Origin of the sequence: Citrobacter sp. ANG330 (genome assembly GCF_047467925.1) — a bacterium.
Lineage (GTDB): Bacteria > Pseudomonadota > Gammaproteobacteria > Enterobacterales > Enterobacteriaceae > Citrobacter_A > Citrobacter_A amalonaticus_G.
On the sequence record NZ_JASJUI010000003.1, the window covers coordinates 459,855 to 541,482 of the forward strand.

General features: G+C 51.5%; 75 protein-coding genes, 1 tRNA gene and 1 pseudogene. 48 read left to right on the forward strand and 29 right to left on the reverse strand.

The genetic code is table 11. The annotated features are described in order from the left end of the window. The first annotated feature begins 186 nt into the window (after nt 1-186). From QNN88_RS10470 to QNN88_RS10520, 11 genes are all read left to right on the forward strand, one after another. Entirely contained in the window at nt 187-453 is a 267-nt protein-coding gene (locus QNN88_RS10470) for a hypothetical protein (protein WP_414240164.1), read from the forward strand. Nucleotides 454-770: 317 nt separating this feature from the next. Then, nucleotides 771-1,091, forward strand: a complete 321-nt coding sequence (locus QNN88_RS10475; RefSeq protein WP_414240165.1) for an RAQPRD family integrative conjugative element protein — start codon at nt 771-773, stop codon at nt 1,089-1,091. Continuing rightward, complete coding sequence (locus tag QNN88_RS10480; RefSeq protein WP_000187177.1) at nt 1,088-1,321, forward strand: TIGR03758 family integrating conjugative element protein; 234 nt, start codon at nt 1,088-1,090, stop codon at nt 1,319-1,321. Before QNN88_RS10475 ends, QNN88_RS10480 begins: the two co-directional genes overlap by 4 nt. 18 nt (nt 1,322-1,339) lie before the next feature. Beyond that, nucleotides 1,340-1,666, forward strand: a complete 327-nt coding sequence (locus QNN88_RS10485; protein WP_063133653.1) for a TIGR03745 family integrating conjugative element membrane protein — start codon at nt 1,340-1,342, stop codon at nt 1,664-1,666. Nucleotides 1,667-1,669: 3 nt separating this feature from the next. Next, the gene (locus tag QNN88_RS10490; RefSeq protein WP_414240166.1) at nt 1,670-2,023 is read left to right on the forward strand and encodes a TIGR03750 family conjugal transfer protein; all 354 of its coding nucleotides are present in this window, start codon (nt 1,670-1,672) and stop codon (nt 2,021-2,023) included. Continuing rightward, nucleotides 2,020-2,646: a PFL_4703 family integrating conjugative element protein gene (locus QNN88_RS10495; protein WP_414240167.1), complete on the forward strand. Its 627-nt coding sequence runs from the start codon at nt 2,020-2,022 to the stop codon at nt 2,644-2,646. The genes QNN88_RS10490 and QNN88_RS10495 overlap by 4 nt, the downstream gene beginning before the upstream one ends. Continuing rightward, the gene (locus QNN88_RS10500; protein ID WP_414240168.1) at nt 2,643-3,431 is read left to right on the forward strand and encodes a TIGR03749 family integrating conjugative element protein; all 789 of its coding nucleotides are present in this window, start codon (nt 2,643-2,645) and stop codon (nt 3,429-3,431) included. Before QNN88_RS10495 ends, QNN88_RS10500 begins: the two co-directional genes overlap by 4 nt. Next, nucleotides 3,428-4,768, forward strand: a complete 1,341-nt coding sequence (locus QNN88_RS10505; RefSeq protein WP_414240169.1) for a TIGR03752 family integrating conjugative element protein — start codon at nt 3,428-3,430, stop codon at nt 4,766-4,768. The genes QNN88_RS10500 and QNN88_RS10505 overlap by 4 nt, the downstream gene beginning before the upstream one ends. After that, entirely contained in the window at nt 4,768-5,157 is a 390-nt protein-coding gene (locus tag QNN88_RS10510; protein ID WP_414240170.1) for a TIGR03751 family conjugal transfer lipoprotein, read from the forward strand. Before QNN88_RS10505 ends, QNN88_RS10510 begins: the two co-directional genes overlap by 1 nt. Next, nucleotides 5,157-7,811 (forward strand): conjugative transfer ATPase, encoded by a 2,655-nt coding sequence (locus QNN88_RS10515; protein WP_414240237.1) that lies wholly within the window; start codon nt 5,157-5,159, stop codon nt 7,809-7,811. The genes QNN88_RS10510 and QNN88_RS10515 overlap by 1 nt, the downstream gene beginning before the upstream one ends. Before the next feature lie 255 nt (nt 7,812-8,066). After that, entirely contained in the window at nt 8,067-8,903 is an 837-nt protein-coding gene (locus tag QNN88_RS10520) for a hypothetical protein (RefSeq protein WP_414240171.1), read from the forward strand. Nucleotides 8,904-8,939: 36 nt separating this feature from the next. Here QNN88_RS10520 and QNN88_RS10525 read toward each other — a convergent pair whose 3' ends face one another. From QNN88_RS10525 to QNN88_RS10545, 5 genes are all read right to left on the reverse strand, one after another. Further along, a complete protein-coding gene (locus QNN88_RS10525; RefSeq protein ID WP_193129001.1) occupies nt 8,940-9,341 on the reverse strand; it encodes a hypothetical protein in 402 nt (133 codons plus the stop codon). Then, nucleotides 9,338-10,222 carry a ParA family protein gene (locus tag QNN88_RS10530; protein ID WP_414240172.1) on the reverse strand — a complete coding sequence of 295 codons (885 nt, stop codon included), beginning with the start codon at nt 10,220-10,222 and terminating at the stop codon, nt 9,338-9,340. The genes QNN88_RS10525 and QNN88_RS10530 overlap by 4 nt, the downstream gene beginning before the upstream one ends. 121 nt (nt 10,223-10,343) lie before the next feature. Next, nucleotides 10,344-11,651, reverse strand: a complete 1,308-nt coding sequence (locus tag QNN88_RS10535) for a hypothetical protein (protein WP_414240173.1) — start codon at nt 11,649-11,651, stop codon at nt 10,344-10,346. Nucleotides 11,652-11,771: 120 nt separating this feature from the next. Further along, nucleotides 11,772-12,098 carry a helix-turn-helix domain-containing protein gene (locus QNN88_RS10540; protein ID WP_032652391.1) on the reverse strand — a complete coding sequence of 109 codons (327 nt, stop codon included), beginning with the start codon at nt 12,096-12,098 and terminating at the stop codon, nt 11,772-11,774. A gap of 76 nt (nt 12,099-12,174) precedes the next feature. After that, a complete protein-coding gene (locus QNN88_RS10545; protein ID WP_032652390.1) occupies nt 12,175-12,519 on the reverse strand; it encodes a helix-turn-helix domain-containing protein in 345 nt (114 codons plus the stop codon). Nucleotides 12,520-12,595: 76 nt separating this feature from the next. Between QNN88_RS10545 and QNN88_RS10550 the strand changes: the two genes are divergently transcribed. From QNN88_RS10550 to QNN88_RS10560, 3 genes are all read left to right on the forward strand, one after another. Continuing rightward, nucleotides 12,596-12,856, forward strand: coding sequence for a helix-turn-helix domain-containing protein (locus QNN88_RS10550; protein ID WP_414240174.1), 261 nt, complete (start codon nt 12,596-12,598; stop codon nt 12,854-12,856). Continuing rightward, nucleotides 12,853-13,590, forward strand: coding sequence for a Crp/Fnr family transcriptional regulator (locus tag QNN88_RS10555; RefSeq protein WP_414240175.1), 738 nt, complete (start codon nt 12,853-12,855; stop codon nt 13,588-13,590). The genes QNN88_RS10550 and QNN88_RS10555 overlap by 4 nt, the downstream gene beginning before the upstream one ends. Nucleotides 13,591-13,693: 103 nt before the next feature. Continuing rightward, nucleotides 13,694-15,118, forward strand: a complete 1,425-nt coding sequence (locus QNN88_RS10560; protein WP_414240176.1) for a DNA cytosine methyltransferase — start codon at nt 13,694-13,696, stop codon at nt 15,116-15,118. Nucleotides 15,119-15,167: 49 nt separating this feature from the next. Here QNN88_RS10560 and QNN88_RS10565 read toward each other — a convergent pair whose 3' ends face one another. The 5 genes from QNN88_RS10565 to QNN88_RS10585 all read right to left on the reverse strand — a co-directional run bounded on the left by QNN88_RS10565 (nt 15,168) and on the right by QNN88_RS10585 (nt 20,970). Further along, nucleotides 15,168-16,367 (reverse strand): type II restriction endonuclease, encoded by a 1,200-nt coding sequence (locus QNN88_RS10565; RefSeq protein WP_414240238.1) that lies wholly within the window; start codon nt 16,365-16,367, stop codon nt 15,168-15,170. Between the two features lie 100 nt (nt 16,368-16,467). Continuing rightward, the gene (locus QNN88_RS10570) at nt 16,468-17,619 is read right to left on the reverse strand and encodes an anaerobic sulfatase maturase (protein WP_414240177.1); all 1,152 of its coding nucleotides are present in this window, start codon (nt 17,617-17,619) and stop codon (nt 16,468-16,470) included. Next, nucleotides 17,616-18,416 (reverse strand): sulfite exporter TauE/SafE family protein, encoded by an 801-nt coding sequence (locus QNN88_RS10575; protein WP_414240178.1) that lies wholly within the window; start codon nt 18,414-18,416, stop codon nt 17,616-17,618. Before QNN88_RS10575 ends, QNN88_RS10570 begins: the two co-directional genes overlap by 4 nt. A 3-nt stretch (nt 18,417-18,419) precedes the next feature. Beyond that, nucleotides 18,420-19,712: a sulfatase-like hydrolase/transferase gene (locus QNN88_RS10580; RefSeq protein WP_414240179.1), complete on the reverse strand. Its 1,293-nt coding sequence runs from the start codon at nt 19,710-19,712 to the stop codon at nt 18,420-18,422. 13 nt (nt 19,713-19,725) lie between these two features. Further along, entirely contained in the window at nt 19,726-20,970 is a 1,245-nt protein-coding gene (locus tag QNN88_RS10585) for an oligosaccharide MFS transporter (RefSeq protein ID WP_414240180.1), read from the reverse strand. A gap of 274 nt (nt 20,971-21,244) precedes the next feature. Here QNN88_RS10585 and QNN88_RS10590 point away from each other — a divergent pair, with 274 nt between their 5' ends. From QNN88_RS10590 to QNN88_RS10620, 7 genes are all read left to right on the forward strand, one after another. Further along, nucleotides 21,245-24,382, forward strand: coding sequence for an alpha-N-acetylglucosaminidase TIM-barrel domain-containing protein (locus QNN88_RS10590; RefSeq protein WP_414240181.1), 3,138 nt, complete (start codon nt 21,245-21,247; stop codon nt 24,380-24,382). A gap of 63 nt (nt 24,383-24,445) precedes the next feature. Further along, nucleotides 24,446-25,453 carry an OmpG family monomeric porin gene (locus QNN88_RS10595; RefSeq protein ID WP_023202305.1) on the forward strand — a complete coding sequence of 336 codons (1,008 nt, stop codon included), beginning with the start codon at nt 24,446-24,448 and terminating at the stop codon, nt 25,451-25,453. Between the two features lie 15 nt (nt 25,454-25,468). Continuing rightward, nucleotides 25,469-26,845 (forward strand): glycoside hydrolase family 16 protein, encoded by a 1,377-nt coding sequence (locus QNN88_RS10600; RefSeq protein WP_414240182.1) that lies wholly within the window; start codon nt 25,469-25,471, stop codon nt 26,843-26,845. Nucleotides 26,846-26,962: 117 nt separating this feature from the next. After that, nucleotides 26,963-27,898: a TIGR03756 family integrating conjugative element protein gene (locus tag QNN88_RS10605; RefSeq protein WP_414240183.1), complete on the forward strand. Its 936-nt coding sequence runs from the start codon at nt 26,963-26,965 to the stop codon at nt 27,896-27,898. Nucleotides 27,899-27,900: 2 nt separating this feature from the next. After that, nucleotides 27,901-29,268, forward strand: a complete 1,368-nt coding sequence (locus QNN88_RS10610) for an integrating conjugative element protein (RefSeq protein ID WP_414240184.1) — start codon at nt 27,901-27,903, stop codon at nt 29,266-29,268. Beyond that, a complete protein-coding gene (locus QNN88_RS10615) occupies nt 29,265-29,522 on the forward strand; it encodes a hypothetical protein (RefSeq protein ID WP_414240185.1) in 258 nt (85 codons plus the stop codon). Before QNN88_RS10610 ends, QNN88_RS10615 begins: the two co-directional genes overlap by 4 nt. Next, entirely contained in the window at nt 29,519-31,000 is a 1,482-nt protein-coding gene (locus QNN88_RS10620) for a conjugal transfer protein TraG N-terminal domain-containing protein (protein WP_414240186.1), read from the forward strand. Before QNN88_RS10615 ends, QNN88_RS10620 begins: the two co-directional genes overlap by 4 nt. Nucleotides 31,001-31,472: 472 nt before the next feature. Here QNN88_RS10620 and QNN88_RS10625 read toward each other — a convergent pair whose 3' ends face one another. From QNN88_RS10625 to QNN88_RS10640, 4 genes are read right to left on the reverse strand one after another with little or no spacing between them, the layout of a single operon-like run. After that, on the reverse strand, nt 31,473-33,053 hold the full coding sequence (locus QNN88_RS10625) for an Eco57I restriction-modification methylase domain-containing protein (RefSeq protein ID WP_414240187.1): 1,581 nt from the start codon (nt 33,051-33,053) through the stop codon (nt 31,473-31,475). Between the two features lie 5 nt (nt 33,054-33,058). Further along, on the reverse strand, nt 33,059-33,658 hold the full coding sequence (locus QNN88_RS10630; RefSeq protein WP_000484301.1) for an HNH endonuclease: 600 nt from the start codon (nt 33,656-33,658) through the stop codon (nt 33,059-33,061). Beyond that, on the reverse strand, nt 33,636-34,289 hold the full coding sequence (locus QNN88_RS10635; protein ID WP_001032096.1) for a response regulator: 654 nt from the start codon (nt 34,287-34,289) through the stop codon (nt 33,636-33,638). The genes QNN88_RS10630 and QNN88_RS10635 overlap by 23 nt, the downstream gene beginning before the upstream one ends. A 14-nt stretch (nt 34,290-34,303) precedes the next feature. After that, nucleotides 34,304-36,898 (reverse strand): ATP-binding protein, encoded by a 2,595-nt coding sequence (locus QNN88_RS10640; RefSeq protein ID WP_414240188.1) that lies wholly within the window; start codon nt 36,896-36,898, stop codon nt 34,304-34,306. 1,364 nt (nt 36,899-38,262) lie between these two features. Between QNN88_RS10640 and QNN88_RS10645 the strand changes: the two genes are divergently transcribed. The 5 genes from QNN88_RS10645 to QNN88_RS10665 all read left to right on the forward strand — a co-directional run bounded on the left by QNN88_RS10645 (nt 38,263) and on the right by QNN88_RS10665 (nt 43,509). Beyond that, the gene (locus QNN88_RS10645) at nt 38,263-39,135 is read left to right on the forward strand and encodes a phosphorothioated DNA-binding restriction endonuclease (RefSeq protein WP_414240189.1); all 873 of its coding nucleotides are present in this window, start codon (nt 38,263-38,265) and stop codon (nt 39,133-39,135) included. 369 nt (nt 39,136-39,504) lie between these two features. Beyond that, entirely contained in the window at nt 39,505-39,798 is a 294-nt protein-coding gene (locus QNN88_RS10650; RefSeq protein WP_414240190.1) for a hypothetical protein, read from the forward strand. An 85-nt stretch (nt 39,799-39,883) separates the two neighbouring features. Then, a complete protein-coding gene (locus QNN88_RS10655; RefSeq protein WP_414240191.1) occupies nt 39,884-40,795 on the forward strand; it encodes an ArdC family protein in 912 nt (303 codons plus the stop codon). 178 nt (nt 40,796-40,973) lie between these two features. Then, nucleotides 40,974-42,593 carry a MobH family relaxase gene (mobH, locus tag QNN88_RS10660; protein ID WP_414240192.1) on the forward strand — a complete coding sequence of 540 codons (1,620 nt, stop codon included), beginning with the start codon at nt 40,974-40,976 and terminating at the stop codon, nt 42,591-42,593. Then, nucleotides 42,583-43,509: a tyrosine-type recombinase/integrase gene (locus QNN88_RS10665; RefSeq protein ID WP_414240193.1), complete on the forward strand. Its 927-nt coding sequence runs from the start codon at nt 42,583-42,585 to the stop codon at nt 43,507-43,509. The genes mobH and QNN88_RS10665 overlap by 11 nt, the downstream gene beginning before the upstream one ends. 149 nt (nt 43,510-43,658) lie before the next feature. Here the strand turns inward: QNN88_RS10665 and QNN88_RS10670 are convergent. Continuing rightward, nucleotides 43,659-43,743, reverse strand: a tRNA-Leu gene (locus QNN88_RS10670). 190 nt (nt 43,744-43,933) lie between these two features. Between QNN88_RS10670 and ahr the strand changes: the two genes are divergently transcribed. After that, on the forward strand, nt 43,934-44,953 hold the full coding sequence (ahr, locus tag QNN88_RS10675; RefSeq protein ID WP_414240194.1) for an NADPH-dependent aldehyde reductase Ahr: 1,020 nt from the start codon (nt 43,934-43,936) through the stop codon (nt 44,951-44,953). 24 nt (nt 44,954-44,977) lie between these two features. On the opposite strand, the gene idnK is transcribed toward ahr, so the two are convergent. Next, nucleotides 44,978-45,520, reverse strand: coding sequence for a gluconokinase (gene idnK / locus QNN88_RS10680; RefSeq protein WP_414240195.1), 543 nt, complete (start codon nt 45,518-45,520; stop codon nt 44,978-44,980). Between the two features lie 217 nt (nt 45,521-45,737). Here idnK and idnD point away from each other — a divergent pair, with 217 nt between their 5' ends. From idnD to QNN88_RS10705, 5 genes are all read left to right on the forward strand, one after another. Next, the gene (gene idnD, locus QNN88_RS10685; RefSeq protein WP_414240196.1) at nt 45,738-46,781 is read left to right on the forward strand and encodes an L-idonate 5-dehydrogenase; all 1,044 of its coding nucleotides are present in this window, start codon (nt 45,738-45,740) and stop codon (nt 46,779-46,781) included. Between the two features lie 11 nt (nt 46,782-46,792). Continuing rightward, entirely contained in the window at nt 46,793-47,557 is a 765-nt protein-coding gene (gene idnO / locus QNN88_RS10690) for a gluconate 5-dehydrogenase (RefSeq protein WP_044327256.1), read from the forward strand. Between the two features lie 63 nt (nt 47,558-47,620). Continuing rightward, a complete protein-coding gene (gene idnT, locus QNN88_RS10695) occupies nt 47,621-48,940 on the forward strand; it encodes a gnt-II system L-idonate transporter (RefSeq protein ID WP_042999261.1) in 1,320 nt (439 codons plus the stop codon). Nucleotides 48,941-48,997: 57 nt separating this feature from the next. Next, nucleotides 48,998-49,996, forward strand: coding sequence for a DNA-binding transcriptional regulator IdnR (gene idnR / locus QNN88_RS10700; RefSeq protein WP_414240197.1), 999 nt, complete (start codon nt 48,998-49,000; stop codon nt 49,994-49,996). Between the two features lie 78 nt (nt 49,997-50,074). Next, the gene (locus QNN88_RS10705; RefSeq protein ID WP_414240198.1) at nt 50,075-51,577 is read left to right on the forward strand and encodes a helicase HerA-like C-terminal domain-containing protein; all 1,503 of its coding nucleotides are present in this window, start codon (nt 50,075-50,077) and stop codon (nt 51,575-51,577) included. A 71-nt stretch (nt 51,578-51,648) separates the two neighbouring features. Here QNN88_RS10705 and lptG read toward each other — a convergent pair whose 3' ends face one another. The 3 genes from lptG to ytgA form a co-directional block, all read right to left on the reverse strand. After that, nucleotides 51,649-52,731: an LPS export ABC transporter permease LptG gene (gene lptG, locus QNN88_RS10710; protein ID WP_414240199.1), complete on the reverse strand. Its 1,083-nt coding sequence runs from the start codon at nt 52,729-52,731 to the stop codon at nt 51,649-51,651. Continuing rightward, nucleotides 52,731-53,831, reverse strand: a complete 1,101-nt coding sequence (gene lptF, locus QNN88_RS10715) for an LPS export ABC transporter permease LptF (protein WP_414240200.1) — start codon at nt 53,829-53,831, stop codon at nt 52,731-52,733. The genes lptG and lptF overlap by 1 nt, the downstream gene beginning before the upstream one ends. Nucleotides 53,832-53,893: 62 nt before the next feature. After that, nucleotides 53,894-53,944, reverse strand: coding sequence for a protein YtgA (gene ytgA / locus QNN88_RS10720; RefSeq protein ID WP_211180521.1), 51 nt, complete (start codon nt 53,942-53,944; stop codon nt 53,894-53,896). 153 nt (nt 53,945-54,097) lie between these two features. Here ytgA and pepA point away from each other — a divergent pair, with 153 nt between their 5' ends. The 3 genes from pepA (at nt 54,098) to QNN88_RS10735 (ending at nt 59,043) form a co-directional block, all read left to right on the forward strand. Further along, the gene (gene pepA / locus QNN88_RS10725; RefSeq protein ID WP_373671739.1) at nt 54,098-55,609 is read left to right on the forward strand and encodes a leucyl aminopeptidase; all 1,512 of its coding nucleotides are present in this window, start codon (nt 54,098-54,100) and stop codon (nt 55,607-55,609) included. 135 nt (nt 55,610-55,744) lie between these two features. Next, complete coding sequence (gene holC / locus QNN88_RS10730) at nt 55,745-56,188, forward strand: DNA polymerase III subunit chi (protein WP_414240201.1); 444 nt, start codon at nt 55,745-55,747, stop codon at nt 56,186-56,188. Further along, nucleotides 56,188-59,043 carry a valine--tRNA ligase gene (locus QNN88_RS10735; protein ID WP_414240202.1) on the forward strand — a complete coding sequence of 952 codons (2,856 nt, stop codon included), beginning with the start codon at nt 56,188-56,190 and terminating at the stop codon, nt 59,041-59,043. Before holC ends, QNN88_RS10735 begins: the two co-directional genes overlap by 1 nt. 51 nt (nt 59,044-59,094) lie before the next feature. Here the strand turns inward: QNN88_RS10735 and QNN88_RS10740 are convergent, their stop codons facing one another. Next, the gene (locus tag QNN88_RS10740; protein ID WP_414240203.1) at nt 59,095-60,297 is read right to left on the reverse strand and encodes a YjgN family protein; all 1,203 of its coding nucleotides are present in this window, start codon (nt 60,295-60,297) and stop codon (nt 59,095-59,097) included. A 191-nt stretch (nt 60,298-60,488) separates the two neighbouring features. On the opposite strand from QNN88_RS10740, the gene QNN88_RS10745 reads away from it, so the two are divergent. Further along, complete coding sequence (locus tag QNN88_RS10745; protein WP_414240204.1) at nt 60,489-60,986, forward strand: GNAT family N-acetyltransferase; 498 nt, start codon at nt 60,489-60,491, stop codon at nt 60,984-60,986. A gap of 6 nt (nt 60,987-60,992) precedes the next feature. On the opposite strand, the gene QNN88_RS10750 is transcribed toward QNN88_RS10745, so the two are convergent. The 3 genes from QNN88_RS10750 to rraB form a co-directional block, all read right to left on the reverse strand. Beyond that, nucleotides 60,993-61,823: a topoisomerase II gene (locus tag QNN88_RS10750; RefSeq protein WP_414240205.1), complete on the reverse strand. Its 831-nt coding sequence runs from the start codon at nt 61,821-61,823 to the stop codon at nt 60,993-60,995. Nucleotides 61,824-61,910: 87 nt separating this feature from the next. Beyond that, nucleotides 61,911-62,675 (reverse strand): tRNA isopentenyl-2-thiomethyl-A-37 hydroxylase MiaE, encoded by a 765-nt coding sequence (miaE, locus tag QNN88_RS10755; RefSeq protein WP_414240206.1) that lies wholly within the window; start codon nt 62,673-62,675, stop codon nt 61,911-61,913. A 59-nt stretch (nt 62,676-62,734) separates the two neighbouring features. Next, a complete protein-coding gene (gene rraB / locus QNN88_RS10760) occupies nt 62,735-63,160 on the reverse strand; it encodes a ribonuclease E inhibitor RraB (protein ID WP_414240207.1) in 426 nt (141 codons plus the stop codon). A gap of 98 nt (nt 63,161-63,258) precedes the next feature. Here rraB and argL point away from each other — a divergent pair, with 98 nt between their 5' ends. Both argL and argF (QNN88_RS10770) read left to right on the forward strand, forming a co-directional pair. Continuing rightward, the gene (argL, locus tag QNN88_RS10765) at nt 63,259-63,354 is read left to right on the forward strand and encodes a putative translational regulatory protein ArgL (RefSeq protein WP_414240208.1); all 96 of its coding nucleotides are present in this window, start codon (nt 63,259-63,261) and stop codon (nt 63,352-63,354) included. Then, on the forward strand, nt 63,324-64,328 hold the full coding sequence (gene argF, locus QNN88_RS10770) for an ornithine carbamoyltransferase (RefSeq protein ID WP_414240209.1): 1,005 nt from the start codon (nt 63,324-63,326) through the stop codon (nt 64,326-64,328). Before argL ends, argF (QNN88_RS10770) begins: the two co-directional genes overlap by 31 nt. Nucleotides 64,329-64,423: 95 nt before the next feature. On the opposite strand, the gene QNN88_RS10775 is transcribed toward argF (QNN88_RS10770), so the two are convergent. The 3 genes from QNN88_RS10775 to QNN88_RS10785 all read right to left on the reverse strand — a co-directional run bounded on the left by QNN88_RS10775 (nt 64,424) and on the right by QNN88_RS10785 (nt 68,924). After that, nucleotides 64,424-66,871, reverse strand: a complete 2,448-nt coding sequence (locus tag QNN88_RS10775; protein WP_414240210.1) for a molybdopterin guanine dinucleotide-containing S/N-oxide reductase — start codon at nt 66,869-66,871, stop codon at nt 64,424-64,426. 27 nt (nt 66,872-66,898) lie between these two features. Then, nucleotides 66,899-67,999 (reverse strand): NapC/NirT family cytochrome c, encoded by a 1,101-nt coding sequence (locus tag QNN88_RS10780; protein ID WP_414240211.1) that lies wholly within the window; start codon nt 67,997-67,999, stop codon nt 66,899-66,901. Nucleotides 68,000-68,471: 472 nt separating this feature from the next. Further along, nucleotides 68,472-68,924 (reverse strand): YhcH/YjgK/YiaL family protein, encoded by a 453-nt coding sequence (locus tag QNN88_RS10785; RefSeq protein WP_414240212.1) that lies wholly within the window; start codon nt 68,922-68,924, stop codon nt 68,472-68,474. Between the two features lie 677 nt (nt 68,925-69,601). Between QNN88_RS10785 and arcA the strand changes: the two genes are divergently transcribed. The 10 genes and pseudogenes from arcA (at nt 69,602) to ridA (ending at nt 78,389) form a co-directional block, all read left to right on the forward strand. Then, nucleotides 69,602-70,822: an arginine deiminase gene (gene arcA / locus QNN88_RS10790; protein ID WP_414240213.1), complete on the forward strand. Its 1,221-nt coding sequence runs from the start codon at nt 69,602-69,604 to the stop codon at nt 70,820-70,822. A gap of 10 nt (nt 70,823-70,832) precedes the next feature. Beyond that, complete coding sequence (gene arcC / locus QNN88_RS10795) at nt 70,833-71,765, forward strand: carbamate kinase (RefSeq protein ID WP_414240214.1); 933 nt, start codon at nt 70,833-70,835, stop codon at nt 71,763-71,765. Between the two features lie 111 nt (nt 71,766-71,876). Next, on the forward strand, nt 71,877-72,893 hold the full coding sequence (argF, locus tag QNN88_RS10800) for an ornithine carbamoyltransferase (RefSeq protein ID WP_414240215.1): 1,017 nt from the start codon (nt 71,877-71,879) through the stop codon (nt 72,891-72,893). Between the two features lie 65 nt (nt 72,894-72,958). Continuing rightward, on the forward strand, nt 72,959-74,038 hold the full coding sequence (locus QNN88_RS10805) for an alanine/ornithine racemase family PLP-dependent enzyme (RefSeq protein WP_414240216.1): 1,080 nt from the start codon (nt 72,959-72,961) through the stop codon (nt 74,036-74,038). Nucleotides 74,039-74,071: 33 nt separating this feature from the next. Beyond that, nucleotides 74,072-75,547 carry an arginine-ornithine antiporter gene (gene arcD / locus QNN88_RS10810; protein WP_414240217.1) on the forward strand — a complete coding sequence of 492 codons (1,476 nt, stop codon included), beginning with the start codon at nt 74,072-74,074 and terminating at the stop codon, nt 75,545-75,547. A gap of 251 nt (nt 75,548-75,798) precedes the next feature. Continuing rightward, nucleotides 75,799-76,278, forward strand: a complete 480-nt coding sequence (locus QNN88_RS10815; RefSeq protein ID WP_414240239.1) for an arginine repressor — start codon at nt 75,799-75,801, stop codon at nt 76,276-76,278. A 98-nt stretch (nt 76,279-76,376) separates the two neighbouring features. Beyond that, nucleotides 76,377-76,512: pseudogene (gene pyrL, locus QNN88_RS10820) on the forward strand (pyr operon leader peptide). A gap of 2 nt (nt 76,513-76,514) precedes the next feature. Then, nucleotides 76,515-77,450, forward strand: coding sequence for an aspartate carbamoyltransferase (gene pyrB / locus QNN88_RS10825; protein ID WP_414240218.1), 936 nt, complete (start codon nt 76,515-76,517; stop codon nt 77,448-77,450). Nucleotides 77,451-77,464: 14 nt separating this feature from the next. Then, entirely contained in the window at nt 77,465-77,926 is a 462-nt protein-coding gene (gene pyrI / locus QNN88_RS10830; protein WP_414240219.1) for an aspartate carbamoyltransferase regulatory subunit, read from the forward strand. A 76-nt stretch (nt 77,927-78,002) separates the two neighbouring features. Next, the gene (ridA, locus tag QNN88_RS10835; protein WP_042999238.1) at nt 78,003-78,389 is read left to right on the forward strand and encodes a 2-iminobutanoate/2-iminopropanoate deaminase; all 387 of its coding nucleotides are present in this window, start codon (nt 78,003-78,005) and stop codon (nt 78,387-78,389) included. Nucleotides 78,390-78,440: 51 nt separating this feature from the next. Here the strand turns inward: ridA and QNN88_RS10840 are convergent, their stop codons facing one another. The 3 genes from QNN88_RS10840 to QNN88_RS10850 form a co-directional block, all read right to left on the reverse strand. Next, complete coding sequence (locus QNN88_RS10840; protein ID WP_042999236.1) at nt 78,441-79,727, reverse strand: TRAP transporter large permease; 1,287 nt, start codon at nt 79,725-79,727, stop codon at nt 78,441-78,443. A 30-nt stretch (nt 79,728-79,757) separates the two neighbouring features. Then, nucleotides 79,758-80,267: a TRAP transporter small permease gene (locus tag QNN88_RS10845; protein ID WP_414240220.1), complete on the reverse strand. Its 510-nt coding sequence runs from the start codon at nt 80,265-80,267 to the stop codon at nt 79,758-79,760. A gap of 61 nt (nt 80,268-80,328) precedes the next feature. Then, nucleotides 80,329-81,306 carry a TRAP transporter substrate-binding protein gene (locus tag QNN88_RS10850; RefSeq protein WP_414240221.1) on the reverse strand — a complete coding sequence of 326 codons (978 nt, stop codon included), beginning with the start codon at nt 81,304-81,306 and terminating at the stop codon, nt 80,329-80,331. Nucleotides 81,307-81,628 lie beyond the last annotated feature (322 nt).

Below are 81,628 nucleotides of genomic sequence, written 5' to 3' on the forward strand. Positions count from 1 at the left end.
ACCAAGAGTCTTATATTCGCCTCACGTTAGCACTAAGAAGTTGGTATGGTAAGCATCCCCATATTTTTCACACCAGAACATACATTGATACTGGACTATTCGTGATTGACAGCATCTATGGTAGCCAAGGCGCTTAAAGCGCATTACTAACTAAGATATTTAAATAACATAAAATTGAGAATAAAAATGGATAAATATAGTTCGTGCATTATTCTGTTCACTAACTCAAGCACTTCCAGCACAGTTATTACTGGCGTACTCATTTTTGTAATCGGGCAAATTATACTTAAATGGTTTTTAGAACCATTGCTTTCCCTTAAAGAGCAATTAGGGAAAACATCTGCACTATTCCTGCGAGAGCAAGCCATTATAACAAACTGCTCTAATAAAAATGATATTGTTAACCAACTTAAAGAGAGTGCATCCAGTTTATTAGCAAAAAAAGTGCTGTAACATGGTATTGTCTATTTTCATGCTTTAGACTCGTGCCATCAGCAGAGAACATCCAGAATGCTTCCCAATCAATGAATCTGATTGCAGGGTTAATTCAAAAAAACAATAACGAAGGAAATGTAGCAACGGATATTTATTCTGAAATGGAGAAAATAGCCAACTATTTAAAAATAATTGTAAAGTATGGTTAATCTACTACTCCCCCCCATAAATCAACTAAAAATAGTTTTTTACATACCCAATAAATAATTCATTGAGGATTTATCCACAAATCCTCTCTTATCCTGCCTCAAAAGTAAGTCCGCAGGAGCTTCGCCATGAAATCTTGTCATCCATTTTTCATACTTTCCATAGTTCTTTGCCCTGTGGCTGGTGTTTTTGCCGCCCCCCTCACCGAGCGCGAAGAGCTAACCCTGACCCTCAACCAGCTTAGCCAAATTGAAGCCTCGCTCCACCGCGCCCAACAAAGCGCCAGAACCGGCATCAACGAGCGCTACTACTTCGACTATCCACGTATCCATGGCGATATCACCACCCTGCGTAGCGGGATTGAACATTACCTCACCCCTGCCCGCGCTCAGCCACGAGATACAGCGACGCTGACCGGGCAATACCGTGAGGAGAAAACCACACCATGACCCCAGAACAAATCAGCGCCTTCCAGGCCGCCAGTCTGGTGAAACCCGATGCCGTCAGCCTGGTGATGCTCGGCCTGTTCAGCGCCTTTCTGCTGCTGTGGGTGGTCTGGGTGCTGAATGACGCCTACCGGGGCGTGGCGACAGCGCGGGTGAGCTGGCGGGCGCTGGGCAGCATCGGCGGGCGCACCATCTTACTGCTGCTGGTCAGCTTCTGGCTGGTACTGAGCTAGCGGATTTCAGGAGGCAAAATGAAAAAACGCATCTTCAGATGGCTGCTGTGGCTCCCGGCCCTTCCTGCATATGCCGATCTGCCAGAGATGGAAGATCCCTCACGCGGTCAGGGCGACGGTATCATGGAGACGTTGCAGAACTACGGCTATGACATTGTGATCCTGATGACGCTGGGCATCTGCGCCGTGGGCTTTCTGGTGGTCGCTAACAACTGCATCGCCACCTACTCCGAAATTCAGGGCGGGCGTAAGCAGTGGAAAGATTTAGGCGCAATGGCAGGCGTCGGCGCGGTTCTGCTGGTGATCACCATCTGGTTGCTCAACCAGGCCTCGGACATCCTGTAAGCCATGAGCACCATCTCCTTTATCCCGGAACGGCTGAACCGCGAGCCTGCGGTGTTTCGCGGTCTGACGGTCAGCGAGCTGCTGATAGCGCTGCTGGTCGGGCTGGCTACAGGCGCAATTGCTGGAGCCATTCCGGCAGTACTATGTCGAAACTGGAGTCTTATCCCCGGCAGCGCCCTGCCCGGCGCTACGCTGGCGATCCTCTGCGGCGGACGTTGGCTGGCGCGACTGAAACGCGGACGTCCGGAGAGCTGGCTGTACCGGGCGCTGGAGCTGAAACTGGCCCGTTTCGGCATCGGCACTCAGCGTTTTGTCCTGCACGATGGCGTCTGGGCCATTCGCCGGAGCCGACGATGAGCGCCTTTAAGCACGCGCTGGCCGCGCGGGATGCACATATCCGCACCCTGCATATTGCGCTGTTTGCGTTATTCCTGCTGGCATCAGGCATGGGATTCGGCTGGTACAGCGCTCCACGCCAGCTCACGGTGTACCTGCCACCGGATCTCCGCGCTGCCAGCCAGCGTCCGTGGTGGGAAGTGCCGCCCGCCACGGTGTATGCCTTCACGTTTTCGGTGTTTCAGCAAATCAACCGCTGGCCGACCAACGGCGAGGCCGATTATCCCCGCAACCTCAGCGCACTGCGGGCTTACCTCACTCCCGGCTGCTACAGCCAGATTGACCGCGAATTTCGCCAGCGCCTGCAAAACGGCGAGCTGCGCGACCGGGTACGCGGCGTGTATGAAATCCCCGGTCGGGGATTCAGCGATAAGCGGGTGCAGATCCTTGACCGCGATAACTGGATTGTGACGCTGGATCTGACCGTCGATGAGTATTTCCACTCTGAACCCGTCAAAAGGGCGATGGTCCGTTACCCCATCAAAGTGCTGCGCTACAACATCGATCAGCAGAAAAATCCGTGGGGACTGGCGCTGGACTGCTTCTCATCGCCACCGCAGAAACTGGAGGCGGCTAAACCATGAATATCCGCCCGCTGCCGATCCTGCTGGTTGCCCTGCCCCTGCACGCCATCGAGCTGGTGAAGTGGGAACGCATTCCGCTGCCGGTGGTGCTGAACATCGGGCAGGAGCGGATCGTCTTTGTCGATCGTAATGTCCGGGTGGGCTATCCCGCCGCTATGGAGGGCAAGCTGCGCATTCAGAGCAGCAACGGCACGTTGTACCTGCTTGCCAGCCAGCCGTTTGCCGCCACCCGGCTACAACTTCAGGACACAGAGAACGGCGAGCTGATTTTGCTGGACGTCTCCGCCAGCAAGGGCGAGCACATCCGGGAGCCGATGCGCATTGTCCGCGAAGAGAAGAAAACGCCTGATGCGAAGCCCGATGCAGTTCCAGAACCCTTATCCTCCACGCCGCTTCCGGTCGCGCTCACCCGCTATGCCGCACAGATGTTATATGCCCCGCTACGCACCGTGGAGCCTTTGCCGGGCGTTCAGCCCGAAAGCGTGCGGCTGGCAAAAACCATCACCACTCTGCTGCCCGCGTTACCCGTCAACGCCATACCGATCGGCGGCTGGAAGCTGGATCCTTATCACCTGGCGGCGATCCGGCTTCAGAATAAAAGCGCCACCTGGCTGGAACTCGATCCGCACCAGCTTCAGGGGCAGTTTTACGCCGCCTCCTTCCAGCATCGCTGGCTGGGACCTGCGGGCAGCGCCGAAGACACCACCGTGCTCTATCTCATCACCCGCCATCATCGTCCTGAACAGGCGATCCTGCCGGAGCCTGCGCCGGAGAAGAAAAAATGAAGCTCCAGGCCAATATCCTGCTGCGGGTTCTGACGCCGCTCATTCTGCTGGCAGGCAGCATCCTGCTGTTTCATGCCTGCCAGGACCGCAAAACCACACCGTCAGAATCCTCTGCGCCTGCAACATCCCTCAGCCACGACGAGCTGAAAGCGCTGGGGATTGAGGGCGACACGCCCGCCGATACCGTTGCCACGCTGGTCGGCCAGATGAAGCTCTGGCGCAAGGAGCTGGAGACGGTAAAAGCCAGCAACGCCGCACTGGTGCAGGAAAATCAGCGCCTGCGTGAACGCGAGAAGAACACCGACAGCCGCATCAACGAAGCCATTAACCGCCAGCAAACCAGTAGTACCTCGCAGCAGCAAAACGAATTGCTCAGCTCGTTACAGACGCAGATCCAGCAGCTAAAGGGCAACAGAACAACGGATGACTCGCTGGCCGGGCTGGGGATTGATGAACCGGAAACGGCCTCCGGAGAACCACTGCGCTGGATAGCCCCCGCTGATACCCTGCCAACCGATAAAAATGGTCGTCCTCTGCAACCTGCACTGGCCTTTCCTTCCGCGATGCAGAACACTGCGCCACAACCAGAAGCACCGCCTCCCGCCGCCGTCAAACCGGTCTACACCCTGCCGCAGAACAGCACGTTAATCGGCTCGGTGGCGATGACCGCGCTGCTGGGGCGCATTCCGCTTAGCGGCAGCGTCACCGACCCTTACCCATTCAAGGTGCTGATTGGCCGCGATAACCTCACCGCCAACGGCATCGAGTTGCCCGATATTGAAGGCGCAGTGATCTCCGGCAACGCTACCGGCGACTGGACGCTCTCCTGCGTGCGTGGGAGCTTAACGTCAATCACCTTTATCTTCCGCGACGGCACAGTACGCACGCTACCCGCCGAAGGCGACAAAACCGGAAACGGCACAGAAGGCAATATCGGCTGGCTGTCCGATCCTCACGGTCTGCCTTGCATCCCCGGCGAACGCAAATCCAACGCCGCCGAATATATCGGCTCGCAGTTCCTGCTGGCCGGATCGTCCGCCGCCGCGCAGGCGCTGGCGAACAACCAGACCACCTCCACCGTGGAGGACGGTTCCATCACCACCGCACTGACGGGCGACAGCGGGCAGTACGTACTCGGCCAGGCGCTGGGCGGCGGCCTGAAAGAAAGCGCCGACTGGTTTAAACAACGCTACGGCCAGATGTTCGACGCCATTTATGTGCCACCCGGTCAGGCCGTTGCCATCCATATCACTCGCCAACTCACCATCGACTACGAACCTGACGGACGGCGGGTGAACTACCGCACAGCAGGCGAACGCACTGGAGACCTGGACTGATGCGTATCCTGATTTTTCTGTTATCGCTGCTGCTGACCGCCTGTAGCACCGATCAGAAAACCCTGCTGCCAGTGGATGAAAACACCACCATGCTGAACATCTGGGGCCGACAGAATAACGATGCGCAGGCACTGTACGACGCACGCTCAGTCCTGCGTCGCCCGCTGGATGACTCCACGCTAACCGCGCAACTGCAACAGGCGACACGCAGTGATGCAAATGCAGATAAGGCGCTGTTCCGGCGACTACCTAATCCGGATCTGGAGATGTATATCTTTCCCCATCTGGCAGGCAGCGAAGGTGTTCCGGTGCCGGGCTATACCACCGTCTTCCCCTTCTATAACCGGGTGCAGTACGCCCTGCCCGGCGAGCGGACCGATCCGCTGTGATGATGCGTAGCGGCACGCTAACCGAACGGACGGTGGACAGCCTGTACCAGAAAGGCGCGTCGTTCGTCGATTTTCTGCCGTGGGTGGAGTATCAGCCGGAAAGCAAAACGCTGCTGCTGGATGACGGGCGCTCAGTCGGCGCGGTGTATGACATCACGCCGTTCGGCACCGAAGGCCGCTCCCCGGCGCGGCTGGAAGAGTTGCGCGATATCCTGAAGGACGCGCTCCAGGACAGCTTCACGGAATACGACCGCCATCCGTGGGTGGTGCAGTTTTACTGTCAGGATGAGGACGACACCGCAAGCTGGCTGGCCGCACTGCGTGACTACGCCGTACCGGAAGCACGGAACTCTGATTTTACCCACGCCTGGCTGAACGAGATGGAGCGCCATCTGCACGCCGTTTCCCGCCCGGAAGGCTACTTTATGGACGATGCGGTCAGCCATACCCGCTGGCGTGCTCAGCAGCGCCACACCCGGATGGTGGTCTACCGCTGGCTACCCAATAAATCCCGCGATCCGCTGGAAGACTCCCCGGAAGAGGCGCTGAACACCGTTTGCGAACGAATGGTCTCCGCGCTGGCCGGCGCGGGTATTCACACCCTCAGGCTGGAATGTGAGGCCATTCGTCACTGGCTACTGCGCTGGTTTAATCCCGCCCCGCAAATGGCCGATTCGCCCCGGCAGTTCTGGCAACAGATGGCGCAGCAGGATGACACACCGGAGCTGCACGACTTTGCCGAGAGCCTGCTGTGCAGTGAACCTCGCTCGCAGGCCGCACAGGGTACATGGCTGTTCGACCAGTGCCCGCATAAGGTCATCGTGCTGGACAGGCTACGCAAAGCGCCCACTGTCGGCCATATGACCGGAGAATCCGCACGCGGCGACGGCATTAACGCGCTGTTCGACCTGCTGCCGGAAGGGGTGATCATGGCGCTAACTATCGTCGTCTGGCCGCAGGATCGGCTGGAGGAGCATTTAAGCCGCCTCAGCGACCGCGCCATCGGCGAGAACGTCGAATCGGAGTACACCAAAAAAGACTGTCAGGAGGTGCGCCACTGGCTGAAGGACGGCCACAAACTCTACCGCAGCGCGTTGGCGTTTTATCTTTCCGCCCCGGATAACGGCGAACTGACCCGACGCGTGCGCAGCCTGAACAGCCTGCTGCTGAATGCGGGTATGGTCCCGGTACAGGAAAATGACGAACTCGCTCCACTCAGTTCGTGGCTGCGCTGGCTGCCGATGTGTTTCGACCCGGCACGGGACAAGCGCCAGCTCTATACCCGCTTCAGCTTCGTGCAACACCTCGCCAACCTGCTGCCGCTGTTTGGCCGCGAGAGCGGCACCGGGCATCCGGGCGTCAGCTACTTTAACCGGGGCGGCGGGATGCTGTGCTGGGACCCGCTCAACCGCGAGGACCGCGCCCAGAATGGTCATCTGTTGCTGCTCGGCCCGACCGGCGCAGGCAAATCCGCCACCCTGAACGCAAAAATTGCACAACTGATGGCTCTGCATCGCCCACGTCTGTTTATTGTCGAGGCGGGCAACTCGTTCGGACTGATGGCCGATTACGCTCGCGAGCATGGCCTGACGGTGAATAAAATCAGCCTGAAACCCGGCTCCGGCATCACGTTGCCGCTGTTTGCCGATGCGTGGAAACTGGCGGAGAGCGATGCGCCTTCAGCAGAACCGGATGATGACGATCCCGAAGAGAACGACAACGAACAGCGCGATCTGCTGGGCGAGATGGAGATCACGGCCCGCCTGATGATCACCGGCGGCGAGCTGAAAGAAGACGCCCGCCTGACACGCTCCGACCGGGCATTAATTCGCGAAGCGATTCTGCACGCCGCCCAGTTCACCGCCCGAGAAAAAAGACAGACGCTGACGCAGGATATCCGCAACGCGCTGTTTGCGCTGGCACAGGATGTGGCGCTACCGGATTCCCGCCGTAACCGGCTGTGGGAGATGGGCGAAGCAATGAATATGTTCTGCTCCGGGTTTGAGGGCGAACTGTTTAACCGCGAGGGTGAGGCGTGGCCAGAGGCGGATATCACCCTGGTGGACCTAGCGATGTTTGCCCGCGAAGGATACGAAGCACAACTGGCGATCGCCTATATCTCGCTGATTAACCATATCAACAATCTCGGCGAACGCGACCAGCACCTGGCACGGCCCATCGTCAATATTACCGACGAGGCGCATATCATCACCGTCAACCCGCTGCTGGCACGGTTTCTGACCAAAGGTTCGAAGATGTGGCGCAAGCTGGGGATCTGGCTTTGGCTGGCAACGCAGAATCTGAGCGACTTTCCGGATGATGCGAAGAAACTGCTCAATATGATCGAGTGGTGGGAGCTACTGGTGATGCCGCCCGAGGAGGTGGAGCAAGTCAGCCGCTTCAAATCCCTGACGCCGGAACAGCGTCAGCTACTGCTCAGCGCCACCAAAGCGCCGGGGAAATATACCGAAGGCGTGGTGCTTTCACCGCGTGTGGAAGCGCTGTTCCGCGTGGTCTCCCCTGCCCTGTGGCTGGCGCTGGGAATGACGGAGAAATATGAAAAAGCAGAGCGGATGCGGATTATGCAGGAGTTTGGGTGTAGTGAGCTGGAGGCGGCGATGAGGGTGGCAGAAAGGTGTTTTATTACTGGCTAATTTGTAAGGATACATTATATGCAATAAAGTCTGGAGCGATTCAAATGCCGGAAGCAATCATTAAAACTTTAGCAGATCGCTTGGTAGGCAAGCGCTTTAAAACCGGGACTTCCCTAGTTTTACCTAGGGAAATGTTCTCTACCTGTCCCCCCCATAGTATACAGTAGTGGTGGAGGGGCCCGGGGTTGCTCTGTTATGATGAACATCTTCATCAATAATATACTTAGTCTACAACATAGACACAGAGATGTATATATGACAACACTATTTTCATGGACAGGTATAGATACGCATGGCCCAGCATCGATCTATATTGCTAGCGATAGCCGTATTTCATGGGGAGGAAATGCTACTTGGGACGTAGGCCGCAAAATATTTTCTTCAAGAAACCACCCCGAAATATTTGGTTATTGTGGGGCTGTAGCTTTTCCGATACAAGTACTTGGGCAATTAACTAACCTTATAGACGATGGGCTATTATTTGACGACTCTGACACTATAAAAATAAAAATAGAAAAGATTAAGTCTACGATTAAAAATAGCCTTATGGCAATGCCATCATGTCAAAGAGGAACTTGTGAGATATTATATGCAACTCGTATTAGTAATAGGATGAATTCATCCTTTCATGCAGCAATAATTAAAATAAGAACCGATGGTATTTATTCTGAAGAGTTTGTTCTTCCTGAAAAATCAGGGCTAATAGCGAGTTCTGGTAGTGGCAGCACTTCTTTAAAAAAATGGCATGATATTTGGGTAGGTAATCCTAGCCAAGATCCATTCCTATCTGGGAGAACTAGTCGAAATGTTTTTAGTGCATTTTGTGATTCGCTAGCATCTAAACAAGATACTTTTAGTGGAGGAGCTCCACAGCTCGTAGGAATTTATCGTGAAGGCGCAGCCAAAAATTTTGGAGTGATATATAATAACAAAAGATATCTTAATGGATTAGAGGTACCACCTTCGTGTGAATTAAACTCCATTGAATGGAGAAATGAATTATTTGAACGTTGCTGTGGTAACTCCATGAATGTTTTGGGAAAAGCTCAGCGGCAACCTAGATTAAAAGGATTATTAGATCCCTATTCATAACCAAATAAAATAGCCAGGCTTAGCTGGCTACTTTTATTAAGAGTGATGACCTTTAGCAACCCTACGGTACATGCCAATATCACTAATTTCACTAATAGTAAATTCTGTAAGATTTTTCTTCGCGGTACTACCAGGTCTTATCTCAAGTGTATATAATAGATCCAATAATTCCTTCCTACTATATTTTTGCTCAGAGAAATAACTTGATAAATCGTCTTTTGACATCTCCATCAACTCTTCAATTGACTTATGAGACATCTTTCTTGTTGCCAATATTATCTCTTCTATTATTTCAGCTCTTTTTAATTTACTTGAGTTTTTAGGTAAAAGCTCACTAAATGACTCTAACAACTCATTATTAGTCATCTCACTTTTATCTAATCCTGCCTTCGCACCATCAACACCAAGCCAGGATATCAATTTTTGGATGTCTATCATCGACAAATCCTCATAAACTCATTAGTCAAATTTCTAAACTGTGATGCCTGCTTATAGGCATTGTTAATCTGAACATCATACACTGAAATGCGCTCCGCCGCAGCTACTCGCAACCCATCCCCTTCAGTAACGTAATGTTCAAAGATGTCGCCAGCCTGCCTGAGTCGATTGTACTCCAATTGCTCCGTTTGTTTTAGCTCTTCTGCATACTCTCTTGCCATCATCCCCATTGCACCTGCGAACACCGTATCCCGATGAGAATCGCCAACGTTTAGAGCAGTTCTTAACATTGCAATATCATCATTAACATTTTTTATCTCACCAATGACTGTAGCCACACCGATAGATGATTGACGGTCTAATTTAACCGGGGATACACAATAATCAGATGCATATATTATAGACCTCATTACATCCGAAACTTCAGGGTGTGAATCTATAAGAATATAGTCATAATTACTTTCTATTGAAGAAAGTACAAATTTTATTGTTCTTAAATGCTGAAGAAGTGCCGCATTATTAGAACGTATATTATTTGTGCTTGGCAACTTATCAGTCGAAACAGTTGACAATCGAGGATCTGCAGGTATTACATCAATATTATTATCAAATTCTAAAATATCAATTTCCGAAGATTGCTCAGCCGCACTATACAGTTGCTGGTATTTATTAAATAAAGTAATCCCTTTAGGTGTATCATTCCCAAAATTCTCTATTAGCCTAGGAAAGAAACGACCAGTTATCCCACCTCGTTGATAATCTGCGTCTATAACCAAAACTTGCTTTTTATGATATCGACTTAATGCTTCTGCTATGTGATAACAAGATGTAGTTTTCCCAACACCACCTTTCTCACTAATGAAACCAACTATTACTGCCATTTAATCATTCCTTATATTTTTCCATTTTTGATTAAAAAAACAACAGATCACACTTGCTTGTCGATTAGTATAGCATCAGCATCCCCTCATAGTTCACCCGAAAAGCCATGTACCTGCCGGATTATCGCTTAGATCTCCGATTCATTACCCATTCTTTCGGCGTATTCCACTTAAGCAACCGCTCAACCGCCGTATCCTCCGACAAGAATTGGCGGGCAAGTTGCAGGCGTTCCACCATTTGTATTTTCTGTTGATCCTCAAGGCCAGCAGCATACAGTTCAGCTTCACGAAAAAACTGCTCTATACGCTTATCTTCTTCCCACTGCACCATAATCGCCTTTAGCTCGGTCAAGCTGGCGTTGCATGCTTCTTGTTCCCTTCTGAGCAGTTCCTTTTCCTGATATCTCTTCTCATCCAGTTCCCACTGAATCCGCCGTTTTTCAGCTTTGACTCTGGCCTCCTCCTGTTGCTTCTTAATCAACGGAACAGCATTACGCATCGCAGAAATGAGCTTCGGGATCTGGCTTATAAGGCCACATTGCTTTGTCTGTCGAAATTGCACCTGCCAGTTTGTTGACGAATACGGCGAGTAGAGCTGTAGCAGAAATCGCCCTGTAGGTAAGGCATGCCTAATGACGTAGCGAAATGGCTTATCATACTTTCCCCTTATCCAGCGGATCATCGTTTCATCGCGAATGTATCGACCATTAATTTCTTTTGCTGGAACATATTCTGTCATTTCAGCCAAACTAAAGCCGAACAGCTTATCTTCAATACAAATAATGCTGGCTGAACAAGGGCGCCATAAACTGTCATAGCGTAAACCTCCCTCTTTTGGATCTTCTTTGATATCGATGCCCTGACAATGAAGTCCTTCATTTCCTTCAGCTAACCTTACCCAATAACCTTGCTTTCCCAGTGCAGCAAAGAACCGACTCAGAAAATCGATAGCACTGTTGAATCCCGTTTCTGAAACATTCAGATCGAGTAGCTTCTTTTTCGTTGGTTTGTAGTAGCCGTCTTTTGTGACGGAAGAGACGGGAAGGTAAGTTTTGAGATCATCGATCAGTGAATAGCCACTACCCGCTTTCCTTGCTCGCTTTCGCGGTGCTGGCGCTGCTACTTTCGATGATATTTTTGTGGGAAGAGTAATGTCCTGGCTGGTTTTTCTGGGGGATTTTACTACCTTGCCACTCTTCAAATCAGGCAAAGCAGGCACCGCCGGTGCAGTTCCTTTCGCCAGCGCCTTCCAGTATCCGGCGAGCGGCCTCGGTATCCGTAATTCAGCGCATCGCTTTGCCAGTTGCTCTGTGCTGATGTTATAGAAAGAAGTAATACGCTCCTCAGGCTCGCGCCAGACAAGGTGATACAGCCCCTCCCTATCGTCAGGTAACGTTTGAGTTGTATTAGATTGCAGGCTCTCAGACATGGCATCCTCCCTTGCGGGAAAGATTATCAGAGAATCTGAATGACAGGTGATTGAATCAAATCACCTTTTTTGATGAAAAGATTGTAAGAATATAGTACCAATTCAGCGCTGGAAACCTACTTAGCTAACTATGCGGTGCCTCGCATAATCCATAAGCTCCTCCCGTTGTTTACTTGAAAATGACCAAAATATCAGCATTAAATCAGCTAAATCATCATCTTCGGCATAGAAATAAGCCAACGGAACACGTAAAACCTCTGATAACTTCTGCACAATCTCAGTATTGGGTTCATGTACTCCCTTTTCATACCGGTTGATGCGTGTACTCGCAACAAACTCATCTATACCTGCCGCAATCCCCAAACGTTTTTGAGAAAGCCCACTGGCTAACCGAGCCTGTTTCAAGCGTCGGCAGAAAATATCGTTGTAATAATTAGTCGTTTTCATAACTACGAGAATCGTAGTTTTTGCTTGCCGCAGATACTACGATTAACGTAGTATTGTTATATGACTAGAAAGAGGTTCAGGCATCTTCATCGGATGAAGTGCTTAGCATTTGCCGAGACATATCCAGTAATCGTAACTGCAAGTCTGATGAAAGCGTGGCGAAGTTGAGAATCAGTTCAGCAAGATTCTCATCCGAAGTGAACAGCCATGGTAGGGGGACATTCAACACATCAGCTATCCGTGCAGCGGTTTCCATATCGGGCTCATGAACACCTTTCTCGTAGCGATTGAAACGGGTACTTGCAACAGAAGGATCTACAGCCGCAGCAATCCCCACAGCAGTCTGAGAAATGTCTAAGCGCTGTCGAGCTTCTTTTAATCGACGGATGAAAACATCCCGTTGTCTGAGTTGTTTTTGCATAACTACGAGATTCGTAGTTTTTTAACGACTTAGATACTACGAAAAACGTAGCATCAGGATTAGAGAGGTAAACGGAATGATTAAAAAAGACTGGCACCCTGCCGACATCATCGCCGCCCTGCACAAACGCGGCACCAGCATGGCAGCGGTCTCGCGGGAAGCGGGGCTGGCCTCCTCAACGCTGGCGAATGCGCTTTCACGTCCCTGGCCGAAAGGCGAGTGGCTGATTGCCCGCGCACTCAACGTTCACCCTTCGGAAATCTGGCCCAGCCGTTACGAGGAAGAAGGCGAACAGAGGCAACCCAAAAATCCGCTCCCCGTCAGGTGCAGGTTATGACTGTTGCCGACACCAGCCTGAACAGCATTCCCCCGCCGGTTCCGATTCAGCAGGCGGCCATACCACCGCCAGCAGAAATGCCGTTTCTTTCTGCCCCGGTTCATAACCACACCGCTTTTCACTACACCCGATTTACCCGCCACGCCCTGCTGCGCCCTATCGCCCGTGAAACGGGAAGTCGAATCTACCTTCAGGAACAACCCACCTGTGGTTTCTGGTATCTGAACCATGGCGTCATTGGCCTGCACCACACATTAAAAAATGGCAAAGAGCTGCTGGTCCGCGCCTGCCAGCAAGGTGAATGGTTTGGTTATCTGGGGTTGTTTGGTACGGAGTTCTATCACTGCCATGCCTGCGTTTTGCAGACCGCATCGCTGTGCCACGTCATTCCTCATTCCAACAGCGAGTTCCTGCGTCATTATCCGCAGTTTGCTCATTTCCTGTTAAACCAAGTAGTGGCGAATCTGTCCGATGCGGAGCATCGCATGACCTGGATCACCCGCTATCGCACCCGCCACCGGGTACTGAGCAGCCTCTGGTATCTAACGAGTTATTTTCCCGGCTATGACTGGACGTGGCGTGAAGTGGCAGAATTTGCCGGATGCGAGACAGAAACTGCATTACGGTTCAGCAAAGAACTAAGGCTGGCCGGAATACTGGATGACTCACAGCGTCGCCTGCACGTATGTCACCCAGAACAACTGGCAACACTATTGGCTGGCTCTCATAATTAGCACGCTCTGTTGGACACATATACTGATCAAATATCCAGAACAAATCGTTTAATCTGGGTCAAATGAGTGATATATTTTCACCCATAAACCCCTAGGAGGCGTTATGTCTGAATTCGATTTATTTGCGCAGGAACTGCTCGAAAAAGCAGAAGCTGAAGAAAAACAACAACAAGAGCGCGACAGGAAGCTGATTGATCGGGTACTTGAAATTTACGACCAGAAGTATGTCGCAGAACTGCTAAGAAAAATAGGTAAAAATGAGTGGAGCCGCGAAACCCTTAACCGCTGGATAAATGGCAAGTGTGAGCCAAAATCGCTTACCATGGCTGAAGAAGCGCTGTTACGGAAAATGCTGCCAGAGCAACCCGCTCATCATCCTGACTATGATTTCCGCTTTATTGACCTGTTTGCCGGTATTGGTGGTATCCGTAAAGGATTCGAGGCCATCGGCGGGCAATGCGTTTTTACCAGCGAATGGAATAAAGAAGCGGTACGTACCTACAAAGCAAACTGGTATAACGATGAAGACGCGCACACATTCAATCTGGATATCCGCGAAGTCACGCTAAGCGGTGAAGAAGGCATCTCAGAAGAGAAAGCCTACGCTCATATCGATCAACACATCCCGGATCATGACGTCCTGCTGGCCGGTTTTCCCTGCCAGCCATTCAGTCTGGCTGGGGTGAGTAAGAAAAATTCTCTCGGACGCGCACATGGGTTCGAATGTGAAGCCCAAGGGACTCTATTTTTCGATGTTGCCCGCATAATCAAGGCTAAGCAGCCAGCCATTTTTGTGCTGGAAAACGTTAAGAACCTTAAGAGTCATGATAAGGGTAAAACGTTTAAAGTCATTATGGATACCCTTGATGAATTAGGCTATGAAGTCGCTGATGCCAGTATCACAGGGAAAGATGATCCTAAAATTATTGATGGTAAAAATTTCCTGCCACAACATCGTGAACGTATTGTTCTGGTTGGATTCCGCCGAAACCTTAATATCCATCAGGGATTCACATTAAAGAATATTCATAAATTCTACCCTGAGAAAAGACCCACATTTGGTCAGCTTCTGGACCCTGCGGTTGACAGTAAATATATCCTGAGCCCTAAGTTATGGGAATATCTCTATAACTATGCTAAAAAGCATGCTGCCAAAGGTAATGGGTTCGGTTTTGGTCTGGTTGATCCGAATAATGAAAACAGCGTCGCGAGAACATTATCCGCTCGTTACCATAAAGATGGCTCTGAAATTCTCATCGACAGAGGATGGGATAAAGAACTCGGCGAAATCGATTTCTCTAATCCAGAGAATCAGGAACAAAGGCCAAGAAGACTGACGCCTCATGAGTGCGCCAGACTGATGGGTTTTGAACAACCCGGTGGCAAACCATTCCGGATCCCCGTTTCCGATACTCAGGCCTATCGCCAGTTTGGGAACTCAGTGGTTGTTCCCGTTTTCGAAGCCGTGGCAAAACTGCTTCAGCCTTATATTATGAAAGCCGCTGCAAGCAAGGCGACCAAAAAATAATATAAATAGCTCCCCCGGTATTTATCCGGGGGAAACTGATTCAAATTATTTAATCGACATACAATGATTTAGTTTCATCGATAAATGTTTCTAACGAAATAAGATATTCCCGGATAGCTTTCGGGTACTTATCATGAAGACTACTGGGCACAACCAACCTGACCCTTTCCTGCTGCATCTCCTGGAATTGAGCAACAGAAACACCTTCCTGAAGGGTAAAAAGATAAATATCCTGAATCCTGTCTGCCTCATTTAATATCTGCCGCCAGCGATCTTTACAGGTCGTTTTTACCGCTAACATACGCAACTTCTGCTCTGGAAAAGCTTCATCGTGATAAGCTTGCGCAGAGGGGAATAAAAAATCTGGCTTCTTATTTCCTTCCGTGACGGCCTGAGTCTCAAAAGTTGTCAGTCCGTGCTCATTAAAAAGCTGTTCAAGATGCAGCTCCAGTGATTTCCCGGCTCGTGATTTTCGTCTGTTACTCACGGAGTTCGCCAGTGCAATAAATTCATTTACTGAACCAAACCCAGACTGAACCGTACCCAGAACGTGCATTTCTTCCACCAGCAGGAAAATTTCATATTCAACGCGACGGCGTTCAATCAGTTGCTTATCCGGGCCAACAACATTTGGGGAATAGTGAGCTGCTGCATACTCAATAATCTCCTTACCAGAGGGGAAATTCGTTCTCCACTCTGCTGGGAGGCGATACGCACCGGTAACCGGCTCTTTTAAAGCCAGGCCACCCAGAATCTTATTTGCAGGACCATAGACCAACGATCCGGGAACAATTTCTCCAAGTGATGACTCAACAATATCTTCTTCTTCAGCGTCATGACACACCCAGATATCAACGAATTGACTATCTGCTCCCTGACGATGATCAAACGCCAATAAGGCCAGCGCCCCCGTGTTTTCAGGGTCTTGCAGAGGATTCTTTCCTCCTCCCCATCGGGTGATACGCTTTTCATTTCGGGTCTTACCAAAAAAACGGCCATTGTAATAAACGGCCCTGGCCTCGGTGTCCGGGCAACTGTGCGAGGAGGTATGTGCATTCAGCGTCACGGACGGGTTAAGATCCCTTGTATGATTAATTGAAGGGAAAAGATGCTCAACAATACCAGAAGGTATGTAAATGCCAACCTGATGCCCGCCCGTCGCACCAGTATCGTTGGCTGACAGGCGCTTGATGAACATATAGGTGTCACTGGTTGACTTATCTAAAAGCCATGAATGTAGCCCCGACATCATCACTTCCTCGCTGTAAAAATATCGCTGATTTATGCAGGGTTATCCTGCCACAGCTGCGTCTCTCTGAATATGCAGTTTTATGTTAAAAAATAAGATATTACTTCTTCAGACTATCTATCGCCGTCATCACTCTGGCCGGAGACTGCTGCACACGAATCTGCTGCGCCATATAGGTCATGTATGGATCCATATGGCTGAAGATCATGCGATATCCGGCACAAAGATGATTCAATCGATCGTTTACCCGATGCTTTGGACAACCACCCTGGCAGGCAAAGCGCCACGGACAACGATGGCAATCATCCGGGAGCTGTGCTTTCTGCTGGCCGAACCGCCGTTGTGCTTTACCCACAACCAACTTTTCCAGTGGCTGCTGTAGCAGATTACCCAGCCGGTGTTCTGCATCCACATAGTGATCGCAACTGTAAATATCGCCGTTCTGCTCAACTACCAGTCCGCGTCCACAGGTAGGCTGCATCACACACAGCGCCGGACTTTCACCCAGCCACGCCGCCAGCGTGTTATCAAAAAGCTGAACGAATACCCGCCCGACATCATGACGTACCCACTCATCAAAGATGGCGATAATAAACCGCCCGTAATCCTCTCCCGTCACGGACCAGGGCAACAACCCGCATTCGGCGTCATACTCCACCACCGGAATAAACTGGATAAATTCAGCCCCCACTTCACGCGTCAGAAAACGGTAAATTTCCAGTGGAGCTTGTGCCGTCACGTTGTTCACTACGGTCAGGATATTGACATCCACACCGTGACGATTCAGACAGTCCAGCGCCACCATCACCTGCTCAAACACAGGCTTACCGCTGCCCGTCTTGCGGTAATAGTTATGCAGATGCGCCGGGCCATCCAGCGATATGCCTACCAGAAACCGGTGCTGAGCCAGAAATGCCGCCCATTCGTTGTTAATCAGCACGCCGTTGGTCTGGAGGCTGTTGGTAACATGCTTATCCCCGGAATAGCTCTGCTGGAGCACCACGGCCCGGCGATAAAAATCAAGCCCGGCCAGCGTAGGCTCGCCGCCCTGCCAGGTAAAGTTCACCTCCGGGCCGGACGATGCCGCGATGTGCTGGCGAATATACATTTCCAGCACCTTATCGGACATATGCCGCTGTCCGCAGGTATCACGCAGCACGCCCTGCCCTTTAGCCAGATAAAAGCAGTAATCGCAGGCCAGATTGCAGCGCCAGCCCGCAGGCTTCGCCATCAGATGAAAAGCGTGTCTCATAGCGTCACCAGAATCAACGTGGCAATCATCAGCAATACCCCGGAGAAAACGCGCTGTAGCCAGCATTCAGGTAGCAGAGTGCGCAACCTCATGCTGATCGGCTGAAACGCCAGCGTGCAGAGAAAGATCACGGCCACAATAGCCATATTGACGTAACCAAACTGCATCGCCGGTGGCAATGCACCGGTATCCGGTGCCGTGCGATACAGATAGCTGACGACCGTTCCGGCGCTGCCGAACAGCATCATCCAGTTGCAGTACACCGCGATGTGCTGACGTGGGATCCCGGAGAGCTGCGACATCAGCGGCGCGAGCACGGAACCACCGCCCAGCCCGGTTAACCCAGCCACAGCACCTCCAGCGGTACACAGCAGCATCCCGGTACTGCGCGTCCGGTTATCCGGTTGTACGTTTTCCTGGGTTGTCTGGTGAGAATATCCACAGCGTAATGCCAACCCTACCAGCACCAGTGCAAACAGCATCAGCAGCACCTTATCCGACAGCAAAAAGCTGGCGTACACGCCCGCCTGCATTCCCGTCGCCATCCCCAGCGACCAGAGTACCAGCAGCCGCGTATTCAACCGGATCCCTTGTCGCCAGAAGGCGCAGACGTTAATCAACGCACTCAGCATCACCACCGTCAGGGAGGTCGCGGCCAACACCTGCACAGCGCATTGCGGAAACAACAAATGCAGCACCGGCACGAGCAGGATACTGCCCCCGACGCCGAACAGCGCCGAGAGCAGGCTGGTTGCCATACCACAGCCGCAGAGTGCGGTAATCATCCATGCAGTCATCACTTACTCCACCGGAACAATGACGGGCAGATCTTCACCAATCGCCGTCATTTTACGGCCAATATCCTGACGTAATTTATCGCGGATACGCGCATGTTCAGGGCTGGCAATCAAGTTCTGGCGCTCCCACGGGTCGTTCAGCAGATCATACAGCTGGCTCTCCACGTAAATCATCGCGGCAGACTCATTCCACGGATCGCTGCCGGGCGCGACAATTTCATATTTCCAGCGCGTGGTGCGCAGCGCCCGCCCGACTTCCGACTCACTAATCTGGATCAGCACCTCCTCGTCCCAGTACTCGGTATCGAGTGCGATTTGCAGATCACGCCCCACCATCGCATCCGGAACTGTTATGCCTGCGGCGCTCAGCATCGTGACCGGAATATCCAGCAGTGTTACCAGGTGCTCCACCGTTTTGCCGCCGCTGAACGGCCCGCCCCGCGCCACGCAGGGGATGCGAATACTGGACTCATGACACGAGCGTTTATATTCATCATTACGGGTACGGAAGTGACAGCCGTGATCGCTGAAGAACAGGATAATGGTGTTGTCGTATTTGCCGCTGGTCTTCAGGTAATCGACGATACGCCCGAGGTTTTCATCCAGGTTCTGGCACATGCCGTAATAATCAGGAAGGTTCTGCGGCCAGTCGCCTGGGCGGTTAATCAGATCCGGCGGCACCGCTGCGGTCTGGAAGCGTTCGGCATAGCCATCCGGGGCGACAAAACGCGCCATATCGTTCTGGAAGTGCGGCTCTAGGTAAGAGAGAAACAGCAGGAATGGGTTATCCCGCTGGCGATTTTTCAGGTAATCGAGCGCGAACGTAGTTTGGTCATCCACCCGGTAGCCATCGAAATGCACCGGCTGGTTATCGTTATCGAAAAAGTGACCGCCGTAAGGGTGCGATGTATGTTCCAGCGCATCTGCCGCCAGCCAGTATTGCCAGCCACCGCGCAGTGCTTCCGGCACAGGTTTTTCATCCAGATCTGCCAGGTGCCACTTCCCGATATAGGCAGTGTCATATCCCGCCTGATTGAACAGTTTCGCCAGCGTCACCTCATCCTGTCGCATGGCGATATTATTGCGATAACAGCCGTTCTGCGTAGGGTAACGCCCGGTTTGCAGGCACGAACGCGCCGGGCCGCAAACCGGCTGGACGGTAAAGGCGTTTTCGAACTTCACGCCCTCGCGGGCAAGCTGGTCCAGCACCGGGGTTGTACTGACGGCAGGGTTGTAGCAGCCCACCGTGTCCCAGCGCTGTTGATCGGTGAAAAAGACCAGAATATTCGGTTGCATAATGTTCTCTCCATTAGAGTGTGGCAGGCGCGCAGGCATCTGCCGTTTTCTGGCGTGGGGTTGAAGTCAGCAGGAAAGCGGACAGCAGAGTGAAGGCGGCTGTAATACTGCCAAGGATCAGATAGGTGTTATGAAAGCCGATGGTGTCGTACAGATGGCCTGCAACTGTAGATAAAACAATGGCGGCGGATTGCTTGATAAACATCACGCCCACCAGATAGATGGTCCCAGACAGACGGGTATCAAAAACGTCAGTGATATATTTGAAAATACCAATTAACAGGAAAGGCACTTCAAAATTATGCAGCATACGTAAGAAGAGCACTTCAATCGGCCCGGTAGCAAAGGACGAACCAACGATCCGAATCGTCATAATGGTACCGGTAATTAATAATGCATTCTTGCTACCAATATATTTATTAATCAGCAGTGGAATAAAAAACATCACAGCGGCATCGCCAAGATTCCCGGCTGTAGTGATATATCCGAACGCTCTCGCTGCCTGTTCCTGATGGTCAAAGAAACGGGTAAAGAAATTAATAAACTGCTGGTCGAAGACATCATAAATACAGGCCACACCTAATACATATAATGTGAAATACCAGAACCGGCGGAGTTTAAACAACTCCCACACGCTGACCTTCTGCTGGCGGACTTGTTCCGCTTCAATGCCCGGCAACGGCTCAGAACGGGCAACCAGCAGGATCACCACCAGCAGTAAAGCCAGCGTCGACCCGATCCAGTAAATCCATGTTGGATCGAAACCATACAGAATGCCGGAAATGGTCGCGCAGGCTGCCGATCCGAAGCAGCCAAACAGCCGGGGGCGACCATACTCAAAGCCCCGATTACGGCTGACTTTCTCGACAAAGGCTTCCACCGAGCCATAGCCTGCGTGGAAGATAAATCCCAGATACAGCCCGCCCACCACCAGCCCAATCGCAAAGTGGCTTTGCAGCAGCGGGGTGTACACGTAAATAAAGAACGGCGCGAAGAGCACCATCAGGATAACAATCAGCCACAGTAAGTGTTTTTTCGGCCCCAGCTTATCCGTTACCCAGCCCAGCAGTGGTTGCAGACAAATAGCCGCCACGGCGAAGGAAGAAAACACCATACCAATATGCGTTTTATCCAGCCCCACCATCCGGGTTAGCCACATGGGTAAAAACAAGAAGCAGGAAGACCAGTTGTAGTAATAGAACAGGAAAAAGAATCCCCAGAGGATCACATTCCATTTTGTATCGCGTTGAATAGCCATAATGCCCTCAGAGTCGGAATATCATCAGATTCAGAATAAAGAGCACCTAAAAACCTGCTTATAACCGTTGTCATAACGCCACAGGAAATTAGCGTGAACGGATACACAGTTTATGGCTGATTTATTTATTCGCAGCGGCAAACTCTTTTTCCGCATGGAACAAATGAAGTGAAGCGGATCATAAATAACGGACTGTCGTATATGATAATGGTCATAAGCCTCCCGTTTGTTTCCTGTCATCGTTTTTTGAATTTCAACAAACAGGATGGCAAGTATGAAAAAAACAACCGGATGGCTCTCTTTACTGGCGCTGTCAATTTCTCTGGTCTGCCACCAGGCGGCGGCAAGCAGTCGCTTACCTGCATCGGCAATTCGCGTAATGGATGCGCAGGGTAATAATGTCAGTCAACCTCTGCTGGACAATAATCCGGCAACCCAATGGCAGTCAAAGCTGGATTACAATCGCTGGCTGGAGATGGACTTAAAAGGCACGTACCAGCTTAGCGAGCTACAGCTCTCTACCCCAGCGCGCTTCGACGTCTACAGCAGCGATGATGGCGTTACTTACCGCAAAATCGCCTCCGCAAAGACTGGCAAACCGAACGACCGACTGCCGCTTAACGTTCGCGCCAGCCGTCTGCGCATCAACATCACCGACTATTCGGCGGGTACAAAGGGCGTAGTCAACGATATCTCTCTGATGGGGGATAAAATCAGCGATACCGCGCCGACGCCGCCTGCAATTCAGGTCGCCGATTACGCATCCACCGAGTGGGCAAAACGCCATGAGCGCCGTCAGAACATGACGTATCGCCAGCAGGAAGTCATCAGCGAAGCGCAGGCACTGGTTGAGCGGGTGCTCGGCGCACAGTACCAGAACCGCTTTATCTTCGCGGTTGCGCCCTCCACCACCGGCAAAGACAGCTTCACCGTAAAAGCAACTGACGGCAAAATCAGCATCAGCGGACCAAACGGTATTTCGCTGGCCTCCGGGCTGAACTGGTATCTGAAAAATTATCTGCACGTTAATTACGACCCGCTGAATGTGTCCAATCTGGCGATACCGACAGACTGGCCGATGCCGCAGGGCGTGACGGAAAAAGCGACGCCGTATCAGTACAAGTATGCCCTTAACTTCTGCACGCCGTCCTACACCATGGCGTTCTGGCGCTGGCACGATTACGAGAAATTCCTCGACTGGGCGGCAATGAACGGCGTCAACCTGATGCTGGATGTTGTCGGTCAGGAAGAGGTCCAACGGCGGATGCTGAACCAGTTCGGCTACAGCGATAATGATGTGCGCCAGTACCTCCCCGGCCCGGCCTACTTCGGTTGGATCTACATGGCGAATATGCAGAGCTTCGGCGGCCCGCTGCCGCAGAGCTGGTTTGCCCAGCGCACCGAGCTGGCACGTAAAATCCACGACAGGATGGAAGTGTATGGCATCACGCCGGTCTTCCCCGGTTTTGCCGGGCAGGTACCGGATACTTTCGCCGCCAAAAACCCACAGGCGCAGGTGATCGATCAGGGCGACTGGGTTGGCTTTGTCCGCCCACCGATGCTGCGTACCTACGTTAAGCAGGGCGAGGACTATTTCAGCAAAGTCGCCGACGTTTATTATCAGACGCTGAAAACCACCTTCGGCGATATCAGCCACTACTACGCCGTCGATCCGTTCCATGAGGGTGGCAACCGCGCCGATCTGGACATGGTGAAAGTGGCGCAGACCGTGCAAAACAAGATGCTGGAGCACGACAAAAATGCGGTATGGATTATCCAGAACTGGCAGGAAAACCCCACCGACGATTTCCTGAATGGCCTGAAGAAGGATCACGCGCTAATCCTCGATCTCTACGCCGATAACAAGCCCAACCATAAGATCCGCCACGAGTTCAGCAACACGCCATGGATCTGGAACATGCTACATGCCTTCGGTGGCCGCATGGGCTTCTCCGGGATGCCGGAAGTACTGGCGCAGGAGATCCCGCAATCGCTGGCAGAGTCGAAGTACATGAAAGGTGTCGGCGTCACCGCTGAATCGCTCGGCACCAACCCGATGCTGTACGAAATGCTCTATGACATGGCATGGGAAAAATCCCCCATCTCTTCAACGGCGTATATCCACAGTTGGCTCACCAGCCGCTACGGCGCGCAGTCGCCGGAGATTGAACAGGCGTGGGATATCATGGTGAAAACCGCCTACCACCGCCGCAAAGACCGCCAACGGGCTGAAGATTCGATCATTGACGCCAAACCGGGCTTCGGCGTCACCCGCGCCTGCACCTACTACACCGCGCTTATCGACTATGACAAGGCCGAATTTGAAAAAATCCTGCCGCTCTACCTGAGCGTTTACGACCGCTTCAAGGCTAACCCGGCGTATCAGCACGATCTGGTGGATATCACCCGTCAGGTGCTAGCTAACGCCTCGTATGAATATTACCGCGCCTTTGAAGATGCGTGGATGGCGAAGGATTACAGCACTTTCAATCAGCTTTCCGGCAAGTTCCTGCGTCTTATCAAGCTTCAGGACAAAGTCCTGAGCACCCGCCCGGAATTTATGCTCGGTACCTGGATCAACAGCGCCCGCACGATGCTGGATGGCATGGACGACTGGACCCGCGACCAATTCGAGTTTAACGCCCGGGTGATGGTCACTACCTGGGGAACCGAGCAGGCCGCCGACGCCGGGCTGCGCGATTACTCTAACCGCCAGTGGCAGGGGCTGACCGGTGACTTCTACTACCAGCGCTGGGCAACCTGGATTCAGGCGCTGAAGAGCGCGGCGGCGACCGGGCAGAAGCAGGATGCTATCAAGGTCAATTGGTTCCCGCTGGAATATCGCTGGGTTAACCAGAGTGGCAATGGCTACCCGACGCAACCTTCCGGGCGCGATATCCGCCAACTGGCTCAGCAGGTGCTGGCAGAGTTCTCCGTCACCAGCGAAGACTTACGTCCATACCGGGAAAGTAAGGATAAGCGCAATCTGGCGCTGAATAAGCCAGTCTTTACCCATGGCGATATTATCAACGCCGAATTCTCGACCGAACGCGTGGTGGACGGACAGCCCTCAACGCTTTGGGGCAATAAAACCTGGCCTGCGGATCTGATTATCGATCTTCAGGGCGTACAGAAGGTAGACGGTATCGAGCTGGAGTTTGAGCAGACGGCGGAGGATATGCGAAATCCGGTAGTCTCCGGCTGGACGGTAGAAATTCAGGACGCACAGGGTAACTGGCGCACCATTCAGGATAAATCAAAAGACTTCTCGCAAAAGCAGGTCGTCAATGCGGTGCCGTACAAAGGCAAAGCGCAGAAAGTCAGGGTCACGCTGACCGGCGCAGATTTCAAACTGCGCCCGGATCTGAAGCCACAGCTGGCAGAAATCCGCGTGCTGGCGGCAACCCAATAACCCCATCCTGATGCCCCGGAGAATGCCCGTTCTGCGGCATTCTCCCTTTCTGCGAGAAACTTTATGAACAGAAATACCCTGCTCTGCGCCCTGCCGTTACTGGCTTCCGGCATCGGTCTACCTGTGATGGCGGCAGATATTGATACCGATGATATTCAGCAAAAGGTCGATACCGGCCTTAATCAACAGCCAGTATCAAAGCCCTGGAAAATCCGCGCGGGCCTGCTGATTGAAACCGAAAACAAAGAAGGGCAGTCGTTTGATAAAGACGGCTTTTTTGAACCCACCCTGTGGATGGATTTTTCCCGCGATCGCTGGACGTTTTACGGTTCCTATTATCAGGAAACCCACGGCACCAATTACAGCGATGGATTCAGCCGCGACAACTGGTTTAACCAATACGAATTTGACGCCCGCTATCTGATGGTAGACCAAAAAGATCTGGCGCTGGGCATGACCTTCCACTTCAGAAATTACACCTTCATCTATCAGGATAACCCGGAAAAAACGCAGTCCGGCGGCTATAACTCCCAGCGCTGGTCGTTCCAGCCGGACTGGCGAATTAACTTCACCGATAAATTCAAATCCACCGGCTGGGTGACGGTCTACAACTGGTACAACAATCTGCATGAAAATGGTCTTGCGAATCGGGAATTAAAAGGCGAAGGCGGCTTCGAATACCGCTTTAACCCGACCATCGCGGTGCGGCTGAATTACTTTATCGACCGGGGCTGGAATACCAACAGCGACGACCAGACCGGTGAGTTCTGCCGCTCGCAGCTGCGCCCTTATATTCCAATCACCTTCTCACTGTTTGACGCAGGCCCCACCACCATCACCCCTTATGGGCGCTGGACGCTGGATGTCTGGTCGCAAAATGCCTCACGCAATCAACGGATGCATACCACGGAAACCCGCACCGGCATCTTTATCGAGCAAAAGCTGTCGCCCCATCTCTCCATGACGCTGGATTACGCCTATGAAGTGCAGGCCCGGCATGATTTATCTCCCGGCGATAAGCCTGTTGTGAAGTTCCACAAAACCGGCCTCGGTTTTATCTATAGCTTCTGAAAAAGGATTACCATCATGAGTACACCAATATTACCGTTCCTGCCCGATAACGCAGACTGGATCTATCAACCCGATCTCAGCGACGAATTTAACGGTCCGGACCTTGACCCGCGCTGGTGCCCATATTACCAGGCAAGCTGGGGCGACCTGGATGCCTCCCGCGCCCGCTACCGCTTTATTACTGAATCAGACGGCACCGTCAGTCTGGAACTGTACGTCGATAATGCCGGGCAGGGATACTGGCAACCATGGCGCGCCAGCAACAATACTTACAAGGTGGCAGGTATCACCGGCGGCGCACGGGATTATATGAATATGTGGCCGAGCGGCGGTTTTCCTATTACCAACCATGTACCTTACTACGATGGTTTTGCCACCCGTTACGGCTACTTTGAAATTCGCACCCGCTTTCTGAGCGGCAGTGGGCTGGCACCAGCTTTCTGGTTCCTGGGGATGCAGGATGCGGTGTACACCGAAAATATGGAGGTCGATTCACCGGAAGTCTTCACCCTAGAGAACGTCGTTAAGTTTAATCTGCTGCCTCGACAAGGAGAGGCGAGCCAGTCGCTGGTGACAGCTTATGGTGAGGGCGCTACGCTACCGGATCTGGATGATGGCTACCATATTTACGGCCTAGAATGGGATCCTGAATATCTGAAGCTCTATATTGACGGACAACTGGTTTCCACCATTGAGTCAACAATCGACTACCGCATGTTCCCGCTGATTTCCCTCAATCACCATGAGACCAATAACGCCGAAGTGGGCAATATCTACGATAACGATCCACCGCTGCCCAACGATGAGACGTTTACCATCGATTATTACCGGGTCTTTAAAAAAGCGGATACACCCGCCGACCCGTGGCCTAATTATCAGAACCCGCTGCTGCCCGGATACAATATTGCCGAACGCGCCTTTATTAATATCTATGGCTATGACGGCGATAACTCCACCTCACGGGAAGGCAAGCTCAACGATGGAGATCACTTCAGCATCGCGGACACCTATCCGAAAGGTAGCGGCACCGAAGAGGAGAATGAGCGTTGGTATAACGACCAGTTCCGCTATATCTATATTGAATGGCATCAGCCGGTGGACTTCGACACGCTGATCCTCTATGCCACACTGGCACAATCCACCGCGCCGCAGAATATCCGTATTGAAGTTTCCGCCGACGGCTACGGTGACTGGATCGTTGTGAAGCCAGATTTCGATCTGGACTGGCAGACGGACGATCCGGGTATTGCTGAAGGGCTGAAAATTACGCTGGATACGCCATTGCAGCAGAATCAACACGCCCGTATCGTCATCAATACCGCGCCGGAAAGCTACGCTTTGAGCGAAATTGAAATCGGCACACAAATTAACGCCACTACCCGCTTTAAATAATTCTCCACGGCGGCATCCCTGCCGCCGTTAATTTTCCCATCTGGATATTGAGTTTCGACGGGAAAACCTTCATAGAGTGCGATAAACCCACGGCATCCGTCTCATCCGGAGTGCCATATGTTTGTTCGCCGCGCTGCCCTATTCTTACTCATCTCGCTAACTGTGCCTGCCGCGCAGGCCATCACCACGCCGGAAATCGCCGCCTCCGCATTGTCGCCGGAATGCGTGCAGTACCAGATCGTGGGCGTCTGCTACTGGCTGTTCTGTTCGCCGTTTGGTTGCTCGGTACGTACATCGGTGAAAGTACGCCATTTTCGCCCGGATCTAGTGGTTTCAGCCTACAGTGTAACCGGGCAAAACCCGTGGGCTGAGATGTCGCCGTTAAGCTCGCCGCTGCCTGGTATCGCTGAAACCGGTGGTGATACCAATCCCCGCGCTGTCGGCCAGCACAGCAAAGTCCGCTTCAAGAACGCCGATGCAATAGGCTTTCCTGCCGGTGATGCATTGGCAAATTTCTTCTCTCAGTTTGGCTACGTCTGCGCCCCGTCATCACAGCCTCTTCTCCCCTACTTTCTCAGCACCCTGGATACGCTCGCCTGGCGCAGCGGTGTACCGGAAATGTTTTACCCGGAGGCATTAACGCCCGGACTGCGCGAAGTGAGTAAAGACGGCGATATGTGGGGCAATGTCTACCCGCGAGCCGGGGGGCTCAGCCAGACGCATGACTATAAGGCCGGAGCGGTCATCGCCCAACGCTCTGCCGATCTAGTAACGCGCAGTGGTCAGCCGCATGTTTATATTCCGCTGACCGCCTCTTCACACGATGGCTACTGGCCTCCGAATCCTGTTAAGGAAGGCGACAGCAATAACCACCAGTGGCAGATGCTGGTTCCTAAAAAATCTGCCTCATGCGCCATCTTCCCGGATGGTTCCACCACTGACTCTTACGCCGATAAACTGGCAGAAGATGGCGCATATGTCTGGACGCTGTGGCGGCCCTATAAATGCTGCCCGCGTCGTGGGCAGACCTTTCTTGGCAGCAGTGGAGGTTAACTATGCGCTCAGCCTGGTGTCTTCTGTTCGTCGCCTTTCTCACCCCGGCAGCCGATAAATATCAATACAAACAACAGGGGGCGATCAGCGACTGGATGTATTACCGCATCGGCGGCGGTGCGGCCATTCCCCCTTCAGCAACCCGGCGTAACACCTTCCCGCTGACGGCAGGCGTAAGCTGGAACAGCGATATGATGTGCGGTAATTTCGATATCGATACCACGGTACGCAACCAACTCAACGGTATGACGGACGGGTTCCAGCAACTGATGGGCGAGGTTATCGAAAGCGCGACCAGCGCGGTCGCCAGCCTGCCTGCGATGGTGATCCAGCGAGCCAATCCCCAGCTCTACGATCTGCTAACCAACGGTGTGCTTCAGGGACGCCTCGACTTCGATAAGTCACTGTTAAGCTGCCAGAAGATGGCAGGCAAGATGACCGATTATGCGCTCGGTCCGGCATGGACGCAGAGCGCTCAGGCGGAGAACTATCAGGGAATTGCGGCCAGCGAAAAAGACGCCGTTCGCGCCGACCAGAGAGCGGCCGAAGAAGCGGCAGAGAAAGGCAAACGCTGGGTTGGTGGCGAACATCGCGGCGGTAAAGGCCAGCCGCCCATCAAACTGGTTCGCGATACGACGGTCGCAGGCTACAACATCCTCAATAATCGCAGCGCAACAAGCACCAGTTCGGTATCCAGCAACGACTGCCAGGGTAAGTTGTGTCAGGTCTGGAGCAAACCCGACGACGCCGCACAATGGCTGACGCGGGTAGTTGGCGAACAGACCATTAACGTCGCCCCGGACAACGATCAGTCTGGCGACACTGACCAGCAAAGCGGCGCACAATCCGGTGTCGGACTGACGCTGCTGATTCAGGAAGAGCAGGATAAGATCCAGCCGCTGATTATCGATATGGTGAACCGCAGCCAGCCCGTTAACGATGACACACTGGCGCAAGCCAGCGGCGGCGAACTGCATCTGACACGCGGCGTCATTGAAGCTCTGCGCGACGATCCTGATGCAGCGGTACTTATCCAGCGGCTCTCCGGCGAACTGGCACTTTCCCGCGTGATGGAACAGGCGCTGATGGCCCGGCGCACGCTGCTGGCTGGGATGCGCGAACCTAATATTTCCGGTGAAAAGGAGGCGCAAACCGCACTGACCCAGACCATCGCCCAGCTCGACCAGGAACTGTCACAGCTTAAGCTGGAACTGGATATGCGCCAGTCGCTGGCAGATAACGCCGCGCTCACCATCCTTGAACGCCAGACAACGCGAGCGAAGACCAAAGGCCAGGCTGTCGGCGTAGAAGACGACACAGACAAACGGGTGGACGATCTCAGCAAACCCACTGACGGGGATACGCAATGAAACGGCTGATGCTCTCCGGCACCCTGCTGCTAATCTGCATGGCAGTGATGTTTTATCTATCATCAGGTAACGCACCGCAGATTAACCGCAGCGATCTGCTGCTCTGGCGTATAACGCTGTACGCTGCAATGTCCGGTGTGGGCTGGCGTCTGTACGATCGCTTCCCTCCGTATCGCCCGGCCATCCGCCGTATCGCGCTATGGTTTATCGTACTGATCGCACTCAATGAGATTGTGCCGGAGGTGTTCCGGTGACAACCAACAGCTATCTGGAATACTTTCTGACGCTGCTCGGCTGGGTGGTCAATAACGGACTGTGGAACGCGATCAGCGCCACCGGGTTGTTCGCCCTGCCGCTGCTGATTAAATTGCTGGCGCTGTGGTTACAGGCCAGAAGCCAGGGAGCGGATGAAGGCAACAAAGCCGCGCTCTCTCTGCTCTGGACCGAGCACCTGATGTACACCTCGTTGCTGGTCATTATGTTCACCTGCGTGCCAATGTTGAACATCGACCTCGATACCATCAAATATGACACCACGCGCTCAAAGCAGTGCGGCATGTCGGTGCCACAGCCCGCCGATACCGGCTATCAACCGATTATAAACTCGCTGGGCGGTAAAACCGCCGCCGTCCCGGTCTGGTGGTACTTTATTCATATGATCAGCAAAGGCATCACCAGCGCAACGGTTGCCACCCTGCCCTGCCAGCCAGACCTGCGTCAGATCCGCTTTGAGGTGCAGCACACCCGAATCAAGGATCCAGCGTTGGCACAGGAATTGCGGGATTTTGTCGAGGAGTGTTATGCCCCTTCCCGCGCCCGCCTGAAATTCCGCGCCGGAGAGCTGGACGATGACACCAGTGACGATACGGCCTGGCTGGGATCATCTTATTTTCTCAACACGGCGGGTTACTACGATACCGACCATGCGCTTTCACCACATAGCGACTGGTCGTATAGCGCATCACGCGATGCCGGGCTGGCCGATACAGGCGCGGGCGGCTACCCCACCTGCAAACAGTGGTGGGCCAACGACACTGTTGGGCTGAAGGCCCGACTCCTGCAACTCCCGGCCCCGGATATCTGGACGGCATTTAAAAAGATCGGCCAATCGCAGGCAGTATATGAAGAGGCCGTGCTGCGCTCGCTGGTCAGTGAACGCAATATGCAGGTATCGCAGGATGGACGTGTCTACCCCGGCTACGGCGGTAATGTCGATGGCACTGTCGCCAATGCCGCCACCCGGCTGGCATCCAGCGCCGGAAATATCCTCGGCAGCATAGCGGCGTTCCCGGCGTTCGACAGCGTGCGCCAGGCACTACCGATGGTACAGGCGCTACTGCAAATGGCGCTAGTGATCTGTATTCCGCTGGTAACGCTCTGCTCGGCGTGGGACGTGAAGGTGGTAATGACGCTGACATTTGTGCAGTTCGCGCTGTTCTTCCTCACCTTCTGGTGGGAACTGGCGCGGTGGCTCGATAGCTGGCTGCTGGATGTACTCTACAACAGCGATACCCACAGTAGCTGGAATCTGGCCGGGATACAGAATACGCAGGATGACGTGATTATCAATCTGGTGATGGGATCGATGTTTCTGGTGCTGCCGACGTTCTGGCTAGGTGCTATGACCTGGGCAGGAGTGAGGGTTGGCGTGGCGGTGAACGGGGCGCTGGCGGGTGGGGTTAAGGTGGCGCAGGATAGCGGGGGGAAAGCTGGGGGGATTATTGGAAGGTGAATTGCCAAATTTACGCCCGATGCACACACAAAATGTATTGAAATATCTCTTTTAATTGAAAAACAGATTCTATATTTTATAGACTAGGACTGTTCCAAATATCTGTAACACCTTATTTTTAATGATCTTCACATAAGTCTCAATTATTTTAGTTAATTTACAGCCAGCTAATTAACTTCTTGATATATATGCATTAACATCGTTGAATGTCGGCAGTATATACACTGGTGGGCGGATTATTTTAAAGTTAATCGCAACATAGGGATTGCGACTTTAATAATAAAATGTGGCAAACCACTTAATGAGAATATTATTTTCATTGCAAATAAAAAAGGCATATAAAATACTTTGAGTACAGCAATCGATATTTATTATTGTTTTAATATTACATACATACCTTCGTGACCTTTTGTAAGAGATAGAATGTTGTGGCAATTTTTTATGCCCAGACCAATAGGTCTGGGCTCAGATATCAGCTTTTTAATCTACGTTGGATTAATTTCTTATAAATTTTAATTATTTCAATAAACTCATGCTCTTCGATGATATCTGAAAGAACGGACCTCCCACTGCTTAGAAGAATTTCATCTATATTAGCTTTATTTTTGAATTTATTAGAGAAGTCCAGAAACAATTGCGATGATATTTCTTTATAGGGTATCGGTAGTCTTCTAAATTCGTTAGGAACAAGCTCTAGAACACCACCTCCGTAATACCGTCCATATAACTCAGCAAAGCATAAAGTTAGAGGGTTATAGAAAGAGTATATTAAAGATTCGATATTATAACCCTCATTAACTACCAGGTTATATGCAGCATCAGTCGTAAGGATCTCAAAATTATTTTTATGCAGTTTAGGGTACTCATTACATCTCTTAAAGAAAAAACCCTCTCCAGGTGGTACCTTAGGAACTACGTACCAATTTTTTCTTCGCTGACATTTATAACGTTTATGAAGTTCTAAGGACTCTCCAAGTTTTAAATAGTCTTCAACTCGCTCTGATGAATTTTTGATGTAACCGGATAAATCGATAAAATAACTCGGCTTGTTTGAATTTACTAATTCGTTAAAATCACTTTCATTAAAAACTATATTATTTTGAAAAAATTGACTTTTTTGAATTATTGGAGAAACATATTTCTGCAATGAGTATTCTTCTATTTTTCTTTTCGATACTATAAAGAAACTGTTTGCAGCGGTTACTATGCCAGGTCTAGAAGTTGCGTAACTACCTATACTCTTTAATTTACCTGCTAGTCTTGTCAGAAAATTCAACTCGTAATCAGATAACGTTAATGAACTCCATTTGATGTTTTCATCTTGAGAAATTAATCTCCTACATTTATCTGCGGTGTGGTGCAAAAGTTTATTTTTTTTATTTTTATCAAACTCAAGATCATTTAAAAACAATCCTTTTCTTTTAGAATTTTTAAACGCCAGCAGGATTATAGTATCTTGTTCAGCCATATCAAAGGCGAGCTTATTTGATGTGTATATTTCTATTCGTGAAAAATTTGACGTAAGATACGATTGTATATAGCTACCAAACTTCACCTGTAACAAATCAAATGGAAGCACTAAAGCCATTACACCATTATCTTCAAGCATTGAAGTACAACGAACAATAAATGATGTCCATATATTTTTATCTGCTAAGCTAGGAATGGATGCTGCCGAAAGAATTTCACGACATCTCTCTATCTGATTCCTTGTTAAATGTTTCTTTGATATATATGGTGGATTTCCAACTATAACGTCGAATTTTTTTGTACTTTCATAATATAAAAAATCAGAGTTTATAACCCTGATTTTTTCTTGATTAATAAATTTATCTTCAAGAAGACTCGCCGACTCTTTATTTATTTCAACTAATGACGCATCTACTACAATCCTAGGATTTTTTCTAAGTAAGTGGTCAATGAAGCGCCCATCTCCAGCACTTGGTTCAAGAACATTAACACTCTGTTTTTTTATGTTTTTTATAGGTAGTTTATTTATGATAAAATCAATAAGAAATTTTGGCGTATAAAAAACCCCGAATTCTTTACTCATCTTTGTTATAATTCTCGTTGTAGTTGTCTGTATTTATCCATTTGTTCGATGGAGTCTAATAATAATTTTTTTAATTCATCATACAATGGATTGCTCTCAGGGGTTTCTCTGAGTTTCTTACTTATTCTTGGTACTAATTCGTAAAAATAATCGGCGAGCCAAAATATTTCATGTCGCTTTAACCCAAACTTTAGCTTGTGATACATATATTTTGCAGCAAGATTCCCTTCTTGATACTTAATTTTACCTGATGAGTCCCTGTAAAATGACGTAGCGTAGACCTCATCGCAAGGCTCAATATATCCAACATTATTGAAGATCCTTTCATTCTCGGTCGGACCACACCAGTCATTACTTTTAGCTATATTACACGTGGGGCAAGAATAAACCAAGTTAGAATATTCGTTTTCAAGATGTTTAAATTTGCTTTTGGGTGCAAAATGATCTATGTGAAAACATTTTCCTGAGCCATAATAAACATGGTGAGTTCCACAATAGCCACAACAGCAAAAAAAATCTTTTGATAATGCTGCTTTATATAAATTGTATTTACTCAGCTTTTGTTGCTTTGTTCTTTTAGGATTATTTTTTCTCAGCGGGAACATATAAAGTATCCATTTTTTCTAAAATATCTTCTGCTCTATTAATTAATTCTTTAATGTTACCAATGTGCTGTGAAGTTTTTAAATGTTTCGGTATTTTGACATCATTGTTTAAGCTAGATTCTAGAAACTCATCTAATTCAACAAGCCTATTTTCTTGATCTAATGTCAAACTAGTTAAAGAAGTTAACTTCGCAAACTCGTCAGATGCCTTTTGTAACTCACTAATATAGTGCTCTATACTTTTACGGATTTTTAATTCAAAAAGTTTTTTACTTTCTGTATCACAACCAAATGGAATACTTTTACTATACACTATGTGCGTATCGAAAGATTCGGAAATAGCATCATCAGCAAATGAAGTTAATATGATACAAGGGAAATTTTTTCTTTTATTTCTTATTGAGTCGAAGACTCTTACTCCATTATAATTTATATTTACGTACTCATTAATTTGAAAGTCAATGACTAATATATCTAGATTACTTGAGTTTATTTCATCGATTAGCTCTTCAATAGACGGTTTTGGTTTAAAGTCAATGAATTCATAGATATCATATTTTTTTATGAAGTCATAGAACCGTGCAATATCTGATTCATCTTCATCAAGATATCCCATTCTAAATTTATTCATAAATATTACCTTATTTATGGAAATATTATCTCAAGAGAAAAACCTGAAGTGCCTGGTAAAATAGTACAGCTTGCATTATATTGCTCAAGTGATTTTTTCACTAACCACATCCCCATGCCAGTGCCAATCTCTTTACCATATTTATCTCTTTTTGTTGTATATGTCGCTTGGAAAATATCTTGTGCGTTTACGATGTCTTTACTTAATCCAGGGCCACTATCTTCATATCTAATGTGAAATCCATCAGATAGTTTTTCAGTTGAAATTTCTATATTTCTACATTCACTCGACACTTCGTTACGAATAAATACATCTAAAGAGTTAATTAAAAGGTTATTAAATATACAATCCAAGTCGATTTCAAATGATTTCAATCGATAGTCCGTACTTTTATTTTGTAATGTAAGGTTAACACAACGCTCATCTAATGTGTCACTCCATTCGGTCTTGAAGTTTTCAAGATAATCAGCGATATTAATATTTTGTTGATTGCGTTTGTCTTTACGTATAGTTCTGAGTGTATATTGTAACCACTGTTTTAATTTTTTATCTTCTTTTTCAAATAAATCCAATCTATAATAAGGGTTATCATATTTGTAAATATTAGAAAGTGATGCCTCATCGATTAAGGGGGCGATTAATTGTTTAATTTCATCAAATCGACTTCCTAACTTGATTTGAAGATTCTCTAATTCATGTGTAAAAGAAGCTATTGTTACACCACTTGATGCAAACACTCTTAATAAGGAGTTCTCTTCACGCATCTCAGTAAGTTCTTTTGCTAACCCTTCTTTTTCCTCCTTCTCCTTCAGGTAAACAGTGGCAATAGTTTCGTTATCTGTTTTTTTCGATTTGCGCTTTGAACCATCATTTTTATTTTTATATTGTTGGTAAATTTCGTTAGCTATTTGAGTTGCTTTCTCTATATCTCTTTTAGATATTTCATCTTCACTAGGTAGCGTTGATTTTTTTTGATTGAATTTGAGTAGTTCACTAAAAAAATAGCTTCGGTCATCTTCGAAAATTTTTATTAATTTTTCTATAATGTTCTTAAAAAAAAGAAAAGAGTCATTTTCTTGTACACCTTCTCGACTAGATTTATCCTCCAGATATGGATTTTCAATCCTTGATATATTGATTACACCTGTAATGTTATTTGGGCTTACTTTCCAGTGTCGATGGCGACTAACCTGCGCGGGGTTAAGAGCAACTCGATTTCCTAGCTCCAACCAATCCCATGAAGAACTGCCCCTTTCCCCATAAGGCCTGACTCTAAAGTTATCTCTAAATAATTTTATACCGCCATAACTATCAAGCCATAAGCTACGACTATTCGTATCAATTTTCTTTTGATAATATTTTTCGGTATCTGTTTTATTGGGTACGGTCCGTTTCATAAAATAAAGAGTGAACGAAAATGGGCCTGTCTTGCTTAACTCCATATCACTGATGCCGGGCATTAGTTCGGATAATGGAAAATCTAACAGTTTTATTTTATCTTTTAAATCCTTAGTATCGTCGCTTTGAAAAAATTCGGATGGAATATCTTCTAATCTAAACTCATTCCTAATTACACGCCCAGATAAATTAAGTTTTTTATCTAAATTCACTTCTAATTTATAATCATAATCTTCGCAAATTTCAGGTTGTAATAATCCATTGTATTTTGCAGTGTTACTACAGAATAAAAATAATTGAAATGATGTATCTTCTGATGGTGGAACTAAAGATTCTAGTCTGTCTTTTAAGTTCTTTATCGCAAGATCATTCCAATGATCTCTAACAGAAGAAATTTTTATAATTGTTCCTGTAGATAATGTCTTTTCCAAATCTAATGGATTTTTTCGTTTTTTTAACCCTGCTTTTATTTCCCCTACTATTTCCGGCCCTAAAATAGATAATGCATCCATATTATTATCTGCATCTGGCGTTTCAAGTGTGGCGTAGATCTCATTAATATTTTTCCCATTTTGCTCGAAACTATCCCAATCAACTTTCCAGATAACTCCATTTGAATTTTCTGTGGTTGTCTTTAAAACACAGAGTCGTCCAAGTCGATCTAGAGCAAATCGTCCAATTCCTTTTGCGCCAGATTTCGTTCTTCCACCCTTAGATTTAATGTCATAAGTTTTATTGTCTGTACCTATAGTCATCCAATTTTTCTTTATGGTTTCAGCGCTCATTCCCTCACCATTATCAATAATATAAATATTAGTGAGTGCGCCAAAAAAACCTCTCAATGTTTCACTTTCACCAGCTCGATCTTTTTTGAATTGTTCTACCTCATCTGACGTGGCACCTTGGGGAAGGCTGTATTTACGAATTTCCCACTCGAAAGTAATTTTATTTTGAATATAAAAATCTCTAAGTTCTAAATTGATACTCAACGCATGTTTTAATAATTCATTAAAGTCCCCTTCTTGTATAATCTGAGGAAGTGTTGAATAAGGTATGTCAAAATAAACGATGCAATATTTTGAGTCCGCATCATATGTATTTTTAACTAACTCGATAATAGCTCCATCGGAAGTTGCAACGTTTTCCCTTCCAATCAGGCGTGCGGTTCGTGCTGAAACATTAAAATTCACAAACTCTTTATTATTGGTCATAAATATTCCGAACCTTTAAATTAAAGTAGAGATTAGTGCTTCAAAGAGAAGATGCCTTTCATAGAAATATTGTCATAATAGCAATTTATTGCGATCATTTGCTCACGAAGCTTAATTGATTATATTGCCGATTGTTTGCTGATTGAACAGAAATTAAAAACGTATTTGCACAATGACAAATATTATTTCATTAGAATAATGAAATATATTAGTTATCACATTTTTCGAATCTTACAGTAATTGTTGACTAGCAACCAGTTCTAGGTAGTGAACTTTCTCGGATCAATTTAATGCCGAGTGAGTATACTCTTCTGATTTATGAGGGAAAGGTAGTATTATTTAACAGGTTTTTCTTAATATTAACAACCGTTTCAGATGCTGTCAGTACTTATCAAGTCCGAGTTCGTTTCCATGTGCAGTTAGAATCACTTACTAAAATAGCTATTAAACTCGGCAAGTTCAAAGGTTGGTGCGGACTGAACAAGTTACTAAAGATAGCTTCTCCACTGTCTTTAAAACGTTCAACAAATGTTAAATTTAGATGGGTGACTCTGAACGCATGAGCCCACGCTACCGCCCGACCGTGGTTTTTCTACCTGCCCCACAGTATGTTACCAGCATTTAATGGTGCTCAAATACTACTTTTCACAATCCCTCCAGATTGTAATTTGACCTGCATCTTATCGTGAAACCACCTAGTCATCATTGATTAATAATTCTAATAATCAAAGAGTTAATATCCATCACAGTATCATTTAAGGTAGTTCGAAGAAAGGTGTCTGTGAGTGGTAAAGGTTTCCTCGAAGAGTTTAAAATTGAAGCAATCAAACAGGTTGTTGATCGTGGCCATTCTGTTTCTGAAGTTATCAACAAAAGATGGCCACCGCGTTAGAGTTTTTCCTGTATCTATTTTCTGATTTGTTCGGTGTCAACACATCCCGATATTCCCTCACAGTCTTGATGCATAGGTAAATAAGTATGGCCCCGACTCTTCCACCAACAAAGGACTGTCAGATACTCAGGCCAAGAACCTCCACATGTTTTCACTTGGTTGTTGCCTTGAACAATTGCATCTACAGCAACATACTTCGCAAAGCTGTCCAACTGAGGAAAGCTTTTATCCGTAACAACAACCTTTGCTGGTCTGTCCGCTCACTCTGGCTAGTGCTTATAGATTTTACGCCTAGATTTAAGCCGTTTTCACAACGCCATCAGGCAGAGCTGAGATCTGACGGAATAGATAAAACTGTAATAGATAGGATTGGGATGCCGCTTCCCTCTCATCAACGAGACAAACCACAATTGAATTTCACCGCTTTTGCGAGCATGATCGCAATAACATCAGCCTGTTACCCGGTATTCCCATGATATCTCTCGAAGCACTGCAATCGGCCATTTCCAACGTCTCTATATGGCGTCAGGGTGATGTATGCGCGCCGCATAAACCGCTGCTGCTATTGTATGTGCTGTCGCAGTACAAAGCAGGCCACCCGCGCCTGTTTAACTACGGCCTTGAGATCCACGAACCACTCACTCGTCTGCTAAAAGAGTTTGGTCCCAAGCGACGCACTGACTATCCCAATATGCCCTTCTGGCGGCTCAGAACTGATGGCTTCTGGGAAATTGCCAATGCGGAAGGCTGCAAACCCCGTCTAGGCAACACCCAGCCAACAAAGAAAGAGCTGATTGATAACCAGGTAGTGGGCGGCTTTGATGAAGCTGCATACCAACAGCTACTTGCACACCCTGAAATGATCGACCAACTGGCTCAGCAGATCCTGATAGATCGCTTCCCCGAAAGTATTCAGCGGATCCTCGCCAACCAACTGGGTCTGGATTTTATCGATCGTTCAAAGCACCGCGATCCACGCTTCAGAGATATCGTGCTCCGGGCTTACCACTCCCGATGTGCTTTCTGCGGTTACGATCTACGGCTCGATGGTGCGCTGATTGGTATTGAAGCCGCCCATATCCGCTGGAAAACCTATGGTGGGCCATGTGTGGTGAACAACGGTCTGGCATTGTGTTCACTGCATCATGATGCTTTTGATATGGGCGCATTCGGGCTGGATGAAAGCCTGACTATCCGCATCTCCGGCGGCGTCAGTCGTAGCCCGGTGGTAGACAACCTGTTCTGGCAACGGAACGGCCAGCAGTTGCATCTTCCTCATGACACATCGCTTTGGCCCACTGAACAATATGTCGGCTGGCATCGTAAGCAGATCTTCAAAGCCTGAGACCGTGAGCTGCGCAGGTGTTATCGATTGCCCAATATGCTTTATGCCCCCCCCAGAGGATAAATTGCCTTTAACCCCTCTAGCGAATAAATCCTGCGTACCAAAGTGGATTCCAGAATAACGACTCCCCAACTCTCGCTCTGAGAAACCAGTCTCTTGATTATTATTTATACCGTATTAATCTGTACGAAGTTCAACCCGCAACCAGAGCCTTCAGGTTGCCACCTTCCCGGTGAGGCTCGCCTTTTCGTCCGCTCCGTATCATCCTCGCGGACAGCGCTTAGCGCCTGATACATCCTCTACCCCACCATGCAGGGAATCCCTCCCTGTCGGGCAGTGTTTCTCTGCTTTCATTATTGGAGAAACACGATGCCAACTTCATCTTACCCTGAAGCAAAATCCTTATCGCTGTCTGTCTCAACTGAGGCCTGGGAAAAGGTAGTTAGTTTTCCACCCGACCCTTCTCAGGAAGACGACCGTCTCGAAAACCTGATTGTCGCCACCATGCTGACATTCAAAAGCGCAGGCCCAGACCGTAAGAGCATTAATTTCGGTCTGTACTGTTTGCCTTCTGACGGCAGCAGCAATGTGCCGCTGATGACGCCGCTGCGCTTAACGCTTGAAGATAACCACCTGTTGGTTACTGCCCTTCACACCTGCTGATTGCCTCAGCATCCTTCACTCCCCGTGCCGGGCGACTCCCGACCGGGAGCGCTGTACCCGGCTTCTTTATCATGAGGTTACGCTTATGAACAGAAGCAACGATCTTTACCAGAAAGTCACCGATGAAATTATCGCCGCGCTGGAGAAAGGCGTGATTCCCTGGGTTCGCCCATGGCGGGAAGGGGAACCGGTGGTACCGATGAATGCCTTATCCGGGCGGTTTTATCACGGTATCAATATTCCTCTGCTCTGGAACAGCGCAGAACGACAGGGATATGAAAGCGATCGCTGGCTGACCTTCACACAAATTCGCAATGCGGGCGGTAACATCCGCAAAGGCGAAAAATCTACACTGGCCGTGTTTTATCTGCCCCAGCAGCGCGAGGTAGTGGACAGCAACGGGAACACAGTTCTTGATGCTGACGGCAATCCTAAAGTGGCGTCTTATGCCGTGGTACGCGAGTTCCGGCTGTTCAACCTTCAGCAATGTGAAGGACTGCCGGAGGCGTTTTCACAGCCTGTCGTGATGGTCGATGACCCTATCGCCGCCGCTGAACAGGTTGCCCGGCAAAGCGCGGTAGTGATCACTCACCGACGCCAGAACCGGGCGTATTACTCACCGGGACGCGACTGCATCATCATGCCGCATCCTGAGCAGTTCGCTTCGCGTGAAGATTACTATGGCACGCTGCTGCATGAACTGACACACGCAACCGGACACGCTTCGCGGCTGAGTCGGGACGGCATCACCGCTGGAAACCATACCTTTGGCGATCCGACGTACAGTTTCGAAGAGTTAATTGCCGAAATGGGCTCTGCCTTCCTGTGCGCTCATGTCGGCATTCAGGCGAAGCTACAGCATGACAGCTACATCGCATCGTGGCTGAAGGTATTGCAGCAGGACAAAAAAGCGATTTTCCGCGCCAGCGGGTTAGCGCGTAATGCCTGCGAGTATCTGCTTGAACGGGCGCAGCAGCCGTTAGCGCTGAGCGCATGATCTTCATATCAACGGCGGAGCATCCTGCTCTGCCGTTTCTCTCCACTCCAATAAATTTGCGCAACCCAATAAACAGTTTCGCCCCAAATCTGACGGCATCAAAAGGCAAAATCCAAAAGGTTAAGGGGAAGAGAGTGAAGGGGTAACGGGCTTACCCGAAAAAGGGGAAAGGGCCATTATGCGGATATGGCTGACGCGCAAAAAATCAGAGACCATACCATCCGACGGCAAGCCGAGCGCCACGGAGGGATGGCTGCATCCTGAATCGGCACAGACGTTACTGGCTGAAACTACCCGCCAACAGCTGATCCAGTTTATTCGCCAGAGCACCGCCGTTCCCGCCTCACTGTTTGAACGCTTCTGGCTGATACCAATCCATCGCTTCGCAGAACTGGCGCAGTTGTTCCCAGCCTCGGAAAACCACCACCACTCCCACGCAGGTGGCCTGCTCGATCACAGTCTCGAAGCTGCCTGCTATGCCGCACGACTGCGGCAGAGTTATCTTTTCCCGCCTGATGCTGCGCCAGAAGATCAGGCGGCGCAGTCCGAACGCTGGACCACCGTTATCATCTACGCCGCGTTGCTGCACGATCTGGGCAAACTTATCACCGATATTGAGGTGGAAGATGTCAGCGGGAAACGCTGGTTTCCGTGGCATGGCCCACTGACCCAGCCTTATCGATTTCGTTATCTGCCGCAACGTGATTATCTGCGCCATCCAGCTGCAGTAGCCCTTCTACTCACCCAACTGCTCCCCCCAGAAAGCCTCGACTGGCTCGCCGCCGATGCCGCTGCGTTATCCACTCTGCTGCACTGCCTGAACGGACAGTATCAGTATGCCGGGCTGGCGGGTGAACTGGTGCAGAAAGCCGACCGGGCGTCGGTGGCGTTTAATCTTGGCGGCGATCCGGTCAAGGCTATCCACCGCCCACAAACCTCGCTGCCGCAGCAAATCATCGCCGCCCTGCGCGACCTGCTGGCAAATGAGTTCCGACTCAGCAACCCGAACGGTGGCTCTGACGGCTGGCTGACGGAGGAAGCTCTGTGGCTGGTCAGCAAGAACGCTGCCGATGCTGTCCGTGGCTGGTTGCTGCGCCAGGGTATTGACACCGTACCGCAGCATAACGTGCGACTGTTCGATGAGATGCAGGCACACCAGTTGCTCATTCCCTGTGAGGATAAAGCCATCTGGTATTGCCGGATTGAGGCTAACGGCGGCTGGAGTAGTGAACTTACGCTGTTACGCTTTCCCCCTTCGCTGATTTGGGAAGATCCACAACAGCGGCCCACAACCTTCAGTGGAACCGTCACGCCGATAGCGGAAGTCCAGAATGCGACAGAAACAGTGATTGCAACGGATATCACTGTGGAACAACCATCCCCCCTACCCGAACAGGACGATATCCCACTTTCAGGCGAAGCCTTCTGGCAGTGGCTGGTTCGTAATGTTCAGGCTCAACATCTGGAAGTCAATGAACCTAACGCCCGAATCCATACCGTCGCCGGGTCGGTGTTTCTGGTGACGCCCGGTATTTTCAAACTCTGGCTTAGCGCCTGCGGTCAGAATGTCCCTGATGAATACTGGCGGGAGGTACAGAAGAAGTTCCAGAACCTGAATCTTCACCGAAAACAAAAAAACGGCCTCAACATCTGGCACTGCGCCGTTGTCGGCCCACGCCGTTGTTCACGTCTGAAGGGATATCTGCTTGACGATCCCACGCCGCTTTTTGGAGATGACGTTCCCTTTAATAACCCTCATCTCTTGCTCAATGAAGGAAGTCACTCAAATGACCTTTGAACAGATCCTGGAAGAGTATTTTTTTGCCCGCTTATTGCGACCTGACACCCAGAGCTGTTATCGCACGGCAGTAAACCAGTTCACTCACTGGCGCAACGTGTTACCCGCCGAAGTGACGTCGCATATGGTGCTGGAGTGGCGTCACTACCTGCTAAATGTGCGCTGTATCAAGCCGGTGAGCTGGAACCACTATATGCGCCATATGCGAGCCTTGTATAACTTCGCCATTGAACAGGGGCTACTGGAGCAGTTCATCAATCCATTCCAGAAAACATCGCTGCGGGAATCTCGTAAGAAAAAGAAAACCCTGACCCGCGAGCAAATCGTCGCATCCCGCAAAGTACTGAACCAATTTATCGAACGGGAGAAAATGCAGCGCGGCTATCGTTCGCCTTTATATCCGGCATGGTTTTGGCTGACAGTGGTCGAAACCTTCAACTACACAGCTATCCGGCTGAATCAGCTTATTCACCTGCGCGTAAGGGATATCGATTTGGTCCATGACACGCTGTTTATTCAGATCGAAGGCAGTAAAAGCCATGATGAACATATTGTTCCCATCGCCTCCCGGCTGCGGCCCTATCTGGAGCATCTGCTTGAAGAAGCGAAAACAAAGGGAATACGGGCTGACGATCAGTTGTTCAACATCAATCGTTTCAGTCGGCGGACGCTGCGCCAGGGTAAACCGATGACAGAAAATCAGGTGAGTTATTTCTTTGCCAAACTCAGCTATGCCTGCCACAGCCGTTTTTCATCGCACCGCTACCGTCATACCGTGGCCACAGAATTGATGCAGAAACCGGAGCAAAATTTGTATGTCACGCAGAAACTACTCGGCCACCGCGATATTAAGGTGACGCTCAGCTATATTGAACACAATGTCGAGATGCTCAGAAGTTGCGTGGAGAGAGATTGACAAAACAGGGAGTGAGTGAAAAGATCCGGCCCGAGGCTTTATAAACAAAAAAAGCCGGAGATGCGGCCATTTTGTAGTTGCCGTCAACGTCCAGCTTCATTGTACAACGTACTGATTGTTGTAGGTTTTCCGATTATCACAATCGTTTTTGGTGCCGAAGGCCGGACTCGAACCGGCACGTATTTCTACGGTTGATTTTGAATCAACTGCGTCTACCGATTTCGCCACTTCGGCACTGAAGAGGTATGCGGAAAACGTTGTGGATTATACCTGTAGCACGCAACCATGCAAGCGGTAGCGTATGTCTTCTCCGCTAAGTGTCGAAAAAACCAGCACGCCGTCTTCTTAATCCCCCCTTCTGCGAAGCGACGCCGTTTTTCATGCTCTACACTTTTCTGTTCAACACCACATTGAGGGAAACACGATGTCGATGATTAAAAGCTATGCCGCAAAAGAGGCGGGCAGCGAACTCGAACTCTTTGAATATGATGCGGGCGAACTCAAGCCGGAAGATGTCGAAGTGCAGGTCGATTACTGCGGTATCTGCCATTCCGATTTGTCGATGATCGACAATGAGTGGGGATTCTCTCAGTATCCACTGGTTGCCGGGCATGAAGTAATTGGTCGCGTGGCCGCCCTCGGCAGCGCGGCGCAGGGGAAAGGCCTGAAGGTAGGCCAGCGCGTGGGGATTGGCTGGACGGCACGCAGCTGTGGTCACTGCGATGCCTGTATCAGTGGTAATCAGATCAACTGCCTGGAAGGTGCAGTACCAACCATTCTCAATCGTGGCGGCTTTGCTGAGAAACTGCGCGCTGACTGGCAGTGGGTGATCCCGCTTCCAGAAAGCATCGATATTGAATCTGCCGGTCCACTCCTGTGCGGCGGTATTACGGTGTTCAAACCACTGCTGATGCACCACGTCACCGCCACCAGCCGTGTCGGGGTAATTGGTATTGGCGGATTGGGACATATTGCCATCAAGCTGTTGCATGCGATGGGATGTGAAGTTACCGCGTTCAGCTCTAACCCGGCGAAAGAGAAAGAAGTGCTGGCGATGGGCGCCGATAAAGTGGTGAACAGTCGCGATCCGCAGGCATTAACGGCGCTCGCGGGCCAGTTCGATCTCATCATCAACACCGTCAATGTCGATCTCGACTGGCAACCCTACTTCGAAGCGCTGGCCTACGGCGGCAACTTCCACACCGTCGGCGCAGTGCTGAAGCCGCTGCCGGTCCCTGCCTTCACGCTGATTGCCGGCGATCGCAGCATCTCCGGTTCGGCGACCGGTACGCCATATGAGCTGCGTAAGCTGATGAAGTTTGCCGGACGGAGCAAGGTCTCGCCGACCACCGAACTGTTCCCGATGTCGCAAATCAACGAAGCAATCCAGCACGTGCGCGACGGTAAAGCCCGCTACCGTGTGGTGCTGAAAGCCGATTTCTAACGGTCTGACTCAGCGCCTCTCAACTCAGAATGAGGCGCTGGGTCGCTCTCGTGCCTGGCGAAACGCCAGAACAGCCTGCTGGCACTGCGCCGTCACGTTCTCAATGTCATGATTAATATCGATACGCGCAATATCGGCTTCCTCCGCCAACGGACACTCCAGCGCCTCAAACTGACTTTTCAGCAAGCCGACCGGCATAAAGTGACCTGCCCGACGCTGCATCCGCGCCAGGATAATGTCATAGTCACCATCCAGCCAGAGAAAATGGACGTTAGGACTGCCCTTGCGTAAAAAATCGCGATACTGTTTTTTTAATGATGAACAGACAATAAATCCGGTCTCATTCTTTTTATACAAACTATAAGATGCATCATTTAAGCGCTCTAACCACGGCAGTCGATCTTCATCAGTTAACGGTATTCCCTGGGACATTTTATCAATGTTTTTGGCAGGATGGAGATCGTCGCCATCAATAAACTTCGCCGATAATAATGCCGCCACCTTACTACCAATTAACGATTTACCACTTCCTGAAACGCCCATCAAAATATAGCTTTCCCCGGCCATGTAAAACCCTCTGCGTCATATTCCATGGCGCGATACTACGCCTGCACAATCGGCAATTTCACGCTTTTTAATTTCCATAGATGAGAATTATAAAGCGCATCACGTTATGCGTAACATTGTAGTGTAACAATTTTCCAGTGTGACAGTTGTCACAAATAAGGACAATTAAAACCGCTTAAATGCACTGGAGATGAAGACCTGACCCAGTGAGGCATTTATGGAAGTGAAAACTCAATCCTGCGTTGTCGCGGGTAAGCGTTCTGTTGCCGTAACCCAACAGAATATCGAATGGAATAATAAAGGCACGCTCGTAAAAATAACCCGAGGAGGAATTTGCGGTTCCGACTTACATTATTATCAGGAAGGGAAAGTCGGTAATTTTACCGTCAAAGCACCGATGATTTTAGGTCATGAAGTTATTGGTAAAGTGGTCCATAGCGATTCAGAAACATTACGCGAAGGACAGTCGATTGCCATTAATCCATCTAAGCCATGCGGTCATTGTAAATACTGTCTTCAGCATGAAGAAAACCAGTGCACTGAAATGCGCTTTTTTGGCAGTGCGATGTATTTTCCGCACGTCGACGGCGGCTTTACCCAGTTTAAAACGGTCGATACCGCCCAGTGCATTCCCTACCCGGAAGAGGCGGACGAAAAGGTGATGGCCTTTGCTGAACCTTTGGCCGTAGCCATTCATGCCGCGCATGAGGCCGGCGATCTTCAGGGGAAAAAAGTATTTATCTCTGGCGTCGGCCCCATCGGTTGCCTGATTGTCAGCGCAGTGAAAACGCTGGGCGCGGCGGAAGTGGTCTGTGCCGATGTCAGCCCCCGTTCGCTGTCGCTGGCTCAGCAAATGGGCGCGGATACGCTGGTAAATCCCCAGCATGACGCTCTGGACCAGTGGAAAACGGAGAAAGGCTATTTCGATATCAGTTTCGAGGTCTCCGGCCATCCCTCCTCCATTACCACCTGTCTGGAAGTCACCCGCGCAAAAGGGGTGATGGTGCAGGTGGGTATGGGTGGTGCCGTTCCGGACTTCCCGATGATGATGCTGATCGGCAAAGAGATAGCGCTGAAAGGCTCGTTCCGCTTTACCACCGAATTCAATACCGCAGTCTCCTGGCTGGCGCATAACGTTATCGATCCACTGCCGCTACTGAGTGCGGAATATCCGTTTACCGACCTGGAACAGGCGCTGATTTTCGCCAGCGATAAAACCCAGGCGGCAAAAGTTCAGCTCGTCTTTGAGAATGAAAAATAAGGAGCAATATCATGAACGATCTTTTTTCACTGGCAGGTAAAAATATTCTGATCACCGGCTCCGCCCAGGGGATCGGTTATTTGCTGGCAACGGGTCTTGGCAAGTATGGCGCGCAGATTATCGTTAACGATATTACGTCAGAACGGGCTGAAGCCGCCGTCGCAAAGCTACAGCAGGAAGGGATCCGCGCCGTTGCCGCTCCTTTTAACGTGACGCATAAGCAGGATATCGACGCCGCCATTGATCATATCGAAAAAGATATTGGCCCGATTGATGTACTGGTCAATAACGCCGGGATCCAGCGCCGCCACCCGTTTACCGAATTCCCTGAGCAGGAGTGGAACGACGTGATCGCCGTTAACCAGACCGCCGTGTTCCTCGTCTCCCAGGCGGTAACCCGCCGCATGGTGGAGCGCCAGGCCGGGAAAGTGATCAACATCTGCTCAATGCAAAGTGAACTGGGGCGCGACACCATCACCCCGTACGCCGCCTCGAAAGGCGCGGTGAAAATGCTGACTCGCGGTATGTGCGTAGAGCTGGCGCGCCATAACATCCAGGTTAACGGCATCGCGCCGGGCTACTTCAAAACCGAGATGACCAAAGCGCTGGTTGAGGATGAAGCCTTCACCTCATGGCTGTGTAAACGTACACCTGCCGCCCGCTGGGGCGATCCACAGGAACTGATTGGCGCAGCGGTATTTCTCTCCTCCAAAGCCTCGGACTTCGTCAACGGACACCTGCTGTTCGTCGATGGCGGCATGCTGGTCGCGGTGTAACCGCTGAGCAACCCTACGCAGCGCGCAAGCGCTGCTTTTTTGGCACACATAAGAGATAAGATTATGCCATTAATCATAATTGCGGCAGGCGTCGCGCTGCTTCTGGTCCTGATGATTGGCTTTAAAGTCAATGGCTTCATCGCCCTGGTTCTGGTCGCAGCCGTCGTGGGATTCGCCGAAGGGATGGACGCACAGGCCGTTTTACACTCCATTCAAAACGGGATCGGCGGTACGCTCGGCGGGCTGGCGATGATCCTCGGTTTTGGCGCAATGTTGGGAAAATTGATTTCTGATACGGGGGCCGCGCAACGGATCGCGACCACCCTCATCGGAACGTTTGGTAAAAAGCGCGTGCAGTGGGCGCTGGTCGTCACCGGTCTGGTCGTCGGGCTGGCGATGTTCTTCGAAGTCGGGTTTGTACTGCTGCTGCCGTTGGTATTCACGGTGGTGGCCTCATCCGGTTTGCCGCTGCTGTACGTCGGCGTGCCGATGGTCGCCGCCCTTTCGGTCACCCACTGCTTCCTGCCGCCGCATCCGGGGCCAACCGCCATTGCGACGATTTTTGAAGCCAGTCTTGGCACCACCCTGCTGTACGGGTTCATTATCACCATTCCTACGGTGATTGTCGCAGGCCCGCTGTTTTCAAAACTGCTGACCCGCTTTGAAAAAGCGCCGCCGGAAGGGCTGTTTAACCCGCACCTGTTCACCGAAGAGGAGATGCCGTCCTTCTGGAACAGTATCTTTGCGGCGGTGATCCCCGTCATACTGATGGCCGTTGCCGCTGTCTGTGAAATTACACTGCCCAAAACCAACTCAGTGCGGGTATTCTTTGAGTTTATCGGCAATCCTGCCGTCGCGCTGTTTATCGCCATCGTGCTGGCGATTTTCACCCTCGGGCGACGCAATGGCAGGACGATCGAACAGATCATGGATATCGTCGGTGACTCTATCGGCGCCATCGCCATGATTGTGTTCATTATTGCCGGCGGCGGCGCGTTTAAACAGGTTCTGGTGGACAGCGGCGTGGGTCAATACATCTCGCACCTGATGACCGGCACCTCGTTGTCGCCGCTGCTGATGTGCTGGACGGTGGCTGCCTTGTTGCGTATCGCGCTGGGCTCTGCGACCGTTGCGGCGATCACGACCGCAGGCGTGGTGCTGCCGATCATTAACGTCACTCATGCCGATCCAGCGTTGATGGTGTTGGCAACCGGGGCTGGCAGCGTAATCGCTTCGCACGTCAACGATCCGGGATTCTGGCTGTTCAAGGGCTACTTTAACCTCAGCGTCGGTGAAACGCTGCGGACGTGGACCGTGATGGAAACCCTGATTTCGATTATGGGATTGCTGGGCGTGCTGGCACTGAATGCGGTTCTGCATTAAGGCGTGATTAACCACCGGGGGGCGATGTCGCCGCCGCTCCCCGGTACGGGAGAGAAGATGAGGAACCACAGAATTTCTTTGCAGGACATCGCCACGCTCGCGGGCGTGACCAAAATGACGGTGAGCCGCTATATCCGCTCGCCGAAAAAAGTCGCAAAGGAAACCGGCGAGCGTATCGCGCAGATCATGGAGGAGATCAACTACATCCCGAACCGTGCGCCTGCCATGCTGCTGAACGCACAAAGCTACACGCTCGGCGTGCTCATCCCCTCATTTCAGAATCAACTCTTCGCCGATATTCTTGCCGGGATTGAATCTGTGACGTCTGACCACAACTATCAGACGCTGATTGCTAACTACAACTACGACCGCGAATCAGAAGAGGAATCGGTTATCAACCTGCTCTCCTACAATATCGACGGCATCATTCTTTCCGAGAAGTATCACACCCTGCGCACAGTGAAATTCCTGCGCTCGGCGGCCATTCCCATTATCGAGCTAATGGACATCCAGGGTGACAGGCTGGATATGGAAGTCGGATTTGATAACCGCCAGGCGGCATTTGATATGGTCAGCACCATGCTGGATAAACGCCAGCGGCGCAAAATTCTCTATCTGGGCTCGAAAGACGATATCCGTGATGAGCAACGTTTTTGCGGTTACTGCGACGCGATGACGCAGCGAAATCTGACGCCCCTGCGCGTTAATCCGAAAGCGATCTCGTCCATTCACCTTGGTACCCAATTGATGCGCGACGCGCTGATCGCCCATCCGGATTTAGACGGTGTTTTCTGCACCAACGATGATATTGCGATGGGCGCGCTGCTGTTCTGCCGGGAACGCGAACTGTCCGTGCCGGAGCAAATTTCTATTGCCGGGTTCCACGGTCTGGAGATGGGCCGACAGATGATCCCAAGCCTCGCCAGCGTCATCACGCCCCGCTTTGATATAGGCCGCATGGCGGCGCAGATGTTGCTGAGCAAAATCAAGAATAACGACCACAACCACAATACCATCGATTTGGGGTACCAGATTTACCACGGCAATACGCTATAAGCGATTTTCTCTCCCCTGCGCATATTCTCTTCCCCTCATATTGCCTATACTCGACGCAGGATAAATGGAGGAAATCTCATGAGCGCACCCCTGCTGATTGCCCGCACGCCGGACACTGAACTCTTTTTACTCCCCGGTATGGCGAACCGCCACGGGCTGATTACCGGGGCGACCGGGACCGGGAAAACCGTCACGCTGCAGAAACTGGCCGAGTCGCTGTCGGAAATCGGCGTACCGGTTTTTATGGCCGATGTGAAAGGTGACTTAACGGGCGTCGCCGCCGAAGGCCAGGCTTCCGAAAAACTGCTCGCCAGGCTGAAAAATATCGGCATTACCGACTGGCAACCGCACAGCAACCCGGTGGTACTGTGGGATATCTTCGGTGAAAAGGGGCATCCGGTTCGCGCCACGGTCTCAGATCTCGGGCCGTTGCTGCTGGCGCGTCTGCTGAACCTCAATGAGGTGCAGTCCGGTGTGCTGAACATCATCTTCCGTATTGCCGATGATCAGGGTCTGTTACTGCTGGATTTCAAAGATCTGCGGGCCATTACCCAATACATCGGCGATAACGCCAAATCCTTCCAGAATCAGTATGGCAATATCAGCAGCGCCTCGGTCGGGGCGATCCAGCGCGGGCTGCTGACGCTTGAACAGCAAGGCGCAACGCACTTCTTCGGCGAGCCAATGCTCGACATCAAAGACTGGATGCGAACCGATGCTAATGGCAAAGGGATCATCAATATTCTAAGCGCCGAGAAGCTCTACCAGATGCCGAAACTCTACGCCGCCAGCCTGCTGTGGATGCTCTCCGAGCTCTATGAGCAACTGCCGGAAGCCGGCGATCTGGAAAAACCCAAGCTGGTTTTCTTCTTCGACGAAGCACACCTGCTGTTCAACGACGCCCCACAGGTGCTGCTGGATAAAATTGAACAGGTGATCCGTCTGATCCGCTCGAAAGGCGTTGGCGTCTGGTTCGTGTCGCAGAACCCGGCGGATATTCCGGATAACGTACTCGGTCAGCTGGGTAATCGCGTTCAGCACGCCCTGCGCGCCTTCACGCCGAAAGATCAGAAGGCAGTGAAAACCGCCGCACAAACCATGCGCGCTAATCCGGCATTCGATACGGAAAAAGCGATTCAGGAACTGGGCACTGGCGAAGCGCTGATCTCGTTTCTTGATGCCAAAGGCAGTCCGTCAGTTGTTGAGCGAGCGATGGTAATCGCACCGTGCTCACGGATGGGACCCGTAACGGATGATGAGCGCAACGGGCTTATCAACCACTCCCCGGTTTATGGCAAATATGAAGACGACCTGGATCGTGAATCCGCGTTTGAAATGCTGCAAAAAGGTGTCCAGGCAACGACCGAAGCACAAAGTAGCCCGACGGTAAAAGGCAAAAAGGTAGCGGTTGACGACGGGATCCTTGGCGGGCTGAAGGATATTCTCTTCGGCAGCACCGGGCCGCGCGGCGGCAAGCGCGATGGCGTGGTTCAGAGCGTCGCCAAAAGCGCAGCGCGTCAGGTCACTAATCAGATCATTCGTGGGATGTTAGGCAGCCTGATGGGTGGCAGAAAACGCTAGTGTCTGTGTAGGCCTGATAAGCGCAGCGCCATCAGGCACTGCGCTTTAGTTTGCCGGATACCGGCGAATGATTATGACTTACGCATCATCAGCCAGAGGCTGATCAAGAAGAATGAGGCGCTCGGCAGCAGGGCGCCAATAATCGGCGGAATGCCGTACACCAGCGTCAGCGGGCCGAAGATCTGGTCCAGTACATAGAACACAAAACCAAAGCTTATCCCCGTCACCACCCGTACGCCCATTGGCACGCTACGCAGCGGACCAAAGATGAACGACAGCGCCATCAGCATCATCACCGCTACCGACAGCGGCTGGAAGACTTTGCTCCACATATTGAGCTGGTAGCGTCCGGCCTCCTGGCCACTCGACTTCAGATACTTCACGTAGTTGTGCAGACCGCTGATGGAGAGCGCATCCGGGTCCAGCGCCACCACGCCCAGTTTGTCCGGCGTGAGGTTGGTTTTCCAGGTTCCGCTCACCGTTTGCGAACCCGTGATCTGCTTCGGGTTGGTCAGATTCGACTCATCCACCTGCGACAGACGCCAGACCTTTTGTTCCGGGTCAAACTTCGCAGACGCGGCATAGCGCACGGACTGCAGACGACGCTGATCGTTGAAGGCGTAAATACTGATACCGCCCAACTCTTCGTCACCTTTCACCCGTTCGATGTAAACAAAGTTATTGCCGTCTTTCGCCCACAGCCCCTGCTGGGTGGACAGCAGCGAACCGCCGTACATCGCCTGCGCACGGTAGTTGCGCGCCATCTGCTCGCCCTGCGGCGCGACCCACTCGCCAATGGCCATGGTCAACAATACCAGTGGGATCGCGGTTTTCATCACCGAGAGCGCCACCTGCATACGGGTAAAACCGGACGCCTGCATCACAACCAGTTCACTGCGTTGTGCCAGCATCCCTAGTCCCAACAGCGCGCCAAGCAGCGCCGCCATCGGGAAGAAAATCTGCACATCTTTCGGCACGCTGAGCAGCGTGTACACCCCTGCGCCCAGTGCGTCGTAGTTCCCCTGCCCGGCTTTTTTCAACTGGTCGACAAACTTGATGATGCCGGAAAGCGACACCAGCATGAACAAGGTCATCATGATGGTGGTGAAAATGGTTTTACCGATATAGCGGTCAAGGACACCAAATGGCTGCATCACACCGCTCCTTTACGCGAAAAACGGGCGCGCAGACGACGCACCGGCACTGTATCCCACAGGTTCAAGCCCACCGCCAGCGCCAGATACAGCAGGTTAACCACCCACATCCAGATAACCGGGTCCAGCTTGCCTTTGCCTCCGTTGGATTTCAGGGAGGTTTGGATCAGGAAGAACATCAAATAGAGCAGCATCGCGGGCAGCATCGACAGCACGCGGCCCTGACGCGGGTTAACCACGCTCAACGGTACCACCATCAGCGCCATCATAAATACGGTGAATACCAGCGTGAAGCGCCAGTGCAGTTCCGCACGAGCCCGATCGGTATCCGTGGACCACAGCGTACGCATGTCCATCTGGTCGGTATCGTTAGGGTCCAGCGCCACCGCCTGGTGACCGATAATCGCCTGATAGTCCTGGAAGTCGGTAATACGGAAATCGCGCAACAACGCGGTACCTTCAAAGCGAGTACCTTTGTTCAGCGTGACCACCTGCGAACCGTCACGCAACTGCGACAAGTGTCCGGAATCGGCGACCACCACGGAAGGGCGCGCGTTGCCTTTTGGGCGGATCTGCGCAAGGAACACATCTTTGAAATCGCTACCGTCAACGCTTTCAATAAACAGTACCGAGCTGCCATTGGTGGCCTGCTGAAATTGCCCCTGCGCCAGTGCGGCCATGCCTGGGTTGGCTTTCGCTTCGGCGAGGACTTCATCCTGATGCCTGGACGACCACGGCCCCGCCCACATGACGTTAACGGCGGCAATGATTCCGGTGAACAGCGCCAGGATCATGGCGGCTTTCACCAGCACGGATTTGCTCAGACCGCAGGCGTGCATCACCGTAATTTCACTTTCGGTATACAGTTTGCCCAACGTCATCAGAAGCCCGAGGAACAGGCTGAGCGGCAGGATAAGCTGCGCCATTTCAGGCACGCCGAGGCCCAGCAGCGAGAGCACCAGATTTGCCGGAATGTCACCGTCAACCGCTGCGCCGAGGATCCTCACTAACTTTTGACAAAAGAAGATCAAAAGCAGAATGAAGAGGATGGCAAGCTGGCTTTTGAGCGTCTCCCGCACCAGATATCTTATGATTATCACTTTAAATACGCCCGTAAAAACTCGTCTTTTGCAGGAATTTAGCTTGTTTCATGGCTTAAACGTCATTTATTCTCTTGAGTCGTCGAAATCGTCGCTAAAATTATTATACTCAGCGGATTCGCCACTCAGAACGCGTTCTGATGTGCCAATGCCGTAATAACGTTAAGATTAACACGAAGTCACCGCAACAGCGGACATGAGTTACGAAAGCTTGCAATTCTAACCGCAGGCGCCGCCGTTGTCTTTAAGATTCAGGAGCGTAGTGCATGGAGTTTAGTGTAAAAAGCGGTAGCCCGGAGAAACAGCGGAGTGCCTGCATCGTCGTGGGCGTCTTTGAACCGCGCCGCCTTTCTCCGATTGCAGAACAGCTCGATAAAATCAGCGACGGGTACATCAGTGCCCTGCTGCGCCGTGGCGAACTGGAAGGCAAACCGGGTCAGACCTTGTTGCTGCACCATGTTCCCAACGTGCTGTCCGAGCGTATCCTCCTCATCGGTTGTGGCAAAGAGCGCGAGCTGGATGAACGTCAGTATAAGCAGGTTATTCAGAAAACGATAAATACGCTGAATGATACCGGCTCAATGGAAGCCGTCTGCTTCCTGACCGAACTGCACGTCAAAGGCCGCAATAACTACTGGAAAGTGCGTCAGGCTGTCGAGACGGCCAAAGAGACGCTGTACAGTTTTGATCAACTGAAGACCACCAAAAGCGAGCCGCGTCGTCCGCTGCGTAAAATGGTCTTCAACGTACCGACCCGCCGGGAGCTGACCAGCGGCGAGCGAGCGATTCAGCACGGTCTGGCCATTGCTGCCGGTATTAAAGCTGCGAAAGATCTGGGCAACATGCCGCCAAACATCTGTAATGCCGCCTATCTGGCCTCTCAGGCGCGTCAGTTGGCTGACAGCTACAGTAAGAATGTGGTCACCCGCGTCATCGGCGAACAGCAGATGAAAGAGCTGGGAATGCACTCCTACCTCGCCGTCGGCCACGGTTCGCAAAATGAATCCCTGATGTCGGTTATCGAGTACAAAGGCAGTCCGTCGGAAGACGTGCGCCCGATCGTGCTGGTCGGTAAAGGGCTCACCTTTGACTCCGGTGGTATCTCCATCAAGCCTGCCGAAGGCATGGACGAAATGAAGTACGACATGTGCGGCGCCGCGGCCGTTTACGGCGTGATGCGCATGGTGGCAGAGCTTCAGTTGCCGATCAACGTCATCGGCGTGCTGGCGGGCTGTGAAAACATGCCAGGCGGTCGCGCCTATCGTCCAGGTGACGTACTGACAACGATGTCCGGGCAGACCGTTGAAGTGCTGAACACCGATGCCGAAGGCCGTCTGGTGCTGTGCGACGTCTTAACCTACGTTGAGCGCTTCGAGCCGGAAGCCGTAATCGACGTGGCGACCCTGACGGGGGCCTGCGTGATTGCACTGGGTCACCATATCACCGGTCTGATGTCGAACCATAACCCGCTGGCGCACGAACTGATCGGCGCGTCTGAACAGGCGGGCGATCGCGCATGGCGTCTACCGCTGGGTGATGAGTATCAGGAACAGCTGGAGTCGAACTTCGCGGATATGGCGAACATCGGCGGGCGTCCTGGCGGAGCGATTACCGCGGGCTGCTTCCTGTCACGCTTTACCCGCAAATACAACTGGGCGCATCTCGATATCGCCGGTACGGCATGGCGCTCCGGGAAAGCCAAAGGCGCTACCGGTCGTCCAGTGGCGCTGTTGTCGCAGTTCCTGCTCAATCGCGCCGGGTTTAACGGCGAAGAGTAAGTTTGAAATTGCCCCGTAGGCCGGATAAGCGTAGCGCCATCCGGCAAATGCCTGATGGCGGCGCGAATGCACCTTATCAGGCCTACGGTGTGCAACAAGACAACGCATTTAAATCCACCACAAGAAGCCCCATATATGAAGAATGCAACGTTCTACCTTCTGGACAACGACACCCATCAGGATGGCCTCAGCGCCGTCGAACAGTTGGTGTGTGAAATTGCCGCAGAACGTTGGCGCAACGGCAAGCGCGTATTGATTGCGTGCGAAGACGAAAAACAGGCGATTCGCCTCGATGAAGCGCTATGGGCCAGACCCGCGGACAGTTTCGTTCCGCACAATCTGGCAGGTGAAGGGCCGCGCGGCGGTGCGCCGGTGGAAATCGCCTGGCCGGAAAAACGCAACAGCAGCCCGCGCGATCTGCTCATCAGCCTGCGCGTTGGCTTTGCAGATTTTGCCACCGCTTTCACAGAAGTGATAGACTTCGTCCCTTACGAAGATTCTCTGAAACAATCGGCACGCGAACGCTACAAAGCCTACCGCGTGGCTGGTTTTAACCTGAATACGGCAACCTGGAAATAATGGAAAAGACATACAACCCCCAAGATATCGAACAGCCGCTTTACGAGCACTGGGAAAAGCAGGGCTATTTCAAGCCTAACGGCGATGAAAGCAAAGAGTCCTTCTGCATCATGATCCCGCCGCCGAACGTCACCGGCAGTTTGCATATGGGTCATGCTTTCCAGCAAACCATCATGGATACGCTGATCCGTTATCAGCGCATGCAGGGGAAAAATACCCTGTGGCAGGTCGGAACCGACCACGCCGGTATCGCAACCCAGATGGTGGTTGAGCGTAAAATTGCCGCTGAAGAAGGTAAAACCCGTCACGACTACGGTCGCGATGCCTTCATCGATAAAATCTGGCAGTGGAAAGCGGAATCCGGCGGCACTATCACCCGTCAGATGCGTCGTCTCGGCAACTCTGTTGACTGGGAGCGCGAGCGCTTCACCATGGATGAAGGTCTTTCCAATGCCGTGAAAGAAGTCTTTGTCCGCCTGTACAAAGAAGATCTAATTTACCGTGGCAAACGCCTGGTGAACTGGGATCCGAAACTGCGCACCGCCATTTCTGACCTGGAAGTGGAAAACCGCGAGTCGAAAGGCTCGATGTGGCATATCCGCTATCCGCTGGCCGACGGCGCAAAAACGGCCGACGGCAAAGATTACCTTGTCGTGGCGACCACCCGTCCGGAAACGCTGTTGGGCGATACCGGCGTGGCCGTCAACCCGGAAGATCCGCGTTATAAAGATCTGATTGGTAAATTCGTGGTGCTGCCGCTGGTTGACCGCCGTATTCCGATTGTGGGCGACGAACACGCCGACATGGAGAAAGGCACCGGTTGCGTGAAAATCACCCCGGCGCACGACTTTAACGACTACGAAGTCGGTCGTCGTCACGCCCTGCCAATGATTAATATCCTTACCTTTGATGGCGATATCCGCGAAACGGCGGAAGTATACGACACCAAAGGAAATGAATCTGACGTTTACTCCAACGCCATTCCAGCTGAGTTCCAGAAGCTGGAGCGTTTTGCTGCGCGTAAAGCGGTTGTGGCCGCGATCGACGCACTGGGCCTGCTTGAAGAGATTAAACCGCACGACCTGACCGTCCCGTACGGCGACCGTGGCGGCGTGGTTATCGAACCGATGCTGACCGACCAGTGGTACGTCCGTGCCGACGTGCTGGCAAAACCAGCGGTTGAAGCGGTTGAGAACGGCGACATTCAGTTCGTACCGAAGCAGTACGAGAACATGTATTTCTCCTGGATGCGCGATATTCAGGACTGGTGTATCTCCCGTCAGCTGTGGTGGGGTCACCGTATTCCGGCATGGTACGACAACGACGGCAACGTCTATGTGGGTCGTAGCGAAGACGAAGTGCGTCAGGAAAATAACCTGAGCGCAGACGTTGCCCTGCGTCAGGACGACGACGTGCTGGATACCTGGTTTTCCTCCGCGCTGTGGACCTTCTCCACGCTCGGCTGGCCGGAAAACACCGACGCGCTGCGTCAGTTCCACCCGACAAGCGTGATGGTGTCCGGTTTCGATATCATCTTCTTCTGGATTGCGCGCATGATCATGATGACCATGCACTTCATCAAAGATGAAAACGGTAAACCGCAGGTACCGTTCAAGACCGTCTACATGACCGGTCTGATCCGTGATGACGAAGGCCAGAAGATGTCCAAATCTAAGGGCAACGTGATCGACCCGCTGGATATGGTAGACGGTATTTCTCTACCGGAACTGCTGGAAAAACGCACCGGCAACATGATGCAGCCGCAGCTGGCTGAAAAGATTGCTAAGCGTACAGAGAAGCAGTTCCCGGAGGGTATTGAACCGCACGGCACCGACGCGCTGCGTTTCACCCTGGCCGCGCTGGCTTCAACCGGTCGCGACATCAACTGGGATATGAAGCGTCTGGAAGGTTATCGTAACTTCTGTAACAAGCTGTGGAACGCCAGCCGTTTTGTGCTGATGAACACCGAAGAACAGGATTGCGGCTTCAACGGCGGCGAGATGACGCTGTCGCTGGCGGACAGATGGATCCTGGCGGAGTTCAACCAGACCACCAAAGCGTACCGTGAAGCGCTGGATAACTTCCGCTTCGACATCGCTGCGGGCATTCTGTACGAGTTCACCTGGAACCAGTTCTGCGACTGGTATCTGGAGCTGACCAAACCGGTCATGACCGGCGGAACGGAAGCTGAACTGCGCGGCACCCGCAATACGCTGGTGACCGTGCTGGAAGGTCTGCTGCGCCTGGCGCACCCGATCATCCCGTTCATTACCGAAACCATCTGGCAGCGTGTGAAAGTGATTGCCGGTATCGACGCAGATACTATCATGCTGCAGCCGTTCCCGGAATATAACGCCGCGCAGGTGGATGAAACCGCACTCGCTGACACCGAATGGCTGAAGCAGGCGATCACTGCCGTACGTAACATTCGTGCGGAAATGAACATCGCTCCGGGTAAGCCGCTGGAGCTGTTGCTGCGCGGTTGCAGCGACGACGCGATGCGTCGCGTAAATGACAACCGCAGCTTCCTGCTGAACCTGGCGCGTCTGGAAAGCATCACCGTGCTGCCTGCCGATGACAAGGGTCCGCTCTCCGTGACTAAAATCATCGACGGTGCCGAGCTGCTGATCCCGATGGCGGGCCTCATCAATAAAGACGATGAGCTGGCGCGTCTGGCGAAAGAAGTGGCGAAAATCGAGGGTGAAATCGGCCGTATCGAAAACAAACTCGCCAACGAAGGCTTTGTGGCACGCGCACCGGAAGCGGTGATCGCCAAAGAGCGTGAGAAGCTGGAAGGCTACGCCGAAGCGAAAGCGAAACTGATTGAGCAGCAGGCGGTTATCGCCGCGCTGTAATTACGGATAGCGATAATGTAAACAGGCCGGAGCATGCTCCGGCCTTTTTTGTCACGACATAAAATAGAGCGTCGGCATCACGCCACGAGAGAGTCGCGATACAAAACCGTTATCCACACGCTCATCGCTGTCTGCAAGAGGTAATGTATCGAGATCGCCCACCACGTACGTATTATTCGCCAGCCATTTAATCAGCCAGATACGCAACAGCGGATAAGCCAGCCCGCCGGTGATTGCCGAAAGCACATACAATCCCCCCAAACGGTATACCATACCGTGCCAGGTTAGCGTGGAACGAAAACGAATGTCTCCGTCGGCGAGTTGCAGGTTATTCAGAAAATGGTTTCGAAACGCCACAATCAAATAACTCATTGAAATGGCAATGCCCAGATAATAGATAATCTGGCTTATCACAATCTGCCGTTGATACTCGATAAGGATTAACGCTTCAATTTCCTCTTCCGCCATCCCCGTCACATCGAGTTCAGATATCGATTTAAACAGCGCAATCGCGATAAAACCGACCACCGCCAGAAAAGGCAGTAGCGCAGCCATAGCCAGAATCGCGGATTTAATACAATGCCAGACATTCACCTGCACAGAGAACGAGTGGATACCAAAACGTCCGCCATTCCCCACCATCGTCATTAATCGGCTGTAGGCCACGCCACTGACGATCCCCATACCGGCGAGCCCCGTCAGCCCCAGCACGATCACCGTGAAAATCACTTCTCCCGGGCTTTCTGTCGGACATACCTGTAGCAGGCAGAATATCACCCCGCCCAGCGCAAGAAGCAACAACACCGGCAGACACAGAATATTCCAGAACGCCTTAAGCGCGGAAAAATGAAACCCAAAACGAATGCTGTTGAGCGACGTTTTCACCGCCTGGTACTGAAGATTTTTCATTACCAGAACAGGGATTGCTAAGACCAGTACCGCCATTAATGCCGCACCGATGACAAAATATTCCATGCTTATCAATATAATGCTCGCGATATAAATCACCAGCAGCATAAACCAGCTCAGGAAAACATCGCCCCCCGTGACCTTCCAGCTAAATGGTTGCCCGTTCAGGCTCATGTTGGAATAAATATAGCGACGGCATTTCATTAATGCCCAAGGCAGATAAATTCCTAATGTCACCAGTACCAGCAGTGAATTGACCAGACAAATTAGAAAATAATTTCCACCATCACCGCGAAATTCAAACGCATGCGATGGCGCCTCTTCTTTTATAAGATTTTCCTGCATAATAAATCCCTGTCGTTAATCATCCTTAAAAATACACATTATTAGCAGGCAATAGAAATACCGGCCAATAGAGATATTACCTTATTATCTGTATAAATAACATCCATCCGCTATGTTATAAGGTGCTTGCATCACCTGGCTGGGGGTGCTATTAGTTCAAATTATTAGTATTGTTAAAATCGGGTAGTAAAATGAATGTTCTCGACACTCTCTCGTTACGTCGCCTGACGGCCAGCGATAATCAGGTTATCGCTGCGGTTATCCGACAGGTTTCCGCCGAATATGGACTCACCGCAGACAAAGGCTATACCGTTGCCGATCCGAATCTGGATGAGTTGTATCAGCTCTACTCGCAACCTGGGCATGCCTATTGGGTGGTGGAACGTAATGGCGAAGTCGTGGGAGGCGGCGGAATTGCCCCGTTAACCTGCAGCGAACCCGATATCTGCGAGCTGCAAAAGATGTACTTTTTGCCCAGCGCACGCGGACAAGGTATGGCGAAAAAGCTGGCGCTGATAGCGATGGATCACGCCCGCGCGCATGGATTTAAACAATGCTATCTGGAAACGACCGCCTTTTTACGCGAGGCGATTGGGTTGTACGAACATCTAGGGTTTGAGCATATCAGCGAACCGCTGGGCTGCACCGGGCACGTCGATTGCGAAGTGCGGATGCTCAAACCCCTGTAATACCGGCTATTGCATCTCAGGCGATACTGAAAGTCGAATCACGCCAGCGGCCTGCGCGGCTGGCAATTTCAGTACTTCCGTCCACATATCCTGCACCAGATCGCAGACGACCTTCTCTTTTCCCACTCCCTTGTGCGGCTCAGCCATAAGCTGTACATCCTGCCCGTAACGCTGCACCAGTATCGGTACGACGCTTTGCAGATCCTGCATAGCCTGCTGTTTCTCAGCGTCTGTCACCGTGTGTTTATTGGGACCGTATGCCGCTCGCATCATCGCCGCATCGCCTTCCATCCGCCGTTTCAGAATATCCGGTGAGATCAGCCGCGTCGGGTTAATCCCCCCTTTAACCTGTGGGAAAAGGAAGCGGAAACACTCGTCATCGCCTTTTTTTTGCACAGCGGCAATTTGTTCGAGGTTGATCTTCATATAATCAACGACATGACTGTCCGGAGCCTGCTGCAAACGAGACATCTGTATTTGTAGCACCTGCGGTTGAATGGTATCGATAATTTGCTGTTCGGTTTTGCCTTCATTTTTCAGCTGTAGCGCCTGGGTGCGAAGATGGACCCAGAATGCCGGCTCCTGTTCCTTCAGTACCTGAAACGTCGGCATTTGCAGTAACACTGCATCAAACTGCTGCTCTTCACTCAGACCGGACGCCGCTTTTTCTCGCGGGATCAGGTAGTGCACGTCAAACAGGTTCCACGCGACGATCGCCACAATCATCAGTACCGCGCCGGAGGCTTTCCCCACCCAGCCTTTTTTGCGCATCAGCCCAATCACTGCGGCGATCACCGCGCCGACATAGCCTGCGAGAAGTACATGTGTCCAGTTCATCGGTATTGGTATTCCTTGCCCAGAAAAGGAGTCATTTTTCACCGCCCACGTCAGGATGTCACCTTGCGACGGGCAGAACTACCGAAATTAAGAGGCAACCGGCACGCCGCTGTGAAAGCGAAACTCGTTGTCTGGCGAGACGATCAGCGCCGCTTCCACGTCGCCAAAATAGCGGACGCGGGCAGAAATATCTTCCTGCGAAACCTGTTGCGCCAGCGCCAGATAGTCCTGGAAGTGACGCGCTTCGGAGCGCAGCAGCGACAGATAGAACTTTTGCAGATCGTCATCGAGAAACGGAGCCAGCGCGGCGAAGCGTTCGCAGGAGCGCGCTTCGATGTAAGCACCGCAAATCAGTTTATCAATCAGCGTCAGCGGTTCGTGAGTACGCACCGCTTTCAGCATCCCTTTCGCGTAGCGACTGGCGGTGATCTTCACGTAAGGAATGTTTCTGGCCTGCATCGCTTCACGCACCTGCCAGAAGTGGTGCAGTTCTTCTTTTATCAGCAGCACCATGCTGTCGATAAGCTGGCGGCCCCACGGATCGTCCGTTTCCGGCATCACGCTTTTACCAATCTGTTTATGGAGCGCAACAAAATCCGGTTCCGGCCCTTCCCGGAAAGCAAAGGCTTCATACGGCTGTAGCCAGGCGAGCAGCGAATCCGCACCCGGTTTATCCGCTACGTACTTACGCACCAGTAGCATCGCCGTTTGCGCCGCCTTGAGTTCGCATATCAAATGATCGGTGAGCAGCAGAGGAAGGTGTTGCGGATCGCGCGCCTGGTCAATCCATGCCTGCGGGGTCGGGCAGTGCAGAAAGTTAAGCACCGGAGAAAGTATTTGCGGGTAGTTCATGAGTAACCTGTTGGAAGAGTACGACAGCAGGCTGCCGTACTTTTTAACGCCTGGTGATCTTAGTGACGCACGCCGTCGTCATCTTCGTCGACGTAGTCTTCGTCGTCGCCCTCTTCACCATCTTCGCCGTTCGGATCTTCAAAGTAGGTGCCCCAGCCGTCGTATTCGACGTCATATTTCTCGGCCAGGTTCATCAGTTGCTCAACCTGCGCGTCGATGAGGTCGGCTTTCAGCGCACATTCACTGAGGATATCGCAGCAAATCACGGTATCGCCTTCTTCTACTTCCAGCTCTTCCGGCTCAGTGACTTCGTAACCGAGTTTAAACGCCTCAACCGCCGCTTTTTCCAGGGTTTCGAAATCATCTGCGGAAAGGTGATGTTCGATGGTGTACAGCGCATCCGGGTCGCTGCCATCATCCAGTAATTCTTCAATAATCAGGCGCGTTTCTTCACGCTGCTCTTCCAGTTGTTCCGGGTTTGCCATGGCTCGTTCCTCATAATGTCCTGCCGATACTCTTATTGTCACATACCACCGTCATTGCCTCCACCTTTACGGAAAAGATTTGTTAAACGGGGTTGCAAATGCATAATCATCCATATAAATTGAATTTTAATTCAATAAATGGCCTTAGCCATGGGAGGGAACTATGTCAGGTTTTTATCAGAAGCATTTTTTAAAGTTACTCGATTTCACCTCTGCTGAACTCACCGCGCTCGTACAGCTTGCCGCAAAACTGAAAGCCGATAAAAAAAATGGCACAGAAGAACAAAAACTTACTGGCAAAAACATCGCGCTCATCTTCGAAAAAGACTCGACCCGTACACGATGCTCTTTCGAAGTTGCCGCTTATGACCAGGGGGCTCGCGTCACTTATCTCGGTTCCAGCGGCAGCCAGATTGGGCATAAAGAGTCAATAAAGGACACCGCCCGCGTGCTGGGCCGGATGTATGACGGCATTCAGTATCGCGGTTACGGTCAGGAAGTGGTCGAAACGCTGGCCGAATATGCCGGTGTACCGGTATGGAACGGGTTAACCAACGAGTTCCATCCCACCCAGTTACTGGCCGATCTGCTGACAATGCAGGAACATTTACCGGGTAAAGCGTTTAACGAGATGACGCTGGTTTACGCCGGCGATGCGCGCAATAACATGGGCAATTCGATGCTGGAAGCTGCTGCGCTCACCGGGCTGGACCTGCGCCTGGTGGCCCCCAAAAGCTGCTGGCCGGAAGCGTCGCTGGTCGCAGAATGCAGCGCAATGGCAAAGAAAAATGGCGGCAACATTACGCTCACCGAAGATATTGCTGCGGGCGTGAAAGGGGCGGACTTTATCTACACCGATGTCTGGGTGTCGATGGGCGAACCGAAAGAGATGTGGGCGGAACGTATCGCCATGCTGCGCGACTATCAGGTCAACAGCGAGATGATGGCACTTTCCGGAAATCCGCAGGTGAAGTTCCTGCACTGTCTGCCTGCGTTTCATGACGACCAGACCACGCTCGGTAAAAAGATGGCGGAGGAATTTGGTCTGCATGGCGGAATGGAAGTCACCGATGAGGTGTTTGAATCTGCGGCCAGTATTGTATTCGACCAGGCTGAAAATCGGATGCACACCATTAAAGCCGTGATGGTGGCGACGCTGGCGCAATAATATTGTTCGCAAAGAAAAACCCCACATACCACTGTGGGGTTTATCACCCGTCTGAGGCGAAAATCACCGTTTTCGCCCAGTATTACAGCCGTGAATTATGCACCCATTGGCGGCGTAAACGCGGTAAGTTCCAGCTCCGGTCCGGTATATTTCTCCGCCATCACCAGCGCAGTGTTGCCCGCGCAGCCATTCGCCAGACGCGAGGTCGGGATGTCTTTAGTAAGCACGTTAGCCCCACCGTTTTTACAGATCCCGGTACCTGCGTAATCCAGATCTGGCCATGCGCCTTCATGGATACACACCACACCCTGCTTGATGCCATCGGTAACTTTCGCGCCGGTCAACACCTGACCACGCGCGTTCCAGACACGCACCAAATCGCCGTCGGCAATGCCACGTTTTTTCGCATCTTCTGGATGGATGTATAACGGCTCACGGTTGGCCACCGCATACTGTTTGCGCAGCGACGCATAGTTAAGCTGACTGTGTAAACGGTGCGCCGGGTGCGCGGTCAGCAGCTGCAGTTCATCCTCTTTAGCGTTGCCCGCCCATTCGTCTGGTTCCAGCCAGGTCGGATGCGCCGGGCAATCCTTATAGTTGAAGCCTTCGATGGTTTTCGAGTAAATCTCGATTTTACCGCTTGGCGTACCCAGCGGGTTCATCACCGGGTCCTTGCGGAAATCGGCATAGCGTACGAAAACTTCTTCTTTCGGGTTCTTACGCATTTCGATCAGCTTGTTCGCCTCCCAGAAGGCAGTGAACTGCGGCATATTGACGCGCTGCTGGCGCGCGCCTTTCTGCGCCACGTCATAGAACTCGCGCAGCCAGTCCATTTCGCTCTTGCCTTCGGTGTAAACGGCTTTACCGCCGGGTTTCAGCAGCTCAGCCATATCCGCGAATACGTCAAAATCATTGCGGGCTTCGAATTGCGGTGGGATGGCTTGTTTCATCGGCACCAGATGCTGGTTGCTGTAGTCGCCGGTCATGGTCAGGTCGTTACGTTCAAACGATGTAGTGATCGGCAGAACAATATCCGCGTGCTTGGCGGCAGCCGTCCAGTAGCACTCGGAGATCACCACCAGTTCCGGTTTTTGCCAGGCTTTTACCAGGCGGTTGGTATCCTGATGATGCGTGAAGTTGCCACCGCCAGCCCACCAGATCATTCGCAGATCGGGGAAGGTTTGTTCCTTACCGTTATGTTGATATTTGCCGCCGGGGTTTTCCAGGGCTTCAACAATACGCGCAACCGGGAACGCTTCAACCGCATCGGAGGTTGCCCAGTCGTTGCCAGCAGATGAGCCGCCTGCGATTGTCGCTGAAATGGCTGACAGCACACCGCCACTGCGGGTTGGGTTGCCGCCGTTAGAGTAATGATAAGAGAAACCAAAACCGCCGCCCTCGGTACCAATCTGGCCGAGCATCGCCGCCAGGGTAACCAGCATCCAGTGGCGCTGTTCACCATACTGCTGACGCTGAATACCCCAGCCCGCCATCAGCATGGTTTTATTCTTGGCAAAGATTTCCGCCAGAATTTCCATTTGCTTCGCCGGAACGCCGCAAATCTTCTCGGCCCAGGCCGGATTTTTCGGCGTGTTGTCGTTTTTACCCGTCAGATACGCTTCGAATTCGCCATAGCCAGTGGTGTATTTATCGAGGAAGGCTTTGTCATGCAGTCCTTTTTCTACCAGCGCCGACGCAATACCTAACATCAGCGCCACGTCGGTGCCCATATTCGGCGCAATCCACTGTGCTTTATCACCGAAGAAATCGATAGTTTCTGAGCGTTGCGGATCGATGGCAATAACAGTTTTGCCGGACGCTTTCAGTTTATTGAAGTACTCAAGGCCTTGCTCATCAGTACTGGTCCAGGCAATTTTCAGGGTGTTCAGTGGGTTAAGCCCCCACAGGACCACCACCTGGCTATGTTCGAGGATCAGCGGCCATGCCGTTTGCTGTTCGTAAACTTCTACCGAACCGACGACGTGCGGCATGATCACCTGCGCCGCGCCAGTGGAGTAGTCGCCGGTATGCCCGGTATAGCCGCCCGCCATACTCATGTAGCGCTGAAGCAGCGTCTGCGCTTTGTGCAGCACACCACTGGAGCGCCAGCCATAGGATCCCGCAAATATGGAAGAGGGGCCATGCTCGGCACGGATACGGGCGTGCTGCTCGTGGATAAGCTTCAGGGCGTCTTCCCATGACACTTTGACGAATTCGTCTTTACCACGGTTGCCGTCCGGTTTGCCCGGCGCATTAAGGAAGCCTTTACGCACCATCGGAGATTGAATACGACACGGGGTATGCGCCTGATCGGGCGCGGTAGTTTGCAGATCGTTGGGAATCGTTTTCGCCAGCGCACCGCGCGACGACACAATTTTGCCGTCTTTAACATCGATGTACATCGCACCCCAACGTCCTGCCGTCAGAATGGCGTTACCCGGCGCGTCTGCGGCCCACGCTGGCATAGGGATTGCCGAGGTAATCATCATCGCGCCAGCGGAACCGCCAGCATACTTAATAAAGTTACGTCGTGTAAGGTTCATAGGTTTTCCTTTAATCGTAATTGTTAGTTATTCCTTAGAGGTAAAATCTTTGGCGTGATACTGGAACCAGCGAGTCAGGATGTCTAAATCCTCAGCGCTAATATCCGTTCTCGCGCCCATCCCTTTTGCTACGGAAGGCCAGGCATTTAAGGTGTAATGTTCGGAGGAAATCGGCGCATGACATCCGGAACAATACGTTTTGTCGAGAGTTTTGGCGTAATCCCAGATCACGTCGGGTTTACTCAGTGCGGGTTCAGCCAGAGGTGCGCGTAGAGATACATTGCGCCATGCGTTTCCGTAAGGATCCTTTTCCCAGTCGCTGGAGATTTTAAGCGCTTTTTGACCTTCGTCGGTAAGTGTGGCAAGGACCAAACGCTGACCCGCCGCGAAGTAAATCACCTGTTCAGCGCCCTGCATTTGACTACCGATAATCTCCACTTCTCGCGCATCGCCGGAATGCCCCACCACGTTCAGTTTGGTGGCCGGATAAACCGTGCCCAGGTTACCCAGTGCGGCAGGCGCGACGGGGTACACTTCCTTCGCATCAACCGGCGTCTGGCGTGCGTTTTCCATCAACGCATCATGTGCTTTGGTGTCAATCGTGATTTCAGGCGGGAAGTGCGCGATACCTTTATGGCAATCAATACAGGTTTGTTTTTCTTTGATACCCAGCGCATGCATTTTCTGCGCATCGGCACTCTGCTTTTGTAAATCCATGGCGTCAAACTGGTGGCACGAGCGGCAGGTTGCCGAGTCGTTGGCTTTCATCTGCTCCCAGACGGTCTCCGCCATCCCGAGGCGATGCGCCTCATATTTTTCCGGCGTATCAATTTTGCCGGTGGCAAACTCATGCCAGATATCCTTACTGGCCCGAACTTTGGTTACCAGGTAATCCATACCTGATTGCGGAATGTGGCAATCACTGCACTCCGCACGGATACCTTTTTGGTTCATAAAGTGCGCAGACCCCTGGTACTCTTCATAGGGTGCTTGCATTGTGTGGCAGGAGAGACAAAACGAGGTCTCTGACGTTTTATGCATCATCCATACAGATGACAGCGCGAGTGTTCCCCCCAGCAGAATACCCACGAATACAAGACCCGCTATCCACTTCCATTTTTTATTCATACCTTGCCCTGAAATTAATTCAAAAGTTAATATTTAATTTTGTGTAATGTATTTTGCTGGATGATTTTTCAACAAGAATTGATGTAACACAAAAGTGTTATTAACCAGAAAGAGTTAAACGTGCTTTTGATCGAGTTTTTGAAAGTTTACAGGGAAGGTTACTGCTAACTGTATGTTGTGACTGAAGTTATGCCGATATCGATATAAAATTAAATATACAACGATTAACTAAAACCAGGCCACCGTTATATATTTAAATATATAAGTAAATAATGTGATCGCGGTACACTCTTAATCGCTGAAATAAACTGTCTTTTACCGTTCGGTTCACTCCTTAATGAATATAAATGCAGTTTGCTATTTTTTCCGCTCGCACAGGCGCAAGGTTCGATACGGACGAATGCAGAGTAAATCATAAAAAGGACAGCCGCTCCGATTCAGGGAGCGACTGCGCAAATTCTGCCTTTTCTGTTTAAGCCACCAGCAGTTTTACCACCGCTTTGCGCACCGGTGCAGGCGTGCCGACGGCGCACAGCGGCTTGTGCACTTCTTGCGGATAAAAGACGACAAAGTCACCTTCATTCAGGATCAGCGTTTTCTCCTGCTCACCCTCCGCTAAAAAGGCGATGTCTTTATCAGCCAGCCAGTCGGTATCCGGTTTACCAGCAGGCAGAACGCTGAAGGTCATCCCTTCCTGCCCTTTCAGCACGATCTGAATATCCAGATAGCGCGCGTGATACTCCGCCCGGCGCTTCTCGAACGGCTCGGTCATATCTTCAGAAATCAGATAGAACAGACGACTACCATCGATCTCGTGTTTCCCCTTCTCCGTCGTTTCCGTGACGTTTGCCTTAATGTACTCAATCGCCTGGCGAAGTTCTTCAGGAAGCCAGGATTGCAGATGGTGAATATTTCCAACGATCATCTCACACCCCTTATTCAAAACAGCGTTTCAATTTTGTTTGTTATACGGAAAAAAACCCGATCGTGCCATCGCTATCTTGCAAAGTTTTGCGTCAGCGCATGTTTATCGCTGAAGTTGTTGATTGTCTGTTAACGCTAAACAGCGATCTATGCATCTTTAATGCATAAAATGTAAACACGGATAACAAGTAACGACATCAACTTATTGTTATAGAAAGATTTTCAAGAAAAACCATTAGTCGATCACAATTCATTTTCACTGCTTAATTAATGATAATCGCCATACTTATTGCTCAATTTACTTTATAGCCCAAATAATATAATTCACAATACGCATATCTATGCATTAAATTATTATTACTTCATAAAAATCATGGTGTTACATTTATTTTATTTTGTACCCTAACCAACAAATAATTAACACCACAGAATAATCTGACGTATAACTGCGTAGTGATTCAGGTAAAGACTTTTTATTTTTGTTATTTCTCAGACCTCTGTCATATATTAATTAAGAAAAAACAAATAACCAAACGGATGTGAAATCCATCACATTCCTGCCCCCTAAATAATTCAATGATGCCTCTCGAAAAATATAGGAACAGTTATGACTGCGAGCATTTTCATTATTCGCAGCCACCCCCTTTTTATTCCTGAAATAGAGTGAAAGGTATCGTAATGGAAAAACATTATGTCGGTTCTGAAATCGGCCAACTACGCAGTGTGATGTTGCATCGCCCTAATCTCAGCCTGAAACGCCTCACGCCGTCTAACTGCCAGGAGCTGCTGTTTGATGACGTACTGTCCGTCGAACGCGCAGGTGAAGAGCATGATATTTTCGCCAACACGTTACGCGAGCAGGGTATCGAAGTTCTGTTACTGACTGATTTACTGACACAAACGCTGGATATCGCGGATGCCAAAAGCTGGCTACTGGAAACGCAAATCTCGGATTACCGACTTGGCCCGACTTTCGCCACCGACATCCGCGCCTGGCTGGCTGATATGCCGCACCGGGAACTGGCCCGTCATTTAAGCGGTGGACTCACCTACGGTGAAATTCCCGCCTCAATTAAAAATATGGTGGTGGATACCCACGATATTAATGACTTTATTATGAAGCCATTGCCAAACCATTTATTTACTCGCGACACCTCCTGCTGGATATATAACGGCGTCTCTATTAACCCAATGGCTAAACCGGCTCGCCAGCGTGAAACCAATAATCTACGGGCCATCTATCGCTGGCATCCGCAATTTGCCGACGGCGATTTTATTAAATATTTCGGCGACGAGAATATCAATTACGACCATGCAACCTTAGAAGGCGGCGATGTGCTGGTGATCGGGCGCGGTGCGGTGCTGATCGGCATGTCTGAACGCACGACGCCGCAGGGAATCGAGTTTCTTGCCCGGTCGTTGTTTAAACATCATCAGGCCGAACGGGTGATCGCCGTTGAACTCCCCAAACATCGTTCCTGTATGCACCTCGACACCGTCATGACCCACATCGATATCGACACCTTCTCCGTCTACCCGGAAGTGGTGCGTCAGGACGTGCAGTGCTGGACCCTGACGCCAGACGGTCGCGGTGGCCTGAAGCGTACCGAAGAACGCACGCTGGTTAACGCCATTGAGAAAGCGCTCGGTATTGATCAGGTGCGCTTAATCACCACCGGCGGCGACGCCTTTGAAGCCGAACGTGAACAGTGGAACGACGCTAACAACGTCCTGACGCTGCGCCCCGGCGTCGTCGTGGGCTACGAGCGCAACATCTGGACCAACGAGAAATACGACAAAGCCGGCATCACCGTGCTGCCGATCCCGGGTGACGAACTGGGGCGCGGGCGCGGCGGCGCGCGCTGCATGAGTTGCCCACTGGAACGCGATGGCATTTAAGGAACCCACCATGCAAAACAAACCGACTCTGGTTGTTGCCCTCGGCGGCAATGCGTTGCTCAAGCGCGGCGAACCGCTGGAAGCCGATATCCAGCGCAAAAATATCATCCTTGCAGCAAAAACCATCGCCCAACTCACCGGGCAGTGGCGGGTGGTACTGGTACACGGAAACGGCCCGCAGGTGGGGTTGCTGGCATTGCAGAACAGCGCTTATGACCGCGTTACGCCCTATCCGCTGGATATTCTCGGCGCGGAAAGTCAGGGGATGATCGGCTACATGCTGCAACAGGCGCTGAAGAATCAACTGCCGCAGCGGGAAATCAGCGTCCTGCTCACGCAGGTGGAAGTGGACCCTGACGATCCGGCCTTTCACAACCCGACCAAGTATATCGGTCCGGTTTATGACCCTGCCCAGGCCGAGGCGTTACAGGCCGAAAAAGGTTGGGTCTTCAAAGCGGACGGCAAAGCGTTCCGCCGCGTGGTGCCCTCACCACAGCCGAAACGCATTGTTGAAAGCGACGCCATCCAGGCGCTCATCGCCCGCGATCATCTGGTCATCTGTAACGGCGGCGGCGGCGTGCCGGTTGTCGAGAAAGCCGACGGTTACCACGGCCTCGAAGCGGTGATCGACAAAGACCTTTCCGCCGCGCTACTCGCCAGCCAGATCCACGCCGATGCGCTGCTGATCCTGACCGATGCCGACGCGGTGTACCTCGACTGGGGCAAACCGACCCAGCGTCCCCTGGCGCAGGTGACGCCGGAACTGTTGAGCGAAATGCAGTTTGACGCCGGCTCGATGGGGCCAAAAGTCAGCGCCTGCGCCGATTTTGTCAGCCGCTGCCACGGTATTGCGGGCATCGGTTCGCTGGCCGATGGCCCGGCCATTCTCGCCGGAGACAAAGGCACCCTGATTCGGCGAGAAGCCGCTGATGTTATCGCTTAAGGCTTTTTTGCCGGATGACGGCGTCGCCTTATCCGGCCTACACCGATTCACCTCCGTAGGCCTGATAAGCGCAGCGTCATCAGGCAGTTCATTTTAACAAGGACACTATGAATGGCTATTTCACTGAAAAACCGCAATTTCCTCAAGCTTCTCGATTTCAGCCCGGCGGAGATCCAGTACCTGATCGATCTCGCCATTGAACTCAAGGCGGCGAAAAAAGCAGGGCGCGAAAAGCAAACGCTTATCGGGAAAAACATTGCGCTGATATTCGAAAAAACCTCTACCCGCACCCGCTGTGCCTTTGAAGTTGGGGCATTCGACCAGGGCGCGCAGGTCACTTACCTCGGCCCCAGCGGCTCGCAGATTGGGCATAAAGAGTCGATGAAAGATACCGCCCGCGTACTGGGCCGGATGTACGACGGCATCGAATACCGCGGGTTCGGTCAGCAGATCGTCGAGGAACTGGGGCAATACGCGGGAGTACCGGTGTGGAACGGTCTGACCGACGAATTCCATCCCACGCAGATCCTCGCGGATCTGATGACCATGCTGGAGCACGCACCGGGGAAAACGCTTCCCGAACTGAGCTTCGCCTACCTTGGCGACGCGCGCAACAACATGGGGAATTCGCTGATGGTGGGTGCCGCGAAGATGGGCATGGATATTCGCCTCGTCGCGCCAAAATCCTTCTGGCCGGATGAAGCGCTGGTTGCGCAATGTCGCGACATCGCCAGCACCACCGGGGCGCGCATCACGCTGACGGACGATGTGGAAGAAGGCGTCTACGACGTCGATTTCCTCTACACCGACGTCTGGGTCTCAATGGGTGAACCGAAAGAGGCCTGGGCTGAGCGCGTCAGCCTGATGACCCCGTACCAGATCAACCAGAAGGTCATCAACGCCACCGGTAACCCCGACGTCAAGTTCATGCACTGTCTGCCCGCCTTCCATAACGAACACACCAAAGTGGGACGTGAAATCGAAGCCGCCTACGGCCTGAAAGGGCTGGAAGTGACGGAAGAGGTTTTCGAATCCGCACACTCCATCGTGTTCGACGAAGCGGAAAACCGCATGCACACCATCAAAGCAGTGATGGTGGCGACGCTCGGCGACACATCCGCACGGTAGCGACTGGACCGAACGCACCGGGCGCGGGTGCCTTCCTGACCCGCGCCCACGTAAGGAGACCCATTATGCGAAACCAGGATTTTCCATGCCTTTTCGTTAATCTTTCGGTCATTCGTGACAACACACGGAGGCTGATCGCGCTGTGCCGCGAGCATGGCGTAGAGCCTGTCGGCGTCAATAAGCTGAGCTGTGAAGCCGCGAATGTCGCCAGAGCCATGATTGATGCGGGCATCAGCACGATTGCGGATTCCCGCATCCAGAATCTCAAAAAAATCGCCGACCTGCCCGTCGATAAACTGCTGCTGCGCCTGCCGCAGATAAGCCTTGCACATGACATCGTGGCCTATGCGGATATCTCGCTGAACTCCGAAGAACATACGTTGCAGGCACTCTCTGCGGCAGCCATGGCGCAGAACAAAACGCACCGGGTGATTCTGATGCATGACCTGGGCGATCTGCGCGAAGGCTGCCTGGATCCACAGGAGACGCGTCGCCTCGCGCGCCTGGTGCACAAAGAACTGCCGGGGCTGACGCTGGAAGGACTTGGCGCCAATCTCGCCTGCTACGGCGGGGTGGAACCCACCACCGAAAACCAACAGGCTCTGGTCGATCTCGCCCATCAGATCGAAGACGAGCTGGGTATTACACTGCGCACGATTTCCGGCGCCAGTTCCGCCGCGCTGTTCCTGCTGATCAACGGTGGTTTACCGACGGGCGTCAACCAGTTACGGCTCGGCGCATCTCTCATTATGGGATTTGGCCTGAATGACGAGCCAATCCCCGAGACCCGCCAGGATGCAATCAAGCTCGGCGTGGAGATCATCGAGCTGAAAGACAAACCTTCGGTTCCACATCACTCCACGGCGCTGGATGCCATGGGAAGGAAGCCGGTATTCGAAGATCTTGGCGTACACCACCGGGCGCTGGCCGCGCTCGGCGAACAGGACGTCTCCTTCTCCCAGCTCCGGCCATTTGATCCCGGCGTCAAAGTGCTCGGCGCCAGTTCCGATCACCTGATCCTCGATGTCACCCACTCCGCATCGGGATATCAGGTGGGCGACATCGTCTATTTCTCCCTGGGATACAGCGGCGTCTTGCAGTGCATGACTTCCGAATACGTCGGCAAGCAATACAGCTACTTCTAAAAATCACTCTCTGTCAGATTGAGGACTCTCTTCATGACTGCTCTTGATACCAGCAAACCGGCTGCGGATGCTACGGCCTCCCTGTCCGACGGTAAGCTCAAACTTCCCGCGCTAACGGCGCTCGTGGTCAGTGCGCTGATTGCCGCCGGGGTATTTTCTCTCCCCCAGAACATGGCGGCTAAAGCGGGTGCCGGCGCGATCCTGATCGGCTGGGGAATTACTTTTATTGGCATGTTAACCCTCGCCTTTGTCTTCCAGACGCTGGCGCACCGCAAAAGTGAAGTGGAAGGCGGTGTGTATGGCTACGCCCGCGCCGGCTTTGGCGAGTACATCGGTTTTAACTCCGCGTGGGGTTACTGGATCTCGGCGTGGATCGGCAACGTGTCGTACTACGTGGTGATCTGTTCCGCCCTCGGCTCCTTCAGCGCGCTCGGTTTCTTTGGCGATGGCACCACCCTTTCTGCGCTGATTGTGGGTTCAATTCTGCTCTGGAGCCTGCATTTCCTGATCTGTCGCGGCGTGCAGGGCGCAGCCTTGCTCAATTTGATCGGCACGGTCGCGAAAGTGGTTCCTCTGATCATGTTTGTCGTGCTGGTCAGCGTCGCCTTTCAGGTTCGCACCTTTAAGATTGAATTCTGGGGCAATGAACAGCTTGGCTCCGTCATGGATCAAGTGAAAAACATCATGCTGGTCACCACCTGGGTTTTCATCGGTATTGAAGGCGCTGCGATGTATTCGGGCCGGGCGATGAAAAAATCAGACGTGGGGAAAGCCACTATGATTGGATTTTTCATCTCAATCCTGCTGTTTGTAGCCGTGTCGGTTCTGTCGCTTGGCGTTCTGTCACAGCCAGAACTCGCACAGTTGAAGAACCCTTCTACCGCAGGCGTACTGGCTGCTGCGGTCGGGCCGTGGGGCGCGGCACTGATGAATATCGGTCTTATCGTTTCCGTCGGCGCCGCGCTGCTGGCCTGGACGTTATTGTCTGCGGAAACGGCGTACATGGCCGGTAAAGACGGCACGATGCCCAAATTCCTGGGCAAGGAAAACGCCAACCAGGCACCGGTCAATGCGCTGCTGCTGACCAATGGTCTGACCCAACTGTTCCTGATCATCGCCCATTTCCAACAGGCGGGGTATCTTGCGCTGCTGCTGCTTGCCACCTCCATGATCCTGATCCCCTATTTTCTCAGCGGTCTGTATGCCCTGAAAGTGGCGTGGCAGAAGGACGGTTATAACCGTGATGAACAACGTTCCGTCACCCGCGACATCATTATCGGCGCGCTGGCCACGCTCTATGGCGCCTGGCTGGTCTATGCCGCCGGGATGGAATATCTGTTGCTGTCGATGATTCTTTACGCCCTCGGTATCATTTTCTATGTCTGGGCACGAAAGGAGAAAAATGGAAGACTTTTCAATCCAATAGAGATCGTTCTGGCTATTATGGTGGTGGCCGCAGGGATCTACGCGGTCTATCTGTTGGCGACCGGCGTGCTCACGCTCAGTTGAAGCACGTCCATACAGGGAAGACGAAACGGCAAAACTCCGCCTTCCCTTAGACGACTAAGTGGAATATTTTCTCATGCAGATGCCATCCGTCAGGATGCTGAAGCGCACTCCAGTCAAATTTCAATAAGCCGATCAAAGACATCCCGGTTGAAATGGAGAACGTTTGCTTAGTGGGTCATCAATTAAAAATAGAAACATTGGGCAGACCTATTGGTTGTTATCTTCGGCTGATTACACTGGACTAACTGATGATGAAACTTTACCAACCCGCTTCAGAAAAAGAAGAACTACAGCTCTCTGTTTGTCAGCGCCTGATTGGCGAGAAAAGTTACCTCTCACAGGAGGAGATCCGCCGCGATCTGCAAAACTACGGCTTTGAAACCATCAGCCAGTCGACGGTTTCCCGCCTGCTCAAAATTCTTGGCGTTATAAAAATTAGAAATACGAAAGGGCAAAAAATTTATTCCGTCAATCCGCAATTGCGTCCAGCCCCCGATGCCGCCCGTTCCATTTCTGAAATGGTGGTGAGCGTGGAGCATAACAGCGAATTTATCCTTATCCATACAGCGGCCGGATATGGTCGCGCCGTCGCCCGGATCCTCGATTATCATGCTCTGCCGGAAATCCTGGGCGTGGTTGCGGGTAGCAGTATTGTCTGGGTTGCTCCGCGGGTGGTTCAGCGTACCGCCCTGGTCCACAAGCAGATTAATTATTTACTTAAAATGAATTGATATTCATTAAAACCGTTTGCGTTGAATAAAAACGGCATTTTTTGCTTGATCCACAAACGGAGCTGAGTATAATCGCGGACAATTTGCCGGGAGGAAGTATGGTCCAGTGTGTACGACATTCTGTCTTACCGCGTCTGAAAGCAGACGCTGGCCTGCCGTTTTTCTTTCCGTTGATCACCTATTCCCAGCCCCTCAAATGAGGGGCTTTTTTTTTGCCCAGGCGTCAGGAGATAAACATGGCTAACCCGCTATATCAAAAACACATCATTTCCATAAACGACCTCAGTCGCGACGACCTCAATCTGGTGCTGGCGACAGCGGCGAAATTAAAAGCTAACCCTCAGCCGGAACTGCTCAAACACAAGGTGATTGCCAGTTGCTTCTTTGAAGCCTCGACCCGTACCCGCCTGTCGTTTGAAACCTCTATGCACCGCCTGGGCGCCAGCGTGGTCGGCTTTTCCGACAGCGCCAATACGTCGCTGGGTAAAAAAGGCGAGACGCTGGCAGATACCATCTCTGTAATCAGCACCTACGTTGACGCGATCGTGATGCGCCACCCGCAGGAAGGCGCGGCGCGTCTGGCGACCGAATTCTCCGGTAAGGTGCCGGTACTGAACGCCGGCGACGGTTCGAATCAGCATCCGACCCAGACGCTGCTGGATCTGTTCACCATTCAGGAAACGCAAGGGCGTCTGAACAACCTGCATGTGGCGATGGTCGGCGACCTGAAATATGGCCGTACCGTCCACTCCCTGACCCAGGCGCTGGCGAAGTTTGATGGCAACCGCTTCTACTTCATCGCCCCGGATGCGCTGGCGATGCCGCAGTACATTCTCGATATGCTCGACGAAAAAGGCATTGCCTGGAGCCTGCACGCCTCAATCGAGGAAGTGATGGCGGAGGTGGACATTCTGTACATGACCCGCGTGCAGAAAGAGCGTCTGGATCCTTCAGAATACGCCAACGTGAAGGCCCAGTTTGTTCTGCGCGCCAGCGACCTGACGGGGGCGCGGGAAAACATGAAGGTACTGCATCCGCTGCCACGTATAGATGAAATCGCCACGGACGTGGATAAAACGCCTCACGCCTGGTACTTCCAGCAGGCAGGCAACGGGATTTTCGCGCGCCAGGCGTTACTGGCATTGGTTCTGACTAGCGATTTGGCACTGTAAGGGGAGATAACGAGATGACACACGATAATAAACTGCAGGTTGAAGCGATCAAATGCGGCACCGTAATCGACCATATTCCCGCCCAGATCGGCTTTAAATTGCTGACCCTGTTCAAGCTGACTGAAACCGACCAGCGCATCACCATCGGCCTTAATCTGCCTTCCGGTGAAATGGGACGTAAGGACCTGATTAAAATCGAGAATACCTTCCTGACCGCCGAGCAGGTGAACCAGTTGTCACTGTATGCGCCACAGGCTACCGTTAACCGTATCGACAACTACGACGTGGTGGGTAAATCACGCCCAAGCCTGCCGGACCGCATCGACAGCGTGCTGGTCTGCCCAAACAGCAACTGCATCAGCCACGCTGAGCCGGTTTCTTCCAGTTTCGCAGTGAAAAAACGCGTGGATGACATCGCACTTAAATGCAAATACTGCGAAAAAGAGTTTTCTCATTATGTGGTGCTGGCCAACTAATTGCGGTTGGTTAAAAATTCGTGGCTCCCTATAATGCCAGAGAAATTTCATTAACCGCTGTACTTCAGGAGAAATCATGAGCAAAACTATCGCGACGGAAAATGCACCCGCAGCAATCGGTCCATATGTTCAGGGCGTAGATCTGGGCAGCATGATCATCACTTCCGGCCAGATTCCGGTAGACCCGAAAACCGGCAGCGTATCGGACGACGTCTCCGCGCAGGCGCGTCAGTCGCTGGAAAACGTGAAAGCCATCGTTGAAGCCGCAGGCCTGAAAGTAGGCGACATCGTGAAAACGACCGTCTTTGTCAAAGATCTGAACGATTTCGCCACCGTCAACGCCACCTACGAAGCGTTCTTCACTGAGCATAACGCCACCTTCCCGGCACGTTCCTGTGTGGAAGTGGCGCGTCTGCCAAAAGACGTGAAGATTGAGATCGAAGCGATCGCCGTTCGTCGCTAAACAATAAAAAATCCGGGCATACCAGCCCGGATTTTCGTCACTGCACCATCATCACATCACGCCAAAGAATTTCGGCAGGAACAGCGAAATCGCCGGAATATACGTCACCAGCAAGAGCACCAGGAATAGCACCGCATAAAACGGTAGCATCGCCTTCACCACCTGCTCAATCTTCTGCTTGCTCACCGCACTGGCAACAAACAGCACTGAGCCCACCGGCGGCGTGATCAGGCCAATCCCCAGGTTCACCAGCATAATCATCCCGAAATGGACCGGATCAATACCGAGCGCGTTAGTGACCGGCAGCAGCACAGGGGTCAGGATCAGGATCAGCGGCGCCATGTCCATCAGCGTACCGATCAGCAGCAGCATGATATTAATGCACATCAGGATGACATACTTATTATCCGAGATGCTGGTAAACGCTTCGGTAATGCGCATCGGCAGCTGCATATAGGTCATGATGGCGCCAAACGCTGCCGCGAAACCGATCAGGATCATCACGATGGTCACGGTCTTCACAGTGCGATACATCAGCTTCGGCAGTTCAGACCACTTATAGTCGCGGTAGATAAACATGGTGACAAAGAACGCCCACAGGCAGGCGATCGCCGCCGATTCCGTCGCGGTAAAAATACCAGAAAGGATCCCCCCCATAATGATGACGACCGTCATCAGCCCCCACAGCGTATCGAGAAAGATCTTCAGCGCCTGTCGGAACGGCACACGCTCCCCTTTCGGGTAGCCGCGCTTATGGGCAAAGCCCACGCACATCACCATCAGGGTAAAACTCAGCAATAGCCCGGGCAGGATCCCGGCAATAAACAGCGCGGCAATCGACACCGTACCGCCCGTCGCCAGCGAGTAAATTACCGAGTTATGGCTTGGCGGCGTCAGGATTGCCTGCACGGAACCGCTGGCGGTGACCGCGGCGGCAAAGTCGCGCGGATATCCCTTCTTATCCATTTCGGGGATCATCACCGAACCGATCGATGCGGTGTCCGCCACTGACGATCCTGAGATCGCGCCGAAGAAGGTCGATGCCACAATGTTCACCAGCGACAGGCCGCCGCGAATGAAGCCAACGAAGATATAGGCGAAGTTCACTAATCGCCGCGCAATCCCCCCTTCCGCCATAATGGCGCCAGCCAGAATGAAGAACGGGATCGCCAACAGTGAGAATTTGTTCACACCATTGGTCAACTGGATCATCACCGCTTCCAGCGGGATGTCGATATACCACGCCCCGACGATCGCGCTGATCCCCACCGCGTACGCCACCGGCACCCCTATCGCCAGCATGATGCCAAGCGTAAAAACGAGAATAAATGCATCCATCTGCTTTCCCCTATGAAGTCGGTTCGGTCATCAACTGGTTGAACCCAGCATGACCACGGGACGTTGATACTGGTTGCCACGACAAATCTTTTCGATGATGAAAAGCAGCGTGATCGCCGAACCGACAGGTAGCGGAAGATAGTTTTCCCCGGCAGTTAAAATTGGGAATTCTGCTACGGGTTGTTGCCACAACTCATAACAGAGCGTCGAACCGTACCAAAGAATAAAAATACTGATCGCCAGCAGCATCAGATCGGCGACGATAAAGCAGATCCGGCGCCCCACTTCGCCAAGACGATCGGTCACCATACTGACCGCAATATGCGACCCCGCGCGATAGCTGACCGCCGCACCAATAAAGGTGAACGTCACCATACACAATATGGCGACCGGCTCAGGCCATGACAGCGCGCTGTTCATCACGTAGCGCGCGAATATCCCCACGGGAATAACCGCCACCATTACCAATAAAGCCAGCCCGGCAATCCACATTGAAATTCGATACAGCACATCCATTACCGATGAATAACATTCACCCATAATCATCACCTCGAACGAATAACCGATTCAGGCAGGTGACCTCCGTCACCCGCCTGATGAATTACTTCACATCCTGAATTCGCTTGATCAAATCCTGGTGGTCTTTACCGTATTGATCCCGGACGGGCTGTGTGGCTTTATAGAAATATTCCGTATCGATGTCATGGAAATTCACCCCATTCGCTTTCATCGTTTCCAGTGATTTCGCATTATAGGCTTCCCAGAGTTGACGCTGCTCCATTTGTGCTTCTTTCGCCAGTTTAATAATTAATTCCTGATCTTCTTTTTTCAGCTTGTCCCACTTAGCTTTTGAAAACAGGAACAGTTCAGGAATAATGAAATGCTTACTCCAGGTGTAATTTTTGGCGACCGGCAGATAGTTATGCGCAACAAAGGTCGGTGGGTTATTTTCCGTGCCATCAATCACCCCGGTCTGCATCCCGCTGAACACTTCACTGGTGCCCATTGCAATCGCATTCGCCCCCATCGCTTTTAAGGTATCGAGCGATACCGGGCTGGTCTGAACACGGATTTTCATCCCTTTCAGGTCTTCCGGTTTCACCACCGGATCCTTGGTAATCAGGTTGCGCGTCCCGGCATCCATCCAGCCGAGAAACACCAGTCGGGACTGACTGTTGGCGGTGAGCCTGTCACCAATTTCCTGACCAATCGCCCCGTCCAGTACCTTGTGCAGGTGATCTTCATCGCGGAAGATATAGGGCAGCGTAAAAACGTTAATCTCTGGCAATATGGCAGCAACCGGAGACATCGACACGCGGATAATATCGATCGCACCCAGTTGCGCCTGCTCAATCATCTGCTTTTCATCACCCAGTACACCGCCAGGGAAGGTTTTAATATCCAGACGCCCGTCGGTCGCAGCGCTGAGTTTTTCGCCCATATGTTTTACGGCAACCACGTTCGGATAATCCGCCGGATGAACATCTGCCGCACGCAGCGTTTGCGCAGACGCCACCTGAGCTGCCAGTACTAAGGCAGAACCCATGCACAGATTTAACAAGGTTTTGGTCAGTTTCATTTTTCCATCTCCAGAGGTTTATAATTCTCATTAATACAAACGACTTGCAGGATAGAGGGCCGCCTTAATTAAAAGGGACAGTAAGGAATGACATTGCCCAGGCAGACGCGTCGGTGTAACAAAGTATTACGATGATTATGTTCATAAAATGATGAAGGATGGAATTTTTTTTAGCACGCTGTTTCATTTTTGCAATGAAGGTCGTTTTCCTGGAAAAAAGATGTTCTGAAGTGGGCTGAAATTGTGATCGACCACACCTCTTTCGTTTTTCAAAAAAAATAAAACACGAAGGGGGGAAGAATATATTTTTGCGCGATGAAAA

Coding starts and splice junctions, on each gene's coding strand:
- miaE (WP_414240206.1), bottom strand. CDS start 62,675: ATGAACTACCCGCAAATACTTTCTCCGGTGCTTAACTTTCTGCACTGC.
- QNN88_RS10495 (WP_414240167.1), top strand. CDS start 2,020: ATGAGCGCCTTTAAGCACGCGCTGGCCGCGCGGGATGCACATATCCGC.
- rraB (WP_414240207.1), bottom strand. CDS start 63,160: ATGGCAAACCCGGAACAACTGGAAGAGCAGCGTGAAGAAACGCGCCTG.
- QNN88_RS10470 (WP_414240164.1), top strand. CDS start 187: ATGGATAAATATAGTTCGTGCATTATTCTGTTCACTAACTCAAGCACT.
- QNN88_RS10550 (WP_414240174.1), top strand. CDS start 12,596: ATGATTAAAAAAGACTGGCACCCTGCCGACATCATCGCCGCCCTGCAC.
- idnR (WP_414240197.1), top strand. CDS start 48,998: ATGAGGAACCACAGAATTTCTTTGCAGGACATCGCCACGCTCGCGGGC.
- mobH (WP_414240192.1), top strand. CDS start 40,974: ATGCGGATATGGCTGACGCGCAAAAAATCAGAGACCATACCATCCGAC.
- arcC (WP_414240214.1), top strand. CDS start 70,833: ATGCAAAACAAACCGACTCTGGTTGTTGCCCTCGGCGGCAATGCGTTG.
- QNN88_RS10735 (WP_414240202.1), top strand. CDS start 56,188: ATGGAAAAGACATACAACCCCCAAGATATCGAACAGCCGCTTTACGAG.
- QNN88_RS10630 (WP_000484301.1), bottom strand. CDS start 33,658: ATGTTCCCGCTGAGAAAAAATAATCCTAAAAGAACAAAGCAACAAAAG.
- QNN88_RS10500 (WP_414240168.1), top strand. CDS start 2,643: ATGAATATCCGCCCGCTGCCGATCCTGCTGGTTGCCCTGCCCCTGCAC.
- QNN88_RS10705 (WP_414240198.1), top strand. CDS start 50,075: ATGAGCGCACCCCTGCTGATTGCCCGCACGCCGGACACTGAACTCTTT.
- QNN88_RS10640 (WP_414240188.1), bottom strand. CDS start 36,898: ATGACCAATAATAAAGAGTTTGTGAATTTTAATGTTTCAGCACGAACC.
- idnK (WP_414240195.1), bottom strand. CDS start 45,520: ATGGCCGGGGAAAGCTATATTTTGATGGGCGTTTCAGGAAGTGGTAAA.
- QNN88_RS10845 (WP_414240220.1), bottom strand. CDS start 80,267: ATGGGTGAATGTTATTCATCGGTAATGGATGTGCTGTATCGAATTTCA.
- arcD (WP_414240217.1), top strand. CDS start 74,072: ATGACTGCTCTTGATACCAGCAAACCGGCTGCGGATGCTACGGCCTCC.
- ahr (WP_414240194.1), top strand. CDS start 43,934: ATGTCGATGATTAAAAGCTATGCCGCAAAAGAGGCGGGCAGCGAACTC.
- QNN88_RS10600 (WP_414240182.1), top strand. CDS start 25,469: ATGAGTACACCAATATTACCGTTCCTGCCCGATAACGCAGACTGGATC.
- holC (WP_414240201.1), top strand. CDS start 55,745: ATGAAGAATGCAACGTTCTACCTTCTGGACAACGACACCCATCAGGAT.
- QNN88_RS10655 (WP_414240191.1), top strand. CDS start 39,884: ATGAACAGAAGCAACGATCTTTACCAGAAAGTCACCGATGAAATTATC.
- QNN88_RS10840 (WP_042999236.1), bottom strand. CDS start 79,727: ATGGATGCATTTATTCTCGTTTTTACGCTTGGCATCATGCTGGCGATA.
- lptG (WP_414240199.1), bottom strand. CDS start 52,731: ATGCAGCCATTTGGTGTCCTTGACCGCTATATCGGTAAAACCATTTTC.
- QNN88_RS10555 (WP_414240175.1), top strand. CDS start 12,853: ATGACTGTTGCCGACACCAGCCTGAACAGCATTCCCCCGCCGGTTCCG.
- ridA (WP_042999238.1), top strand. CDS start 78,003: ATGAGCAAAACTATCGCGACGGAAAATGCACCCGCAGCAATCGGTCCA.
- QNN88_RS10575 (WP_414240178.1), bottom strand. CDS start 18,416: ATGACTGCATGGATGATTACCGCACTCTGCGGCTGTGGTATGGCAACC.
- QNN88_RS10520 (WP_414240171.1), top strand. CDS start 8,067: ATGACAACACTATTTTCATGGACAGGTATAGATACGCATGGCCCAGCA.
- QNN88_RS10535 (WP_414240173.1), bottom strand. CDS start 11,651: ATGTCTGAGAGCCTGCAATCTAATACAACTCAAACGTTACCTGACGAT.
- QNN88_RS10570 (WP_414240177.1), bottom strand. CDS start 17,619: ATGAGACACGCTTTTCATCTGATGGCGAAGCCTGCGGGCTGGCGCTGC.
- QNN88_RS10610 (WP_414240184.1), top strand. CDS start 27,901: ATGCGCTCAGCCTGGTGTCTTCTGTTCGTCGCCTTTCTCACCCCGGCA.
- QNN88_RS10525 (WP_193129001.1), bottom strand. CDS start 9,341: ATGATAGACATCCAAAAATTGATATCCTGGCTTGGTGTTGATGGTGCG.
- pyrB (WP_414240218.1), top strand. CDS start 76,515: ATGGCTAACCCGCTATATCAAAAACACATCATTTCCATAAACGACCTC.
- argL (WP_414240208.1), top strand. CDS start 63,259: ATGCATAATCATCCATATAAATTGAATTTTAATTCAATAAATGGCCTT.
- argF (WP_414240209.1), top strand. CDS start 63,324: ATGTCAGGTTTTTATCAGAAGCATTTTTTAAAGTTACTCGATTTCACC.
- QNN88_RS10850 (WP_414240221.1), bottom strand. CDS start 81,306: ATGAAACTGACCAAAACCTTGTTAAATCTGTGCATGGGTTCTGCCTTA.
- QNN88_RS10505 (WP_414240169.1), top strand. CDS start 3,428: ATGAAGCTCCAGGCCAATATCCTGCTGCGGGTTCTGACGCCGCTCATT.
- QNN88_RS10775 (WP_414240210.1), bottom strand. CDS start 66,871: ATGAACCTTACACGACGTAACTTTATTAAGTATGCTGGCGGTTCCGCT.
- QNN88_RS10805 (WP_414240216.1), top strand. CDS start 72,959: ATGCGAAACCAGGATTTTCCATGCCTTTTCGTTAATCTTTCGGTCATT.
- pyrI (WP_414240219.1), top strand. CDS start 77,465: ATGACACACGATAATAAACTGCAGGTTGAAGCGATCAAATGCGGCACC.
- QNN88_RS10645 (WP_414240189.1), top strand. CDS start 38,263: ATGATATCTCTCGAAGCACTGCAATCGGCCATTTCCAACGTCTCTATA.
- QNN88_RS10510 (WP_414240170.1), top strand. CDS start 4,768: ATGCGTATCCTGATTTTTCTGTTATCGCTGCTGCTGACCGCCTGTAGC.
- QNN88_RS10785 (WP_414240212.1), bottom strand. CDS start 68,924: ATGATCGTTGGAAATATTCACCATCTGCAATCCTGGCTTCCTGAAGAA.
- QNN88_RS10580 (WP_414240179.1), bottom strand. CDS start 19,712: ATGCAACCGAATATTCTGGTCTTTTTCACCGATCAACAGCGCTGGGAC.
- QNN88_RS10595 (WP_023202305.1), top strand. CDS start 24,446: ATGAACAGAAATACCCTGCTCTGCGCCCTGCCGTTACTGGCTTCCGGC.
- QNN88_RS10605 (WP_414240183.1), top strand. CDS start 26,963: ATGTTTGTTCGCCGCGCTGCCCTATTCTTACTCATCTCGCTAACTGTG.
- QNN88_RS10480 (WP_000187177.1), top strand. CDS start 1,088: ATGACCCCAGAACAAATCAGCGCCTTCCAGGCCGCCAGTCTGGTGAAA.
- QNN88_RS10545 (WP_032652390.1), bottom strand. CDS start 12,519: ATGCAAAAACAACTCAGACAACGGGATGTTTTCATCCGTCGATTAAAA.
- QNN88_RS10540 (WP_032652391.1), bottom strand. CDS start 12,098: ATGAAAACGACTAATTATTACAACGATATTTTCTGCCGACGCTTGAAA.
- QNN88_RS10625 (WP_414240187.1), bottom strand. CDS start 33,053: ATGAGTAAAGAATTCGGGGTTTTTTATACGCCAAAATTTCTTATTGAT.
- argF (WP_414240215.1), top strand. CDS start 71,877: ATGGCTATTTCACTGAAAAACCGCAATTTCCTCAAGCTTCTCGATTTC.
- QNN88_RS10740 (WP_414240203.1), bottom strand. CDS start 60,297: ATGCAGGAAAATCTTATAAAAGAAGAGGCGCCATCGCATGCGTTTGAA.
- QNN88_RS10530 (WP_414240172.1), bottom strand. CDS start 10,222: ATGGCAGTAATAGTTGGTTTCATTAGTGAGAAAGGTGGTGTTGGGAAA.
- arcA (WP_414240213.1), top strand. CDS start 69,602: ATGGAAAAACATTATGTCGGTTCTGAAATCGGCCAACTACGCAGTGTG.
- QNN88_RS10560 (WP_414240176.1), top strand. CDS start 13,694: ATGTCTGAATTCGATTTATTTGCGCAGGAACTGCTCGAAAAAGCAGAA.
- QNN88_RS10585 (WP_414240180.1), bottom strand. CDS start 20,970: ATGGCTATTCAACGCGATACAAAATGGAATGTGATCCTCTGGGGATTC.
- pepA (WP_373671739.1), top strand. CDS start 54,098: ATGGAGTTTAGTGTAAAAAGCGGTAGCCCGGAGAAACAGCGGAGTGCC.
- QNN88_RS10590 (WP_414240181.1), top strand. CDS start 21,245: ATGAAAAAAACAACCGGATGGCTCTCTTTACTGGCGCTGTCAATTTCT.
- idnT (WP_042999261.1), top strand. CDS start 47,621: ATGCCATTAATCATAATTGCGGCAGGCGTCGCGCTGCTTCTGGTCCTG.
- QNN88_RS10475 (WP_414240165.1), top strand. CDS start 771: ATGAAATCTTGTCATCCATTTTTCATACTTTCCATAGTTCTTTGCCCT.
- idnD (WP_414240196.1), top strand. CDS start 45,738: ATGGAAGTGAAAACTCAATCCTGCGTTGTCGCGGGTAAGCGTTCTGTT.
- QNN88_RS10635 (WP_001032096.1), bottom strand. CDS start 34,289: ATGAATAAATTTAGAATGGGATATCTTGATGAAGATGAATCAGATATT.
- QNN88_RS10615 (WP_414240185.1), top strand. CDS start 29,265: ATGAAACGGCTGATGCTCTCCGGCACCCTGCTGCTAATCTGCATGGCA.
- QNN88_RS10485 (WP_063133653.1), top strand. CDS start 1,340: ATGAAAAAACGCATCTTCAGATGGCTGCTGTGGCTCCCGGCCCTTCCT.
- QNN88_RS10780 (WP_414240211.1), bottom strand. CDS start 67,999: ATGAATAAAAAATGGAAGTGGATAGCGGGTCTTGTATTCGTGGGTATT.
- QNN88_RS10745 (WP_414240204.1), top strand. CDS start 60,489: ATGAATGTTCTCGACACTCTCTCGTTACGTCGCCTGACGGCCAGCGAT.
- QNN88_RS10665 (WP_414240193.1), top strand. CDS start 42,583: ATGACCTTTGAACAGATCCTGGAAGAGTATTTTTTTGCCCGCTTATTG.
- QNN88_RS10750 (WP_414240205.1), bottom strand. CDS start 61,823: ATGAACTGGACACATGTACTTCTCGCAGGCTATGTCGGCGCGGTGATC.
- QNN88_RS10815 (WP_414240239.1), top strand. CDS start 75,799: ATGAAACTTTACCAACCCGCTTCAGAAAAAGAAGAACTACAGCTCTCT.
- QNN88_RS10515 (WP_414240237.1), top strand. CDS start 5,157: ATGATGCGTAGCGGCACGCTAACCGAACGGACGGTGGACAGCCTGTAC.
- QNN88_RS10565 (WP_414240238.1), bottom strand. CDS start 16,367: ATGTCGGGGCTACATTCATGGCTTTTAGATAAGTCAACCAGTGACACC.
- QNN88_RS10490 (WP_414240166.1), top strand. CDS start 1,670: ATGAGCACCATCTCCTTTATCCCGGAACGGCTGAACCGCGAGCCTGCG.
- QNN88_RS10650 (WP_414240190.1), top strand. CDS start 39,505: ATGCCAACTTCATCTTACCCTGAAGCAAAATCCTTATCGCTGTCTGTC.
- idnO (WP_044327256.1), top strand. CDS start 46,793: ATGAACGATCTTTTTTCACTGGCAGGTAAAAATATTCTGATCACCGGC.